Consider the following 115,050-nt stretch of genomic DNA (forward strand, 5'->3'; position numbering starts at 1 on the left):
CCGGCAGGTAGTGCAGCCACCAGTGGTGGTATAAGTTCGGTTTCTAGAATACCGGGTAGTATGGAGTTGTGGTGGATTGGTGCTAACGGATCAGTCCAAGCCGCCTATTGGTATGATGGTAATCCGTGGAAACGATATGAATTGGCACCGGCAGGTAGTGCAGCCACCAGTGGTGGTATAAGTTCGGTTTCTAGAATACCGGGTAGTATGGAGTTGTGGTGGATTGGTGCCAATGGGTCAATACAGGACGCCTACTGGTATGATGGTAATCCGTGGAAACGATACGAATTAGCCTCAGCAGGTAGCGCGGCCACCAGTGGTGATATAAGTGCAGTCTCTAGAATACCGGGTAGTATGGAGTTGTGGTGGATTGGCCCTAATGGTCAAATTCGGGATGCCTATTGGTATAGTTAAATCATCAGTACAAGGTATTTAAACTGTGATATAATGGTGAGATAATAATTTTTTCATAGTTAAAATATCTTGTATTAATACTGAATAATTTGTAATAATGGGTAACTATTTTGGTTGATAACAAAAAACCAGCCTGACAGAATCGGGCTGGTTTTTGCTTTATATACTTGTATTGTAAAGTGCAAAGATACTGATTTAGTCCTACCAGCTAGATGATAAAAAAACGGGTCGGGGGAACCACCCACCCGACCCAATGAACCGGGGGAACCACCCGCCCGGCTCTGACCAAACCAAGTAGCCAGTTAAGGCCGCTCGATTGAAGGGTAAAAATACAAACCTCATCATTCAGACTGTCAACTGACGAATAAATACTTTGCCTTATTGCGTCAACCGTCAACCATTCCGTCAACCAATCAAAAAAATATGCACAACTAATTGATTATCAACACTATTTATGCTCCCTTCGGGAGCACTAATCCTGCCGCTACCTAGCAGCAGGCTTTTTTATTTTCGATGATAAGCATCTCAAAAATTGTTGCTACATCAAATTATCAAGAAATCACTATATTGCACGTAGTGCATACAAAAAACGCCGGTCTCAATATAAGTCCGGCGTTTTGGCACTCTTTTCTTAACTTAAACGCTGTTAGGCGTCATACGAATGACGCATTTATTTCATTCGATGTTGCATGCTTAAGCCGTGCTTTTGTACGAGCGGTCAAATAAGCAAGCAAACGGTCAAGTTAGAAACGCCGGAGCCTATGGTTTCGGCGTTTCTGTATATGCTAAAAAGGCTTAACTTTGGCAGTAAACACAATAGAACAATTTCTGTAGTTTTGTTGTACGTATCAATGATTCCAATTCGTTCTTTTGGCATATTTACCGAACAGAAGGGATTGCCGATTAACTTTCCGTTGGCACAATTTTTTATGGGTCGATATTCTATCTGGCCTATTCAATAAATACGGCAACCTGTTTTTGCCCTAAACCTTGTATGCTCCTCATGAATACGCAATCGACTATAAATGCATATCCCTGGCGCCGATTTTATCCCAAAGAGGTCCCGGAAGAAATTAACCCCGATGCTTATCCATCTTTAGCCGCTCTCCTGGAGGAAGGTTGTCAAAAGTTTAGTGATCGCCCGGCTTATGCCTGCATGGGAAAACAGATCACTTTCAGCGAACTGGATAAGCTCTCACAACAGTTTGCTTCGTTTTTACAAAATGAATTGAAGCTTCATAAAGGCGACCGACTCGCCATTCAGATGCCCAATACGTTGCAGTATCCGGTAGCCATGTTTGGTGCACTACGGGCGGGGCTAGTAGTTGTTAACACTAATCCGCTTTATACGCCCCGTGAGATGCAGCACCAGTTCAAGGATTCGGGGGCGAAGGCTATTGTCATTCTGGCCAACTTTGCGAGTCATCTGGAAAAAATCATTGACCGAACAGATATTCAGCACGTGATTGTTACCCAATTAGGCGATCTGTTGGGTTTTCCCAAAAAGCAAATCGTTAATGCGGTTGTCAAATACGTTAAGAAGTTAGTGCCTGATTATAACCTACCCGATGCCATTTCATTCAATGATGCGTTAAGTCGGGGTAGTAGTCAGCCGTTTCGGTCTGTTTCGATCAACAATACGGATTTGGCTTTTGTGCAGTATACGGGTGGCACAACCGGCATTTCGAAAGGAGCGATGCTAACCCATCGGAACATTATCTCCAATGTGGAAGCGCAACATGTCTGGCTGCGACCTGCGCATATTCCGGCTGGAGAAGGCGTTTTTGTTGCCGCCCTGCCACTCTACCATGTCTATGCCTTGACGACAAACGCGCTAGCAGCCTTGAAGGGGGGGTTTATGAATCTACTGATTACCAACCCGCGGGATCTTAACGCGTTTATTGATGACCTGAAAAAATATACGATAACAGGATTTACCGGCGTCAATACGTTGTATAACGGTCTACTGAATCATCCCCGCATCGGTGAAGTAGATTTTAGCCATTTGAAAGTCACTTCAGCAGGTGGCATGGCCTTACAAACGTCTGTTGCAGAACGCTGGGCGAAGCTAACCGGAAATACACCCTGCGAAGGATACGGCTTAACCGAAACCTCACCTGTGCTCAGCTCAAATCCTGTAGACGGTACCGTACGGGTCGGAACCATTGGTCTTCCCTGGCCGAGCACGGAGATGAAAATTATTCGGGACGACGGTACCGACGCCCCCATTGGCGAGGCAGGCGAAATTGTGGCGCGTGGGCCACAGGTATTTAAGGGGTATTACAACCGACCCGAAGAAACAGCCAAGGCGATGCTGGGCGACTGGTTCAAAACTGGCGATGTCGGCGTAATGAATGAAGAGGGTTTCTTCAAAATCGTTGATCGGAAAAAAGACATGATTCTGGTCTCAGGATTCAATGTATATCCGAATGAAATCGAGGAAGTCGTATCGCAGTGCCCAGGTGTATCCGAAGTGGCTTGTATCGGCGTACCCGACGAAAAATCGACCGAAGTGGTTAAGATTTTTGTGGTCAAAAGAGATCCGGGTCTTACGGTAGAAACCATCAAAGCTTTTTGTCGTGAAAACTTGACTCCTTACAAGGTTCCCCGAATTATTGAATTCCGTGATGAATTACCCAAGTCGAATGTTGGGAAAATTTTGCGCCGTCCGTTGCGCGACGAGGAAATGGCGAAATTGAAAAAGTAGCGGATATTTAGTCTCAAAATACTTGCTATCAATCCCGCGCTAAAGGTTAACAGCCTGAGCAATTACCTCAGCACCTTCAGCGCGGGATTGATACGTAGTTACGCTACCACAACGATTGGTGCCGTTGGTTTTGCGTCGATATCCATCAGTTCCTGCTGAAACCCTCTCACTTGTTTGATAAACCGACTGGCTTTCCGTCGGGAAACTTCGATCCGATCACCGTTGACAAGACTTACGCTCATCTGCTGCCGATCTGGATTAACGCTCTCTAAATACAGAAGATTTATAATACTTTTTTTATGAGGCCGGACAAAGACTCTCGGTGACAGACGACTCTCCATTTTTTTCAGAGTCAGCGAGACCATCAGCTGGCTCCCGTCAGAAAAGTGAAAAACCGTATAGTTCCCTTCCCCTTCCAGCCGAACAATGAGACGCATCGGCATTTTTTTCCGACATCCCCAGAAAGGAAGAGTTAAATCTGACATGGCAAATTGGTCAGCAATTTGCTCAAGATGTACATTGGTAAGCGGCCTAGCGAATAAAGGTGCTTTCATGCTAATTCAAGAAATAAAGGTGTGAATAAACGAAACGCCAAAACGCTTATTTTTTACAAAGCTCACGTTTAGGTTTCTCTAATGGCAAGTTTACACAAATTTCATAATCAAGCCATTAGCTTTCATAAAAAAATATTACATGAAATCTATATACTTTGTTCATATACAAAAAAAGGAGCGTTCAAATCCGACAAACAGCGGCCTGATTTTATCCGATACGTGTAGCTTACGAACTTATTATCTTGCTTTAACCTTGATTATCACAAAGAACAAGTTTCATTAATCAGCATGGCAACCTTGCTTGATTTGGTCGGGAATACTCCATTAGTTGAACTGAACCGACTAAATCCCAATCCTAACGTTACGTTATACGGTAAACTCGAAGGTAATAATCCGGGAGGCAGTGTAAAAGACCGAGCCGCCGTCAGTATGATTCAGGGCGCGATTGCCCGGAACGAATTACAACCAGGCATGACGCTCATCGAAGCTACCAGTGGTAACACCGGTATTGCACTGGCCATGATTGCCCGGCTCTACGACATTCCCATCGAGTTGGTAATGCCCCAAAACTCTACGCGTGAGCGCGTCCTGACGATGGAAGCTTTCGGCGCAAAAGTGATTCTAACCGAAACCATCGAAAGCGCCCGCGATTATGCGGATGAGCAAGTTCAGAAAGGGGGTTATCTAATGCTCAATCAATTCGCCAACCCTGACAATTATCTGTCGCATTACCGGACTACTGGACCCGAAATTTGGCGAGATACGTCGGAAAGTATTACGCACTTTGTTTCGTCGATGGGTACAACGGGCACCATCATGGGTACTTCCCGGTATCTGAAAGAGCAGAACCCCGACATACAGATCATAGGCTGCCAGCCTACAGATGGTTCGTCGATTCCGGGAATTCGAAAGTGGCCGGTAGAATATTTACCAAAAATCTTCGATCCTCAACGCGTTGACCGGGTCATGGAAGTTTCGGCTGATGAAGCAACAGTCATGACACGCAAACTGGCGAATATCGAAGGGGTTTTCGCCGGTATGAGCAGTGGTGGATCCGTTCATGCTGCCGTTCAGTTAGCGAAAGAACTGGAGTCAGGCGTCATCGTTTGCATCATTTGCGATCGCGGAGATCGGTATCTGTCCTCAGATTTATTTGGCTGATTACCGAATTGTCGGATCAGTTTAGCTGGCTTATAGAATCTTTTTCCAGCGCACGCCCATTCCAAGGATTGGTGCTACGTTATCTTTGTGCTTATGTATAAGCGAATTATTCTGCCCATTCTGTTCCGTTTCGATGCTGAGACGATTCACCATACGGTTACCTCTTTGCTAAAATTTGCCTTATCGATTCCTGGCCTATCAGCTCTTTGCCGGAAGCTGTACGTATTGGAAGACCCGCGATTAACTCGTACCGTATTTGGATTAACGTTCCCGAATCCAGTGGGTATGGCTGCCGGGTTTGATAAAAATGCCGAGCTGGTTAGTGAGTTGAGTGATTTAGGATTTGGTTTCGTTGAAATTGGTACGGTAACGCCAAGGCCGCAGTCCGGTAACCCCCGCCCCCGTTTGTTCCGTTTAAAAGCAGATTTAGGGTTGATTAACCGAATGGGCTTTAACAACAAAGGAGCAGGTCCGGCAGCCGGACGACTTCGGTCTTTTGCTCAGAATCGCAGTAACCGGCCAGTAATCGTTGGCGGCAATATTGGTAAAAACAAAGATACGCCGAACGAAAACGCGCTTAGTGATTACCTGACCAGCTTTCGCGAGTTGTTCGATACGGTTGATTATTTCGTTGTCAATGTCAGTTCGCCCAATACGCCCGGCCTACGCGATTTGCAGGAGCGTGAGCCCTTAACAAAGCTTCTAACGGCTCTCCAGCAGGAAAATCGCCAGCGCCCTGTACCGAAACCCATTGTCCTTAAAATTGCCCCTGACTTGACAGATGGTCAATTAGACGACATTATTGCCATTGTAGCTGATACAAGCATTTCAGGAGTAATTGCCACCAACACAACCATCAGTCGCGATCAATTGACAACGGACCAGGCTCTGGTCAATCAACTAGGTGCGGGCGGTGTCAGCGGCTTTCCACTGCGAAATCGGTCGACTGAAGTGATTCGCTATTTGCACCAAAAATCGGGGGGCTCATTCCCAATTATTGGAGTAGGTGGCATTTTTTCGGCAGAAGATGCTCAAGAGAAATTGAATGCCGGAGCCAGCTTGATCCAGGTGTATACCAGCTTTATTTATGAAGGCCCGGGTCTAGCCAAAAAAATTAATCGTGGCCTGCTGAAATCCATCTAAAACCGTATAATCAGAAAAGCCTGCGATTGGTGACTTTAGTTTACATTTGTGAAATGTAAAATCAAATCCTCGTGGTTTTTCGTTAAAAAAGAAGCAAATTTACTTGCCGCTAAGCACCACCACTAACGCATGGCACAGCCGACGACATCTCCACGCCAAAATACTATCCGACGCCCTGTCGAACGTAACGAACCCCGCCCTCGCATAACCACTGGCCCTTCTGGCAGCAAACCCCGACAACCTTCCTTTAACTGGGGCTCTGCACTTGACCGTTGGCTCACCGATCAGCGTTCAACCCTGACACTAGGCGTTCTGCTTATGGGTCTGGGCCTCGGATTACTGGTGGCGTTTGTCTCTTATCTGTTAAATGGTCCAGCCGATCAGAGCGTTGTAGGAGCTGCTTTTACTGAACCCCTGGCAGAATCAGCTACAGAGACTCGGAACTGGGTTGGTCTAGTCGGAGCATACGTAGCGCATGTTTTTGTTTTCCGCTGGTTTGGCGTAGGAGCATTAGCTATACCGATTATTGTTTTTCTGGCAGGCTTCAAGCTTACTTTCGGCCATGAGATTTTACCGTTGGGTCGAACAACGGCAGCCCTGCTTTTTATGGCGGTCTGGTCTAGCCTCATGCTGGGCTACGTTGTACTCGTTTCAAAATCGGCCGAGACAGCGAGTGTCTGGTGTGGCGGTGTTGGCTATGAGATGAACGTAGCGCTCTATGGCTTATTCGGTTGGGGAAATCTGGCCTTTATATGCTTTTTGCTGTTCTTTTTCCTGGTCTATTTCATCGACGTGCGGAATCTTAAAATGCCTGATTTCTCCCGTCCCAGCCTGCCAAAATCCCGGACACGTAACGAAAATGCATTACAGACCTACGAAGAGAGCGAGCTTGAGTTAGAGCAGGATGAAGAAGATGAGCCAGATCTATCGAATAAACCCGAAGCTGAACACGCTCAGAACAACCACGAAATAGAGCCGATCAGTAATCTGGCTGATGATCATGTCTCCACTGCTCCTGAGAAAACCGCTTCGCCTGATGTAATTGCGCAAACAACGGGGGTTACGTTGACGATTAAAAATCGGGAGGCAGTAGCTGATGATTTACCCGAAGAAGAGCTTAGCGCAACACCTGCCCCCACATTTGAACCTGACCCCTTCGAAGATGATGACCTGGTAGCCGTTCATGGTTTATACGACCCAACCCTTGATCTGCCGCAGTATCAGTATCCAACCAACGAGTTACTGACCGATTATCAGAACAGCCGGAAAGCGAATGTTTCTGACGACGAGCTAACGGCGAATAAAGAACGTATCGAAAATACGTTACGTAACTTCGGCATTGAAATTGACTCCATCCAGGCATCTATTGGTCCTACTGTTACGTTGTACGAGATCGTACCGGCTAAAGGAGTGCGAATTTCCAAAATCAAGAGTCTGGAAGATGATATTGCCCTGAGTTTGTCAGCGCTGGGCATACGGATCATTGCTCCTATGCCCGGTATGGGAACCATTGGTATCGAGGTACCTAACAAAAACCGCGAAATGGTTTCGATGCGCTCGGTCATCACAAGCGACGTCTTTAACAACAGCAAGTTCGATTTACCCGTTGTACTGGGCAAAACTATATCGAACGAAATATACGTAGCAGACCTGGCCAAAATGCCTCACTTGCTCATGGCGGGTGCTACAGGTCAGGGGAAATCGGTCGGGTTGAACGTATTACTTACATCACTGATCTATAAAAAACACCCGTCGCAACTCAAACTGGTACTGGTTGATCCCAAGAAGGTTGAACTTACTCTGTTTAATAAGCTGGAACGGCATTTCCTGGCCAAACTACCCGATTCGGAGGAACCTATTATTACCGATACGAAGAAGGTTGTGAATACCCTGAATTCGCTGTGTATTGAGATGGACAATCGCTACAACCTGCTTAAAGATGGAGGCTGTCGGAACCTGAAAGAATACAACGCGAAATTTGTAAAACGTCGGCTTAACCCAGAAAAAGGACACCGCTTTCTGCCGTATATCGTCCTGATCATCGATGAATTAGCCGATCTGATGATGACTGCCGGAAAAGAAGTTGAACAACCTATCGCTCGTCTTGCCCAGTTAGCGCGGGCTATTGGTATTCACCTCGTTGTTGCTACGCAGCGACCTTCCGTGAACGTCATTACGGGACTTATTAAGGCTAACTTCCCGGCGCGATTATCCTTTAAAGTGACTTCAAAAATCGATTCCCGGACTATTTTAGATACCGGCGGAGCTGAACAACTGGTTGGTCAGGGTGATATGCTGCTGTCGTCTAATTCTGATATCATCCGTCTCCAGTGTCCTTTTGTTGACACAAATGAAATTGAAGAGATTTGCGAGTTCGTGGGCAACCAGCGTGGTTACGATGATGCTTACGTTCTCCCTGAGTTTGTTGGCGATGATGGCGGACAGAATGACGATAAAGATGTAGACCTTGCCAACCGCGATCCTATGTTCGATGAAGCGGCCCGGCTTATTGTTATTCATCAACAGGGTAGTACGTCGTTGATTCAGCGAAAGCTTAAACTAGGCTATAACCGCGCTGGTCGTTTGGTCGATCAGTTGGAAGCAGCAAAAATTGTCGGCCCGTTTGAAGGTAGTAAAGCCCGCGACGTATTGGTACTGGATTTACAAACGCTGGAAGAGATGCTTAAGCGGCTAAAAGGCGAATAAATACGCCTATTCTGATGGCTATCTGAAAACCACGGCGACGGGTTATCGACTTAGTTTCGTTAAACTTTTCTATTAATTTCTGGTCTCTACTACCAGACGATTCGCTGAAGTGACTCACACTCCCGCATTTACGAGTAACACCTATAAAAATGAAGAAAATAGCATGGATGCTAAGCGTAGCGTTTATCATGACGCTACCTGCTTTCGCTCAGAAAGACAAACGAGCACAAACCATTTTAGATGCGATGAGCAAAAAATATAAATCGCTCAAATCATATCAGGCCGCTTTTACCTACGCCAGTGCAGGCGGTGGTACGAAAGAATCCTACAAAGGCGACTTAACCGTTAAAAACGAAAAATTTAGACTACAATTGGGTGGACAGGAAGTTTTTACAGACGGTAAAACGATGTCTACCTACATTAAAGAATCGAACGAAGTTAACGTACAGGATTACGAAGGAGCAGGCACCAGCGAGCTTAACCCGACACAGATTTACACCATTTATAAACGCGGTTTCGATTATCGTTTTTTGAAAGAACAAAAGCAGGGCGGTCGGACAGTTGAAGTCATTGAACTGACGCCTAATCGCCCGAAGAGTCCCATTGCAACCATCCAGATTTCGGTGGATAAAGCAGACAAATCTGTTCGCAACTGGTTGATCGTGAACAAGGATGGAAAGCGGACGTCATATACGATTACCAAATTCACACCGGATGTAAACGTACCGGATGCCCTTTTTGTCTTCGATAAAGCGAAGTACCCCGGCGTTGAAGTCGTGGATTTACGATAAACAAATCGTCAGTACGTAGCGATTCAACAACGATTGCTACGTACTGACGACTTAGGACTGTTATACTTTTTCGCCAAACGCCAGATCGCCCGAGTCACCCAGCCCTGGAACAATATAATAATGCTCGTTGAGGTGATCATCAATAGCACCCAGCCAAAGATGGCACTGCGGTAATTGTTGCTGCACGTGACGAACCCCTTCAGGACTGGCAATAATCGAAGCAATGTGTGTTTGTGCTGGAATGCCGTACCGTAACAGCGCGTGATAAACTTTTTCCAGCGAACGACCTGTAGCCAGCATCGGATCACAGAGAATAAGCACCTTACCACTCAAATCAGGGCTTACGATGTAATCCATAGCAATCTCAAATTCATCATCTCCGCCTGGTGAAGGTCCTCGGTAAGCGCCTGCAAATGCGTTTTCGGCGTGGTCGAAATAATTGGCGAACCCCTGATGAAATGGCAATCCCGCCCGAAGAATAGTGGCCAGAACAGGCTGTTGCCGAAGTACCTGCGTGTTCGCAATACCCAGTGGCGTTTGAATGGCTACGTTCTGGTACGATAGTTTTTTTGAAATTTCGTAGGCCATCAATTCACCCAGCCTTTCCAGATTTCGCCGAAACCGTAGCCGATCCTGTTGAACGGATACGTTACGAAGTTCGGCCATAAATTGATTAGCTAATGAGGATTGTTGTGCGAAAACAAACATAAAGAGTGGGGTTCGTTCGCTCTAAATTAGCCGCAAGGTTAGCGTATATCCAAACCAATCTTTTAATTTAAGCGATTCATTTGCTCCACTAAGTCTAAAAAATAGACACAACGGGTCGACAGTCAGTTATTTACATGCGCAGCAACGTTTACGTTTTCTGTTTTCTAGTTCTTTCGTTAACTGTTCAGGCACAGAGTCCTTTCGTACCACTTAACGCAGATTACTATCATCTCATCGATCGGCTGGAAATCCGCCAGAATCGTTGGGCCGACGGTTTTCATAGTACTGTAAAGCCTTATAATCGCCAAAGTATTATTCAGTTAACGGACAGTTTGTTATCGCATCCCGGTAGAAACTTCTCTGATTCCGATTATTTTAATTTCGATTATTTACGTAATGACAGTTGGGAATGGGTAGATCCTAATGATTCCACTCAGGTAGACCCGTTTACGAAGCATCTGCGGACACCATTTGCACCGGGCGATAGTCGAGAACCTATCCTGAAACATTTCTATCATAAAAAGGCTGACTTATATAGCTTACAGACGCCTGATATTGACCTCCACATTAATCCAGCGCTTTATGTTGGTCTTGGCATTGAGAACACTTCTGGAGATGCTTTAGCCAGCAACCAACGGCTCATGTTCGTAAACACACGGGGTCTGGAGATACGGGGTTCAATCGGTCGTAAGCTAGGATTCTATACGTTTTTCTCCGATACGCAGGCTTCTTATCCCGAATACATTCGTCAGTATGGCCGAATCTATTCAGGTGATTCCACAAATTCTGCTCCGGGCGAGGGCTTTATTAAACCATTTGGTTCCAACGGGGCAGTTGATTACTTATCCGCACGGGGCTACATAACGCTGAATACGCTTAAGGTCATCAATATACAGTTTGGCCACGATCGAAATTTTTTCGGCAATGGCTTTCGTTCGCTCTTACTCTCAGATAATGCCCCGGCTTCTCTCTTTCTGAAGTTAACGACACGTCTGGGCAAACGGATTCAGTATACGAACCTGTTTTCTTCGCTGCAAAACAAGCAACAACCTTTGCCAGCAGGCGATCATCTGATTCCGCAGAAGTTCACGGCTATTCACCATCTGAGTGTCAACATAAATGACCACATGAACCTCGGTGTTTTCGAAGCCGAAGTCTTTAGCCGCGATCGCCTGGATATTAGCTATCTGAATCCAATTATCCTGTATCGCTACGTTGAGTCGAGTCAGGGAAGCGCCGACAACGCTCTGATTGGTCTTGATTTTAAAGCCAATTTTCTATCGCAGTTTCTGGTCTATACCCAGATCATGATTGATGAATTTCGCCTTAAAGCGCTACGAGAGGGTAAGGGCGACTGGACCAATAAATTTGCCATACAACTTGGAGCAAAATATATCGACGCATTTAACGTACCGAATCTTGATTTACAGACCGAATTCAACCTGGCACGTCCGTTTACCTACTCCCACGAGCGCTCAGCAACCGTAAACTCTGGCCAGACGAACTATGCCAATTACAATCAACCACTGGCACATCCGTTGGGGGCTAATTTTCTGGAAGGAATCGGCATTGTTCGCTATCAGCAAAAGCGGCTGACGGGCAACGGTATTTTTGGTATTATGATGTACGGGGCCGATCCTGCAAACGACCTTAATTACGGAGGTAATATCTTGAAGGACTACAACGGCCGCGTTCGTAATGAGGGCAACTTTATTGGGCAAGGTCGCAAAACGATCATTACGTATCTGGATCTGCGGGCATCCTACATGCTTCGGCACAATATATTCCTGGAAGGACGTTATATGTATCGTTTTCAGGATAGCCAGTATCGGCCCGATAGTTATACTGATCAGACAGCCAGCTTTGGTTTACGATGGAATATGCCTTATCGCAACTGGGTATTCTGAATATGGTAAAAGTCGTAAGGCATCAGTAAGTTTGCACCATTGTATTTTCCTTCGACTTCACGAATTCACGATTTATCACTTTCCATGCTTGATCTTATTCGTCAGGAACTGACTGAAGCTCAGTCCGTTTTAGATACATTTCTTAATAATCCTGATCACCTTTCTGCCATAGAACAAGCAGCCATAGTAATGGCGGATGCGCTTAAAAATGGTCATAAAATTATCTCCTGCGGTAATGGCGGCTCTCACTGCGATGCGATGCACTTCGCCGAAGAGCTTTCTGGCCGTTACCGTGGCGACCGCCGTTCTTTAGCCGCTATTGCGATTTCGGATGTCAGTCATCTTTCCTGCGTCAGTAATGATTATGGCTACGATTACGTTTTTTCCCGCTTTGTTGAAGGTTTAGGTAATGCTGGTGACGTACTGCTGGGATTAAGCACAAGTGGCAATTCAGCGAACGTAATCCGTGCTGTCGAAGCGGCTCGACAAAAAGGCATGAAAGTGGTTTTACTGACGGGCAAAGATGGTGGCAAACTAGCTGGTCAGGCCGATGTTGAAATTCGGGTACCGCATTTCGGTTATGCCGATCGTATTCAGGAAATTCACATTAAAGTCATTCACCTATTTATCATGCTCATTGAAAAGCAAGTCATCTGAATCAGGCGTGTGCAGCTTAACAGATAGAACTGTTTCAAATACGATAACTTCCCAATAATGTGTTGTTCCTGCTGACGATCGATGGCTCTGGCAGACCCAGCAAAGGTTCCTTTGTTGTAGACAATGTACAGAAACGAAAAGGGTTGAAACTCCCACGCCAGCCGGATATTCCAGACATTTTTATCCGTATACGTATTACGCTGGAAGAAACTGATCAGTTGTAGTCGCGGATTAACCGCCATCCGACTTTCGATACTGTATAACCCAATATTTCCCGAGTACTGACCTACGCTTCTGAAACTGTTTATCTCGCCACTCATTGTAAACGCCATGTGCGGAATGGGAGCCAGTACCAGAGAACCCCGGCCGTACTGGGCTTTTTCGCAGGCCCAAAAATTACGGCCTTACCAGTTGCCATTTGCTCATTAAGTGTTTGCTGGTCGACAGCCTCTTCGCGCGTCGTATCAGGCTGTACGACGTCGGATTGCGCGGTATTTGGCACAGTTGAATTGGTCTGTGCGAACGAGAAAAACGGGAGAAAGATTAGAAGTAAATAACAGCGACTGACAACGGATGACATACTGGTGGGAAGATCAATGCCCAAAAGTAAGCCGGCCTAAAGGAAATTTCGTTTTTCACTGAACGGTCCGTAAAGCCCCTTCACTGGCAAGAATGCCGTGATGAACCGTAACTTAATAGTCTCCCCCGGCGCCACCACCACCAAAACTACCACCACCAAATCCGCCAAAACCACCGCCACTGCTGCCTCCTCCGCTCCAGCCACCACCCGAATTACCCCAGCCCGAATACGTTGACGTCGGAAAAAAGACAGGACCACCCCAACCACCACCCCGGTTACGATTATTGCCGCCCCCGCGGTTTCGACGTGCGATGATGAAAATGATAATCAGAAAAATGATTAATCCAATAAAAATGGCTCCCGACCCTTCGTCATCACCACTGTTGTCTTTAGGGTCAGCTTTATATTCACCACTAGCCCGGCGGATAATTTCGGTTGTAGCTTCGTCTAATCCCCGATAATACTGCTCCTGTTTAAAAGCAGGTACGATTGTATTGGTAATGATCCGCTTGGCAATTGCATCAGGAATAGCTCCCTCTAAACCATACCCTGGGGCAATAAAGATTTTTCGTGTCTGCGTAGCCCAGGCCAGCACCAGACCGTTGTTTTTTCCCTGCTGTCCAACACCCCATTTTCGTCCTACCTGAAACGCAAAATCACCGATAGGATACGGTTCCGTCGTTTTAACGATAACAACCGTAATTTGCGTTGATGTAGAGTCATTGTAAGCTCGCAGCTTCTGTTCCAGTTGAGAACGCTCTGAACCACTTAAAATACCTGCGAAATCGTTAACCAGACGAGGTGGATTGGGCTTATCGGGAATAGCTGTGCTGGCCGTCGTCCCGTCGTCGGTAGCGGTATCCTGTGCCTGTAAACCGACTGGTGCAATAAGCAACAGGAAGATCAGGCAGATACGTACTGTTCGGGTAATAGAGGAAACAAGAAAGGAAACGTTCACGGTAGTATTAGTCAAACGAAATATCGTCGGCGAGTTCGTTGGTATCGTCGCTAGCGTATGGGAAATAGTGTTTTAACTGCTCCCCAGCTCGCTCGATGCCCCGGCTTAACCCTATAGCATATTCACCAGCGGCAAAATGATTTCGGAGTAAATCTTTCGTCGTTTTCCAAAAATCAGCAGGCACTTTAGCATCAATTCCTTTATCTCCTACTACAGCGAATTTTCGATCAGCGTGAGCCAGGTAAAACAGGACTCCATTTTGCTCCTTCGTCTGATGCATACCTAGTCGGGCAAACACCTCAATCGCCCGCTCAATAGGGTCACCAGTGGGGCACTGTGGCTCAACATGAACCCGAATTTCACCTGACGTAGCTTTCTCCGCTTGCCGAATGGCTTCGATGATACGTTGTTGCTCGTCGGACGTAAAAATGTTGGTTTGCATAGGGCATAGGGCATAGGGCATAGGGTAGGGAATAAAGTTTTCACTCTACGCCCTTACCCCTTTGCCCAACGCTATTTAAAACTGCACCGTTGGAGCGCTTTGTGCGGCCTGAGAAGCCTCAAAGAAGCCTTTAACCGGGAAGCCAAAAATACCAGCGAAAATATTGTTCGGGAACGAACGTACAGACTGATTGTACGTTTTTACAGCTCCGTTAAAATCATTTCGGGATACAGCAATGCGGTTTTCCGTACCTTCCAACTGCGCCTGCAACTCAGAGAAATTCTGGTTTGCTTTCAGGTTCGGATAACTCTCTGCAACCGCTAACAGTCTTGATAGCGAACCACTTAACTGATCCTGAGCGGCCTGAAATTTTTGAATATTTTCAGGAGTTAGTTGATCGGCATTCAGTTTAATTCCGGTTGCATTGGCACGCGCCTGAATAACAGCGGTTAAGGTGCTCTTCTCAAAATTGGCAGCTCCCTGTACGGTCCGGACCAGGTTTGGAATTAAATCAGCCCGACGTTGGTACTGCGTTTGAACCTGAGCCCATTTCTCCTGTACGTTCGTGTCGCTCTGAACCAGACCGTTGTAGGAACTACAACCGTACATACCCAGAATCAGGGCAATCACCACCACAATAATTAAAGACTTTGACATGGTTTGTAAGAATGCAAAAGGTTAGAACTGCTTTCAAAGTTGTCCAAAACTACTAATTTGTTTACGTAAAACTACGTCAACGGTACTTTTGCCCTTTTTGTTTGGCATTTGTATTGATGACTGGCATACGCTAATTTCAACGCTGTCGGTAGTCGACGTAACCTAAGCAACGTAATGAATCTTGATTTAACCGGAAAAACAGCGCTTGTGTGCGGTAGTACGCAGGGAATTGGTCGTGCTTCGGCCATTGAGCTTGCCTTATTGGGCGCCGACGTAGTACTAATGGCGCGCAATGAGCAAGCGCTCAAAACTACCTTGAATGAGCTGGATACAGCGAAAGCCCAACAGCATCGCTACGTAGTGGCTGACTTCAGCCAGCCTGATGCCGTTGCCAAAGCTATAGCTGAACACTTGGCCCAATTCCCGGATGTACAAATTCTCATCAACAACACGGGTGGTCCCGCCGGTGGTCCGTTGATTGAAGCAAAATCAGAAGAGTTTGTGCAGACGTTTCATAATCATCTGCTAAACAATCAGGCTCTGGTACAGGCTGTTTTTCCGGCGATGAAACGTGCCGGTTATGGACGTATCGTTAATATTATTTCAACATCGATCAAGCAACCGATCGTTGGATTAGGCGTGTCGAATACCATTCGGGGTGCGGTAGCCCAGTGGGCAAAAACGCTATCGCTGGAGATAGCGCATTTCGGCATAACAGTCAACAATGTGTTGCCAGGCTATACAAGAACAGCCCGATTAGATAGTGTAGTGAGTATGCGGGCAAAAACGACGGGTAAAACAGAGGAAGAAGTAGCCGCCCAGATGGAACGTGAAATTCCAACCAAACGATTTGTTACTGCCGAAGAAGTTGCTGCTGCGGTAGCTTTTCTATGCACACCCGCTGCGGCTTCAATCAATGGCATAAATGTACCAGTGGACGGCGGAAAGACAGGGAGTCTATAAAAGCTTTCAGTCAGTAACTACCAACGTGAGTAAAAGGCGGCTACTGATCTTCTATGCCTTACGATTCTTAGACTAAGCTGTTCTTGAAGGCGTATGCCACCATGCCCGCCGTATTCTTGGTACCCGTTTTTTCGAGAATACGTAATCGGTGTCCTTCAACAGTGCGAGGACTTAGAAAGATTTTCTCGCTGATTTCGTTGGTCGACAAGCCCTCACAAATTAGCGATAACACTTCTTTTTCACGTTCAGACAAAAGGATTTTGCTGTTATAAAGCGTGCTGACGGGTTTAACGCTCGTTTTATTGGTCATTTTGCGCAGCATTGCCTTCGAGACAAACTCGTTCAGGTAAACGCCTTCGTCCATTACTTTTCGAACGGCTTTTTCCACCTCGCCCGCATCAGCATCTTTCAGAAGATAGCCGCTTACGCCCTTTTCGAGCAGATGCAAAACCATGCGATCCTCGTCGTGCATGGTCAGTACCACGATTTTCACGAGTGGGAAATGTTCGCGCATGTAGTCGGCGGTAGCCGTACCATCCATGACCGGCATCTGTAAATCAAGCAAAACGACATCGGGTGTTTTGCGGGAAACTTTATCAATCAATTCCTGCCCGTTGCTCGCTTCCAGAATCAACTCAAAATCCTGAACCTGACCGAGAATCGTAGACATTCCGACACGAAACAGTGTATGGTCGTCACAGAGAGCCAATTTGATCTTTCGCATAGAGAGGTGGAGTTAAAGGTCATGCCGTATTAGTCGCGAACAACGGTAATTTAGCAAACAAATTAACTCAATAAATCAACAGGCTGTGCATCATGCAGATGCACCTGTACATGAATCTGTGAACCACGTCCGGGAGCTACATCGAAAGTTACGTAGCCATTCACTACGTTCAGTCGGCTTTCAATAGTTCGCAGGCCCAACCCGCCTTGCCGATTCTCCATGATCGCATCGAAATCAAACCCGATTCCATCATCGACTACCGACAAGCGAATCTCGTTATCAAAGCTAACCAGTTGAATCGTAATATGTCGAGCGCGGGCATGCCGAATTGCGTTGTTAACTAATTCCTGCGTAATCCGATACAGCATTAACTCCAAATTCGGAGAAAATTGAGTAGATGATTCTGGATAAATCAACTGCATCTCCAGGTCCCCATCGTTAGCACGATCGACCAGTTCTTCAAGCGCAGCCAGTAGTCCAAACCGTTCGAGCGTGGTCGGTACCAGATTTCGGCTAATACGCCGAACGTTAGTCATGGTTTCATCGATCATGGATCGCGTTTTCTGAAACTCGAAACCTACTTGCATTTCACCACCCAGCTTTTGTTCCAACTGGTTCAGGCTCATTTTAGTAATCGATAGCATCGTACCAATGCCATCGTGCATATCTTCAGCAAGTCGTTTGCGTTCCTCTTCCTGACCTTTGAACGTAGCGGCCATGAGTTCGCGCCGATGTTGCGCCTGTAACTCTTTAAGCGCTAGCTGCTGTTTTGCCTGTTTTTGCTGATAATACGCTACGAAGATGATGATAAAAATAGCCATCATCAACAACACAGCCGTACCAACAGCAATTGCAAAACTAGAATCGATTGACATTAGAGTTATTTACAATTCAATGCGAATAAAGTAAAATTGGCAAATCATGTACTGAATGTCAATGATTTGACTATATGATTGAGCGAATGGTAACAAAAGAATAAAAGCATAGGCATTAAAGATACAATTCTCCCCTTATTTATGAGAAACTCTAGATATTCGGAAAATAATTTAAGAGATAAAAATCTGTACCAATTTTTCTCTACTAACTTAAAATCATTTGTCACTTCTTTAGATACAGCCTTATAAATCGGCTAATGACCTATTTACATAGTTAAGATTCTGCACAATTTTTATTCAATATCTTAATAGCTACTAAGACTTCTGTTCCCCATAAACTATTATAATTCAGTAGCAAAATTTGACCTGTTATTGGATTCGCTAAACTTTATACCGACAGTTGATAATATACAGCATATAATGAATATAATTTCCTGGAAATTCCAGTAGAAATCAAAGGTTTCATAGGCTTTAGAAGCATTAAAATTGAACAGTTCTTTGCCAAACAGGAAAATAAAAAATGTGCCAGCCGCATAGATCAGTAAACCTGCACTAAACCAAAATAAATCGTGCCTGAGAATATTTCGAACTAAAGATTCATTCAGAACATGATTTAAATAAACTAAAATAATGATAATAATAAATAAACGAGCTATAGTAAGATTTCCAGCTGATATTGCTTGACTGGAATAGAAAAAAAAGTTCAACAATAAACAACCAAGAGTAAACCCTATTATTTTCTTCGACTGTCTTGGCATACTAAACGCATAAATAACGGCGACAATTGCTATCTCCGGGAATGATAATAAGTTATAAAGATATAGATTACTCTCTCGCTGTAGACTATGTATCCATGCTATACTATCTTTCAAAAAATAAGCTAAAAAAAATAACACTACCCATTTCATCGATACTGTCAGATGATTAAAACGAAACAGACCGATTGTTATGGGTAGTAAAGCAAATAATTGTGAAATAAAATCTAATGGATAACGAATAATTAAGTCAATAAACGTTTCCCACATAGTGGCCTTTGCCATTGATACGTAAATTATTCTGTAGAATTATTATCAACAGTTTAATAGAGCTGGTGTTTCTTAGATATGATATTAGATAACATCCCTCCAGCCTAATTCGTATCTGTTTCACCACAATGAGGAGGACACACGGGTCCATCGGCTAAGGCCATCATTCCCCCAGTTCTGACGGGCATATCTTTCATACCAGCATTATCAGAATAGATTGGCAGATTATTACCTTTTGCATCTACAGCGGTCAGCAGAACACGGGGCTTAAGTTGGCCTTCCCCTTCACTAGTAGGATTGCCTTTTTTATCTTCCCAACGTTTGGCGTGATGAACACGAAGGCCAACACAGCCGGGCTGATTCAATAAATTTTGCACTTGGTCGATACCAAAAAATTCCGAGCGGACGTACTCCGTTGGCCTTAAGCCAACGTTCAATTTGCGTTCTCGGTAAGCTCCCGTCATGGCCTGGGTTTCTTTTGGATCAAGAATACGTCCTGCATCTTTTGTGAAAACACTCATAAATGGAAAGGGTTGAAATTTTGACTATTATAAGGCTACTAGAGGATGGATATAAACGGAAAGCGACTCTAACCTACAATACTTCTCATCTTCTACCAAAACTGACCAAATTCTACTGTATTAGTATAATTTACTGTTAGACAACCACTTGAGCCATATTATTTATTTACCAATGCGTATAAATACGTATCAAAGTGCGGACTTCTGCCTGTTCCGTTTTTCTATTATAAAATCAGGGTTTTTGCGCTTAAAAGACGTTTAATAGCAAGCTACTTTTGTATTGTAACGGACTGGGCAGTCAGAAACGAGTTTCATATCCGCTTCGGCGCTCCGATCATAGGTTAGGTTAACAAAAAACGCCGGGGCAATTTGACCCCGGCGTTTTTTTCTTGTTTCGTTCGGATCGAACTTCGCTTATCAAGCTCTCTCCTATTTTCTGTGAATCTATTTAAGCAAATTCAGCAGATAGGCTCCATAACCGCTTTTAACCAATGGTTTAGCGATAATTGCTAACTGGTCGGCGGTAATGAATTTCATGCGGTACGCTATCTCTTCAATACAACCGATTTTCAGTCCCTGTCGCTCTTCAATGACGTGAACAAATTGCCCCGCTTGTATCAGTGACTCAAACGTACCTGTGTCAAGCCAAGCTGTACCGCGGTCCAACACACCTACCTTTAATTGACCGCGCTCCAGATAGACACGGTTAATATCCGTAATCTCTAACTCGCCCCGAGGAGATGGTTTGATATTTTTGGCAATTTCAACGACGTCATTATCATAAAAATACAGCCCTGGCACTGCGTAGTTAGACTTAGGCTTCTCGGGTTTCTCCTCAATGGACAGTACGTTAAAGTTATCGTCAAACTCAACTACACCATAACGCTCGGGATCATGTACCTGATACGCATAAACGACTCCTCCCTCGGGATCATTGTTAGCCTGAAGCAATTTTGACAGACCTGAGCCATAAAAGATATTGTCGCCTAATACCAGCGCCACTTTTTCGTTGCCGATAAACTCTTCGCCAATGATGAACGCCTGCGCCAGTCCGTCGGGGCTGGGTTGAACAGCATAACTGAATTTACAGCCAATTCGCTCACCGTCGCCAAGCAATTTTTCGAAGTGCGGCAAATCGTGAGGAGTCGAAATAATCAGAATTTCGCGGATGCCTGCCAGCATCAGGATCGACAGCGGATAATAAATCATCGGCTTGTCGTAAACGGGCATGAGTTGTTTTGAAACAGCCAGCGTTAATGGATGAAGACGTGTACCGGAGCCTCCGGCAAGTATGATTCCTTTCATGGTGTATGAATGAGCAAATGAGCGAATGCGTTAATATCTGTAATCCAGATACTTACCCATCCGCTCATTCAAAATTTATCTATTCGAGTACATTCCCTGGTAATAACTCTGGTAAGCGCCTGACGTTACGTTGTCTAACCAAGCCTGATTCGTCAGGAACCAATCAACGGTTTTTTCCAAACCTTCTTCAAACTGAAGCGACGGTTGCCAACCCAGGTCATTCATGATTTTATTCGCGTCAATAGCGTAGCGTAGATCATGGCCAGCCCGGTCAGTTACGTAGGTAATAAGCTTGGCCGACGTACCTTCCGAACGACCCAGCTTGCGATCCATGATCTGACACAGCAGATTCACAAGATCAATATTTTTCCATTCGTTGAATCCACCAATGTTATACGTCTCGCCGAGTTTGCCAGTATGAAAGACGGCGTCGATGGCCCGCGCATGATCAACGACAAAGAGCCAATCGCGTACGTTTTCGCCTTTTCCATAGACGGGCAGCGGCTTGTTGGTCTGAATGTTATGAATCATTAACGGAATCAGCTTCTCCGGAAAATGATTGGGTCCATAATTATTTGAGCAGTTCGATAAAACAACCGGAAGTTTATACGTATTGCCATACGCCCGAACAAAGTGGTCAGAGGCTGCTTTCGACGCCGAGTAAGGTGATTGTGGATCGTATGATGTTTCCTCAGTAAAGAAATCTTCCGGATTATGTAATGATCCATATACTTCATCTGTCGAAACATGGTAGAATCGCTTTCCCTCGAAGCCAGACGAACTCTCAGCCCAGCTATTTTTAGCCGCATTAAGCAAATTCACCGTTCCGACTACATTGGTCATTACGAATGACATCGGATCGGTGATCGAGCGGTCAACGTGAGATTCGGCTGCCAGGTGAATTACTCCATCAAACGATAGTTCCGCGAACATATCCTCCAGAAATTTCGCATCAGTGATGTCACCTTTGATGAACGTATAGTTTGGTGCGTTTTCGATGTCTGTCAGGTTCGCCAAGTTGCCAGCGTATGTCAGCGCATCAAGATTATAAATCTGATATTCAGGGTATTTTGTAACAAACAACCGTACGACGTGAGAGCCAATAAATCCGGCACCACCGGTAATAAGTATTTTCTTCATGATTCAACGTTTCCTGTTTCAGTTTTACGTAGTAGATTCCAGTCTGGAATTTGAAACTATACACTTAATCGCTGCTGCCATTTCCAGGCGTCCCGTAATGAATCGGCTAGTGAACGCTGAGCCGTCCAGTTTAATACGGTATTGGCTTTTGTCACGTCGGCGTATACTTTTTCAACATCACCCGTCCGGCGCGGCCCAATCGTATAATTTACCTTAACGCCTGTGACATCCTCAAACGTTTTTATAATGTTCAGAACCGTTTCGCCCCGACCTGTACCGATGTTGATCACATCATAGAGCGATTCAACATCAGTATCAATAAGCTTTTTAACAGCTTGCACGTGGGCGTCGGCCAGATCCATTACGTCGATATAGTCGCGAATACACGTACCATCGGGCGTACTGTAATCGTCGCCATAAACAGTCAGACTCGGTCGAATACCAGCGGCTGTCTGCGTAATAAACGGAACCAGATTAGCCGGAACTCCCAATGGCAATTCACCAATTTCGGCTGATGGATGGGCGCCAATGGGATTGAAGTACCGTAACGCCAACGCTTTGACTGGAATTTTTGCCCGTACCGCATCGCGAATAATATCCTCACCAATGGCTTTTGTGTTACCATATGGTGATTGCGCCGGGAGCCGGGGGGTTTCTTCTGTCACCGGTAATTGTTCGGGCTGGCCGTACACGGTGCAGGACGATGAAAATACGAGATGGGGAACCTTGAACGCCTGCATCAGCTCCAGCAACAGCAACAACGAATCAAGATTATTACGGTAGTATTTCAATGGTTGAGCAACCGATTCACCGACGGCTTTATAAGCGGCAAAGTGAATAACGCCAATGGGTTTTTCTTTCTGAAAGATACTCGTCATTTCGGCCTCGTCGTTACAATCGACCGGATAACAACGTACGTCATGACCTAAAATCGACCGGAGTCCTGAAAGTACCGAACGTTGAGAATTTGAAAAATCATCAATAATGATCGGTTCGTACCCAGCGTTAACCAGCGAAACAACCGTGTGCGAACCAATGAAACCAGCCCCGCCCGTAACTAAAATTTTGGAAGAATTGCCTGTAGGGATCAAACCGTTTTTTTATAAAAATTTTGTTGCTACTTTGTCTCTATAACTCCTAAAACCAGACAAAAGTAGTATATTCAGGAGGTTTCCGAAAACAGTTTTTATTTTGAGGTTATCCAGAAAAGTAATTATAACGCATGAACGACAACGAATTGAAAGCGCTGATCTCGCTTTTGGATGATGAGGACCGGGAAGTAGTCGAGCATGTCGAACAGCAAATTCGGCAGATGGGCGGGCAAATGATTCCTTTTTTGGAAGCCGAATGGGAAGGAAGTTTCAACCCTGATCTTCAAAAACGTATCGAGGAAATTATTCACGATCTGCAATACGAATCCGTACTGGATCGCATGCGCGACTGGAAAAACGGTGGGGCTATGGATCTCCTCGAAGGGCTCTGGATTGTAGCAACGTATCAGTATCCTGACCTGTCACTCAGCAAATTAAAGCAGGACATAGAGCAGTTATTCTATGACGTGTGGGTGGATTTTAAACCAGATATGCATCCTGATGAGCAAATCAAAGCGATGAACAGTGCATTTTTTTCAAAACTTAAATTTGCGCCGAATACGAAGCATTTCCATTCGCCTGCTAATTCGATGATCAATCAAGTACTCGAATCGCGCCGAGGGAATCCGATCACGCTTTGTGTGTTGTACATGCTCATTGCCAAGCGCTTGAACCTGCCTGTTTATGGTGTTAATCTGCCTAATTTATTTGTGCTTACCTACAAAAACAGCAATGGTGTTCAATTCTACATCAATGTCTTCAACCGTGGCCTCATATTTACCACAAAAGACATTGACCAATACATCGACCAGCTGAACATCAAGCGGTTAGATACGTTCTATCAACCCTGTACGAACGCCGATATTGTTCGACGTGTGTTACGTAATCTGACACTGGCCTTTGAGAAAAATGGGGATACCGATCGGGTTCGTGAGGTTGAAAAAATTCTTCAAACGGTTCAGGATGATGGTGACGGCCTCCCGCTGTCGGATTATACGCAACGGTAATGTAAAGACGCACTACGTTATGTTTTTACATTAAAACGCTACTGCTAGTAAACCTGGCCCGATTCGGAAGCATCGGATCACCAGTTGTTCTTCATGATTGGGTAGGCGTACATGCCCTACCAAACGATCTTCTTCGTCCGAGAAGGGTTCGATGTGTAAATGCTCTCGAAACGTAAGTTGCCGCTTGCCGTACAGTTTGTACAAGGCTTCTTTTGCACACCAGTAAACTGCCAAACGGTTAGGGTCGCCAGCGGCATGCGCAATCTCACTGTCTGATAAAACTCTGGGCACTACGCGCCTGAATTGATCGCGAATCGGTTCAATGTCAATCCCAACTGGTCTTGACCGGTGTAAAACGGCAGCTGCCCAGCCAATTGTGTGTGATAAGGAGACATGCCAGGGAGAATTGATGAGATGTGGCTTACCGAATTCATCTTTTTGCAAGCCGCTATATACCATTCCCTCCGCTTCAACTAACTGACGAATAGCTATCCGGCAGGCCAGCCATTCAATACGTTGTGCCGGGTGTGTTATAGTAGCCAGATCTTCCTGTTCCGAAATCGTTAGCGACAGGGCATGCCGCAATGTTGGTTCGTCTTCGGTTATGGCTCGGAGCGAAACTATGCAATCACTATGTATATCTACTCGAAACGTCACAAATCAAAAGTCGGAAGTGATCTGAGAAAAAGAAAGGTTTAACGACCTTTGACCCTTAACTTATCCATTTTTACTGTGATTGTAGAAAAAATCGATACGTTTGGTGGCCACCGGGATTGTGTTTATGCACTCGAAACGGGATTAGAAACCAATCAGTTCTTTTCAGCGGGGGCTGACGGCCTAATTGTACGTTGGCATCTCGACCGACCCGATCGGGGCGATTTAGTTGCCAAAGTACCAGCCTCTGTTTATGCGCTTGCCTTACATCCAGCAAGTAACTTATTGTGGGTGGGCCAAAACTATGAAGGACTCCATCTGATCGATACGGTTCACAAAAAAGAGGTCAATTCCTTAAAGCTAACTTCAGCCGCTATTTTCGACATCAAGTTTTATAAGAACGACGCCTTTGTAGCTTTATCCGACGGAATCGTTGCCGTACTCGATACAGAACAAATGGTGGTGAAGAAGCATATTAAGGCGTCAGATCAGTCTGCAAGATGCATAGCCATTAATCCAGTGGAACGTGAAGCAGTTGTGGGCTATAGCGATAACTCAGTACGTATTTTTGATCTGACAACGTATATACTTAAGCAAGTCATTCCAGCGCATGCCAACTCGGTCTTTACCCTTACCTATTCACCTGACTTTCGCTTTCTTCTAACGGGTGGGCGCGATGCTCATTTGAAAGTATGGGACGTAGAGCAAAAATACGCTTTGGTGAATGATACGGCAGCCCATATGTTTGCCATCAATCATCTGACATTCAGTCCTGATGGGAATTTATTTGCCACAGCCAGCATGGATAAATCCATCAAGATATGGGATGCCGATACGTATCGATTGTTGAAAGTTGTAGACCGGGCACGTCATGCTGGTCACGGTACGTCGGTGAATAAATTGCTCTGGACAAACTACCATCAACAATTGCTTTCAGCCAGTGATGATCGGACGATTTCGGTATGGCAAGTAGGTTGATTGTCAGTGTTCAGGTGCGTATCCTCTATTTTTCCGGCTATTTTTTGTAAAATCAGTATTATGAACGTTATTTCACCTCTCACTGATAATCGGTAACACCAAACTCCTTAGCGCACCAATGAAATTTACGCCCATCGAAATCCGGCAGCACACTTTTGACAAAGGGTTGCGCGGTTATAAAACAGAAGAGGTCGACGCGTTTCTGGCTTCACTAGCCGAAGAATGGGAGCGCGTAACCAGCGATTATAAAATGTTGAAAATGCAGCTTGAACTGGCAGAGAAGGAATTAGGCAAGCTGAAAGAAGTAGAAATGACCTTGTTTCGCACGCTGAAAACAGCGGAAGACACCAGTACTCAAATCACGGAACAGGCGAATAAGGCAGGCGAAAAATACATTGGTGAGGCTAAACAGAAAGCAGATTCGTTACTGGCCGATGCTAAAAAACGTTCGGCCTTGATGGTTCAGGACGCTGAAAATCAGGCTCGTTATTTGAAAGATAATATCCTGAATGATTTAAAATCATTAGAGCACGACTTCAAAGCTCTGGAAGGTTATAAAGAAAATTTGTCGGTACAGATCCGTACCCTTGCGGGCAATGCCGTTGACAGTGTGGAACGATTTGAGAAGAAATTCACCAAGCAAAATCTGAAAGGTAAAATTGACGAAGTTGCTACGCAGATTAAGGAAGAGCTCAAACAGGAGGATGCGAAAAAAGCGTTAAAAAATGAGCAGCAACCTGATACGACCCCTTCACCTGCCGCACCAGCAAGTTCTGTTGCTAACCTGCCTCCATTAACTCAACGCGAACCATCCATTCCTGAGGCTATTCCGGTCGATGAATCGGTAATCGAAAAGCTTGATAAGGCGATTCAGCATTCGAGTCAACCTGAAGCAATTCAGGAGTCAGTATCGGAAAATAACGTAAAAGCCATTGTAGACGACAAAGAACCAGCCTCAACATTAGCAGAAGTAAATACACCAGAACCAGAGCCTATTCCGGTCAAAGCAGCCGAGGAGGATCAGCCTAAGAAAGGTGGTTCGTTTTTCGATCAGATTTAAGTAGCGCAGATTTCCACCTGCACTACGACCATATGTATGGGAACAATTGCGTTAGAAGGTCTCGAATTTTTCTCCTATCATGGTTTTTATGATGAGGAGCAAAAAATTGGCAACAAATACTCCGTCGATATTATTGTGACGGCTGATTTCTCGGAGGCCGCCCGACGAGACCGCCTGAGTGCTACGGTCAATTACGAGGATTTATATCGTATCACGACCGGCGTTATGAAACAGCCCGCCCGGCTTCTTGAGCACATTGCTCATCAAATCATCCAGGAAATTCGCGCAAAATACTCTGATCTACAAGCGGTTGAGGTAAGCGTATCGAAGTTCAATCCACCTATCGGTGGAGTCTGTCACCGCGCAAAGATTACATTGAAAGAATAGAGTAGTGCAGGATATTGGGTTAAGGGCAGAGGGATATGCCTCTCCGACCCTTAGCCCAATATCCTGCGCGTTTACACCGCTTGTTGCAATCCAGCAAACGAAATAGACATATGCGAGGCATCATAAATACATTTGCCATTACGGATAAGCAGGACCTGTGGCGACTCGTGTTCAACGCCAAATACGCTTTCAATCTGCCGGGAGATGGGCCGATTAGCCAGTAAATCCAGGTAATACGGTTTCACACCAAGTTGATCGCTCCAATTGCGCTCCATACGGCTAAGAGCCATTGCACTAATCGAACAGGTAGTACTGTGCTTAAAAATCAACACAGGCTGTTTAGCGGATTCTTCCTTAATTACGTCGAGCTGAGCGTCACTCGTTATTTTGTTCCAGTTCATTATACCGACATAGGTTCTATTGGCAAAAAACGCATTTGGCAGCTTGAAAAGTTCGTCAGTTTTCAGGTGTATAACGAAGCTTCCCAGCCATTTCAGGAGAGATAGCTTCTGCATATACACCATAAGCATCGACTAACGTACCTTTATCGCCATTCTTCGCTTCGATAGCGTATAGTACCGTCTCATCGCCGGGGTCGGTTTCTCCCTCGAACCGATACACATCTACGATATCGAAATCAGCAGGGCTTAGTTCTATATCATTGGTTTGGCAATGTAGATGGTCAGGTTTTAGATTATAGTCTAATGTGAAACCTTGCTTGCGTAAACCGTCAATGGCTTCAGTAAGCGTATCGTAAGCTTGCATAGATGATAGATTTAATGGTGAGTTTGTAGCTTTGTAACTATAACCAACCGCGTATTCGCTTGTTTTCCGGATTTTATAATACTGGTATCGCTACGTTCCAGTTTTTGATGCGTCTGGCCGCATCCTTTAATCCCAAAGCCCGGTTGTGGGTTGAAGGCCGACGTGATTGGGCGGCTACCTTAACTCAGAAACTTGCTGGCAACGTAGCGCCGATCGTTTGGTTTCATGCGGCTTCATTGGGCGAATTTGAACAGGGGCGTCCCGTCATCGAAGCTTTTCGGGAGCAATATCCAACGTATAAAATTCTGCTGACTTTCTTTTCGCCTTCGGGCTATGAAGTGCGAAAAAACTATGAAGGTGCAGACTACATCATCTATTTACCGGCTGATACGTCTGATAATGCCCGGAAGTTTATCCAGTTGGTAAAACCTAAAATGGCGTTTTTCATTAAATACGAATTCTGGTACAACTACCTGCGGGAGTTAAAAAAAACTAACGTACCTACTATTTCCTTCTCGGCTATTTTTCGACCCGATCAGCTTTTCTTCAAATCATATGGTGGTTTTTATCGCACCATGCTTCATAGCTTCGATCATATTCTGGTTCAGAATCAGGAATCCATCGATTTGCTGAAACGTATTGATATCACGAACGTAACACTGGCAGGCGATACGCGTTTCGACCGGGTTGACCAAGTAGCAGCGGCCAGAAAAGAAATACCGATAGCGAATGCCTTCAAGAACGAACAGCCTCTTTTGGTGATCGGAAGCGCCTGGCCAGAGGATATGAATGTATTGATTCCCTTTCTGAATGCGTTCGATCAACCACTGAAAGCCATTATTGCTCCCCATGAAATTCATGATGATGAAATTGAGCGCTGGCGAGCCCAATTAACCAAGTCCTCTGTCCGTTTTTCGCAGACCAACGTAACAGATGTACGTAGCGCAGAAGTGCTTTTCATCGATAACATTGGCATGCTTTCCTCCCTGTATCAGTACGGCGAATTTGCCTACGTCGGCGGGGCCTTTAAACAGGGACTGCATAACATTTTAGAGGCTGCTACGTTCGGTATGCCCTTATTTTTTGGCCCTGACTACGACAAGTTCCAGGAAGCGGTTGATTTAGTTAAGGAAGGTGCGGCTTTCCCTATCGACAACGTAGACGAGTTGACAACTTTATTCAAAAAACAATACGCAGATCCTTCAGAAGCCGCTCGTATCAGCCGCGCTTATGTACACCGGAACATTGGCGCCACAGCAACGGTTATGGAGGTTGTAAGGCAATTCTTAACGAGTGAGTAGGTACGAGTAAACCGTTGCTATGGTAATACAAGCTTCGCTACTCGGTCCTAACTTCGCTCCGCACCGGCGGCCCTGTTCCACTCATTCTCTCTTATTCATTGGCATACAACGGCTTAGTTATACGTTCCACAGGTTCCTGGTACGACGTTCGCGACGCGGATGGTCATATCTTTCAGGGACGACTGAAAGGGAAATTTAAAATTAAAGGCCTCAAGGTTACCAATCCGATTGCGGTCGGTGATCGGGTGACCTTTGAGGTGGAAGATAAAGCAGAGAACACAGCTATCATCAGTGATATTGCGCCCCGAGAGAATTATATTATTCGCCAGTCAGTCCATAAAACAGCGCATGGACATATTCTGGCGGCCAATATTGATCAGGCGATACTGTTAGCAACGCTTACGTTACCACGCACTTCGCTGGGTTTCATCGACCGGTTTCTGGTTTCGGCCGAGTCGTTTCGTATTTCAACAAAAGTCATTTTCAACAAAGCCGACATTTTGAACGACGAGGGCCTGGCCTACCAGCAGGAAATCATGGATATGTACGAACGGATTGGGTATCAGTGCTTGTCTACATCCGCCACAGAAGGTGTAGGCGTTGACGAGTTCCGGCAACTGCTTGATCACAAGGTTACTCTGTTATCGGGTCACTCGGGCGTCGGCAAATCATCGCTCGTCAATGCCATTGCACCTGACTTGAATCTACGTACCAACGAGGTTTCGACCTTTGCTAACAAAGGTGTACATACGACCACCTTTGCCGAAATGTTTGAACTAGCTCCCAATACATATATTATCGACACGCCGGGTATTAAAGAGTTGGGGTTGATCGATACGTCGAAGGAAGAAATCAGTCATTATTTTCCTGAAATGCGCGAGCGCCTGAATCAGTGCCGTTTCCATAACTGCCTTCACATCAATGAGCCCGGTTGCGCTATCAAAGATGCCGTTGCCGAAGGTGAAATTGCAGAAAGTCGTTACCTAAGTTATTTGAGTATGGTGGAAGGCGGAGACAACCGGCGGTGATTTTGTAGAGACGAAACGATACGTCTCTGCAAAACCCTTTCCCCAGTAAGAATCTCGGTTACATGTCCAGTTTCTGCCCGACAAATTTTTACATCAATTCGTCATAGCAGCCAGCAAATCGGCTTGTGTGATAATGTGCACTTGCTCCTTCTCATCGCGAACCAGCAGAGCTTTGTTGTCCCGGTCTATGAGTGATGACAACGCATCAATCGTATTGTCCAAACCAACAAATTTGAATGGCTTGTCCATTACGTCGCTGACAGCGTGATCTTTTACGGTGGGATCTTCTATAAGCCTGTTCAGGATAGTCGAGTCGGTCAGGCTACCAACAATAGTACCGGTCTCGTCAGTAACGGGAATCTGCGAAATACCATACCGATTCAGAACGTGGATCGCCTGACTAATCGACACGCCAGCACCGATCGTAGTAAGCTGCGACTGTCGGCCTGTCGCACCACCATTTTTATGCTGAATAATATCCCTGGCGGTTTTGAATGCACGATCTTCCAGAAAACCATGGTCTTTCATCCACGTATCATTATAAATCTTGGCGAGATAGCGCGTACCATGATCGGGTAATAGAATCACCAGTACGTCATCGTCAGTGAGATGATCTTTTGCCCACTCCAATGCGCCATGCACCGCCGTACCGCACGACCAGCCAACGAATAAGCCTTCTTCACGCGCTAATCGTCGGGCCATAATAGCCGCATCTTTATCCGTGACTTTCACAAAGTGATCGATTACGCTGAAGTCCACGTTTTGCGGCAGAATATCTTCGCCAATGCCTTCGGTCATGTATGGATAAATCTCTCTCTCGTCGAAGATGCCGGTTTCTTTGTATTTTTTGAAAACCGAGCCATACGTATCGAGCCCAACGGAAACAATCTCTGAATTCTGCTCTTTCAGAAATTTCGACGTACCACAAATAGTACCGCCCGTACCGACGCCAGCCGCGAAGTGCGTGATTTTGCCATCAGTATCACGCCAGATTTCGGGACCGGTCGTTTCGTAGTGAGCAGCCGTATTGGCTGGATTATCATATTGATTAGGATACAGCGAGTTGGGAATGTCGCGGTTTAGTTTTTTAGCAACCGAGTAATAAGACCGCGGATCGTCGGGCGCTACGTTCGTGGGGCAAACGACAACTTCAGCACCAACCGCCCGTAGAATATCAATCTTCTCCTTCGACTGCTTATCGGCCATCGTAAAAATGCATTTATAGCCTTTGGCGATAGCCGCCAGCGCTAAGCCCATTCCGGTGTTGCCACTTGTTCCTTCGATGATCGTACCGCCGGGTTTCAGCAATCCGCGCGCTTCGGCATCCTCGATCATGCGTACGGCAATACGATCTTTTACCGAATTACCCGGATTGAAATATTCGACTTTAGCCAGAATTGTTCCTTTAATTCCCTTCGTGACTTTGTTGAGCTTCACCAAGGGTGTATTGCCAATGGTGTCGATTATTGACTTGTGATAGTTCATGTTGGTAGGTAGCCTTTTAGCCGGGTAAGGGAGCTACGTTCTGTGATTTATTCAAGTAAACGCCAGAAGCGGTTAGTTCGTTTGCCAAACTATCCTGTCGACCACGTAACGATTCGTCATCGGTTTATAACCATTCAGCCTATGGTTCTGCGCTTTCATACAAACCTCTATTTATGAGTGGTTTAAAGCGCTATACCTTTGAACCATTCTTTTTAATCGCAACGGCGAACCGCCATTATTCACTACCACACAAATACGAACAACTCATGAAAACGTTTGCACAATCACTACTGACTGCCCTGCTTTTAAGCACGGCCACATTGGCATCAACGGCAGCTACCACACCAACAGCAGCCAATCCAACCGTAACAACGGACTCGTACAAAGTAGCCGTTTTCCCATCATCGACGCCTTCGAAACTGAACGTTTTCGTTGAACGGACACCGGGGCAGATGATGCTTGTCTCGATAAAAGGTACCGATGGCCGAGTTTTAGCCAGACAAATCGTTAACAAAAAGCAAGGCAATTTCCATTTTCAGTTCGATATGTCAGAACTTCAGGATGGCGCCTACAGCGTTGAGCTTTCCGCTGGCAACGACGTAACGGTTTACCCGGTTACGCTGGCTACGCAACACGCCCAGGCTCCTGCTCGTACGATTACGCTGAACTAATTGATCATTGAACAATAACAAAACAGCCACGGTCTCACGACCGTGGCTGTTTTGTTATTGTTTGGATTAGGATTGCTTACTATACTGTTCAAGAAAGGCAATTATCTGATTGTGAAAATGGGCGAAACTTCGGGATTGCTTGGCTAGTTCATTGAAATCAGCTTTTTCCGCAATGGTCTGTGCTATTGATTGCATTTGACGGCGATCATCTTTACTGCCATACAATAGTTTCCTCAGTTTGTCTTGGGACTCTTTTTCAATGCTGTTCGCAACAGGTTTATCAATTAATTTGGAATGATAAGCTTGATAAATTAACCAGTGCTCGATAGCTTGAATTGGAACATAGATTGCTATTCTAGCCTTGTATGTGTTTGGCTTATAAGCACTCCCCAATGCTTTGATTAGTTTATCACATTCTTTGACGTGTTCCTGCTGCTCATCGGTTTGATCGGGCCCGTCCAAATCAACACCGACAATACAGAACGCCTGATTCTCATCACGTAATGCTTTGAGGCAAAGATCTTCAGCTTCTACAAGCACCTTCGATTTGCTGGGCTGTTTCTTAAGTAAGTCAAGGCTACTACGTTTTATCTGCAATGTTTTTTCAGCAGCTACCCGTTTTAGATAAATTGGAATAAACGTGTATTCGGTGAAACCTTCGGCAACCAGAGTGTACACTAATGCTGATTTCATAAAACTTCTTCGGGAACACCACCTAACAAACCATACATCCAGTTTTCACCCAAATTGCTGGTGAAGTCGATTTCTTTTGTTCCCGTTTCACGACTACGTTGATGGGATGGCTCGATAATGTCTTTCTGTAAATTTTTTACGTGCGTTGATCCTTCCTCATCTTTTGAAAAGACAAACACAGCCTCTGGCATAGACGTAAATTCATTCAGAACGTTCTCATTATGCGTAGTAAGAATAATCTGTATATCCTTTTCCTCAGCTAGTCGAAAAATGAAATCCATTACTTCTCGAATTCGACGCGGGTGAATACCTTTTTCAGGTTCTTCCAGAAGAAGAAGTTTCGGTGGATTGGGTTGGTTGATGATACAAAGAAGAGCAAGAAAATAGAGCGTACCTTCCGAAAGTTCGTCAGCCCAGTAAGTTATATCTTGTTTGCTGTTGCTTAATCCAATACGTTTGAAGGATTTGTCTCCATGCAACTTCTTAAGTTCATCAGTTGGCGAAGCGTCTTCTAAATTAATTTCATCAAATTCTGGAATGCAAGTACTTAAATCGTTCTCTGTACGATTAAAAACAGTCCTTCTGTATTTACCCAACATTAAGTCTAAAAAGCCAACTAAATTGGAGCAGTCTGCATTTACTACTTCTTCACCAGTACCAACTAAGCCTGGCTGAGTAAGCTTATTAGAATCAGGTTTATAAATAGTGATTTTTCCCAAATCGTTTTTCAGAGCCTGAATAGATTCTTTCGCATTAAAGAATTTACCGTTGGAACCATCTACATTGCGAACAATTCTGCTTTTTTCGGCAGACCATTCTATATAGGCTTTCACATTATCGTCAAATAATAATTGAAAACTAACTTCTGATTGTCCATTTCTTTTAAAAACAGTTTTTAAATAATTGTATTTTTCTACTATAGTATAATTTTCAATGATAAACATACCTGTCTCTTCAGCTTCGTCTTCATCACCAATCTTCATTTCTATTTCCTCTAAGCCATGAGCATCATAACAAAACTCTAGTGCCTTCAAGAAATTTGTCTTACCAGAGTTGTTCGGGCCAATGAGCAGGTTGACTTTTTGGAGGTCGAGCGTGATGTCTTTTAGACTCTTAAAGTTCTGGATCGAAACGCGCTTGAGCATGGTCGGAGAGCGGTTAATGGCAACGTAGTGATAAAGCGCAAGTTATGAATTTAGTTGTCCATTTGCGTGGCCCGCATCAGTACGGTATTATCAGGATCAATCACAACGGTCGTTGGTTTGGTCGCCAGGGGGATCGTGAATATCTGCGCTTGCTGGTTCATGGTCAGGCGGGCGGTACGTTGTAACTCGCGCCCGTTACTTCCCCGAATGCTGAACGTTAAGGGAATTGTGAAGTAAGAACCGGTACGTTGCGCCTGTCTAATGTCAATCACCAACGATTTTTTAGTGGCATCGTAGCGCGATCCCCAAACTACGTCAGGATAACCAGGCTGGCTTAGCCATTGCTGAAAGAATTGGCCTAGCTTCTTTCCCGAAACGCTTTCCATTACGTTCTGAAGATCGCTGGTTTGGGCATTTTTATTCCGGTACGTTGCGTAGTACGTTCGAATGCCTTTCCAGAACGTATCGTCACCCAATTCATGACGTAGCATGTGCAACACCCAACCGCCTTTCTGATACGCGTTGGGATTCAGCAAATCCATCAGATTTGTCGTGGTGGAGTCGATAACAGTATTTTTGGGTTTCAAAGCCGTGTATCGAAAAATCTGGTTTTTGTTCTGGTTCAGGACGCCATTGAGCGTATCGCGACCGTAGGCATGTTCGAGGTAGAGTGCTGAAAAATACGTAGCGAACCCTTCACTCAACCAGAGGTGTGCCCAGTCCGATTCTGTAGCCGAATTGCCAAACCATTGGTGAGCAATTTCATGAGCCAGCAGCGCTTCTACGTCCGAATCTTTCTTGCCAACGATGATTTTCTCATCGTAAAAAATGCAGCTGGCATTTTCCATTCCGCCAAAAATCGTCGTCGACTGTACATTCGCTAGTTTCTCGTACGAGTAAGGCCCGATCTTGTCGATGAAGTACTGAAGAATCGCTTTGGCAGGCCGGTAATCAACAAACCCTTTCTGGCTGTCTTGTGGGTATAGCCAGCTTTGAACGGGTATTCCACTAACCGAGCCAACCTCATCAATAGCAAATTTTGCGGCTCCAATCACCATCACTTTCGTCGGAATCGGTGTGCTTTCCTGCCAGCGGGTTAATTTACGTCCGTTCGGCAAGGTGTTTTCGCCCATAAACTTTCCATTCGCAATGATGCGATACGTAGCAGGTGCATTCACGCTAAACGAACAGGTTGCTTTGTCGGAGGGATGGTCGACAACCGGCAGATAATTTCGGGCATTATTCGGCCAGTTATCGCCAAAAAACGTGCGGTCGCCGAATTTATTCCGGCTGATGATCAAGCCTTTTCCCGGCATGCCATCATAGCGAATCACTACGTCCGTTGATTGGTTTGGAGCCGCGGGAAGGTTGATAAATACGCGATCGTTACGTTGGCTAAACGGCACTGCTTTCCCATCTGACAGAGTCACGCTACGTACTGTCATACCCGTTTGAGCAGAATCACGCGCGCCGGGCTTGGCGCTTATGAGGTCGAACCAGACGGTTTGTCGATCATCGGCGCGGGTAAACCGGATGGTCGCTTCGCCCTGAATTTTATTAGTTGAGTCGCTTAACGTAATGGAGAATGTGTAGTTCTGAACATCGACACCGGGCTGTGTGTAGCGAGCACTATTACCAGGTAGTTGCGCCTGGGCAACGGTTACAGCCAAAATAAGTAATCCAACTAAAAACCCTCTATTTTTCTTCATTCTCCGTTACTCCTTAATCTCCTGGCATAATTCAATTAACACACCATTCGTGCCTTTTGGATGCAGGAAACACACTAGTTTGTTATCGGCTCCCCGTTTGGGTACTTCATTCACTAACGTAAACCCTTCGTTTTTTAGCCGTTCCATTTCGGCCTTAATGTCATCTACCTCAAAGGCGACATGATGAATTCCCTCCCCTTTCTTCTCCAGAAACCGGGCAATCGCACTCTCAGAGCTAGTAGCTTCAAGCAGTTCTATTTTTGTCTGATTCACCTGAAAAAACGACGTCGTTACATTCTCTGACTCAATCGTTTCCGATTTATAGGGCGCAACGTTTAGTAGCTTGGTAAACAGGTCGTTTGATGCGGCAATATCCCGTACGGCAATTCCGATATGTTCAACATTGGTCAGCATGGGTATAGAAAGAACTTTTCCGTTTGGCCGAAAGTTATAGAGAAAGCATCGATATGCGTCAAATTTGACTCAATTACAACTATGGTTACGGTTTCAGAAATTGCTAAGAATAAAATTGTCGAACTACGTCAGAAAGACGGTCTTGGCGAAGACTATGCGATTCGTGTAGGCGTGCAGGGTGGAGGCTGTTCAGGTTTAATGTATGATTTACAGTTTGATGCCAAGCAGCAACCAACCGATCACGTTGTTGAAGATAAAGGAGTCAAGATTCTGGTAGACCGGAAAAGCCTGCTATACCTGGCTGGCACCGAACTTGATTTTTCGGATGGCCTGAATGGTAAAGGCTTCCAGTTCAAAAACCCGAACGCCAGTCGTACCTGCGGTTGCGGTGAAAGTTTCGCCGTTTAACTGGTAATGCGACCAGCATTATCAGCCCTATATACATTGCCCTGATTTCAAAAAGTCGCTACGTAGCGACTTTTTTATTTTTGGTGGATTGCGACCTTTATAAAAATTTCGCAGTCAGTCGCTTAAATCTATAGATCCCGGTTATGCAAGCCAAGCCCGTTAGCCATTCACGCACTACGCTCACTGAGTTGATGATTCCGTCCTACGCCAACTTTGGTGGTCATGTACATGGGGGAACACTACTCTCGCTCATGGATAAAGTGGCGTATGCCTGTGCAGCCAAACATGCGGGGCAATATTGCGTAACAGTTTCTGTAGATGGCGTCAACTTCCGCCAGCCGGTTGATGTCGGCGAACTGGTATCCTTCATGGCTTCCGTTAACTACGTTGGTCGCACGTCACTGGTGGTGGGAATCAAAGTAGTGGCTGAGAACGTAAAATCAAGGACAGTGAAGCACACGAATACTAGTTACTTCACGATGGTCGCAAAAGACGATGATGACCGGCCAACGGAGGTACCCCCTCTCCTGCTGGAAACGCCTGAAGACGTACGCCGTTTTCTGGAAGCGATGAAACGAAAAGAGCTTCGAGCTTCTTTCGCAGAATTTTTCGACTCGGCCAGACCACATATGCTAGTCGATGAGAACGTTAACAAGCTGACCAATGAACGCTGCCAGCTAGCCGATGGATTAGTCATGTAGAGACACATCCTTGCCGGTCCGCCGATGCGTCTTTACAATTCTCCCCGAACGATCTTTGCCCCCGCTACCATGTTCGCTAGTTTTTGCTTAGAAGCCCAACGGGCAGTTTGGCTCAAACCACAATCGGGCGCAACGGCTAATTTCTCGGCAGGTACGTATGGCAGGCATTTACGAATACGTTCTGCTACATCTTCAGGTGTTTCGATATAATAGCTTTTCACGTCGATTACACCCACTGCTACGTCGAATTTTTCAGCGAACCGTTCCAGCAGATTGACTTCAGCAAAATTCAGTACGGTCATTTCCGTATGAAGTTCGTCGACGTTCATGTCCAGAAAATCAGGGAGCATTGGCGCGATAGTCTTTTTACCCACCGAACGCCCTTTGTAATTACCGAAACACAGATGCATTGATAATCGTGTTTTACCGACGCCCGGCGCAACTGTCCGGTTGAAAATATCGACGAATCGCTTCGTGTCCTCACGATACGCGTAGCATGACATCGATGGTTCATCCACGCAAATTTCAGGTACGCCAAGCGCAACCAGAGTCTCGATTTCCTTATTGACTAACGGTAGCAGGGCCTCCGTTACGTCCCAGCGATCTTTGTATAAACTTCCCGGTAACAACCGTCCACTGAGCGTATAGGGACCGGGAATGGAAACTTTCAACCCCTGCCCTTCTGGCGCTAACCGTTTCAGACGTAAATATTCCTCGACTACGCCCAATCCTTTAGGCGCTGTCAGTGGTTCAACGATGTTATGCTTCCCGCGTTGGTCGTGCGCGGGCGGGCCAAATCGCCGGAGTTCGGTTTCGTTGTTTTGAATACCGTTGATGTAGCCGTAGAACGACAGGTTAAAGTCAAATCGGGTCTGTTCGCCATCGCTAATGACATCCAGACCCGCTGTTACCTGGTCATGAACGGAAGCCACGACTGCATCTTCAATCATTTCGTTGATATCGGCCGGACCAAACTGTGCCAGATGCTGACTGGAGAATTCGAGCCAGCCAGGAAACGGCATCGATCCGACAACGGTGGTTTTAATAGGAATGGGTTGCACTACGTATCTGAGTTTTATATAACTTTTCTCAAGAAAAGCGGTAAACTAAACGATATACTCCCACCAAAGCATATTCTCTATCCGATCAAACAACCGAAACCCATTCTTTTCCAGTACTTTCTGCGAAGCTACGTTCTCCGTTTCGGTATCGGCAACTACGCGTTGGACAGTCGACTGCTGTTGAGCCCAGTTGACTAAGCCCCCTACCATTTCGGTCATGTATCCCTTTCGATGAAGGGCTGGATACGTACCATAACCGATTTCGATGGTCCCTGTTTCGTCGGGTTCACCTTTGAACTTAGCTTCGGCCACAATTTGCTGCTTCTGACGATCAATGGCAATCCACATGGTATGAAAGAGCGGATCTAAGGCAGGGTCTTGCAGACGGGGAATCGTAAAATACGTAATGATACTCAATACGGGTTCTGATACCACCCGCTGCCCTTTTTGTAAGCCCAGATTCTCTTCCAATCGGTGATTATCAGCGATGTGCAAATGAAGCTGCTCAAGCGTCAATGGAATCAGCGTTAAACGTGTCGTCTCGATCATGGTTCCTGCGTTTAAAGTTGTCCTTCGCTTACACTCCATCCGCCATCTACGGTTAGTAGTTGCCCAGTTGTGAAAGCCGAGTAATCGGACATAAAATAAACAGCGGCTCCATCCAGATCGCTGGGTTGCCCAATACGTCCTCCATCGAGTGGCTGCTTTGTTTTCGTGAAAGCCATAATTGTATCGTCTTTCGCTGCCCGCTGCGCCATCGGTGTTTCAACCAACGCCGGGGCCAGTACGTTAGCCCGTATGTTCTCCCTAGCGTAATAAGCCGCTATAGATTTTGTAAAGCCGATTACCGCCGATTTAACAGCTGCATAGGCATGCGTAGCGAAAAAAGCAGGTGATGGACTTGACCCCAGTACAGAGCCCATGTTGAGGATAGTGCCGCCTGATTGCTGCGCCTGAAAGGCACGAACAGCGGCCTGATTCGAGAGCATTAACGAAGTAAGATTGAGATTAATCGTGTAGTTCCAGCCGTCAAGTGTTAACTCATGTAAAGGGCCATCGCCAAATCGACGACCGCTTCCGCCTGCTACGTGGTAGAGTCCATCAAAACCGCCAAAAATCTGCTGGCAAAGGGCAATTGCTTTAGGAGCCGTTTGTGAATCAGCGGCATCACCAGACATAGCCAGTCCATTACCATCCAGTTGTTGTTCGGCTGTTGCACAGCTTTCGGCATTTCGCCCAACGACGACGACCTGAGCGCCCTCACGCACGAATGCCAGTGCGGCCGATAAACCTATACCCGTCGTACCACCGATGATAACAATTTTTTTAGAGTCTAACCACATTGACTGAACGAAATGAAGTTCTGAAACAAGAAACGGAATAGATTATAAGCAGCCAATCTATTCCGTCCAAAACTAACCGATTATACGAGGTCGCGTTCACTAATCTTCCCGGTCTGCTTATCTTTCAGAATGACTTTATGGCGTCCATCGTGCGTCACTTCCTCTTTAATCAGATAATGTTGCTCATCGTAATCGACTAACGTAGTCTCCTGTGTAAGGCCTTCCTGACCGCGCCAGACAGGTAGATTGACTTTCTCCCATTGCTTCGTTTCGGCCGATTTATAAGCGGCATCCAGCACAGCATTGACTACGTAACCATCGTAGAACGTTTCGGCAGCCTCCCGACCCTCTTCCTGGGATTTAAACATGTCGGTAAACATGTGGTTGTAGCCAAGATCGTTCACTTCGTCGCCAACAGGGAATAGCCAACCTGTCGTTGATTCAGCTTTTTCAGCTACGTAGTCAGCCCCTTTACCGGTTGTGAACATCTCGAAGCCTGTCCGCAGGAAATTATTGATCCAGATCGTGCCTTCGGTGCCCATCACTTCGTCTCGGAGATCCATGCCACCCCGGAATGTCCAGCTCACTTCGAACTGCCCGATAGCGCCGTTTTCATATTTTACAAGCGCAATCGCATGATCTTCAGCATCAATGGGTTTTACCTGCGTAGCAGCCCAACACATTACCTCAACGGGTCTTACGTCCTTGCCAATAAAATTCCGGGCAATTTCAACACAATGGCACCCCAGATCGAGCATACAACCGCCCCCAGCCTGCTCTTTGTCCCAAAACCAGTCAGAGTGTGGACCAGGGTGCGTTTCGCGAGACTTTGCCCAGAGAATACGGCCTAAAGCGCCATTTTTAACGCTATCCAACGCCTTCAGAAACTTAGGCGTATAACATAAATCTTCGAGATAACCGGCAAAAATGCCTGCTTCCTCAACGGTTTGCATCATTCGCAGCGCTTCTTCGGCGTTACGTCCCAGCGGTTTTGTGCACACGACTGATTTCTTGTGTTTAGCGCAAAGATTGACCGCTGTTTCGTGAATATTATTCGGTAAGGCTACGCAAACCATATCGACGTCAGGGTGAGCAATGACTTCCTCCATATCAGTCGAAGCAAAGTCACAGCCGTAATTAGCTTTAAACTTATCGGCGGTTTCCTGACGGCGGGCATAAATAGCGACAACCTTGTCGCGACTACGTTGTCCGTGGATGGAATCGGCATAGAAGCGCCCGATGAAGCCTCCACCAAGCATAGCGATACGTTGCATAATCAAAGGTTTAGATAAAAGTTAATCTGTACTTTCGTAGCGTTAAAGATGAGAAATCTCTGCTGATTACTTAATTCATGCCCAACATTTTTGATATCCATACCATTTTCTTTACCGTCTGGGATTATCCCATGAGTTATCTGGAGTTCTTCGGCGTTATCAGTGGATCGGTGGCTACCTGGCTGGCTGCGCGTGCACACGTATGGAGCTGGCCGATCGGTGCAGCCAGTGTGTTGCTATTTTTCTTCTTATTCTATCAGATTCAACTCTATCCAGACATGTTTTTGCAGGTGTTCTTTTTTGTTACCAATCTGCATGGCTGGTGGCGCTGGACACATCCAACCCTCGAAGAAGCGGATCAACGTAATGAGTTACGTATCACTCGCTTAGTGGGACGACCTTTAGTTCTCGTTCTAGCTGGAGGAGTTGTTGCTACGTTGATCATGGGTGCGTTTGCACAGAACCTTCACGTCTGGTTTCCAGTGCTATTCAGTAAACCCAGCGCTTTTCCTTATCTCGACTCTTTCACGACCGTCATGAGCATTATCGGTACGTTCATGATGATTCACAAAAAGCTGGAATGCTGGTGGGTTTGGTTAGTTATCGACATCATCAGTACGTATATGTATTTCACAAAGGGAGTTAAACTGGTTGGGATCGAATACGCTATTTTTTGTCTGATTGCTTTTCAGGGCGCCTGGTATTGGACACGTGAGTATAAGGGCTATGAACAACTCGAACCCTCATGATTATTGGCCTGGTTTCAGTAAGCTTGTGCCGGTTCATAATGGCCATCGGGCGTTGATTGACTTCGCTCACAAATTCTGTGATTGGCTGATCGTATTCATAACTGTTATGCCTAAAATAGTACTCCGTCGAAACGCCAACTCCGTTGGCTGACAGAATTACCAGTTCCTTACCTGGCTACCGAAGTCGGAGTAGAGTCAGACGATTTTGCGACCTTACCTAATCACTTTGACCTACGGCGAGCCTAGATATTCACTCGATTTCAGCATGAATTCAATCGACGAAAAGAACCTTACAAATTGGTAAGTGGTTCAGGCGAAAAACGCCGAAAATCGGTAGAATCTATAAAAGAATAGCTACTTGCTTATTCGTGAAAACTCTCTATAAAATTGTACGTTTCTTATATAGGCAATTATAAGTCAATGTGTATAAAATAAGACTTTTCAAAGAAATTTCACTTATAAACCACTGATAGTTATGATATTACCAATTTTGCACTATAATTTTGCAAAAAGAACCAAACTATAAACCTCTATGGCAGTTGCCAAACAATTTCTCAAAAGCAAACCCCTTGCAAAAGTAACGTTTGAGTTGTCGGCGGAAGCCGTCAATGGTGCTAAGACGGTCGCTCTGGCCGGTGAATTCAATGGCTGGGATGCCTCTGCAGCAGCCTTGAAAAAGCAAAAAGATGGTTCATATAAGGCTACGGTTGAATTACCAGTTGGTGGCGAGTATCAATATCGCTACGTACTGGACGGCACCACATGGATCAATGATTGGGCTGCTGACAAATACGTAGCCAGTGGTGTTTCGGGTGAAGAGAACTCGGTTGTTGTTCTTTAAGAAAGACTTTTACGAAATAAAAAAGGGTAATCAGTGGTTTATGACCAGTCTGATTACCCTTTTTGTGTTGAACGATAAAGCTGTTTTTATACCGCGAAGCTATCTGATTCAACATACGCTTTGATAAGTGCCAACTCTCCTTCTTTACCGGGCTTCGAATTGCCGTGTTCCATCCCGAAAATAAACTCTTTTTTGTCAGCCTTCTGCTTGTCGTAAATATACTTGAATACGTTTTTGTAGTTGATTTCACCAGTCGTCGGTTCTTTACGTCCGGGGTTGTCGCCAATCTGAAAATACCCTATCTCGCTCCAGCACCAGTTGATGTGCGGAATAATGTGGCCCTCGTTCTTCTGCATGTGGTAGATATCGAAGAGAATTTTACAGGCAGGGCTATTCACCGCGCGGCAAATTTCGTACGTCTGGTCGGAGGTACGCAAAAATAAGTTAGGCGTATCGCTCAGAGGCTCCAGCACCATAGCCACTCCGGCAGGAGCCAGAATATCGGCACCCCGACGTAACGCATCGATGACGTGGCCAGTTTGAATGCCAATGGGCAAATTACGCTCGAAATCCCCCGGTACAACCGTCGTAAACTTGGCATTAACCCGTTTCGCCGTTTCGACCGCTTTCTTGCAACCGTTCAGGAAAATGTCGACGAACTCCTGCTTACCGGTTGCCAGCGAGTTCTGGGAGTTACCGCCCTTATCAAGCACGAACACGCCCATTGTCATTCCTAAACGAGTCATTTCTTCACCAATTTTCGTCTGTAGCGCCGGATCTCGTCCCATCATGCCGTTGTCTTCCAGGGCTGTGAAGCCCATGTCGGCCATGAATTTGAGCTGGTCGATGAGATCCTTTCCCGCGCTGTTTTCAAACATGCCAAAGTGGGGGGCGTACTTAAGCTTAAAATTATTTTTGGCCAAAAAATTGGGTTGCGAATGCCAATTAGCCGCTAAAGATTCGCCAGATACGGCAGCAGTCAGCGCTAAGCCAGTTGCATTAAGTGTTGATTTTACAAAGTTGCGTCGTTGCATGATGGATATGTTAACCGATACGTCGGCCCGGCAATTCGTCGGCCTGGCGGAATTGAACGGACTAGTTCAATCTTAGTTTCTGTTTCTTTTTAAACTAGCTAAATAATCAACTAAATCTACTAATTCCTGTGTGCTCATGGTTTCTTGCAAGCCCGATGGCATCATTGACGAATCAATCTGTTTCATGGACACTACGTCAGACATTTTATAGTTCTGGACCACACCACCCGGAAATTTCATTTGTAGATCGGTTTCGGTTTTACTGGACACGATGCCGGTCATCGAGCTACCATCTTTAAATTTAACGTCCCATCCTTCAAACCCAAAGCTGATCCCTGCATCCGGGTGAAGAATAGCCAGGTATTGCCCTTCTTTTGGCAGTTTGGAACCGATTTCTGAAAGCTTCGGACCGAAATCCATACCCTCACTATTGACCTGATGGCAGGTTGAGCAGTTGTTCTTAAAGACGACACTACCTTTGGCGGCATCACCCGTCATCGCCAGCAACTCAGTCATCGTAGGCAGCTTTTTCCCCCCGGCACTTTGGCTGCCGTCTAGGAAGCTGGCCGCTTTCTGCCGAATATTTTTGCGCCAGTCGTTGCTTACGCCCTGTACCGCAGCTTTCTTATAATCGCCTTTAATATCGCCGGATGTCAACAGAGCCACGACCTGATCTGCCCCGTCAATACTGCCACCTAACGAGCGTGTTGCTTCCTTCCGCAATGCTACTGGTCTTTTTTCATCTAACGCTACTGTTTTCAAAATGTCGATAGACTCTTTGTTGCCCACCCGACGTAATGCCATAAGCATGTTGGTTGCAGCATCGGGGTCATTACCATTAACGACTTCCCAAACCATTGGTCCACCGCCCTGTTTCAGTAATTGCCGAGCGGCATCACGCCCCATCATATCCATCGATTTTTGCACAGCCAGTTGTTTCAGATGTGCATTCTCACCGGTTGGCTCATAACGGCTCACCAGTTCAATGTATTCTGGAGTTCCGTATATGTCGTTCATGAGTTTCATGAGCGCCGTTGACGCTACAGACGATTTCTTGACAAACTCGGGATCAAGATGTCGCAAGGCTAGTTTCGTTACGTCAGCGGCTGACGTTTCGGTTGACCCACTGTTCGCCTGTAGAATCGCCAATAATGCCGTTGATTTTTCGGAAGCACCGGGATTAAAATCGAATGCGCGAAAGTACCGCAGGCGCTGGCTCAGGTCAACGGCTGGATCACCCGCTAATTTAGCCAGCATCGGTACCGATTCTTTCGTTCGCGCCCGCCAGACAATGTCCCGGCCAGCTGCGCTAGTCAGCGGATCATTTTGCTTCGCCCAGGCCGTATAATACGTATCCCAGTTATTATCAGCCCCGATACCGAGAGCCTCCAGATACCAGCGATCTTTCCCATCATACTGTTTGGCTAGTTGCGCCCACAACTCAGGTGCTTCGGGTGAGGTATTTCGACGTAACGCAATGATGCATTCGCGACGTACCTGTGCATCGGGATCATTGACGAGCTGCTTAACGTAGGGGATAATATTGTCTTTCCGTTCGCGAGCCGCCCTTAGCGCCGTAATCCGCAAATCTGGATTGTCGCTTTTCAGAGCTATCTCGATGTATTTGGTGCCTTTATCCAGTTTGCTCAGCAACCACAATGCACGCGCCTGCATACGCGGATTGTCGGATGACTTGTAGAGTTTTGCCAGCGGTTTTTCAGCTTTTTTGTCCATGTCACGCAGCTTCTGCCAGCCCGCATACCGAATAGACATGTTCGGACTTTGGAGCGCTTCTATAGTACCATCGACAGTCGTTACGTCTACTTTAGGCATTGTATACGGCGAGTTGGGTGGAGCTACGCGGTATACACGCCCGCGATTCTGATCGCCCGCCTGGTGGCCACCTACACCGGGATCGTACCAGTCGGCAATGATGAGCGAACCATCGGGCGCAATACAAACATCAGCCGGGCGAAACCACTGATCCCGAGCGCCTTCCAGTACATTTACGATTTCAGCTTTGTAACCAGCGCCATTTTTCTGCACAGGATACGATCGTACTACGTTAGGGCCGGCGTCGCAGTGAATAACCTGGTTGCGGAAAACTTCGGGCAAGAGTTTCCCTTCATAAACGATAATACCCGTCGGCGAACCAGCTCCCGTTTGTAATAGATTCGGTACCACACCCGGATCGTTGAGGTGCCAGTGACGCTGAGGAATTTCAGGTTCTAGATTGTCGCGATTTGCCTGCCAGCCTGCGCCCGTCATTTCGTCGGTATAGCCATAATTGCCATACTCCATTACGTAGTTGATCCGAACGCCTTTGTTACCATCATCGTCGTTGTCTGACTGCCATAACGTACCGTACGAATCAACAGCGACTTCATAGTTGTTCCGAAAATTCTGCCCGAGCACCTCTACGTTTTTGCCGTCGGGATCACACCGGAACACCATTCCCTGTTTGAAATTCTCTTTGTTAATGGTTTTGCCCGTAGCAATATCAACAACCGCATTCTTGTCTTTATCTAGCAGTTGTCCACCTTCGTTCCCAAAGTTGAAATACCATTTTCCATCGGGGCCAAAAACGAAGGTGTGCATACCATGATCGTGCTGTTGCCCACCAATACCCGTAAACAGTAACTCTTTTCTGTCGGCTTTATCATCGCCATTGTCGTCAGTTAGTACCCAAACGTTCGGGCTGTCTGAAACGATTACCTTGTTGCCCTGTACCCAGATTCCGAGGGGTGATTCAATGTCAGGGCCCTGATAAAATACTTTACTGGCATCGGCCTTCCCATCCCCGTTTGTATCTTCCAGAATGACAATCCGGTCGCCTTCTTTACGGGTTGGATTACCGTTGATTGCCGGTCGATAGTTGTAGGCTTCGCAAACCCATACACGTCCTCGGGCGTCTACATCGATGTCCGTCGGATTGGTCAGCATTGGTTCTGAGGCAAAGAGCGTTGCCTCTAAACCCGGCGCTACGTTCAGGCTACCAACGGCATATTTGGGATCGTGTTTATCGTCGTCATTTAATTGAGCGAACAACTGAGTTAAATAACGACTCGAAGCGGCATTGAGGTTTCGGTTCTGATAAGCACCAACGAATACACCTCCTATGAGCAATGCCGATGCAGAAACAGCGATTGCCCGGCGTGAAACCCTTAAGCGTTTAGCAATTAAAAATGACTTCATCATTTGACGTAGAAAAGGAGGCTTCGGGTTAGGAACAGGAAAGTCAACTACGTAAAAATAACTAAACAGCGCTTTTATACCCATTGAGTAGGCAATTTTTACGGTCAATTTGATCTAGGTATAGTACTAATTTTAGATTCTTTTCTGTAGCATTGCATCGCCACATTGGCAAATCACTACTAACACCTTTACTACTATGGGATTTTTGTATTCTATTTTAATCGGTGGCATCGCTGGTTATCTGGCCAGCGTTATCATGGAAAGCCACAATTCAGCGTTTATTAACATTCTGCTAGGTATTTTCGGCGGATTGGTTGGCGGTTTTATTGCCAAGCGGCTTGGGAATGACCCTGACAACGACGGACTCTTAATGAATCTACTGATTTCAGTAGGCGGGGCTATCGTACTCATTTTTATTGGACGCTTATTCTAGATGTTTTCAGTCATAAAAAAGGCTCGTGTTGGTAGCACGAGCCTTTTTTATGGCATATCTGTTTGCTAATCCTGCAGTGTTAGGTCCTGATATAAAAAGCCTGTATCCCAGCCAGCGTCGGTTTTCTCACTGGCGTCAGTACTGGCTGAAACTTCGTAAACTCGCCTGACAACCTCTCCTTTTTGGTATACTATAGGCGATGAGAAAATAGGACCATCGAATACAAAGGAATGATACTCACCGTTTTCGCCACAAGGATCAACGGTTTTAGGCAAGCTCCTCAATAAATCCAGTGACAGTTCCTGACCTACCAACTCAGCGCTTAGGTACTTTTCATTAACACAGACCAACACAGCCCGGAAGCCCAGATCAACAAATTCATGTATCAATTCGGTCGTGTTACGTTGCCAGAGCGGGAATATGGCTTTCAAACCAACCTTCTGCAACTGCTCTTCTCGATAGAGCCGTAGATCTTCCAGGAAAATATCACCGAAGATGGAATGCGTAACACCGTCCGCCCAGAAAGGCTGAAGCGTTTTCTGCATATATGCATCATACGCTTCCATCGACACATCTCCCGGCAGATTCATCCTATTCAGTGGCAAACCTAGCCGACCTGCCTGAGCGGCCAGTAATTCAGTTCTTACGCCGTGCATACTCACACGACCATAGTGCGCATTGACGCTGGTCAATAAACTCTGAATGTCCCACTGATCCGATTGAAGAATATGATACAGGGCGAGAGCTGAATCTTTACCCCCGCTCCAGTTCATAATCGCCCGTTGTCGGCTCATCGAAAATAAAAGCCTGAAGGCGCAATCTCTGCTCTAACCGAATCAACTAAGGCACCAGTTTCCTCATAGCGGATCACGTAACCCGCCTGTGTATAAAGTGCCGGATATTGACTACCATACAATCGGCCAGTCAGCGGATCAACTCCCAAGGCACTAAATGCCCGATTAAAGACTAAATTCGCCGTAGAAGCCGTCGTTTCGTTAATCGAGAACTTATACGTCCGGTTGCTGGCCGAGTAAAAAAATGTTCTCTTATCGCGGCTTAAAGCTACAGCGGTCGGTGTAGCTGGAAGTGTTATCCGTTTCGAAATAGCTCGGGTACTAACGACCATCTGAATCATTTCTTTCCCGGCTAACACCCACAAATTACCATCAGCATCTAAAGCAATAGGTTGTGGCGCAGTACTGAACAAAGTGCTAATCCGCTCTTTAACTTCGTTGGTCTCGGTATTGATAACCGCCAGTGTTTTGTCGCCACTATAGCTAACGCTTCCGGCAAACACTTCGTTACCCGCTACTACCATGGCTTCAACCCCTTTCACAGCCGCAATCTTTTTCGTAACTGTACCGCTGTTCAGATCAACGACGGCTATATAGCCTGGGTCTTTAAAGAAGGTTCCGGCAGAGAAATCGCCAGATACGTCCCAACAACTGACGTATGCCTTATTTAGACCAGCCTGAACAACCCGGCGCGGATTTTCAATGTCTGGTGTCTTTAAAGTAGTCCGGGTTTTAAACGTACCCGACTCAACAATTTCAACCTTGTCCTGTCCGGGGGTGGTATTATCGACCAGCAAAAGTCCTTTCCCGTTCACTTCCGTATAGTCCTGCACTCCTCCGCTGATTTTTAAATCCGCGTTAGCCTGTACGAAAATGTTAGTCAATACGGTATTACTGGTTCGAGGTAGATACGAAAGCGTTCCGTTGTTGCTACTAAAGTTACCTTGATTGATAATATAAACACCTGTATCATAGAGAGATGGTTCTGGATCGGAGGTTTTACAGTTCCATACGATCAGCGCCAGTAAGCTTAGCGCAATTCCTTTGGTCAATTGCTTTTTCATAAAGTATTAGATGGAAAATTAATAAATAGGTTGAGCGCCCAGTTACGCCCCGGCATTGCATTTTGCTTTACGTTGATGATTAGTGTATCAAATAGGTTATTGATCTGACCCTGTAGCCGAACGGGTACGGGACCTAGCCTGGCTGTCGTTTCCAGCAGCACGCTTGTTAACGTAACACCCTTAAAAAATTGGCTGTTATCGAATGTGACGTACCGGCGCGACGTCGTTTGTGATTGGATGGTCAGACGAGTTCGGCCGTACTGCACATACGCATTGAGCGTACCCATATGAATCGGTACATAAGGTAGTTGTTTACCTACAACATCCTGCGAATACGTATCATAAGCCCTCTCCTGCGATGTGCGCGTTAGTCCGTAACCTGTGCGCAAACCCGCCCGCCACTTATTCTGGACGTACGTCAACGCAGTGGTTAACTCACCCCCTCGCGCAACAACAAGCTGAAGATTTTCGACGTGATAATTTTTGGCGGGATTCCAATACGACCAATCATCTACACGATTGTGATAAGCAGTGGCTTCAGCCGTTAAATGTAAATGATCTGAGAACGTAACGGCAGCGGCCAATCCACCTTCAATATTGACTCCTCGCTCAGGGCGCAAATCAGGATTGCCGAGTACAAGCCAGTAGCGTTCGTTAAGGGTAGGGACGCGGTAGCTGTATCCCACCGACCCTTTAGCCGTTAGGACCAGTGCATCATGTTGTATGATTTTGTACTCAGCACCCAATGAAGGCGTCAGAGGAGGATTGAAGCGGGTGACGAACGCTTGCCGGAGATTAGCTGACACTAACCATCGGCTTGTCTGGAGACGTAGCAGCGCGTATAAATCCTGCCGGTTTTCCGTAATAAGATTTCCGCCATACCCATCCGTGCGTGTTCGATAATGCGACCACTCACCACCAATCCGAAGCGTTAAGTTACTACGTTGTTTGGTAGGCCAAAACGAAAACTCCCGTTCGACACGGCCAATGTATCGATCGGTCTCTGTATGGCTAGGTTGCTCAAAATTACCTTTCCCATAATCGATTATGTCGCGAATCCATCCTAGCCGGACCGTCATTCGATTGGCTTCGTACGTTGTCAGAAACCGGGCCGATTGCGTTCGGGTGCGCTCACGTGCGATAAGATCCTGAGGCGTAATGATTAGGTCGTTATCCGTCAACCACACGTTGACTGACACTTGCCGTCCGCTTTTGTGCCGAAAAAACAAATCCTGCACCAAACCTCGCTGCGCCGTTGTTGATGGTTCAACAAAATAGCCTTTACGCTCCCGATATGGGTAATCATTATTAATCTGATTTCTATAGCCAAACGTTCGTCCCGAAAATTGCCACGATTCCCCCAGCGCTCCTCCATAGCGAACGCCAATCTGCGTCTGATTATTCCGAAAAGAAGCTATCTGCTGGCCGATCGTTACGCCTAATTTCTGCTTCCAGTCCGGACTACTGCCCAACAAAATACTCCCACCAACGGCATCGGAACCAACCACACAGCCCCCCGATCCGTATTGCACCGACAACCGGTCGAAACCCGCAATTGGTAACGTAGAAAAATCCGTCTGTCCCAGATTGGGTTGATTGATGTTAATACCATTCCAAAGCACCGCGGTATGATTAGCCGACGTACCCCGAAATGAAACGGTGGCTAACTGACCGGGACCGTAGTTCTTGAAGGCCAGTGGCGTGTTATAAGTCAATAAATCCGTTAGTGAACTGAACCGAAACTGAAGCAAGGTCGTCGAGTCAATTTGCTGAAGCTTCTGGCCCGCTAAAAACCGCTCAGGTGCAATCGCTCGCACAGTCACTGCCGACAACGAGACGACAGGGCTCGTTTGCAATGAATTTATTGATGACGAATCCGTCTGCGCAAAACTATCCTGGCCGATCAGCAAACTGACAAACAGGCTAATTATTCGCCAATACAGGGATAGTTTTCCCACGTTGATTACTAAAAAAGATAGGTGCTGAAACGCTGGATTGCCACTACAGCACGCGGTCAGGGCGTTTCCTCCGAACACCAGAACAGCGGTGGTCATCGGCAGGTCTCCTGGCTTGTCTCATCGGCTCGAACCTTCCCGCACGATTGATCAGTGCAGTGGTCACGTAGAATGAACCGACTTTTCTAGAGACTTACAGTTGCGGGGACAGCGTCGGTTTCGCACCAACTTCCCTTTTAAGCCGTGAAAGTCGCTACGAAGCGACATCAGGCACCGAAAACTCAGGACAAAAGTAAAGAAATTTGCGGAATGTTGTAGCTTGGGCAGCTATGTCCGGGAAATTTATAAACCTGGTCTATAGTCAGACGTAGCCATCCAGGCTACATTTATAATTCTAAGGAGATTATATGAATCAATCGCTTTGGTCGCTAGAGAGTCAACGTGCGCTTGTAACCGGAGGCACGAAAGGAATTGGAGAAGCCATTGTCCGTCAGTTTCTTGATTTAGGAGCGGCTGTATTTATCGTAGCCCGTGATCATAACTTGCTACATGAACAATTAACTACGTATCGACAACAGGGCCACATTGTCGATGGGATAGCCGCTGATGTAAGTCAACCAGGTATAGCCGCTCAAATCATAGAGACTGTGAAAACAAAGTGGGGAGCGCTGGATATTTTGGTAAACAATGCAGGGACGAATATCCGTAAACCTACCGCTGACTACAGCTCAGCCGATTATGATCATATAGTAAACACGAACCTGCGTTCGGCGTATGAACTGAGCCAGGCGGCTTATCCACTTCTCAAACGGTCAGAGCAGGATCATCCGGTCGGGGGAAGGATTATTTTTGTTTCGTCCGTATCGGGCTTGTCGCATACCAGTAGCGGTTCACTTTATGGAATGACCAAAGCTGCTTTATTACAACTTACCCGTAATCTTGCTGTCGAGTGGGCACCTGACGGTATTCGGGTCAATGCGGTTGCCCCCTGGTACATCAATACGCCGTTGGCATCACCCGTTCTGACGAATCCGGAAAAGTTAACGGGTATTTTGAAACGAACACCGATGAACCGAATCGGTGAGCCAGAAGAAGTAGCTTCAGTCGTTTCGTTTCTCAGCATGCCCGCGTCGGGATACGTTACCGGTCAGACTATTTCAGTAGACGGTGGGTTATTGGCATGGGCGTTTTAAATCCCAGCCACCATGGCTTTCATTTTCGTCATCGCTGTATTCGCTACAGTTTGAGCTTCCTGCGCATAATATACTTTGTTGAATACTTCAAGCGACAGTACAATGGGCATATCTGTACGTTTGATCAGCTTCAACGTATCACGGATAGGTGCAACCCCGTCACCAGGAAACACACGATCTGCATCGGTAATTTTCTCTTTCGTAAAATCGGCGGTATAATCATTCACGTGAAAGACTTCAATAGCGGACTTTCCTACCAATGGCAGACTAACAGAGCCAGAACCGCCTTTATATAGATGGTAAATGTCCAGCAAGACTCTTGCGGAGGGATGAGCACTTTCAATTGCCACAAACATAACTTCACCCAGGCGACTCAAATTGGGAGAAAATCCCCACAATTCTAGCTGCGGAACAACCCCTGTTTTATCCCCTAATTCTAAAATAGCACGATAGCGCTCAGCGGCTTTATGCAAATCAACTTTAGGGCTTCCAGGCGATTGGGCTCCTACCGGTGGGGTTGCTACGCGTTTACAGCCTATTTCAGCCAGCATTTCCATCTCACCTTTGAGTTGCTCAAGACCTTTAGCACGAGCGGAGTCATCATCTATAATCCAGGGGGCGAACCCAATAGCATTTTCAACTTTTATTCCAGTGTCTGCCAGTATTTTACGCGCACTAACAGCCGTACCACCATTCTTAAGATATTGCTGTAACGTTTCAATCCATATCTCAACGGATCTAAACCCAGCCTTTGAGGCCACTTCCATTTCCTTTACGAATCCAAGTTTATGACCTCGGATGGTACTCATATTCAAGCAAATCGTAAAAGAAGGCTGAGCAGCCGGAGTAGCTTTTGCTGTACTTAAAGAAAGAGATGCACCTACAGAAGCAGTCAAAGCGGCCAGGGTTTGACGACGTGTTAAAGACTGAGCCATAATTAATGATAAGAGAATTCAGCTGTTTAAAGATTATAGAATAAATCAGAAAAGCGAATAAACCTACTGTTTCTAGCGAGAATCGGCGGTACTGACCTTTCGAATAAGGTTGCTCAGTAAAGCTATATGGACAGTCTTTGCAACCATGTAATTAGTACAGTAAACTTCTCCATCAACCATTATTTAAAACTTCTTTAAAATAATTTTTCCATTTCTATTAATTATTTTCTACTTTTGCACTCCCAAACTCAGAATTCGAGTTAACGACATACGAGGGTGAAGGTCCGCTCAGGAAACCACATCTGACTTTTCGGCAAACAAACCTTGCATTGCATCGTTCTGTCTGCCACTTGAGGTCAGGTGCAACGCGCCCGACCTTTTTTTATGTTGTTTTCAGGGCTGATTTTTAGGAAGATATAGGATTCGTCTAATTATTTCTCTAATTTTGCGGCCCGATTCAGAAGGTCTGAGGTCGGAAAGAGTATCTAAATTTTACCTGCTTACTTTAAACAAACACAAATGTCTGGTTTAATTGGCAAGAAAATCGGGATGACCAGTGTGTACAATGCGGACGGGCAGGCTCTGGCATGTACAGTCATTGAAACGGGTCCCTGTGTCGTAACTCAAGTACGTAGCGTCGAGAAAGATGGCTACAAAGCTGTGCAGCTGGGTTATGGCGACAAGAAAGAAAAGCACAGCAACAAGCCGGAGTTGGGCCACTTCAAGAAAGCGGGTACCACGCCCAAGCGCAAACTGGTCGAATTTAAAGAATTCGAGAAAGAGCTAAATCTGGGCGAAACACTTACGGTAGCCGACGTATTTACTGAAGCTGACTTCGTTGACGTAGTTGGAACAGCAAAAGGTCGTGGTTTCCAAGGCGTTGTGAAACGTCACGGATTCGGTGGTGTGGGCGGTCAAACGCACGGTCAGCACAACCGGGGTCGTCACCCAGGTTCGATCGGTGCCTGCTCGTTCCCATCGCGCGTGTTCAAAGGTCTTCGTATGGCCGGCCGGATGGGCGGCAACCGCGTAACGGTGCAAAACCTGCGTGTTCTTCGTATTCTGCCTGAGCAAAATCTGCTCGTTGTTAGCGGTTCGATTCCCGGAGCCAAAAATTCATACGTTATTATCGAGAAGTAGGTCATGGAAGTAATCGTATATAACAGCAAGGGCGTAGACACAGGCAAAAAGGTCACCCTTCCAGAAGAGGTTTTTGGGATTGAGCCAAACCAACACGCGATCTACCTCGACGTAAAACAGTACCTGGCAAATCAACGTCAGGGAACGCATAAATCGAAAGAGCGTGCTGAAGTGTCTCGTTCGACCCGCAAACTGAAGAAGCAAAAAGGAACAGGTGGTGCTCGCGCTGGTAGTGCAAAGTCGCCCGTTTTCGTAGGTGGTGGTACAGTCTTCGGACCACGTCCCCGCGATTATAGCTTCAAACTGAACAAAAAAGTAAAAGCGCTAGCTCGTCAGTCAGCTTATGCTGTAAAAGCAAAAGCTGAGAAGATATCAGTCATCGACAGCATCACGCTGGAAGCCCCCCGCACGAAAGATTACATTCAGTTTCTGAATGATTTAAATCTAACGGGGCGTAAAACGTTGCTCATTCTGCCTGACGTGAATACAAACGTCGTGCTATCGAGCCGAAACGTACAAAAAGCGAAGGTGACGACTGCTTCACAGGTTAATACTTATGACCTAATGAACGCTGATCAACTGCTCATTAGTGAAGAAGCGCTGTCAACTATTCAATCGTTGTTCGAAAAATAATCATGAGCATACTGAAACGACCAATCGTCACGGAGAAAATGACGGGCCTTAACAAGCAGGGGAAGTATGCTTTTGAGGTTGATCTAAAAGCCAACAAACTCGAGATCGGTAAAGCCATCGAGAAAATGTATGGCGTTAATGTTGAATCTGTAAACACGATCCGGGTTTTCGGAAAGCGTCGCAGCAAAAACATCAACGGGCGAGTTGTATCGGGTAAAACCCCTACTACGAAAAAAGCAATCGTAACGGTTGCAGAGGGCGAAGTAATTGATATTTACGCTGACCTGTAAACCGAGCGTTGCTCTACCAATTAATCAGTCATGGGAGTTAAAAAACTAAGACCAATAACGCCGAGTACACGTTTTCGCGTGGCACCCGACTTTGCGGAAATAACAGCCTCCAAGCCAGAAAAAAGTCTGCTGGAGCCCATTAAGAGAACCGGGGGCCGTAATAGCGAAGGTCACCGCACTATGCGCTACATTGGTGGGGGTCATAAGCGGCACTACCGTATTATTGACTTCAAGCGCGACAAAGTCGGCCAATCTGCCGAAGTTTTGACTATAGAATATGATCCTAACCGTTCAGCCCGCATCTCCTTGGTGCAATACGCTGATGGTGAAAAACGCTACATCATTGCCCCGCAAGGTATTGTTGTTGGCCAAAAGATCCAATCAGGTGAAGGTTCAACACCTGACGTAGGTAACGCGCTGCCATTAGCTGCCATGCCTATTGGTACCATCGTTCATAACATTGAATTGGTTCCTGGTAAAGGCGGTTCGATGGCGCGTTCGGCAGGTACATATGCGCAGTTGGTTGGTCGTGAAGATAAGTACGCTATCCTGCGTCTTCCTTCAGGCGAAACTCGCCGGGTATTAAGTGCCGGAATGGCGACAGTTGGTTCGGTATCAAACCCAGACCACATGAACGTAGTAGTAGGTAAGGCTGGTCGGAACCGTTGGTTAGGTCGTCGTCCCCGCGTTCGTGCCGTAGTTATGAACCCTGTCGATCACCCAATGGGTGGTGGTGAAGGCCGGGCTTCCGGTGGTCACCCACGTTCACGAAATGGCCAGTTTGCTAAAGGTCAAAAGACCCGCAATAAAAACAAGGCATCTGAAAGCATGATTATTAGCCGACGCAAAAAGTAACAGATAACAATGGCACGTTCACTCAAAAAAGGCCCATATATTGATTTCCGCCTGGATAATAAAGTCCAAACGCAGAATGATTCGGGCAAGAAATCGGTCATCAAAACCTGGTCGCGTCGTTCGATGATTTCGCCGGATTTCGTAGGCCACACCTTCGCTGTGCATAACGGTAACAAGTTTATACCGGTATACGTAACGGAAAACATGGTAGGTCACAAGCTAGGCGAATTCTCACCAACTCGCAACTTCCGGGGGCACACCGCAAAAAAAGACAAGGGCAAACGATAAACTAGCAGAGGGCTTTTGGCAGAGAGCAGAGGGTAATTTTAAATCCTCATGCTTCATGTCCCGAGTCACAAGCCAAAAAACATGGAAGCAGTAGCAAGACTTAAAGATGTGCCCACGTCGCCCCGTAAGATGCGGTTAATTGCTGATCTAATTCGTGGTCAGCGCGTTAGCCGGGCGTTGGGTCTGTTAAAATATCAGCCACAGGCTGGTGCCGCCATATTGCAGAAAGTGCTTTTGTCGGCCGTTGCCAACTGGCAGCAAAAGAATGAGAATGAGCGTATCGAAGACGCTGACCTTTTTGTAAAAACGATTTTTGTGGATGGCGGCCCGATGTTAAAACGTCTGCGTCCAGCTCCACAAGGTCGCGGTCACCGGATTCGGAAGCGGTCGAACCATATCACAATTGTGATTGATAGTGCAGCTCAAGCTGTATTGAACTCGGCAGAAGCAGAAACCTCTGAAAACGAACAATAAGTAAGAAATGGGACAAAAAATAAATCCAATTGGCCTGCGACTTGGTATTGTTCGAGGCTGGGAATCAAGCTGGTACGGAGGTAAAGAATTTTCGGAAAAACTCGTTGAAGACGAAAAAATCCGGAAGTACGTAGCGGCCCGTATCCCGAAAGGTGCCATTGCTCGGGTAGTTATCGAGCGTACGCTGAAGCGCGTTACGTTAACAATTCATACAGCTCGTCCGGGTATTGTGATTGGTAAAGGCGGTGGAGAGGTCGATAAGATTAAGGAAGAGTTAAAGAAGATCACGGGCAAAGATGTCCAGATCAACATCTTCGAAATCAAACGGCCAGAAATTGATGCTAAGTTGGTTGGTGAAGCTATTGCTCAGCAATTACAAGCTCGTATCTCCTTCCGTCGTGCTATGAAGCAAGCTATTCAATCAGCTCTTCGTGTTGGCGCACAAGGTATCAAAGTAAAGGTATCAGGTCGTTTAGGCGGTGCTGAGATTGCTCGCTCAGAACAATATAAAGAAGGTCGCGTACCTCTTCATACGCTACGTGCTGATATTGATTACGCAATTTCTGAAGCACAAACAGTTTACGGTAAAATCGGCATTAAGGTGTGGATTTTCAAAGGCGAAGTTTATGGCAAACGCGATCTGTCGCCAGCAGCCATGATGAGCCAGGCACAAGCCGGTGAACGCTCAGCGTCTGCAAATGACCGTGGCGACCGTCGTGGTCCTCGTGGCGACCGTGATGGTAATGAACGTGGTGGTCGCAACCGTGGCGAACGTGGTGGTGATCGTGGCGGTAACAACCGTGGTGGCGGTGGTCAAGGTGGCCAGGGCGGTAACCGTGGTGGTGGTCAAGGTGGCAACCGTGGCGGAGGTCAGGGTGGCAATCGTGGCGGAGGAGCAAGACGATAAATTCAGTCGCCAGCGGTTAATCTACAGTCGTTATGAACAATACGCTGTCGGTTAAACACTATCGACTCCAACTTTTAGAGCTATGTTACAGCCAAAAAGAACAAAATTCCGCAAGCAACATAAAGGAAGGATTCCGGGTATCGCATCGCGCGGGCATGAAATCTCCTTCGGTACATTCGGTATCAAATCATTGGAACCAGGTCGTATTACCGCCCGCCAGATTGAAGCCGCTCGTATTTCCGTTACACGGGCCATGAAACGTGAAGGCCAGGTTTGGATTCGCATTTTTCCCGATAAGCCAATTACAAAGAAACCGGCTGAAGTACGGATGGGTAAAGGTAAAGGTGCTCCCGAATACTGGGTAGCTGTAGTGAAGCCCGGCACGATTATGTTCGAAGCAACGGGGGTTGATTTAGCAACGGGCATGGAAGCCCTGCGCTTAGCTGCTCAGAAGTTGCCCGTTCGGACCAAATTTGTGGTTCGGCGTGATTACCAGGAGCAAGTCGAGGAATAGTACCCTAAGCGACGAACAAGATGAAAAAAGAAGATTTAAAAGGATTGTCGGCTGACCAGCTACGTACCGAGATTGGTGCTGAGCAGGACCGAATGCTGAAACTAAAGTTTGCACATGCTGTATCTCCTATTGAGAACCCCATGCGCATTCGCGAGAGCCGCAAACGGATTGCTCGCCTGAATACGGAACTGACAGCTAAATCGCGGCAAGCCTAATAAGACACGACGATGGAAGAGCAACAAGCACCAGCACCGCAGGAAGAAGTAAACGCTCCAGCGGCAGCAGCGACAAAAGAACAGCCGGCGGCATCCGCTCCCACAACGAGCGAAGCCCAATCGGCGTCGGAGCGTAACGCTCGGAAAGAGCGTATCGGACGGGTGACTAGCAATAAGATGCAGAAAACTATAACGGTTTCTATTGACCGTAAAGTGAAGCACCCGTTGTACCATAAGTTTCAGACTAAGACGAAGAAACTGACGGTTCATGATGAAAATAATGAGTGTGGTATCGGCGATACGGTTCGTGTCATGGAAACCCGCCCATTGAGTAAAAATAAGCGTTGGAGGTTAGTCGAAATTATCGAAAAGGCGAAGTAAGCCATGGTACAGCAAGAATCAAGATTAGGAGTAGCCGATAACAGTGGCGCGAAAGAAGTGCTAGTTATCCGCGTTCTGGGCGGTACAGGTAAGCGATATGCATCAGTCGGTGACAAGATTGTCGTGACAGTAAAGCAAGCCCTGTCGTCCAGCAACATGAAAAAGGGTACAGTATCGAAGGCCGTTGTTGTCCGGACTAAGAAGGAAGTACGTCGGAAAGACGGTTCATACATCCGTTTTGAAGACAACGCAGCCGTGTTGCTCAATAATAACGATGAGCCGCGTGGTACTCGAATTTTTGGACCTGTAGCCCGCGAATTGCGTGAGAAGCAATTCATGAAAATCGTATCGTTAGCCCCAGAGGTACTGTAAGCAATGGAAAAGAAAATAACGCTACCGAAACACAAGTTCCACATCAAGACGGGCGATACGGTCGTCGTGATTGGCGGTAACTCGAAAGGCCAGCGCGGAGTGGTGAAAGAAGTAATCGTTGAGAAAGATCGTGCCCGTGTTGAGGGTGTCGCTATGATTACAAAGCACCTAAAGCCAACAGCTTCTAATCCGCAAGGGAGCCTGGAAAAAACGGAAGGGTCAATTCACATTAGTAATCTGAAGCTAGTTGATGCAGCCACCGGTGAACCTACCCGCACGGGTCGTAAGTTGAATGATAAGGGTAAACTGCAACGGTTTTCTAAGAAAACTGGCAATTTTATTCCTGACGTCCGTAAATAATAAAGGTCTAAAAAAATGGCAACGCCAAGACTGAAAGAGAAATATTTAAGCGAGATCGTACCTCTATTGAGAGACAAATTTCAGTATAAGTCGGTTATGCAAGTACCGCGTCTAAGCAAAATTGTCATCAACAAAGGTATTGGAGCCGCTGTCGCCGATAAAAAATTGGTAGACGTAGGTGTCGAAGAACTAACGACCATCACGGGTCAGAAAGCTGTTCCGACCATGTCGAAGAAAGCCGTTTCGAACTTCAAACTACGGGAAAAAATGCCCATTGGTGCGAAAGTAACGTTACGCGGTCAAAAAATGTACGAATTTCTGGATCGATTGACATCAGTATCGTTACCTCGCGTTCGTGACTTCAAAGGTATCAGCGACAAAGGATTCGATGGTCGTGGTAATTATACGTTCGGTGTGCAGGAGCAAATCATCTTCCCTGAAATCAGTATCGATAAAGTAGCCCGTATTTCAGGAATGGATATCACATTTGTGACGACCGCGAATTCCGACAATGAAAGCTACGAATTACTGAAAGCTATGGGAATGCCGTTTGCTAAAAGTGGTAAATAATAACCGACACAAAGGCTAAGATAATGGCAAAAGAATCAATCAAAGCACGGGAACGGAAACGCGAAGCGTTAGTTGCCAAATATGCCGCGAAACGTAAGGCTCTCAAAGAGGCTGGTGACTATATCGGTCTGGATAAACTCCCTAAAAACGCATCGCCAGTTCGTCTGCACAACCGTTGTAAGCTAACAGGTCGCCCTAGAGGCTATATGCGCAAATTCGGTATTTCGCGGGTAACATTCCGGGAAATGGCATCAGCGGGTAAAATTCCAGGTGTAACCAAGGCAAGCTGGTAATTCCAGATTCCATTTCTATTTGTAATTCAGTTTCCGTAATTTTGCGAACTTTCTTGGAAACAGGGGTTTGCAAGTAACGCAACGCTAAGAATGAATACAGACCCAATAGCAGATTACCTGACTCGTGTCAGAAACGCCATCCGGGCAAAGCACCGGGTTGTAGAGATCCCTGCTTCCAATATAAAGAAAGAAATTACTAAGGTTTTGTACGAAAAAGGCTATATCCAGAACTATAAGTTTGATGATAGTACGCCACAGGGAAGCATCAAAATTGCTCTGAAGTACAATCCTACAACGAAGCAGTCCGCTATCGTTGACCTACAGCGTATTAGCCGTCCAGGTCTGCGTCAATATCGGGGTGCTGATAATCTGCCACGTATCTACAATGGCTTAGGTGTTGCAATCATCTCGACCTCAAAAGGCGTGATGACCGACAAGGAAGCGAAGACGCTGAACGTTGGTGGAGAGGTATTATGTTACGTATATTAATCCGAACTGAACGATGTCACGCATAGGTAAGAAACCCATCGCTCTGCCCAGCAACGTAACGTTGTCTGTCGACGATCAAAACGTCGTAACGGTAAAAGGGCCCAAAGGCACCCTGACCCAATCGGTTAATCCGGACATTTCGGTAGCAGTCGAAGACGGACAGATTCAAGTATCACGTCCTACAGAGCAGAAGCGCCACAAAGCCCTGCACGGTTTATACCGTTCATTGGTAAACAATATGGTAATGGGCGTAAGTGAAGGCTTTAAACTTAACCTTGAAGTAATTGGGGTAGGTTATAAAGCATCGGTAGCAAATAACGTTCTTGAACTACAACTGGGCTACTCGCACAACGTGTATGTAGCAGTTCCAGAGGAAATAAAAGTGACAGCTGTTACCGAGAAAGGACAAAATCCGAAAGTATATCTGGAAGGCTCCGATAAACAACTACTTGGTGACGTAGCAGCAAAAATTCGTTCGCTACGTAAAGTTGAGCCTTATAAAGGCAAAGGTATTCGGTTTATTGGTGAGCAAGTTCGCCGGAAAGCAGGTAAATCCTCTTCTAAGAAATAAAGTTTGTAGTTCGGAGCTCGAAGGTCGACGCTTGTGTAACTATGACTATTAAACAAATAATCGCCTATTTGGTCGGAATCAAATAACATGGCAACGAATAAGCAAGAGAGAAGACAGCGGATTAAGTTTGGTATCCGGGCAAAAGTATCGGGTACAGCTGACCGTCCGCGCCTGTCAGTTTTCCGCTCTAACAAAGCAATTTATGCACAACTTATTGATGATGAAGCAGGCCATACATTGGCAGCGGCATCGTCAGTTGAGCTGAAAAGCGAAGCTGAGGGAAATACTATCGAAACAGCAAAAAAAGTAGGCCAACGTTTGGCTGAGAAAGCAGCTGCTCAAAACATCAGCGCAGCTGTATTTGATCGCAACGGCTACTTATATCACGGTAAAGTTAAAGCACTGGCCGATGCAGCCCGCGAGGGTGGCCTTAAGTTCTAAGCAATGAACATCAATTCAGCAAGACCGACAAAATTCAACGAAGCCGACCTGAAGGAAAAGGTTGTTGCCATCAACCGCGTAGCGAAGGTGGTAAAAGGTGGTCGCCGATTTAGTTTCTCGGCGATTGTCGTCGTCGGCGATGGTAATGGTGTCGTTGGTTACGGATTGGGCAAAGCCAATGAAGTAACGGACGCAATTGCCAAAGGGGTAGAAGACGCAAAGAAGAATCTGGTACAGGTTCCACTTTTGAAACGTACGGTTCCTCACGAAATGGAAGGTAAATTCAGTGGTGGCTTCGTCCTGCTAAAGCCAGCCGCTCCCGGTACGGGAGTTATCGCTGGTGGTGCTATGCGGGCCGTGCTTGAATCGGCAGGCATACATGATATCCTTGCGAAATCAAAGGGCTCGTCGAATCCACACAACGTAGTAAAAGCAACGCTTGATGCTTTGTTGAAAATGCGTTTACCGCATCAGGTTGCATTCCAGCGCCAGGTGAGTTTAGCGAAAGTATTTAACGGTTAATCTAAAAGGAGCAATAGACATGGCACGAGTACGTATTACGCAGGTCAGCAGCACTATTAAGCGGCCGTTATCACAAAAAAACGCGATAAAGTCGTTAGGCTTAGGTAAAATCAACCGTAGCGTCGAACTTGAATACAATGATGCTTTGAAGGGTGCAATCAATAAGGTGCAGCACCTAGTGAAAGTTGAAGAAATTTAGTACCTTTGCGATTCTTTTGGTTTTCAGGCTTTTCTGACCGTATGGTTGAATGGTGCCGAAAGACCAAAAGAATCATCTTTTTATCAATATACCAATGAATTTAAGCAACCTTAGACCGGCAAAAGGTTCCGTCAGAGAGCGCAAGCGAGTCGGACGCGGGCAGGGATCAGGCATGGGCGGAACGTCTACGCGTGGTCACAAAGGAGCGCAATCGCGCTCAGGTTATAGTCGTAAGTTACACTTCGAAGGTGGTCAGATGCCTCTGCAGCGCCGTGTACCGAAGTTTGGCTTCAAGAATATTAACCGCGTCGAGTATAAACCCCTCAATCTGGATAGTATCCAGGCCTTAGTTGACGAAACAAAAGCAACTGTAGTTGACATAGACTTCATGCTTCAGCATGGCTTAGTTAGCAAGAAAGATCTTGTTAAGGTCTTGAGTCGTGGCGAACTGACAGTTGCCGTTGAAATTCACGCCCATGCTTTCTCGGCTAGCGCCAAAGAAGCGATCGAAAAAGCAGGCGGGAAGGCCATTGTGCCAGCAAAAGAAGCGAACGAGGAAGCAACAAATTAAGTTGTAGCACGGCAACAGCCGACCTACTTTTATGAACCGACTCATCACCACGTTTAAAAATATTTTTGCAATTGACGAGTTGCGGAGTCGAATCCTCAACACGCTGTTGTTCATTACGGCGTTTCGTCTTGGTTCAGCAATTGTGCTACCGGGCGTTGACCCCCAGAAACTGAATTTAAATCCGCAAGGATTGCTCGGTTTATTGGACACCTTTTTGGGTGGTGCGTTCAGTAAGGCTTCGATTTTTGCGCTGGGCATCATGCCATATATTTCGGCATCGATTGCTATTCAGTTACTTACCTTAGCTCTTCCTTACTTCCAGAAAATGCAGAAGGAAGGTGAGTCAGGACGTAAACGATTGAATCAAATTACGCGAGTACTTACGATTGGCGTAACAGCTGTACAAGCTATTACGTATGTTCGGACAACAATTCCGGCTGAAGCGCTGCTAATTGATCGTGGTTTATTCACGATTTCGTCGTTGTTTGTCCTAACTGCAGGCACTATTTTCTGTATGTGGTTGGGGGAACGTATTACGGATAAAGGCATTGGAAATGGTATCTCCATGATTATCATGATCGGGATTGTATCACGTCTTCCTGGTGCAATTATTGGCGAGCAACAATCAAGAGGTTCGGGTGGTATTCTAATTTTTGTTCTGGAATTAGTGGCCCTATATTTCGTTGTTATGGGTGCCGTAGTGTTGACTCAGGCTGTTCGTCGGATTCCGATTCAATATGCAAAGCAAGTCATCGGTAATAAAGTTGTGGGTGGACAACGTCAATATTTGCCACTAAAGTTGAATGCAGCAGGTGTTATGCCAATTATTTTTGCGCAGGCTCTGATGTTCATCCCAACGTATGTAGCAGGTTTGTTCTCAGAGAAAAGTGATTTTGCAGCTAGTGTGCAAAACGCTTTTCAGAGCTATACGACATGGCAGTATAACGTCTTGTTTGGTTTATTGATTATCATCTTCACGTTCTTCTATACAGCTATCTCCGTTAACCCGGTGCAGATTGCTGACGATATGAAACGTAGCGGTGGTTTCATTCCAGGTGTTAAACCAGGTATCCAGACGTCCGAATACATTGGTACTGTTCTTGACCGCATTACATTACCTGGCGCTGTTATGTTGGCTATCGTAGCAATTTTGCCAGCTATTGCTAATTTACTGGGTATGACCAGCGGTTTCGCACAGTTCTTCGGGGGTACCTCGTTGTTGATTATGGTTGGTGTAGTACTTGATACGCTTCAGCAAGTAGAAAGTTACCTGCTTATGCGCCGATACGAAGGTCTGATGAAATCAGGTCGAGTACAGGGGCGGACAAGTAGCGAGACTGTAGCAGCTTAATTGCAATGGCCAGTTCTGACAAAAAGGATAAGATGATTTTTTATCGGAGCGACGAAGAAATCGCTCTGATAAAAGTCAGTGCACAGGTTTTGGGGAAAGCCCATGCTGAAGTAGCGAAACTTATCCGACCCGGCGTTACCACCAAGGAACTGGATGCTGTTGCTGAAACGTTTATCAAAGATAGCGGTGGTGTTCCATCATTCTTAGGGTATAATAAGTTTCCGGCTTCGCTCTGTATTTCCGTTAACGATGTAGTGGTTCATGGCTTTCCTAGTCGCTATGAACTTCGTGATGGTGATATTATTTCAATTGACTGCGGTGTTAAGTTGAATGGCTATCATAGTGATAGTGCCTATACGTATCCCGTTGGCGATGTTAATCCAGCTGTTCGTCGGCTCTTAGCTCGCACTAAAGAGTCTCTTTATATTGGTTTGGAAAAGGCGATTGAAGGGAATCGAGTTGGTGATATTGGCTATGCCATTCAGACCTATACTGAGAAATTCGGTTATTCAGTTGTTCGGGAATTAGTAGGTCACGGCGTTGGTCAGGATTTGCATGAAGCTCCCGAAGTACCAAACTACGGTAAACGAGGTCAAGGCCCTAAATTACGTGAAGGAATGATACTGGCGATTGAGCCAATGATCAATTTTGGTAAAAAAGGTGTTGTGCAAGAACGTGATGGTTGGACAATACGGACAGTGGATCGTAAGCCTTCCGCTCACTTTGAACATACAGTGGCCGTACGAAAAGGGAAGCCCGAGATTCTGACAACCTTTGAATACATTGAGGCAGTCACCGCGAATACAAGCCTGATGGTTGAAAAACAGGAACTGATGGCGGCTTAAAGCAACATGGCAAAACAGAATTCTATAGAACAGGACGGTGTGATTTTGGAGGCATTATCGAATGCAATGTTTCGGGTCGAGTTGGCCAACAAGCATGAAGTAATTGCTCACATCTCCGGCAAAATGCGGATGAATTACATCAAGATTTTGCCAGGTGATCGCGTGAAATTGGAAATGTCGCCTTATGATTTGAGTAAGGCTCGAATTGTGTATCGATACAAATAAGTTTATAGCTTGTGATTTATGAATTAGAGTTTCAAGGCTCATAACTCCAGATCACTACTATAAACTGCAAACTTTTAAGAACATGAAAGTTAAAGCATCCGTCAAAAAGCGCAGCGAAGACTGCAAGATAATCCGTCGGAAAGGGAAACTGTACGTGATTAACAAAAAGAATCCCCGTTACAAACAAAGACAAGGTTAAGTATGGCACGTATTGCAGGTGTTGATATTCCAGATAAGAAGCGTGGTGAAATCGCGCTGACATACATTTATGGCATTGGCCGTAGTCGTGCTAAAAAAATCCTGACTGACGCTGGTATCAGTGTTGATAAGAAAGCCAGCGAATGGTCGGACGACGAAGCGAGTGCTGTACGTAACGCTATCTCCAACGAATATAAAGTGGAAGGCCAACTGCGTTCTGAAGTTCAGTTGAGCATCAAACGCTTAATGGATATCGGTTGCTATCGGGGTCTACGTCACCGGAAAGGCTTACCGGTTCGTGGTCAACATACGAAAAATAACTCTCGTACCCGAAAAGGTAAACGTAAGACAGTTGCTAACAAGAAGAAAGTAACGAAATAATTAATCGGTCGCTCATCGTCATACGTAGCATTTGTGGTCATTTAATAATTAAGTGGCAAGTAATGAAAACGATGACACATTGACGATTACCTACAAACAATGGCTCAAGCAAAACGCAAAGACAAAGCGAAAAAGCGGGTGGTAATTGTTGAACCCGTTGGCCAAGTGCACATTCGGGCTACGTTCAACAACATCATCATTTCGATTACCAACATGAACGGCCAGGTTATTTCCTGGGCATCGGCCGGTAAAATGGGCTTCCGTGGCTCTAAGAAAAACACGCCGTATGCTGCACAAACTGCCGCTCAAAACTGTGCTACCGTTGCCCATGATCTGGGAATGCGTAAAGCAGAAGTGTTTGTGAAAGGTCCAGGGTCAGGCCGTGAGTCGGCGATCCGTACCATTCAGAACTCAGGTATCGAAGTAACTACGATTCGTGATATTACCCCGCTGCCACACAATGGATGTCGGCCGCCAAAACGTCGTCGCGTATAACTACGGATGACATGAATAGGGTCAGGCGACATTTGGTTGTGTCTGGTCAATGTTTCACAATTATTCATTCATTGAAGAATGGCACGTTACACAGGGCCAAAAGCCAAAATTTCGCGTAAGTTCGGCGAACCCATTATGGGGCCGAGCAAGGCGCTTCAAAAGAAGAATTACGGACCGGGTATGCACGGTCGGGGTCGCAAGCGGAAACAGTCCGAATATGCGCTTCAATTGCTGGAAAAGCAGAAAGTAAAATACACCTACGGTATCCTGGAACGTCAGTTCCGCGCGCTGTTCCACCGGGCACAGGTTCGCGAAGGTATTACGGGTGAAAACCTGCTCAAATTGTGCGAAGCCCGCCTTGATAACACAGTTTATCGTTTAGGCATCGCTACGTCGCGCCGGGCTGCCCGTCAGCTGGTCTCGCACAAGCACATCATCGTAGATGGTGAAGTAGTTAACATTCCTTCATATTCATTGAAACCAGGTCAGTTGATCGGCGTTCGGGAGAAATCTAAATCGTTGGAAGCTGTTACGACAAGTGTAGCTGCTCGTAACACGAAACGTTATAACTGGGTTGAATGGGACGCACAGCAATTAACAGGTAAGTTTATTAGCTATCCTGAGCGTGATCAAATCCCGGAAAATTTCAACGAGCAGGCCATCGTCGAATTATATTCGAAATAATCGTACTGGCAGAAGTTATTTTAGTTCTGCCAGATTTATATACTTTATGGTTTACAGTTGATTGGTTTTCTGGTGAAAGCTGGTCGGTTGATCCAAATAATACCGAAAACCGAAGCACTGAAAACTGTAAACCTAATTTCAGTCTTCACGCCAAGGCAGAGAACTGCTTTAAAATACGAAACGTATGTCAATTTTAGCGTTCCAAATGCCCGACAAAGTCGTAGTGGAGAAAGCTGACGACTTTCACGGGGTGTTTGAATTCAAACCCCTTGAAAAAGGATACGGTGTAACTATCGGTAATGCGTTACGTCGCATTTTACTGTCATCGCTGGAAGGATACGCCATTACGAGCGTAAAATTTCCCGGTGTTTTACACGAGTTTTCTTCGATCGAGGGCGTTGTTGAAGACGTGACAGAGATCATCTTGAACCTGAAAATGGTTCGATTCAAGAAGATCAATGACATGGTCGACAACAAGATCACCGTCAATATCAAGAAGCAATCAGTTTTAAAAGCTGGTGATATATCTAAATTTTCGCCGTCGTTCGAGGTGTTAAATCCTGAATTGGAAATTTGCCATATCGACGATACGCGGGATTTGGAAATGGAAATTTTCGTGGAAAAAGGTCGTGGATATGTTCCGGCTGACGAACCACGCGTTAATGAATTACCGTTTGGCCATATCCCAATCGATGCGATCTACACGCCAATTAAAAACGTGAAGTATAGCGTCGAAAATACTCGGGTTGAGCAGAAAACAGACTTTGAGCGCCTTTTATTAGATATTGAGACGGATGGTTCCATTCATCCGGAAGAAGCGTTAAAAGGCGCAGCTTACATTCTAATTCAGCACTTCATGCTGTTTTCAGACCAGACAATGACGTTTGAGACGGCAAAACCGGAAGAGGAAAACGTAGTGGATGAAGAAGTACTGCATATGCGGAAACTTCTGAAAACATCGCTGGCTGACCTCGATCTGTCAGTACGTGCTTATAACTGTCTTAAGTCGGCCGATGTACGTACGTTGGGTGACCTCGTTCGGTTGGAGATTTCGGATATGATGAAGTTCCGCAACTTCGGTAAGAAGTCTTTGACGGAACTCGAGCAGCTAGTTGCAGAGAAGAATCTGACGTTCGGTATGGACGTCGCCAAGTACAGATTAGACGAAGATTAAGATTTGGGCTTAGCGCTTAGGGCATCGGGTTTATTATAGCCTTAGGCCCTTTGCCCAATGCCCTAAGCCAAGATAAAAATGAGACACGGTAAAAAAGATAATCACTTAAGCCGGACACATTCGCACCGCGAAGCGATGTTACAAAACCTGGCAACGTCGCTGATTATGCACAAGCGTATCGAGACGACGGTTGCAAAAGCGAAAGAACTTCGCAAGTTCGTGGAGCCGATTTTAACACGTGCTAAAGATGACTCGTATCAGAATCGTCGGGTTGTATTTCAATCACTGAATAACAAAGAGACAATTAAGGAATTATTCGGTGCTGTAGCCGATAAGATCGCCAGCCGTCCAGGTGGATACACACGTATCATTAAATTGGGTAACCGCCAGGGTGATAATGCTGATACTTGCCTGATCGAGTTGGTTGATTTCAACGAACTACTCATCGCTGCCGCAACTGAAAAAGCAACTGCTACGACTAAAACACGTCGGAGTCGCAGAGGTAGCGGTCCACGTCAAGCCTCGGAAACTCCTGCGGCAACAGTTCAGGAAACAGCTCCTGTTGCGGAAGAGACTTCCACAGTAGAAAAAACGGGTGACGATTTGACGAAGATCGAAGGAATAGGTCCGAAAATTGCTGAGTTGTTGAATAACGCTGGTATTACTACCTTTGCCGAGTTAGCCGATGCTCAGGACGAGACCATTCAGCAGGCTTTAGCTGAGGCAGGCCCCCGATTTAACCTACATGATGCAACGACCTGGAATGAACAGGCATCGCTGGCCCGTGATGGCAAGTTGGATGAACTGAAGGAGTTACAGGATCGTTTAAAAGGTGGTAAAGAAGAATAACGGAGTGACTTACAAACACGTCATATAGAAATGGGTTAACCGCGATGGTTAGCCCTTTTTTTTAGTCTTTTAAGGCCCAAACGAACGCATAAATGAAACATACGCAGCAACCTGAAGCATTATTGGTTTTACAGGATGGAACTGTATATCGTGGTCTGGCACTTGGTAAAATTGGAACCGCTGGCGGTGAGATTTGCTTTAATACCGGCATGACCGGCTACCAGGAAATCTATACTGACCCTTCTTATTACGGTCAGGTGATCATTAATACGACTTCGCATATCGGAAATTATGGAGTTCTAAATAATGCAGAACAAGAGTCAAGCGGAGTGAAAATCCGGGGAATGGTCTGCAATTTTTTCTCCAATATTCATTCTCGTTATACGGCCGATGGTTCTTTACAGGATTACTTTGAGCGCGCCAACATTGTAGGAATACATGGTGTGGATACGCGGCAGTTAGTACGCTATATTCGCTCCAAGGGTGTAATGAACTGCATTATCTCTTCTGAGATTCTGGATCCGGCTGTCCTGTTGGCAGAGTTAAATAAAGTGCCCGATATGGCTGGACTGGAATTGTCTTCGGAAGTTTGCACCCAGGAAGCGTATGAGGAAGGCGATCCGGAAGCTAAGCTGCGCGTGGCTGTACTGGACTTAGGCGTAAAACGGAGTATTATCAGCAACTTTAACGAACGAGGTGTTTTCTGCAAAGTTTTCCCTGCCCGAACTCCTCACTCCGAATTAGCCTCATGGAAACCTAATGGTTATTTTATTGCGAATGGTCCCGGTGATCCAGCGGCAATGCCCTACGCTGTTGAAACAGTGAAGCAGGCATTGGATACGGAAAAACCTTTATTCGGAATTTGCTTAGGCCATCAGATTTTGTCACTAGCCAGCGGCATTTCAACCTATAAAATGCATAACGGCCATCGGGGCTTAAACCATCCCGTCAAGAATCTGATTACGGGCCATTGTGAAGTTACTTCGCAAAATCATGGCTTTGCGGTGAAAGCTGACGAAGTTATGGACCACGCTAACGTCGAACTAACCCATATTAATCTAAATGATAAAACGATTGAAGGTATTCGTCGGAAAGACAAACCAGCGTTTTCGGTTCAATATCACCCAGAATCGTCACCTGGTCCGCATGATTCACGGTATTTATTCGATCAGTTTGTAGGAATGATGAACGAGTAAACAAAAAGCCTGAAGAAATTCAGGCTTTTTGTTTTTAAAGTAGATGATTTACTATCCGGATTGGTCAACCTGCCGCCAAAATTCTCTGCTCCACATTCGCACGAACGGCCACTTACGCGCTCGTAACGATATAGGCAAATAAGCATGAGCCTGCTTTAGTGTTTGTTGATGATAGGCATCATCATCCGTCAAAATAAGCGATTTGTATAGCTTATCTTCCTTAACAGTCAAATCAGCGAAAGGTAGCTCAGGTTGCCAGTTGGAATGTTGAACAGCTAGTTTATGCTTTAGTAAAGTTGTACTTTGCAGTGCGTGTTGCAGAGAAGGAGTTGGTTGAAATCGCTCCTGTGCTACGTTGAGCGCGTAGCTTAAGTATGCTTTGAGAAGTTTAGGACCATTATTTGCAGTGTCTGCAATCGTTAGCTGTTCAGGCCACAAACTTGTCACGATGTATATACGCTCTCGTGCTCGTGTAACAGCAACATTCAAACGATTTTCACCCCCTTTTGCATTGAGGCTACCAAATTGCATGACCACGCGACCACGCTCGTCGGATGCATAACCAATTGAGAAAATAATAATGTCGCGCTCATCCCCCTGCACGTTTTCAATATTTTTGACAAATAGACTGGCAGAGAGCTGCGGTGTACTTTCTCCTGCCAAGGCTAGTGCCTCAAATTTACTCTCCAGCATATCCTGAATAAGCTGCTGCTGCGGATAGTTGAACGTAACAACACCAATCGAACGACCGGGTAGCTCAACGACTAATTGGTCAAGAAGCTGCAAGATGGCTTCTGCTTCAATCGGATTTGTATTATGCTCCCACGTACCTTTTACATTTAGATAACGGATAGCTGGCTCATGCCGGTTAGCATCGTCAAAATTGGGTAAGAGTGACAGTTTATTCTGGTAAAAATTCTCGTTTGAGAACGTAATAAGATCAAGTGAATGGCTACGATAGTGCTCTGTCAGAGAAATCTGCGGCAATTGCTGAGCAGCTAATTCAAGCAACGATTCGACTTCGAGTGCTATCGGTATTTCTTCGTCCTGTTCTGTATCATCTAAACGGATTCGATAAAGATCACTCGGTCGAAGCTGTTGATTATCGCCGGTTACAACAACCTGCTTACCTCTTACCATGGCGGGTATACCATTTTCCGCGAAGCACTGAGAAGCTTCATCAAAAATAACCAGATCAAATAAACCTTCACGTAATGGAAACATAGCCGATACCGATTCGGGTGAAGCCAGCCAACAAGGCACTAGCTTGAAAACTTCGTCGGCGAAGGATTCCATCAGTTTCCGAACAGGCCAAACATTTCGTTTTTTGGTCGTTTGATGTAGCAGATCGCGGTAGGTTACTACGTTACTTAGGCGGTTCAGGGTTAGATTTCGGTACGTTTGTTCCCGTAGCTTGACCAACAAAATATCACGACTTAGTTCCTGTTTTCGCTGAACGCTATCCTGCAGAGCCTGTTCCCACTGACTCATCTTTAGGGATGATACACTACGTAATGCGGGATGCAGGGCTTCTATATGATTAAGCCAGGCCAAGCGTAAACTCATCTGGAAACGTTCCACCCAGGTAGATGGCTCCTGGTCATGTATGCGCTCAATGACTAGGGCTTCATTTTCTGAAAATCCAGCCTGCAAATGGTCCGATTCTACCATAAGATCGAAATCATTGCGAAGTGCCTGACGGAAAGATCCAACAAACGTATCCTCTTCCCAGAGCTGCTTGAGCTGAGTTGTTGTTAAATAGATTTCCGACGTAATACGCTGTTTCTCTACTGTTTCCGCAAGAGTTGATAACGACTTTGTGTTATCTATAAATCGTTCAGGTGTCTGCCAATAAAGCTCAGGCAGTTGTTGTAATGGTGTAATAGTGTTCCGGCGTTCAATTATTTGCTGTGCTCGTCTCAAAAGCTGAACGCTCTCTGGTGTTTCAGGCAGTAATAAATCGGTCAATAACGAACTGGCTTCATAGCGAATAGCTTCCAGCCGAATGCGTTTATCAACTTTGGTAGCTAACGTCTGCAAATCTGTTTCGGTCAGGGTCAGGTTATTCGATGAAGCTACCGCTTGCAGTTGTTCTTTTCCAGCATTGGTTAATTGCCACCAATTCCAGCTTATCCACGAAGACCGGGCACTACGTGCATCAGCTACTAAGTCACGGAACGCTCGCAGGTCGGGCGTTTGCAAGGATGCTTCCGGGCCAGGTGAGACCAGGGTCTCTTCCCAGGCTTGACCAATTTGTTCAAACTTTGCTTCATCCATTACTATAGCCGGATGATCAGGCTTGTTCCGTAAGTAATTTACAACGGCCCATACCTCTGCTATATTAGGAGAGTCCAGTAAAGTGAGAAGTGCCGTTATTTCCCAGTCATGCGACCGCCATTCAGCCAGTTGATCAAGAGAAAGTGATTGGCCCAGTAACTGTGTTGTCTGCTCATTAGACTGATCGCGGAGTTGCGTCCAGCGAGTAATCGTCTGATCAATCTTTGTTAAATCAGCGTTTGAGAATTGAGCGAAACTTACGCGTTCGGTCCATAGGTGGTTTGTACCCAGGCGTTGTTGATAGGCTGCATAATCTGTAAGCCTTTGAACAAAGTTATCCACTTTGAGTAAGTGGAACTGTTGATAACTATCTTCAAGCGAAATTATGGGTGCGCTTGGCTCACTAGTTAAATATAGTTCTTTCGCTGATAAGCCGTAGACGCTTGTATCAAACAAAGCGTTCTTAAACGTTTGCAATTCGGCAACGGTTTCGTCAATCCGGCGGCTTTCAATTTCGAAATCACGTTCCAGCAGCACGGCGTTCAGACTATTATTTTGTTGCTTATACGCGTCAATCTGATTAATCTGTTCGGCGATCTGAGAAAACAACGCCCGGCGATCATCCTGAAAGTCATGAACTAACGCCAGGAATGGACCCATACCCACCTGACGAAGCCGCTCCTGTACAACGTCAAGTGCAGCCCGTTTTTGACAAACCAGTAATACGCGTTTCCCTGACGCAGCGGCATCTGCCATCAGATTCGCAATCAGTTGTGATTTACCTGTTCCCGGTGGGCCCTGCACGACCAGCGACTGACCAGCTTTTACGGCTCGTAAAGCCGCTTCCTGCGACGCATCCATTGGCAGGGGCGTGTGGATAAACTTTTCTGGCAAGGGGTATAAGGCAGAGGGCAGAGGGTTCGGGGCAGAGGGGAAATACTGTTCATTATCCAACGTTCCTGGCTTTTCACCCTCTGCCCCCTCCCCTATCCCCTCGGCCAAAAGACGATCATAGTCTGGCACCAGAAACGAACCAGCTTGTGGAAAGATACCCAGGACGGCTTCAGGATAAAGTTTTAGTTCGCCGGTACGTTCGAGCTGGGTGAGATCCTTAGCCGTTTGTTTAGTAAAAAACTGGAGCTTGTCGGTAAATAAATCCTGGTTGAAATTAATTTCGAGGGCAGTCGTCTTCAGCCATTCATAGAGTTGTGTCCGGAAAACCAATGGGTCACGATCGAAATCGTCCATTATTTTGTCAACGACCTCATCGGGTAATTTCACCTGATTGAACTGGCCATACGCTAAAGCCAATGTTGGGTTCAGAAAAGCTAATTCCTCCCCCCGACGAATAAGTTTCCAGAACTTTCCCTGCTGCTCGATTTGTACCGGGAAGAAAAGAAGAGGCCCATGAACAACCGTCTCATCCAAAAATTTGCCTTTAACGAATGGCCAGCCAACATACAAATCCTCCGTACCACGCTCATCTTCGATAAAGCGTACGGTGCGATCAATACGTCGAAGTTTCCGGCTAACCTCATTACTACGTTCCTGGCGGGCATCCAGTACTTCACACAAGGAAACTGATGATTTTCGACCAATTAAGTCGGCAATGATGCTAAAGGAGGGCTTGTTGAGCAGAAAATCCGTTTCGTGCAAGTCCAGAAACTGTCCAGCGGGTAAGCTCGTTAGTAAAAGCGACCGATTACGACTGCTGAGATTCGTTAACCGACGACGAAACGTTTTAAGAACAGTCTGAACCGGTATTTTCACAGATAGCTGAGCCTGGATATCCAGGATTTAAAGATTAACAGGATTATAACGCCTGGCAAGGTAAAAAATCCTATCAATCTTTTAAATCCTATCAACTAATCCGGACCGTTGGCCGATATGCGCTCTTTTTAGCTACAGAGGCTATTACCGAAGATTTGGCTTTTTTAGTATTCTTCTTCCGACGACCCCACCATATAATAAAACCGGTTACTGGCAGACTCGCGCAGATCAGACTGGCGCAAAACGCCAGAATTTTTCCGGGTAAACTCAATATAGCTCCAGTATGAATGTCGTAATTCATCCGGCGGAGTTTATCACCAAAGCCAGCCTTTGCATAAGGACCGGAGTAGGGTCCTCCCATTTCGATTGGTTTAAGTGTTTGCTGATCAAACGTGTAATAATCCAGCTTGTGGTACGTATCAGGCTTATAATTAACGTAGGCGAAAATGGTTTCTGAAGCTTTTTCAGGGCAAGACACATAAACTCCAGCCGTTTCTGGTTTTTTCTCTGAGAGTTGTTGCCAGACAAGATCAGTTGGCGAATTAAAGCGTCTGGCAACGGTCGTATCGGATACTGGCAATTTAAATTCCGTTGCGGATTTGCCACCCGTCGTTACCCAATACACGGAATTGGCAAACCATTCCAGGCCAAAAATTAACCCCGTTAACGCCAGGATTAACGAAACGATCAACGCGTAGAAGCCCGGCACATTATGTAGATCGTAATTAACACGGCGCCATTTTGCTTTCCACTTTACCTTAAAACTTTTATCACGGTTGGCTTTATTCAAATTCCTGGGCCACCACAACACTAGTCCTGTGATCAGTAAGATCGTAAAAATCAACGTACCGTATGCAACGACTGGTTGTCCTATTTCTTCAGGAAGCCATAGATAATAATGACCATGCAGAATGAAGTGGAAAAAGTCAGTTTCTTCGTCCTGCACCTTTAAAATTTTACCAGAATACGGATTTATGTAGACCTGATAATAGTAATCCGGAGCCGCCCCATAAAAGGACACAATCGCGCTACGTCCTTTGCCATTATAGGTAACTCCTTTGGCAGGTTTATCGATTACTTTTTCGGCTACGGCTTGTAACTTTGAAGGTGGTAACAATAGGTGGTTATTCACCGACTCCATGTATTGGTAAGGCCGTAGAACACGTTTGATTTCGTGCTCAAACGCCAGAATACAACCTGTAGTCGCCACAATAAACACCAATAGCCCGGACGATAATCCGAGCCAAAGGTGTAGTTGACCAATCAGTTTTTTTACTGTCATAGTCGATATAACCGATTATTAAAATTTAAGGCCTAGACTCAGCCGGAAATTGCGCGGAGTTTCTATCTGCCAGTAATACGCTTTGCTCCATGAATAATAAGCGCCAGAATAAATAGTGGCGTCCAAAATATTATTCACATTCAGGGCTACGTTAAATCGATCATTTTGCCAGGAGATAGCTCCATCGGCCCGGAACGAATTGGGCATCGTCGGATTTTTGTCAACAGCATCGGAAAACCAGCCATATCGGTCCAGTTGCCACTGATACCCCAGCGAAATACCTAACCCTTGTACGGCTCCTTTTCGCACCCGGTATGATAACCAGGTGTTCGTTACGTGCTTGCTATAACCGGGCACAGGTAACCCGACATTCTCTGACTTAGTATCTTTCGTAATCTTCGAATCTGTATAAGCATAATTAGCGACCAGATTTAAGCCCGGCACTACTTCACCTCGCAGATCAACTTCAACTCCACTCGTCTGCGTTTGCCCTAGTTGAATCGAGAAGTTAGGGTTAGTCGGATCGGTAGTCAATACGTTGTTCTTCGTAATTTGATAAGCCGAAACGGTTGAGTTCCAGCGGCCATTAGCCCAATCTTTCTTTAAACCGATTTCGGTATTGTTTCCGGTGATGGGTTTGAACGCATTACCCAAGCGATCAGCACCCGACTGCGGCACAAATGCCTGGTCATATAAGGCATAAACGGAGGTTTGCTTATTTAGCGAAACGCTGGCACCTACACGTGGGGTAAATCTGGTTTCATTAGTACCGGCACCGTATTGGCTATCGCGGGTTGATGTAATGCGCCCAGCCAGTGTCAGGCGAAGGCGATCCTGCCAGAAACGTAGTTCATCCTGAAGATAAATCCCACTGTACGACTGACTCATAACATTGGCCCCCGCTCGGTTTCGCAGGCTTTGTGAGCGATCGAATTTAGGTAACAAATGGGCGGGCAGATAGTAATTGGGGTTATTACCGTTGAATACAAACGTACTGTCGTAGAGCGGAAAGCTTTGATTCCAGTCAGCGATGTATTTCTTACTACCTAGATCCAGGCCAGCCAGGATTCGATGCGTAACTGGACCGGTTGTTACGTCACCATTTACAAATACCTGAGCGAACTTTCCTTCATTGGCAGCATCCCAAAGTCCATTATACTGGTAGATATCGCCATTAACGTGAGCCGAATCGGCCCAAAGCGAACTACCTACCTGCGAATAATTAAAATAAGCCAGTTGCCCCGTTAATTTCCAGTTTGAGCTGAGTTGGTGTTCCAGGATTAGATAGGAACTATGATCGTGAATAACTGTCGGATCGAGATTAGCCATCGTAATGGAAAGCGTACGCGGGAAAACAGCATACCCATTCGGAGAGAAATTATAGGCTGACCCCATTGGTGACATCTGCGAATATTGATAAGTATATTCGGCCGTTATGGATGTTTGTTCGCTGAGTTTATATTTAAGAACAGGCGCAATTGTGTATCGGTTATTGTACTCAAAATCGCGGAACGAGCCTTTTGACTGCCCCATTACGTTCATTCGATACAGCAGACTACCATCCTGATTCAGTTTACCGTCCAAATCAAGCGTAGCGCGGTACGTATCAAAACTGCCCGTGGTCAAATTCACTTCACCCTTTGTAATACCCGTTGGCTTTTTTGTAACGATGTTGTAAAACCCGCTGGGTTCGCCGTTGGCCATCATAAACCCAGCAGGCCCCTTCACAAACTCAACCCGTTCAACCATCGACATATCTTCTGTCAACGGTCCCCAGGTCGACGTAACGTTCATGCCATTGCGGAATGGCGAAACGCGTGATCCACGCATATTTAGACGCGAGTAGTTGTCCCAGTGCTCCTGCCGCGTCACCCCGCTCACATTGCGTGAAACGCCCTCCAGCATATCAAAAATCTGCTGATCAGCAATGAGTTGCCGATTAACCACTTGAATGTTTTGAGGAAGCTCAATCAAGGGGGTTTTAACGCGCAGACTATTGGAAGCAATATCGGTTTTGTACGAGTTTTTCCCTTCAACCGTTACCTCTTGAAGCGATTCAGTGGTTTCCAGTAAGGTCAGGTCACTTAGTTGTATAGTTTCTCCGGCAACTACGGAAACGGTCTGACGAATGCGGGTGAATCCTACCCGACTAATGACCAATACATGCGAGCCAGCGGGTACATTATTTATAACGAATTCACCTCGTTCATTGGTGATTGTCCCTAATCGGTTGTTGCTTACATGTACGTTAGCGTGTGTAAGTGGCTGTGAATTAGCTAAAACTTTACCCGTAATAGTGCCTGTAGAGGTTTGTGCATAGCTAGAAGTACTGAACTGTACGCCAAGCAATAGAGCAAAGGCTAGTAAGTAATTCCAGAAAGTAAATAGATGTCCTTTCATTATTATTTAGACTGATTATTAATAGCAAAAGTAGATTACAGATTTTTATTAATAATTACCACCTAAAAAAGATTACATAAAAGGGCGGTATAGTTTAATTAACTATACCAATAAAAAACCCGCAGAGATTTTAGTCCCTGCGGGTAATCAAGCCATCTGCTTACGATATACTAATTCTCTTTTTTCTCCGGTATGAGCCAGGAAGCCAGAACGCTGATGCCCAGAATAGCTATAATAATATAAAGCGAGTAAACAGGCTTAAATCCTTGTTCAGCCAGCCAATGTTCAGCCAGCATCTTAGCGCCTATAAAGGTCAACAACACAGCTAAACCAACTTTCAGGAAGCGGAACTGATTGATAATACTCGACAGGAAGAAGAACATCGAGCGCAATCCCATGATGGCAAACACGTTTGAGAAAAAGACGATGTACGGATCTTTCGTGATCGAGAAAATAGCCGGAATCGAATCAACCGCGAAGACCAGATCAGTAAAAGCGATCACAATAACAATTAAGAAAAGAGGGGTCACAAACAGTTTCTTATCTGACTTCCGGCGGACGAAAAAATTATCCGTTACGTTACGAGGATATACATTCAGATACTTACTGGCAAATCGAACAACGGGGTGTTTGGATGGGTCAATTTTTTCGTCCTCTTCTTTCTGGAAGAACAATTGAATGCCCGTATAGATTAGAAAAGCGCCAAATATGTACAGAATCCATTCAAATCGCTGAATTAAAGCTGAACCCAGGAAAATAAAGACAAACCGCAGCACAATCGCGCCCAGAATTCCCCAGACCAGAATTTTTTTGTAAAAGCGTTCACGAACGCCGAATGAACTGAAAATCAGGATAAATACAAAGATATTATCGGCCGAAAGAGAATATTCGACTAAATAGCCAGTAATGTATTCCAGCGCCATATTGTCCTGAAAGCGAGATAAGCTGGCCGCAAAATTTCCAGGCACCAGCTTAACATGTTCGGCATATTGCTTACGAACCTCTTCAAGCCGGGCAAGCGTGTCAATGCCATGAACGAGATAGCCGAAATTCTTAAGGAAAAAATAGAAGGCTATCGATAAAGCGACCCAGATAGCACTCCAAATGGCTGCCTCTTTAAACTGGACGACGTGACTCTGCTTTTTAGAGAAGGCGCCTAAATCAAGCGCCATAATAAAGAGTACAAAAGCGGCAAAGGCAAGAAAAAACAGAGTTTCGCTAGAAAACATAATTAGTAAATATACAGCCAGTTAAGGCGCTGGCTCAATTCAGTTGCTGGTTAAACAACAAATCTACGGCCAATATGGCGAAGGAAAGGGAGCCAATTGCTAAAAATATTGGCAGAGTAAGACCTACCGCTTAATTTTGCGCCCATGTTTAATAACAAAAAGGTCATTGTGGTGATGCCAGCCTACCGGGCCGCCCTGACATTAGAACGCACCTACCGTGAAATTCCACTCGATTTAGTGGACGATGTTATTCTAGTCGACGACGCCAGTCCAGACAATACCGTTGAAGTTGCCCGCCAATTAGGCATCCGGCACGTCATCCGACATGATAAGAACAAAGGGTACGGCGGTAATCAGAAAACGTGTTACGCGAAAGCACTCGAACTCGGCGGAGATATTGTTGTGATGGTCCACCCCGACTATCAATACACTCCCCTACTCGTACCTGCCATGGTTAGTATTATTGGGAATGACCTATACCCAGTCGTTTTTGCTTCCCGCATTTTGGGCAAAGGAGCGCTGAAAGGGGGGATGCCGATGTACAAATACATAGCCAACCGCTTTCTGACGTTTTCGCAGAACCTGTTGATGAATCAGAAACTATCTGAGTATCACACGGGCTATCGGGCTTTTTCGGGCGAAGTACTACGTAGTCTGGACTTTACGGACAACTCCGACGATTTCATCTTCGACAACGAAATGATTGCCCAGATTTTCTACAAGGGCTACGAAATCGGCGAAGTTACCTGCCCCACTAAGTATTTTGACGAAGCGTCATCGATCAATTTTCGGCGTAGTTCCATTTACGGCCTCGGTGTTCTTAGAACCTCTGTGCTGTATATGTTTACAAAGTTAGGATTGATGCACTGGAAAGTACTGAAGTAAGTCCTCCTATAGCGTTAAATAAAAATTACCGCCAGCCTGAGTTAATTTCACTCCAGACTGACGGCAATTGCTTTTTCTATCTAGTTCGCCTTACAGGTGAATTGCTTCTCCGTAAGCAGCTTCGGTAGCGTCTTTTATCGACTCTGACATGGTTGGGTGCGGGTGAACTGCCTTTAGGATCTCTTCGCCCGTTGTTTCCAGCTTTCGGGCAGTTACCACTTCGGCAATCATTTCTGTTACGTTGTTGCCGATGAAGTGAGCGCCTAAAAACTCACCGTATTTTGCGTCGAAAATAACTTTTACGAAACCTTCTGGCGTGCCAGCGGCTTTAGCTTTACCCGACGCCGAAAAGGGAAATTTACCAACCTTTAGTTCGTAACCTGCTTCGCGAGCAGCTTTTTCAGTATAACCTACCGACGCAATCTCAGGCGTACAATACGTACATCCCGGAATGTTGTTGTAGTTCAGCGGCTCAACGTGTGGTAAACCAGCAATTTTCTCAACGCAGATAATCGCTTCAGCCGACGCTACGTGTGCAAGTGCCTGCCCTTTCGTACAATCGCCAATTGCGTAATAGCCGTCAACATTTGTTCGGTAATAATCATCCGAAACAATTTTGCCCCGATCAACGGCAATGCCTGTTTCTTCAAGACCGATATTTTCGATGTTAGCCACAACGCCAGCAGCTGACAATACCAGGTCAACGTCGAAGGTTTTTTCACCATCGGGTGTCTTTACAAACACTTTGCAGCCTTTGCCGGACGTATCAACTTTCGTTACCTCCGACTTCGTATAGATATCGATACCAATTTTCTTATACTGCTTAGCAAGCTCTTTCGAGATGTCTTCGTCTTCAACCGGAACTACGTTCGGTAAAAACTCAACGATGGTCACCTTGGTACCCATACTGGCATAAACATAAGCGAACTCAACGCCAATGGCCCCAGAACCAATCACTAATAGTGATTCGGGTCGTTTCTCGAGCGACATAGCCTTTCGGTATTCAATTACCTTATTGCCGTCGATGGGAACATTTGGTAACTGGCGGGCGCGCCCACCGGTCGCAACGATGATGTGCTTGGCTTCGTACTCCGTAACCTTACCATCAGCAGCCGTTACGTCGATTTTCTTACCAGGTTTTAGCTTGCCATTCCCGTAAATGACATCGATTTTATTCTTTTTCATCAGGAACTGCACACCTTTGCTCATGCTTTCGGCAACGCCCCGACTCCGCTTGATAACGGCACCAAAATCTGCCTTCGATTCGCCCGAAACCGTGATACCGTAATCAGCCGAATGTTTGATATATTCAAAAACCTGCGCCGATTTCAGCAGGGCTTTGGTTGGGATACAGCCCCAGTTCAGACAAATGCCGCCGAGACTCTCACGTTCTATAACAGCGGTTTTCAAACCCAACTGCGACGCCCGGATAGCAGCTACGTAGCCGCCTGGCCCGCTACCCACAACGATTACATCGTACTGTGAAGCCATTAGTTAATGAATGAATTAGTAGAGAATGAATAATTAAAAAAATCGTCTTAAAAAGAAAACGCAAAGGTAGGTCGAAAAGTTGAGACCGAAGGCAAACCCATCGCCCACCTTCTTTTGTTCTATCTTTGTGAAATAGAATAAAGAGATTAGATGCAAAAGACCATTAGCAATACAGTCCTTCTTCGTCTGATCTCTTATATCGCAAAACAAACCAATACGACAAGTTCATGACAACTGATCAGTTGACCGACTTGAGAGCCAGAGTAGAGGCTCTGAGGGGGTATCTTTGACTACGATAACAAGAAAGAACAACTAGCTGAACTCGAACAGCAGACCTTCCAGCCTGAGTTCTGGACTGACGCAGCTCGCGCCGAGGGCGTAATGAAGCAGGTTCGTGCGCTAAAAGGCTGGACTTCGGGCTACGAAAAGCTTAATGGTCAATTCGGTGACCTTGAAACCCTGTTTGAATTTTACGAAGCAGGTGACGTAACCGAAGAGGAAGTTGATGAGGAAGGACGTAACGTTTCAGCCACCCTCGACGATCTCGAACTTAAAAAAATGCTCGGTAATGAAGAGGATCAGCTTAGTGCGGTTCTCGAAATCAATGCCGGGGCGGGTGGTACCGAAAGCCAGGACTGGGCCGATATGCTCTATCGAATGTACATGCGATGGGCTGAAAAACACGGTTACGGTCTAAAACAAGTCGATTATCAGGAAGGCGATACGGCCGGCATTAAATCAGCTACAATCGAAGTCGACGGAGCGCTGGCTTATGGTTTTCTTAAGTCAGAAAATGGTGTTCATCGGCTGGTACGTATCTCACCGTTCGATTCCAACGCTCGGCGTCATACTTCGTTTGCCTCGGTGTTTGCCTATCCGCTGGTGGATGACACGATCCACATTGACGTTAACCCAGCGGATATTGATTGGGATACGTTCCGGTCGGGCGGAGCGGGTGGACAGAACGTAAACAAAGTTGAAACAGCCGTTCGATTACGCCATCACCCATCAGGATTGATTATTGAGTGTCAACAGGAACGCAGCCAGTTACAGAACAAGGAAGTGGCGATGCGGCTGCTGAAGTCGAAACTCTACGAAATTGAGGTGCAGAAACGTAACGCAGCCCGCGCCGAAGTAGAAGCTGGTAAGCAGAAAATTGAATGGGGTTCGCAGATTCGCTCTTACGTACTGGACGATCGACGGGTGAAAGATCACCGTACGGGTTACCAGACGTCTAATACTGAAGCGGTGCTGGATGGTGACCTGGACCCTTTTATAAAAGCGTTTTTGCTGGAGCAGGAGTAATCAGAACTGTGACTTGCCAGATTTACGGATTTATTAGATTTTCTTTTTGCCTGTAATCTCGAAATCCGGCAAATCCGTAAATCTGGTAAATCATAGTTCTAATTAGTATGAAATTTATCCTCCTGCTTACTCCCTTTCTATTAGCCTGCGCCCAGCATACTGCTGATTCGTATATGATTGTAAACCCGAACGCCAATGCCTCGAAGTACTCGTTCTTATCCCTCGGTGATTCGTATACAATTGGCGAAAGCGTTTCTGAATCCTATCGCTGGAGCGTTCAGTTAGCGGATTTACTACGTAAAGACAGCGCTGACGTCGCTGATCCTGATATTATTGCCCGTACAGGTTGGACGACGTCGGAGTTACAAACGGCCATTAAAGCTAGCGGTAATCAAAAAACGTACAGTCTTGTTTCGTTGCTCATTGGCGTCAATAATCAGTATCGGGGACAAAGCCAGGATCAATATCGGATGGAATTCCGGGGGTTACTGCAAACGGCCACTAGGTTTGCTGATAATAAAGCTAACCATGTATTTGTCTTGTCCATTCCTGACTGGGGGGCATCTCCATATGCCGCCGGACGTAACAAGGCCCAGATTGCCCAGGAGATCGATCAGTTCAACACAATTGCAAGAGACGAATGTCAGAAGGCGGGCATTACATACGTTGACATTACGACATTAACGCGTTCCGCAGCTGGCGACGCTACACAATTTGCTTCGGATGGACTACATTATTCCGGTAAACAGATGCGTACTTGGGCCGAGAAAGCATTGCCCGTTGTTAAAGAGGTCCTAAGAAGATAACTTATCCTATTTATAAAAAAGAACAGGGTATTCGTTTCTGGTGACGATATCGACGAATTGCCTCGGGACTAGTCTAAGGCAATACGGTTTACGGCTTTCTGAATTCGCTAGTAAGTGTCACGGGTGGTCAATATTTAGTAGTTGGTTAGACTGATTCGCAATGTATTCAGTCCGTAATGCCGATAAACATCTTGCACACAAACAACCGTCAAATAAGGAACGAATGTACTGCCGCTGCTCTTCAGTCAACTCAACAGATGTACATTGGCACAGGTTTATACTGCCAACTTTACATTCGTAAACGGTTTCGCAACGCGGACATACTACCTGATCGTGTTTATAAGCTGAATCCATCAAAGAACCATTTCCTGTTCGAGAGCGATAAAGTTAACCAGTTGCTGCCGATCATTACGCACAGGGAAAATTGTTATATCGCACCAGTACGTAGAGCCGTCTTTGTGATAATTGAGTACCATTTCTTTATTCGGCTTCTCTTGTTCAATAGCCAATTTCATTCGTTGACGAGCGGCTACATCTGTTTGAGCTCCCTGTAAAAAACTCGGCTTCCAACCTATAACTTCGTCCCGATTATAGCCTGTCATCAATTCAAAAGGCTCGTTAACGTACTGAATAATCTGCCAAGGATCCGTCACGATTAAAGCCCATTCCGGCTGCCCCATCAATTGACGTAGTACCGACGGCAATTGCCACCGGTTTGTTCTTGCCAGTTTATTTAATGTTTCCGATTCGTAGTGTACGGTTCGCTGTATGGGTCTCGGCATGAATTCCCAGGCCATACAAAGTGGCAGAATCTGAGCCGATTTATTTTGCTCACGAATCATGGCAGCATATTCTTTTCCGGGATTCATGGTAAAATCAAGTTAGTGCATTCTATCAGATACAACTAATAGTAGATGTAAGCTGTTTTCTCAATCGACACTCTAACGAATCAATACAGTGTGTAAACAAAGTCAAGCTTATTTTGAACGTATCAGGGATTCTGGGTCAATAACGTTTTAGCCTCAGTTCTGTTTGCTCATAAATTAAATTGACCTGACCATTTGACTACAAGTCAATCATTTAGCCCTCTGTATGTATGGTAAGGAAGGTTGTAGCACACCACATAAGTCACCATATTTCTCATTAAGAACATGTGCTTAACTTCGGCATAAGTTTTGTAGAAACAGAAGACAATACTAACCTTTGTTCTGCTCTATCTACTGTCTATTTTTTATTTACTTAAAATAGTTATTTAGAATAATTAAAAACAATTTTTTATTCCCCTTATTTTCCCCTTGCTTTGTGAGTAGAATTACAGCCAATCTACTTATATGCAGTTTGTTCGAATTGTTAATCTTATCTTCTTACTAAGTTTACCACTGACGTTGTGGGCTCAACAATTTGCAACCATTCGGGGCACCGTAACAACCTCCGACGGTAATCCGGCAGAAGCGGTTACGGTCAGTCTGAAAAGTAAAGGGCAAGGCGCCATTACAAATGCCAGTGGTAGTTATATAATCAATCGGGTTAAAGAAGGCACTTATACCGTACAGGTTTCGGCGATTGGCCTCCGAACCACGGAAAAAAACGTTACCGTAACGCCGGGCGAAACAGCAACGCTTGATTTCGTTTTATCGGAAAATACAGCTCAGTTACAGGAGGTTATTGTGAGTAGTGGACGTATTAATCGCTTCGCCAGAACATCGAGTGATTACGTTTCCAAAATGCCACTTAAAAATCTGGAAAACCCTCAGGTTTATAACACCATTGGTAAAGAGCTTCTAACGGAACAGCTTGTGTTTTCAGTAGACGACGCGATGCGTAATGCGCCAGGTGTGCAGAGAATGTGGGAAGCTACCGGACGCGGTGGCGACGGGGGTAGCTATTACAGCTCACGCGGATTTATTGTTCAGAGCCAGCTTCGTAACGGTCTGGCGGGTAACGTTACCAGCGATATCGACGCCGTTAACCTCGAAAAACTCGAAAGCATAAAAGGACCATCCGCTACGTTGTTTGGCAGTTCACTTACTTCCTATGGCGGGTTAATAAACCGGGTCACTAAAAAACCTTACGAAACCTTCGGGGGCGAAGTAGCATTATCAGCAGGTAATTACGATTTTCAGCGAGCCAGCATCGACGTCAACACGCCCATTACGAAGAGCCGTACGCTGATGCTACGTGTCAATACAGCGTTTACGCATCAGGGAACCTTTCAGACGAATGGATTCAGCCGAAACTTCGCGCTGGCTCCCAGCTTGCTCTACAAACCCAATGATCGCCTGTCTATCCTGCTCGATGCCGAGATTTACCGATCCGAGAATGTTGGCAAACAGATTATCTTCTTTTACGTTCCCGGTTATACCCTTGGCGCTAATCGGGTCGACCAGCTTAACCTCGATTACCGCAATTCGTACATGGGTGGTGGCCTAAGGCAGCAGTCTCGTAGCACAAATCTGTTCTGTCAGGTGAACTACCAGATTTCGCCTTCCTTTACGTCATCAACCAATATCAGTTCGAGTCATAGTTTTTCGAACGGCTTTGGGCCCTATTTCTACCTGATTCCGGATGGCAAAACACTGGGAACTAATCTGCTTATACGAGCTGATCAGTCAACGCGTAATAGTATGAGTGATGTCCTGGAAATACAACAATTGTTTAATGGCGATTTCACGCTGGGAAGCCTGCGTAATCGCATTGTCTTGGGCCTGGATTACTTACATGTCAACGCGAATCAACTATTTTTTGGGAGCACATACGACACTGTCCCGATTACGAATGGATATGACTACAGCCAGTTTAACGGAACCAATCAAACCGCTCTGTATGCCAGCAAAGCTCCTGACTTCAGCTATCCCGTTACTGGTATACGTAACACTTCCAGCGTTTTCCTGTCAGACGTACTGAATCTAACGGATCAGCTGAGCGTATTAGCCGCGTTGCGGGTCGATCATTTTACCAACAAAGGCGGCACAGAAGGTCAGGCCGTAACGGGCTATGATCAAACGGCTTTTTCGCCAAAATTCGGTATCGTCTATCAGCCGGTTAAAGACAAGGTTTCCCTGTTTGCTAACTACCAGAATAGCTTTGCGAATCGAGGTATATACAACGCCTACGACGTAACCGACGCGGATAGTTTGGTACAACGGTTCGCGAAGCTCGAACAGGCGAATCAATTTGAGGCTGGTGTGAAACTGAACGCGTTTAGCGGACGTCTGACCACAACTATTAGTTATTATGACATTCAGGTCAAAAACCTACTACGTACTGATCCGAATCCACCAGCGGCTGCTCGCTTTGCCCAAACGCAGGATGGAACACAGGCGAGCCGGGGTATTGAGGTCGACGTAGTGACCAACCCATTTGCGGGATTCAACGTAGTGGCTGGTTTTTCGTACAATGACTCTAAACTGATCAATGCCGACGTCGACGTTGTCGGTCGTCGGCCAACGACGGCGTCTTCACCTATACTGGCAAATCTGTGGCTCAGCTATCGTCTACCCGATTATGTCGCTAAAGGACTGGGCTTTGGATTCGGAGGAAATTACGCCAGCGACAACAAAATTCAGAATAGTATCAGCCTGGGTGAGCTTATCTTACCAGCTTATACAGTTCTGAACGCGTCTGCTTTCTACGATCAGCGGAAATTCCGTATATCAGCGAAAGTGGATAACCTCACCAATCAGTATTACTGGATTGGTTATACGACCATGAATCCGCAGAAATTAAGAAGTTTTGTGGGTAGCGTCAGCTACAAATTCTAATCAATGGCAACCATGAGCACAGCAAAACAAGTTAAAACCTGGTTTCAGATTCATAAATGGACCAGTTTGATCTGTACAGCTTTCCTGTTGATGCTGTGCTTAACGGGTTTGCCTTTGATCTTCCACGAAGAAATTGAAGAGCTGGAGGGCAAGCCCAAATTGGCGCCGACGATGTCGGCCGAAACGCCCCAGTTACGCCTTGAGCAGTTAGCCCAGACAGTCCGGCAACAGTTTCCCCAAAAAGTTATCCGCTATACGTATTGGGATGAACATGAACCGAATACGATGACGTTTACGTTGTCGGACTCACTAACGGCTCCGGCAGATAATTATAAACTTGTTATTCTTGATAGTCGCACAGCGAACGTATTGGAAGAGCCGAAAGTACAGGAAGGATTCATGTACGTTATGTTCCAGCTACACGTCGATATGTTTATGGGTATCGGCGGCAAACTGTTTCTGGGACTGATGGGTCTGCTGTTTACCGTCGCTATTGTTTCCGGTCTGATGTTATACAGCCCAATCATGCGTCGGTTCAACTTTGGCATGATACGCACTGAAAAGTCGACCCGACTCAGATGGTTGGATTTGCATAATCTGCTTGGTGTCGTAACGGTCGCCTGGGCAACGGTGGTTGGCCTGACGGGCGTTATCAATACGTTGTCTGAAGTTATCGTAGGCGTCTGGCAACAGGGGCAACTGGCCGAAATGGTAGCGCCGTATAAGGACGAGGCTCCGCTGCGTGGACGCCTGAGTCCGCTCGATCAGGCAATGAACCTGGCGCAAAAAGCGGCTCCGGGGATGATCCCCTCGTTTGTTGCTTATCCAGGTACTCCTTACTCCAGCCAGCATCATTACGCAGTTTTTATGCGTGGTAATACACCGTTGACCGAACGCCTTGTCAAGCCAGCTCTGGTAGATGCTAAAACCGGCCAGCTAACCGATATGCGCGATATGCCCTGGTACGCGGACGCATTGTTCATTTCGCAGCCTCTTCACTTTGGCGATTACGGTGGACTACCCTTGAAGATTATCTGGGCTCTTTTTGATATTATAACCATTGTTGTTCTAGCTAGTGGACTGTACTTGTGGTTTGCGCGTAATAAAGCTACGAGAGCTCAGTTTGCCCGGATGGCATCATCCAACCGAAAACAGTCAGCGGACCAGGTTGAAGACCTCGAAATATTAACGCTTGGCTTACAAAAAGAAGAAACCCATGAAAAGTGATTTCTGGCACGTGTGGACAATCCCGCTCTGGATCGGTGTAGTTAGCTTATTCGGTCTTATAGCCGCGTTAGTCGGCGATGATGTATGGGATGTACTCTCCTGGATTACGCTAACCATACCACTCGTTATCATTAGCCGGTTTATTCTGAAACCTACGGTGGTCAAACGGCAGCAGAAGAGCAACAGAAATTAAGCTAAGGCCGCTTTTACTACTTTAGTTGCATTAAACTTCTGTTTGTAATACCGCACAGTTTGTCTAATAATCACCCCTCCAATAATAGCCGGAGCAATCCAGCTTATCGTGTACGCCCAATCAGGTGCATCAGCGGGTAAGATCCGGGCTACATTGTTGACTAAAGCCGCTGTGAACGTAGCGATATAAGAGCCTCCCATGCGTGTAACATGCTGAAAGAACCAGTGCATTTTCTCGGTTGGCTTACTAATAAGACTGTAATCCTTCCAGGCAAACATCCCTGTTAATGCGCCGAAAAATGTAAAGAGAATTGGGAAGAATGCATTGGTAGACTGACTTATCAAATAAACTCCAAAACTGATCATCGCTATACTCGTAGCCAGCGTAACGTAAGTTAGAATACGATCACTGGTAGCAGGACCCGTTTTTTTCTGTTTTGTAGCCCGCCAGCCAGTCATGCAGAGGTAAAAACTAAACACCGCAATTCCTGTCAGGAACAGACGTAGCATTTGAAGGGGTTGCAGGGCGCATAGCAATAGCGCCGTTATGGCTACCGTAATCATGCAGTATACATATACGAGACCCGTACGGTTATGAAGACTACTACCTTTTTTCGAAAACATGGGTATCAGTCCAACAATCAAGGCTATAGAGCCAGCAGAAATGTGGAGAATTAAGGTAGCAAGAATGAGCGTTTTCATGGCCGTAACTGTGTTAGATTCGTTGGGACAAACGTAACACAGCTTACCTCCTCGTAGCAAGGCAAAAGGGCTGATCAGCAGTTTCTGGGACGTTTGACAACCATTTCCTAGCGCTTTCGGTATTTCTGGTAAACCTGATTACGTCCGAAGTAGTGGACGTACTGAATAAAATTGAATTCGATGTTATCAAACAATACCTGTTCATCCCCAACGGCCAAGTGTAGGTTATGAATCCAGCGTAAATTCGTACGTAGCAAGCTGGTTTCCGTACTGGTTACGCGAATGTCCCAACCGAAAATCAAGCCAATGGCTGGTTTCGTCTGCAAATAACTTCGTTCATTATCGTTCATGGACAACCGTTCAAGTGATACCGTTGGGCCGACGTAAGGGGCAAAGCCAAGATAATTGAACAAGTATTTGTAGGCCTCAACCATGAATGAGTGTCGTCTAAGTCGTATATCAGCGTCGAATGCGCTTACGTGTGTCCCCATCGTGCGGTAGGAAAGACCTACATTCAGGTCGGCTTTATAGAAATACCGACCAATGGTCAGATCGGGCGTAAATCCGCCAATCGCTTCACCACGCAGATACGGATGCTTTTGCTGTATATACGACGACCGACCCAATGGTCGGGGCATAGCCGCTGAGGGACCAATGCCAGCATACCAGGCACTGAGTCGATTATGACGCTTTAGCAATTCATGCTTACGATTCAATTGAGTAACCGAACTCGATGAAGTCATATTACGATCCGTATCGATGTACCGTAGTAATCCCACGCTAACCGACACTGGACTAAGCGACGTAGTGCCAAATGTTGTAGGCGAAATAGCATAGGACAGTTCTGTATTCGGATGATAATGAATCCCTGCTGTGATAAGATAATTCGACGTTGTATACGTTAATCCAGCCTGCAACGGTACGGCCATTCGTTCGACTTCTGGAAAGCCATTGGTATAGCTCGTCCCAGCGGTTTGATGGCCATACGACATAGTTCGGAAACTAATACCCACATAGGGGCTGATACGTCCTGGCTCTAATCGAAATGGATAAACTTTGGCCCCGGTCTCGATACCATGCGCATAGCGCATAGCCGAAAAAGCATCCGGTCGGGGCGACCATCGAAACGGCAAGGGAAATGACACATAAAAATCGGCATGGCCCCAGAAATGAATTCCCCCGATGGTCAAACGAGGGATTGCCGTGGGACTCAGCGAGGCATTACGAATGGCTCCTTCGGGTGTTTGGTAATCCGTCTTTCCACCACCCAGTGTTAGAATGTCACCCCCAAATGTCGTCCAGGCAAATGATGTGCTTTTCTTTAAGTACTTGACGGTGTAAACCGTGTCGACTGATTGACCAGATAAGCTCAGTGGTAAACAAAAAAGCAAAAAATAATGTATTACGAATCGCATTTGTTCAACCTGGAGTTGATGTATAGCAAATGTAAGCCGCATGAGTTATTTAAAGCCTTCAAAGGGACATTCTGCAAGATCTGGGCTGTTTAACAAACTAAACCGACAGGTAGCATACGCGCTACAGCGATTTTAATTCAGCGACCAGCGTTTCATTATACTGCCGGGCAACAGGTAGCTGAATCTGGCCATCCATTAAGTGAAGTTTGTAGCCCTGCGCATTGCCCGTTACGCGTTCAACCCGGTTAAGATTGACAACGTAGGAGCGATGGCATCGGACAATGTGGGGCTGGGCGATTTGCTTTTCCAATCGACTCAGGCTACTACGTACCAACGGCTTAACCAACTGGCCATTCTTCCGATAAACCACCGTACTATAGTTATCACTTGATTCGATATAAAGCAGTTCGTCAGCAGGAAAAATCAGCCGGTCTTTATCGTTGTCGGCAACGAGCGTCAACGTAGAATCGGACGCTTTATCGCCGTCCATCGCCAGCTTACTTTCAGTAGTCGGAACACCATGTACAGGCGTGGCCACGGGTAATTCCGCAGCTGCCTGGCTGTATTTTCTGAGTCGTCGGATGTAGCTTAAAAGAACTAAGCCCGTGATAGGAAAAGCCCCGATTAGAAACGTAACAACAATCATCCCTATCCAGCCGAGACCACCGTTTTCTCCGGGCCCTAACAACCATTCCAGATAAAATCGGTTGGCAACGGCAATGACCAAAACATTAACCGATATGAACAGAATTTCACGGCCAACAGTCCAGTTTTCTTCAGAAAATTGACGAGGAAAGAGTTTTGGCCAGAACGCAAAGTGGAATGCGGTTATAACAAACGTAACGGCTCCGAACCCTAGTAACTTAAACAGTTTGTTAGATGTCTCCCAATTGTTTAAACCAAAGGGTTGAAATACAACTAAAAACAAACCAATAAACAAACCAATCACCAAGGCTCGACGTAACGCTGGCAGAAAAGCGTTGTTAGTCGGATAGGGTTGGGTGAACAGATTGGCCATAATACCGATAGCGCGAACGTGTCCTCTAAAATAGTCGCCAACTGGCAATCTGATCAAAAAACTGTGGCAGCACAGGTGGATAAACAATGATCATGAACAGAACCCCAAACAAAGCGCCATAGAAGTGCGCGTCATGATTAACGGCACCTAGACCCCGACGAGCTTCGTAGTAAGAATAGGTTAGATACAGAGCTCCAAAAATAAAACCCGGAATACCAATTGGAATAAAAAACAGATAGATCGGTGTTAATGGGCGAAATAAAATAGCGGCAAAAAGAATAGCGGATACACCCCCAGAAGCTCCCAGCGAATTGTAATTACGATCATTACGATGTTTTAATAACGTAGGAATATCCGATACGATGATAGCAACTATATAAAAACCTATCAGGTATAGAGGGCCGCTGGAGCCAAACAGAAGGTCAAACACCTGCTCAATAAAGCCACCGAAGAAATAGAGGCTCATCATATTGAAAAGCAAATGACTCCAGTCTGCATGTAGAAACCCCGATGTGACAAGCCGGTAGTACTGCCCTTTTTTCGTTATATCGTAGGGATTCATAATCCAGCGATCCATCAGGCTATAATTATTCCAGGCCATTAGACTGATAATGACTGTAATAACGATGATAATGAGGGTTATACTCATAATTTTTTGTAGAAGACAACAATAGAGCTACTTGATTTACAACCTTTCATAAACCCAATAGCAGGTATCGTATATCCGTTTAGCTTTCCCGTTCAACGAGTTGTTTAGCAAATTGAATCAGTAATTTTTTTCGGTCAGCATCAGCCTTAACAGCCTCAAAATTGGTAAATCCTCTTGCGAAATATTCCCCGATACGTGCTTCCGTTAACTGGCGAATGCCTAATTGATCATAAATCGACGTAACAGCCTGTACCTTTTCGGCCTTATCAAAATCTTTCTGATTAAGCCAGCCGATCAATTCATCTTTAAGGCTACCTTTTGCCTGTTGGAGCGCTTCAATCAGCAGAAACGTTTTTTTATTCGCAATGATATCGCCCCCAACCTGCTTTCCGAATTTGGCAGGGTCGCCATATACATCCAGCAAATCATCTTTTAGCTGAAATCCAACGCCAATGTTCATACCTCCTGCGTAAAGATGTTGGGTTGTTTCATCGTCAGCACCAGCTATCAATCCGCCCAGCTCAAGGGCATAGCCGAGTAAGACAGATGTTTTAAGCCGAATCATATCGATGTATTCCGTTTCCGTTACGTCCCAGCGGGATTCGAAATTCATATCAAGCTGCTGTCCTTCGCAGACCTCCGCAGCCGTTCGACTGAATCGCTCTAAAGCAGGTCTAAGTTTATCCGCTTCGACATGTAAAAGCAGCTGATAGGCATTCACTAGCATGACGTCTCCCGACAAAATGGCAATATTCTCATTCCATTTTTCGTGTACGGTTGGCTGCCCACGACGTAGTGGCGCCTTGTCCATAATGTCGTCATGCATAAGGGTGAAATTGTGAAAAACCTCGATAGCCAGAGCTGGCCGAACTGCTTTCTGCCAATTGTCGGTAAAGAGGTAGGCCGCCATCAGCGTAAGCAACGGGCGCATCCGCTTCCCGCCAATATCCATAATATATTGAATAGGATTATAGAGCTCCGGCGGCTGCTGCCCATATTGAATACGTTGAAGTTCGTGTTGAAGAGCATCAAAAAAAATAGCTGGATTCATTCGGAGGAAGCAGGATTCTATTGGTTCTAAACGCCAAAAGTACAGCAAAAGCCTCCAAAAGCCTAACGGCCGAACATCCGCCGGTAATTCCGCTGAGAAGGCGTTATGAGTACAAGGATGAGCCTTGCTGATAACACAAAATATCCATCTCGCCGGGTGGAATTTCCTCGTTGAGCCCCAGTAGGATTTAACGGCTCTCCTATTTCAAGACGTCGGTCAGATAACGCGGCCGTTATTGGTTGCATAGTGCTTCGATCAGGATATACTGTACTTACATCGTCTACGTAATCACTAAAAACGTGTGTATATGCCCCTTCCAGATGAAACTTGAAACGTTCTGTAGCCGCTATTGGTACACCCAGCCCGTAGCGTATCACAACCGGTACTCGGTTATAGGTAACGCCCTCCGTGTGTAAAGGTGCCAAACTAATTGTTTCCCCTTTATAAGTAGTTTTAGGCGTCAGGTACGTTAGCCCTACACCTGCCAAAGCGTAAGGAATAATAACGTGGTTTCGGTTATCGGCCCGCCAGAAATCCCATTGTACACCTGCCCAGATATCTGGGTTTATACTATGAAAGGATAGATTGTTATAGGCCAGATGAGTATCCTTCTGCGTTCCGCGAATGTAGTACAATTGCGCTTCCGTGCGAAGAGTAAGCTGCGGTGAGTATCGGTAAGAGGCCGCTACATTAATGGCTGTGCCCAATCGTAAGTGAGCCAGATTATTACGTTCATTCAGGTCTCCAACGTAGCGCGTGGCCCCTAGACCAATGTTTAACAGCCAGGTGCCCGGTTTCTCGCGCCAAATTTCAGAACGTTGCGCCGAAATAGGCGTGAAAAAGACAATCGTCAGGAGAATTATTAATAGAAGAAATTTATAAACCCTCACTCGATCAGTACGTTACAAGCTCATTGTGTGAACAAGATAACGTCTGTGTATAAGAAATAAAAATTATTAGTATTAATTATAGGATTAAATAGGCACAAAAGGATATAATGAAGCTACTCGCCACGTTTCGGCTCATTTGGTAGAACGGACTCAGGATCAGTGTCTATAGCCTGCTGATCATCATTGTTTACGACTGACTCTTCGTTACTATGATCATTCTCTGATTGCTCTTCCGATAAATACTCAGCAGTAGGCAATACAGATGCATTCGTTGCGTCTGGACCTGATACGGGCAACATGCTATCTTCAATATGCTGATCACCGAAAAAGCGACGTTGAAAAAATAAAATCAGACAGACGCCAATAAAGATACAGGAATCGGCTATGTTAAAAATAGGCGTTGAATAATATTGCCCCCCCCAGACTGGAACCCATTCAGGAATGAAACCCTCCCAGACGTCCACAAAAATCATGTCGATCACCTGGCCATGAAACCAGGGCGTTGGGGAGCCGTAAGGAGCGTTGTTCAGAAAAACACCGTAAAATGTGCTGTCGATTACATTGCCGACAGCACCAGCTAAAATCATAGCCATTGCCCAAAGTAAGCCGTTTGGTGCTCCTCGATGAGCTAAATTAACCAGATAATAGCCGATGCCGACCATGGCAAATAGTCGGAATATGCTAAGAAGAAGTTTACCGTATTCATAGCCCAACTGCATACCGAACGCCATACCAGGATTCAGTACGTAGTGGAGTTTTAGCCAATCCCCTGCGAGTTTAATCTGCCCTGCAAAGCCGGGAGCCATGTAAAAATGTACAGCCAGCTTCACTCCCTGATCAAGCAAAATCAGAAACAGTGTCAGCAGAAAAAATTTGAGCGGATTCTTCTGGATCATAATAAAAAGTGCGGTACAGCCTGGCTCTGCGCTTACGGACTACGGGTTATCCATCTGCTATACCTATCAATAAACTAAAAAGCACAGTAACCTATGCTAAAGTTACTGTGCCAGTCTTACTTATAACCGGCAATTCTTCCGGCGTTTCAATTCGTCACTTACTAAATTAAACTCCCGGCTGCTCTGGCCTGCAATAGATTTGTTTTCATCGGCTCGCCGAAACAAATAAGGCATTACAGAATCAACAGGCCCATAAGGCACATACTTCGCTACATTATAACCGGCGTTAGCCAGATTGTAGGAAATATTATCGCTCATACCCAGCAGTTGAGAGAAATAAATGTGCGGATCGTCGGGCAAAACGCCCAGTTCCTTCATCCGTTCGATACAGTACTGGCAACTGGCTTCATTATGGGTACCCAGACAGATAGAGATAACATCACGATGCTCCAGACAGAAATCGATGGCAGTGTTATAGTCGCGATCGGTATCTTCTTTCGTTGCCTGAATCGGATCTTGATATTCTTCTTCATGCGATCGTAAGCGCTCTTTCTCAAGATACGCCCCTCGCACTAACTTGACGCCCAGAAAATATCCTTTAGCCTGCGCTTCAGCAGTATCCCGCTGAAGATGGGCAAGACTTTCCCAACGATACATTTGATACGTGTTGTAAACGACGGGGCGCTCGTGGTTATAGCGATCCATCATCTCATAAGCGAGTGAATCAATCGTATCCTGAATCCAGCTCTCTTCCGCATCAATAAAAATTCGCACATTCCGTTCGTGAGCGCGCCGACAAAGCATATCTACCCGCTTCATTACTTTCTCGAACTCAACTTTTTGCTCTTTATTGAGCGAATCGCCAAGCTGAACGGCTTCAAGTAACTCTGTTGAGGCAATACCAGTCACCTTAAAAACAGAAAATGGAATATCGGCAGATTCACTGGCCCGCTCGATGGTCCGCAGAATTTCGAGAGTCGTCTCATCGAAACTTTTTTCAGTCTCTTCCCCTTCAACAGAATAGTCGAGAATGGTTCCTACGTTGGCCTCATGCAGATGCTGGATCGTTGATTCACAGTCACGTATACTTTCTCCTCCGCAAAACTGCTCGAAAATGGTGTTCTTTATCAGGAATTTAATGGGAAGATGAAGACGTAGGGCAATCTTTATAAAAAAAGTCCCTAAATTTACCAGCCATCCGTGATTCATCAACGAAAATAGCCAGTACGTTTTTCGAAGTTTGAAATTGGACTGAGAGGAAAAAGCGATTGAAGTGTCCTCAAATGAAACGGGACGGACTGCGTTCGGCTTTACTTCTGTAATCCCTTGGACAGCCTCTGGCATTAGATTACTTCGGTTCGACATAATAGTGCTCCGTTTGGACGGTGCTATTTGCATAGCTGACAGTGCGTGTCGGTAAACACGACCGAAATATATAACGAAATTTCGGTCTATCGGTTAAAGTCCCGGCGCGGCTTATTTCAACAAGTTAAAAACCCTTTTAGACAAATGAAGGAACCGGCTTGAGATTCAGCTGGTTCCTTATGCAAATATACCAAGAAAATCGATTGAAAGTTCCCGATAGAGTATAGGTATTACTCGTAGATTACCCCTAGTATGAAAGTAGAATTAGCCGTAGAGCCGCTGGGATCGTGGATTGAGACCAACGGCAAACCCCTGATCATCGCTGGCCCCTGTAGCGCCGAGAATGAAGATCAGTTAGTTGAAACCGCCCGCCAGCTCAAGGAATTGAACGCTGTGCATGTTATCCGCGCGGGTGTATGGAAGCCTCGGACCCGTCCTGGCAGTTTTGAAGGTATGGGCGAAGCCGCCCTGCCCTGGATTCAGCGGGCGAAAGCCGAAACTGGACTTCCGTTTGCCGTTGAGGTAGCTACCCCCGAACATATTGAATTAGCCCTGAAATATGGTGTCGATATTCTATGGATAGGTGCTCGTACTACGGTTAATCCGTTCAACGTACAGGAAATTGCCGACGCGCTACGTGGTGTTGATGTACCGGTATTGGTTAAAAACCCGGTTAATCCTGATCTGGCTCTGTGGGTTGGTGCTTTCGAACGTATCGCTGGAGCCGGTATTAAGAAGTTAGGCGCTATCCATCGTGGATTTGCTACGGGTGAAGCCAGCAAGTACCGGAACATCCCGATGTGGCAAATGGCCATCGAGCTAAAGTCCATCTTTCCACAGTTGCCCATTATCGGTGATCCAAGTCACATGGCCGGTAAGCGCGCTTACCTGAATGAGTTGGCGCAGATGGCAATGGATCTCAACTATGATGGTCTAATTGTTGAATCGCATATTGATCCTGACAAAGCGTGGAGCGATGCAGCTCAGCAGTTAACCCCTGCGGCTTTCGGCGAAATGCTCGATCATCTGGAGATTCGGCAGGTTGAATCGTCAAACCGGGAGTTTCAAACCTTTACGGAGCAATCTCGGCGCAGCATTGATAATGTAGACCGCCAAATTGTCGAGATGCTAGCCGCCCGTATGGCGCTGGTGGAACGTCTGGCCGAATACAAGCGCGATAACAACGTAACCCTATTCCAGCCTGAGCGTTGGAAAGAAATTTTACAGACACGTACTGAACTGGGCAAAAAACTGGGACTGTATCCTGAACTGGTGGAAGAAATCTACAAGATCATCCACATGGAGTCGATTCGGAAGCAGACTGAAATTATTCACAGTGCTACGCAGAGTGCATAAACGAATTCGAGTTTAATAATGTAGTCCCCCGGTTTTGACGAAAGATCGGGGGATTTCTATTTCAGTTGCATGGTTAGTGTCGAGCGATTATAAGCTCCGAAGCAGCCAAGGCCGCCCTGAATGTTGGTTGGAATCGGAACTGGTTCAGCAAAGGGATTATCGCCTGCCTGATTCTGCCGTTCTACAGCGTCATGATAACGGTAATAATTTTCGTCAACATTCATTAGATGAGCGTTGAGTTGACGTGGGAAGCTTGGATTCTGCTTGCCATTGGCCCACGAGTAGCTGATGGCTAAACGACCACGTCCTGATATAATTTCCTGTCCATCGCGGCCAAGGTCAGTAAGAGTCGAGCCAGTAGTAAAGTACCAATCGCCCCACATTCGCATGGTTGTATCCCGGATTGGTCCATTGGGTGAGGTTTGGGTTTTGTACGTATAAGTGAACTCGTTGTTGCCGGTAACCCGATAAAAATTGGTCTGACCGGCAGGGTCACGCCAGCGCATCCGTGCGTAATATTCTTTACGGCTCAAGCCAAAATCAGTCGTTGTGGCTGAATCTACCGTAATCTGGTTAAGTACAACCGACTCCGGTACGGTACAGGTACCCGTCACTTCGCGTCCATCGGGCACCCGGACAGTTAACTTGTATGTTTTTCCGGTAACGATCGGTAGTTCGCTCACATTCGCACGATAACTGGTTACTATACCACTATTAGGAACACTGGGCTTTAGTTTCAGAATGACTGATCGCTGCCCGTCCGATAACGTAACGGTCGCATTGGTTATGTCTGTATTATATTGGTTACCTGTCCCCAACACAGGCAAGGTACGTGATACGAGAGCGGCTAATACTGTATCCTGGGGGGAGATGAAACAGGCCACAACCAGTTTTTCAGGTTCCTGTACAAGCCCTTTGGGCTCTACCTCCTGGCGTAAACTGTTGCAGGCGGTAAACAAAATAATGGCCAGGATATATATGAGTACGTTACGTTCCATGATCAAAATTTGAAATTGTAGCTAAACGAAGGCACAACGGGGAACACTGAATAACGGAAAAGGGCTGTGCGGCTTGGTTGATTTTGTCCCTGACTTACCGATTCAAGCTGGTAGAAAAACGGATTTCGGCGGTTATAAGCATTATAGAGGCTAAATTCCCACGTGCGCTCGTGGTGTTTTTTCCGCTTGTGAAACTGAATAGCAATGTCGAAACGATGATAAGCCTCGGCCCGGAAGCTATTTTTCTGCTGACTATAATCGCTAACCGACGAACCATAATCGAAGAGTGGTGCAATTAATGATGGCACACCGTTTCGACCATAAATTGTCTGAATACTGGGCGAGTGTCGGTAGGCCCGATAGTTGGCAACGGGTACGGTCAGAGCATTACCTGTGCCATATACCCAGGTGCCCGACAACGTAATGCGCTTGCTTAACTCATAAATACCAACGACCGAAATGTCGTGTCGCCGATCGTAACGAGGAAAAAATGGCTTTCCACTGTTCAGTTCAGGGAATTGCCATTGCGTCCAGGAGAGTGTGTAGCCTACCCAGCCGGATAGCCGCCCTGTTTTACGCTGAAAAAGCACTTCTGCCCCATAGCTCCAGCCTTTGCCCGCCGTTACGTTGTCTTCCCAGCGAACCCGTTCAGCCGACGTTGGATCGTCGATTAGTAGAAAACTGGCTCCTTCTTTATAATTAATAATGTTCTGCATGGTTTTGTAGTACCCCTCAACCGTCAACGCAAAGCCTTTTCCGAGCGCGAAGTCATCCGCAAAGTCTTTGGCAATTCCGATGGCTACTTGGCGCGATTGCTGGGGAGCAACCCGATCCGTTGTAGGAACCCATAAATCGGTGGGAAGGCCGATACCCGTATTGCTGAGCAGATGTATGTACTGATTCATGGTAGCATACGATGCTTTAACTGAGAGATTTGGGAGTAGTTGGTAGGAAGCCGACAGGCGGGGTTCGGGACGTAAATAGCTAACCGGACCCTGTGTGAATAGGCTCAAACGCATCCCGCCGTTAATTCGCCAGCGTTCGTTGGGTCGCCAGGTATCTTCGGCATAAATTCCGGACTCAACAGCATTGATGGCCTCTACATCGCGTCTAAATTCATTGATTGACGTGTTTTGTACAACCAAAGCACTAGGAGTGAACCGATGAAAAATCGTTTGTAACCCAAAACGTACCGAGTGTTGTGGAGAGAGATAGTAATCGAAATCGAGTTTAGCGGACAAATCGCGAATACCCGATGTATAGCGGAGTGAGGTGTTGAGTGTATCCGAATCACGCGTATCTGCCGAAATTCGAAACTCATAATTACTGTAGATAAGCGACAGATTGGAGAATAGTTTCTGGTTAAACAGGTGATTCCAGCGAAGCGTACCCGTTGCATTGCCCCAGCCGATGCCCACATCAGTCCCTTCCCGCTTATCATTGGCATAGAAACGGTCTCTACCAAAATAACCACTTACATAAACTTTGTTTTGGGCTCCAAAATCATAGTTCGCTTTGGCATTGAAGTCGTAGAAGTAATAACCAGCTTTTGTTTGCCCATTGCTTCCAGCGTTAACAAGCGGAGCTGCGATAATATCCAGATACGTCCGTCGACCGGAGAGTAAAAATGAACCTTTCTTATTTTTCGTTAACGGACCCTCAAGCGTTAGTCGACTGGCAATGAGACCAATGCCGCCCTCTCCGTGCAATTGTTCCTTATTCCCATCTTTCATATTCAGCTCAATCACCGACGAGAGCCTGCCCCCGTAGCGAGCTGGAAAGCCGCCTTTTGTCAATTCGACACTCTTCAGCGCATCGCCATTGAATACGGAGAAAAAGCCAAACAAGTGATTCGCGTTATAAACGGTTGCTTCATCCAGAATAATCAGATTCTGATCAGGACCACCGCCCCGAACATAAATACCCGTTTGTCCTTCGGAACCTTTCTGAACACCTGGCATCAGTTGAAGCACCTTTAATACGTCCTTCTCGCCCAAAAACGCCGGAATTTTTTTGATCTGAGAAATGGGCACATCGATACGGCTCATCTGTGGGCTTTCACTCACTTTTTCCTCCGTACGACTGGCCCGCACGTCTACTTCCGACAAAACTCGACCCGGCGTAAGCAATACGTTTAACGTAACATTACTCCGAAGTGGAATCGTACGTTCAATAGTTTCGTAACCAACAAACGAGTAAGCCAGCCGCAGACTATCCTGAGCAGGTAAGGTCAATGAATAAAATCCGTACGTATTTGTTGTTGTGCCGGTGGAAGTGCCGGGCAGATACACATTCACACCGATGAGTGCTTCCTGACTGCCCGTCTCCCGAACGTATCCGCTGACCGTTACATGGTTGGTCGTGCTTTGGGCCGACAGATCAACGATAAGAAACAGATTACTGACGAGAATACATAAAAGTAGGCGCATAAAACGAATCTATATGTAACCAATATAGAGCGTAACGCCGAACTAAAGGTTGTAATATGGGCAAAAAAAATTATTTTAATTTCAACGTCATCGTTGCGTTGTTATAGCCTGCAAAACAGCCAAGCCCTCCCTCGATATTGCTGGGAATCAGTACAGGTTCTGCAAACGGATTGTTCCGCGATCGTCGTTGTCGCATAGCCGCATCCTGAAAGCGGTAGAAGTTCTGATCGATACTCATCAGATTAGCCGTTACGCTGGCGGTTTTGTAGTAATTATAAAAATTTGGTGTACTGGATGAGGTTAAAAAAGCGCGACCCGAACTCATGTCCCCTCCTTCATAACCAACATCACTAATTAAACCCCGGCTGTCATCATCAAATGAAAGCGTATTGTAAACTTCATTCTGGCAAGCCTTGCAGTTGGCAGCAATGTACCGAAAGATCCCCGCAGCCTGATAATAATTCGCCTGTCCGTCAGGGTCCTGCCATTTGATGCTAATTGAATAGCGTCGATTAACCGAGTCATTAAGGATAATTGCTTTTGGTGGAACAGCTGCTGGGATCGTACACACGCTGGTAGCCCGTTGCCCGTTAGCTACAACCGTGAGCGTATAGCTACGACCCGATACGATAGGTAGCAACCGAGCATTAATGCTGTAATAGGGTCGGCTTCGAACGGTATCGCTTGCGGGAATATTGTTGTAGGGTAACCGAACCGTTTTACTTCCATCAGAAAGCGTAACCGTAGCATCCGTTACGTTATTACCAGTTTGCAGAAGGCTAATGCTATCCCCCACTACGGTGTTGGAGCGTGTCACCTTAATAGCTAGAACTGTATCCTGAGGGGATATAAATCCAGTAACAACCAGTTTTGTCGAGGCCGGCCCCAACAGATTCGGGTCAACTTCATTCCGTAAACTAGTGCAACCATAGAGAAGCACTAGCCCTGTCAGACAAGTTATCACAGCGCAGATAATGGGATGAGTTCGCATAGTTAAGCGCATTAGAACTTGAAATTATAACTGATGGCAGGCACAATCGGGAAGACCGAATAGCGGAACAGCGCCGTACGGGAAGCCGTCGTTGCCGTAGCCGCAACCGATTCGAGACGATAAAAGAACGGATTTCGACGATTGTAGAGATTATAAAAACTAACCTCCCAGGTACGTTCATGATGCTTTTTCTGCTTATGAAACTGAATACTTACATCGAAGCGATGATACGCTTCAGCCCGGAAGGTATTCTTTTGCGTTCCGTAATCATCAACTGTACGTACGTTCTGAAAATAGCTTTGAATAATACCGGGTGTCCCACCGTAGATCAGCGTATTGGTCGGTCGATACGTATCATAACGGCCAACTGGAACCGTTAGCGCATTGCCTGTACCGTATATCCAGACAGCCGATAACGTAATGCGTTTGCTCAGTTCATAAATACCAACTAACGATACGTCGTGTCGACGGTCATAGCGTGGATAGAATGGTTGCCCGCCGTTCAATTCGGCAAACTGCCATTGTGTCCAGGAGAGTGTATAACCTGCCCAGCCCGAAAACCGTCCGACTTTTTTCTGCAACAGAAACTCGGCCCCGTATGACCATCCCCGGCCCGCTGTTACGTTGTCCTCCCACCGAACATTGTTGGCTTGTGTTGGGTCGTTGATCAGCAGAAAACTGGCTCCTTCTTTATAATTGATGATGTTGTTCATCGTCTTATAATACCCTTCGACCGTGAGCGTAAGCCCCTTGTCCGAGAAATCTTTTGCTACACCAAGGGCCACCTGTTGCGATTGCTGCGGTTTAACCCGATCCGTTGTAGGAACCCATAAATCCGTCGGAAGACCAATACCCGTGTTTGACAACAAATGAACGTACTGATTCATCAGTGCATACGACGCTTTGACCGATAAATCAGGTTTAACAGTAAAAGCAGCTGAAATTCGGGGTTCGGGACGAATATAGCCCACGCCACTTCCCTGAAAATAACTGAGCCGTAAGCCTCCATTCATACGCAAGCGATTACTTGGCCGCCAGGTATCTTCAGCATAAATTCCCGATTCCAGTACGTCGATGTTACTGACATTGTCGATGGATTGGCTGATGATCGCATTTTGCAGAACGACGGCGCTGGGCGTAAACCGGTGATACGTAGTCTGCAATCCCATCCGAACCGAATGCTGGGGAGTTGGGTAGTAATCCACATCATATTTCAGCGAAAAATCCCGAATACCGGAATTATAACGTAACGAATACGTCTCTGCATCGTTTGTCCCTTTCTCAACAGCCGCAATCTGGAATTTGTAATCGCTGAAAATGAGCGAGAGATTTGAAAATAGCTTCTGGTTGAACAGGTGATTCCAACGGAGGGTACCCGTCGCATTTCCCCAATTCAGGCCCGTTTCCGTATTTTGTGTGTTGTCCCTGGCGTAAAACTTATCCCGGCCAAAGTAGCCACTCAGGTAAAGTTTATCTTTCGGACTGAAATCATAATTGGCTTTGGCATTAAGGTCGTAGAAATAATACCCTGCGTTAAGTTCACCGTTTGTTTCTCTGGCAATCAGTGGGGCCGCAATAATATCCAGATACGTCCGTCGCCCCGATACCAGAAATGAGCCTTTCTTATTTTTGGTCAGTGGCCCTTCGAGCATCAGCCGAGAAGCGATCAGACCGATTCCGCCTTCGCCATGCAGTTTTTCGCGATTCCCATCCTTCATATTCAGGTCGATGACCGACGAGAGCCGTCCGCCGTAACGGGCCGGGAAACCGCCTTTTATTAACTCAACACTCTTGATGGCATCGCCGTTGAAGACCGAAAAGAAGCCAAACAAGTGATTGGCATTGTAAACGACGGCATCGTCCAGAATGATCAGGTTCTGATCGGGTCCTCCCCCACGCACGTAAATACCCGTTTGTCCTTCAGAACCTTTCTGCACACCCGGCATCAGTTGCAGCACTTTCAGTACGTCCTTCTCGCCCAGAAACGCCGGAATTTTCTTGATCTGACTGATTGGTACGTCGATGGTGCTCATCTGGGCACTTTCGCTCACTTTTTCGGTCATGACACTGGCATTAACCTGCACTTCCGACAGTACACGACCGGGCGTTAGAAACACGCTCCGGGTTTGATTTGAGCGAAGCCCAACGGTACGTTCTATAGTTTCGTATCCAACAAATGAATACGCCAGCCGAACACTATCCTGAGCGGGTAGTGTCAGTGAATAAAATCCATACGTATTGGTCGTGGTACCCGTCGTTGTGCCGGGCAGATATACGTTCACACCAATCAGGGCCTCCTGACTCCCCAACTCGCGCACATAGCCACTAACCGTAAAGCGGACAGGCGGTGACTGACCCCATATACTACAACAATACAACAAGAAGAACAGGCTGAATAAACCTACACGCATACAGAGAAAAGCCAAATTAACCAAGATAGTTTACCGCCTGGAAACCATAGAACATGGATTGCCGTGTAAGTCTATCAACTTATTAACCTTTTCTGCTGGCGAAATCGTATATCAGCGCGTCTGGTAGCACGTGAATACCTTATTTTTTGTTCTATATATAAAACAAAACGTCTGACAATAAGGTACTAATCACGAAACAGCCTGCGTTGCCAACGCCATAATAACTATGCTTCAATTCGATAAACTTTCGCTGAATATACCGGATACAACTAAACCTCGTGTTGTAATTATCGGGGGCGGGTTTGGTGGTATGAATTTGGTTAAGAGCCTACGTAACGCCGATGTGCAGGTTGTGCTTTTTGATAAGCAGAACTACAATGGTTTCTGGCCACTGTTATACCAGGTAGCTACTGCCGGACTGGAACCGGATGCGATTGCCGAGCCCTTCCGGAAAATGTTCGATGATTTCGAGGATTTCCACTACCGCATGGTCCGCGTTAATAAAATTGATCCGGCAACGAAGACCGTAACAACGCTGATTGGCGATCTGCACTACGATTATTTAGTCATCGCTACGGGTTCAAAGTCTAATTTCTTTGGGAATCAGCAGATTCAGAAATACTCGTTTCCGCTGAAAACCATTCCCGAAGCGCTTAATGTTCGCAGTCAGTTCCTGCAATGCTTTGAGCAGGCGAGTGTAACAACCGACCCTGCTGAGCGCCAGAGCTTGCTTACCTTCGTTATTGCGGGCGCAGGCCCGACGGGCATTGAGATGGCTGGCTCCCTGGCCGAAATGCGTAAACACGTACTCCCCAACGATTATCCGGGTCTGGATTTTAGCCAGATGAGTATCTACGTAGTGGAGGGTTTAGGTAAGGTCTTGCCGCCTATGTCGGATGAATCGGGGAAGAATGCACAACGATACCTCGAAGACCTCGGTGTTATCATCAAACTCAACACGATGGTTGAATCGTACGACGGCGAAACGGTAACGTTCAAAGGAGGAGAGCAAATCAAAACCCAGACGCTGGTTTGGGGTGCGGGCGTAACAGGAGCTCTTATTGACGGAATACCGGCTGAATCGATTGAGAAAGGACGTGTTCTGGTTGATCCGATTAACCGGATTCAGGGGCTGACTGACGTATTTGCCATTGGTGATATAGCGTTCATGAAGTTGGAAGACTACCCAAAAGGTCATCCGGGCGTAGCGCAACCCGCTATTCAGCAAGGCCAGCATTTAGCCAAAAATTTGCGCCGACTTATGAAAAACGAGCCTACCACGCCGTTCGAATATTTCGATAAAGGATCACTGGCGATCGTTGGACGTAGTCGGGCCGTAGCCGACCTGCCCGGCAAAATTCATTTGGGAGGATTTATTGCCTGGATGGCCTGGTTGTTCGTACACATCTGGTACCTCGTCGGCTTCCGTAGCAAGTTGATTGTATTCAGCAACTGGATGTACCGTCTATTTACGTATCAACGTGGCACACGAATTATCATTCGGCCTTTTGTGCGTAAAGACGATAAAGTTGGTCAGGAAATGATGGTCCAGAACGAAGCACAATAGATTATATACCCGTTACGTATCGTTTTCACATAGCAAAGGCCGTAGCTAAGTCAGTTACGGCCTTTGCTATATAAGGTGATCGACTTATTCACCAGCCAGGACGGCCATATCCGTAATTCCCACCATAAGGACGAGAAACTGGTGGTGGCGGTACCGAATGTCTATACCCGTAGTGACGTCTGTAGACAGGTCGGCTGCTATAATACGTCGTGCAACTACTCACCGATACTAGAAGAATCAGGGCAGTCAAAAAAGTAAGCAACTTTGGAATGTTCATGGCTATCATGCTCTTTTTGTGTAACTCACAGGTTAGATAACCAAGGCCCGGCAACGATTAAATCGTATCGATTAAGCGTTAATTAAAATTAGAGTATGCGGGCATTTTGCCTTGATATACAAAACGTTTGCTCCAAATTCACGTTCTACCTAGTATTCTCACTTTCCTGATTAGTCTAATGCGTCGTATTCATTTTCGCACTGCTCTATTAGCAAACGCTTTACTGGTACTGTCAATTGGTCTGACTTTGGCCCAGTCTACGTCTGATCATCTAACTGATACAACGAAAGGCGGCCCCCTCGATTTGGGGAAGATGTGGACCTTTGATAATCCACCCACCGCCTATTTTAAGAAGACATACAATTTCACGGCTGACGAGAAATGGTTCGAGGAAGCCCGATTAGCCTCGCTACGTTTTGCGGACTACTGCTCGGCTTCGTTTGTCTCGGCGAACGGATTGGTCATGACCAATCACCACTGCGCCCGGGAGTCTGGTACAGGCATTACGCGGAAGGGCGAAGACCTGAACGCAACGGGCTTTTTTGCCAAAACGGCCGCTGAAGAACGAAAAGTCGTTGGCCTATTCGTCGATCAGTTGGTGAAGATCGAAGATGTTACCAAGCGGGTTCAAGATGCGATGGTTGGTTCAGGATCGGATCAGGCAAAAACGGACGAAGCTCGTTTACAGGCACGTGAACAGGTTTTTTCGGCTATCAAGCAGGAATACGGCACAAAAGAGGGCTGGAAAGGACTAGAGCTACAAACCATTACGTTCTACAACGGTGGTCGTTACGCCATTTACGGATTTAAACGATATACCGATGTACGGCTTGTCTTTATGCCCGAATTGCAACTTGGCTTCTATGGGGGTGATTACGACAACTTTACCTACCCACGATACGCTCTCGACTGCTCCTTTTTTCGGGTATACGACAATGGAAAGCCATTACAAACTACTCATTTTTTTAAGTTTAACCCAAACGGCGTCCGCGATGGTGAACCCATTTTCGTGATTGGGAATCCCGGTCATACCGAACGGCTCAAGACCGTAGCCGAGCTCGAATTTGACCGTGATTTGCAAACGCCCGCTACGATTCAGTTGCTACGTAATCGCGCTGACGCTTTACAAGCCTATAATGAGACGGCGAAGAACGACAGCATTCTAAACGAAATCTTCAGCTACGAAAACAGTCTAAAAGCGTACGGGGGGCAACTGGCAGGCCTGCGCGATGTTAGCTTGATGGACCGTAAAGCTGTGTTTGAGAATCAGTTTAAAGCGGCTGCCAAGGCCAAAAACTTACCTGCCGATCAGCTTAAAACCTGGGACGAGATTGCCACCAGTATAGCGCAGCTACGTAGTGTATTTAAAGATGCCAACTACCTCGCTCCGAGCGAACGTACTACGGGTGAATTACTAGCGTTCGCCAACATTATTACGCAGTACGGAGAATTGCTAGTATCGCGTCCACAGGATGCCGAACGCGCCCGATCCATGGTGGAAACACCAAACGTAAAAAATATGGCGCTGGAAGAAGCCTACTTAGCTGCACATCTTACTGAAGCACAGGCGAACTTAGGTAATGATGATCCATACGTTAAAGCTGCCCTTACGGGCTCGGGTGGTGCCAGCCGAACGCCGAAAGAAGCTGCTGCCTATCTGATTAAAAATACAAAACTGAAAGACCCGGCTTTTATCAGTGAGTTAATCACCCGCCCCGGTGCCGTTGCTTCCTCCAATGACCCCTTGCTGGCCCTAGCCCGAATTGGTTTTCCACGCTACGTAGCTGCCGCCCGTCAGGCACGCCAACTCGTTCAGCGGCAGGAAGTATTACGTGGTCAACTCGGCCGAATGCTATATGACGTCTATGGTACAGCCGTTCCACCTGACGCTACGTTCTCGCTACGTATTAATGACGGCGTGGTGAAATCCTACGATTATAACGGCACCAAAGCACCCATTCTGACGACGTTTGCCGGATTGTATGACCGTAACTACTCTTTCGCCGACAAAGCGCCCTGGAATTTACCTACCCGCTGGAAAAACCCGCCCATGGAATTGCTGAAGCAGCCAATGTGCTTTATCTCGACAAACGACATCATCGGGGGCAATTCGGGTAGTCCGATGATTAACAAAAACCGGGAAGCGGTTGGATTGGCTTTTGATGGCAACATGGAAAGCTTACCGGGCGAGTTCATCTTCGTCCCTGACGCCAACCGCACCATCTCCGTTCACACAGGCGGCATCATAGCCGCTATGCGCTACATCTACAAAGCTGATCGATTGATTAATGAATTAGTCGGCACGCCTGTGAAAGCCAAAAAGTAATGGTACTACGGGTTTTAACCCGTATGACTATGGTAGACTATACGGGTTAAAACCCGTGATACCTTCATAAACTCCCCAAAAGTTTCCCTATTTTCGGGGAGTCTGTCGTTTATCGATACCCAACCTGACTATGACAAAATCTGAAATCCCCGTAATGCCGAAGTTTTTCGACCGGTATATCAACCTGGCCGATAACATACTCCTTATCGACGCGCTTGAACAGGGAGTTTCTTTCGAGAATCTGATTCCGGCAAAAACGCTCGAAGCACTTGGTGATCTTCGCTACGCTCCCGATAAATGGACCGTGAAGGATATCCTACAACACATTATTGATAACGAACGTATTATATCGTACCGCGCGTTACGTTTCGCTCGTAATGACAGAACAGAACTGCCCGGCTATGATGAGGAGTTATTTGGTCAGAACACGAACGCAATCAGCCGAACGATTGCCGATTTATACGACGAATATGCTATTGTCAGGCAATCAAGCATCGCTTTATTTAAAAGTTTCAGTGATGAGATGTTACTACGTAGCGGCATAGCCTCTCATCAGACAATTTCCGCGCTGGCTTTAGGTTTTGTGTTGGTTGGTCATGCCACACATCACGTCAATATCATTCGGGAGCGCTACCTACCTCTTCTTTCATAACAAACGATGCTGAAACAAACTTTCCTCCTGGTCGCCCTAACGGCACAGATTGTCTGTGCCCAGACGAAATCGAAGATTACCGTTACCGACCTGACCCGGATCAAAAACGTAGGCGGTATCGAATTAGCTCCCGATGGGCAACGTGCCGTTTATACGCTCACCACCATTGAGCCAAATCCTGACCAGAAAGAAGAATACGAATACAAAACGCATGTTTATCTGACTGGTCTGAAACCTGGCGACACCAAAGCGCTTACACATGGAGCAGAATCGGCTCGGCAGGCGACATGGTCACCGGATGGTACACAACTTGCTTTTGTTCGTACGGTAAAAGGGAAATCGCAGGTATTTATTATGCCACTGAATGGGGGCGAACCCTGGCAGTTGACCAGCGGACCGTACTCATCGTCAAGTCCGAAATGGTCGCCGGATGGCAAACGCATTGTGTTTGCTGCGAACGTAACGATGGGCGAAATGCTCAAAGACAGCATCCTGAATCCCGGCAAGAAAACGCCAGCCTGGTCAGTTGAAAAGCCGGGTTTCAATACGAATGATTTCCTGATTGCGGATAAAAAAGTTAAACCGAATCCTGACGGTTCGCTAGCAGAGATCCGGGCTTATCTGAACAAAGATGTTGAGGATAAAAAAGCGAAAGTCATCAATCGGCTCAACTTTCAGGGGGAATCCACCACAGAGCCTGAGTTAGGTTTTACGCATTTGTATATCACGGACGTTCAGGAAGGAGCGACCGCGAAACCGCTTACGCGAGGCTTTACGTCCTTCCAGGCTGCTAACTGGCTTCCCAACGGACAAGGCTTATTCGCTGTAACCGATCGTGATACGTTAAAACACCCTGACCGCGAGCAGGATAATTCAATTGTATTTATTCCGACGAACGGTTCCCGAACCCGTACTACGGTTCTGGCCGAAGCGGGAAAAAGTTATACCTCCCCGGAAGTGTCGCCCGATGGAAAGCAACTGGCATTTGCCCTGACTCCGTCAGCAGGCGTTAACGCCGTACAGATTGGATTAGCCACGCTGAATGCCACAACGGCATCGAATATCCAGTTCGTTACGTTCGACCGGGCTGCTACGAACCTGACCTGGACGGAAATCCCAAATCAGGCAAAAGGGAAAAAAGCCGTTACGGGCTATGCTATTTATTTTACTGCCTCTGCCAATGGTGGTGCCCCCCTCTACCGGCTCGACCCTACTACGCGACAGGTTACGCAGTTAACCGATTTTGAGAAGGGCGTCACGAGCTTCGACGTAGTAGGTAATCAGGTTATTCTGGCCAGAACCGAAGTTACTAACCCTTCGGAACTCTATTCAACCGATGCAACAGCCAAAAATCAAACAAAACTGAGTAATCACAACGACTGGGTCGCGCAAAAGCAGCTCAGCTTCCCCGAAAAGCGTACGTACAAAAACTCGCTCGGGCAAACGGTCGATTACTGGATCATGAAACCCACGTTCGTAGAAGCCAATAAAAAATATCCGCTTCTGCTGAACATGCACGGTGGTCCTACGGCGATGTGGGGACCGGGAGAAGGATCGATGTGGCATGAGTTCCAGTATATGTGTTCGCAGGGATACGGAATCGTTTATGCAAACCCGCGCGGATCGGGTGGCTACGGCATTAGTTTTCAACGAGCCAATATAAAAGATTGGGGCACTGGTCCAACCGAAGACGTACTGGCTGCCGAAACCGATGCCGCAAAGGAAGCCTGGGTTGACACGAGCCGACAGGTGATTACAGGTGGTTCCTACGCGGGTTACCTCACGGCGTGGATTGTTGGGCACGATAACCGGTTCAAAGCGGCTTTTGCCCAACGGGGTGTGTATGACCTCACTACATTTCTGGGCGAAGGAAACGCCTGGCGACTGATTCCTGGCTACTTCGACTACCCCTGGTCAGCGGATGCGAAAGTACTGGATGCCAACTCCCCCTATACGTTTGTTCAGAACATTAAAACGCCCCTACTGATAAAGCATGGTGAGAATGATTTACGTACTGGCCCAATTCAGAGTGAAATGCTGTACAAAAGCCTGAAAATACTGGGTCGCCCGGTTGAGTACGTCCGTATGCCCGGTGCTACGCATGAACTTAGTCGTACAGGCAATGTGCGGCAACGTGTTGATCGGCTGTTACGTATTTACGAATTCTTCGAGCGTTACGTCGGCCCAGAAGCACAAAAAGCGACGATTAAATAAAGCGGATTTTCCGCGTTACACATAAGCAATATGAGTAAACAAAAAGAAGCCCTTCAGGACGCGCCTAAGTTCCGGTTCTGGAAGAGTCAGATGGAAGCCAACGGCATGAAAATCAACGATATCAAAGACTATTATGTCCGCTATCGGCACAATGGCGAAGTGTTGTTTGCAATGCTGGAAGTAGATGCCGATACGCCCGAAGGTGATAAGATTCCGCCGGCTTTATTCCTGAAAGGTCATGCGGCATCAATGCTGGTGTGTCTGATCGATAAAGAAACGAAAGATAAATTCGTGGTACTGGTCAAGCAACGACGTATTGCAGATGGGTCGCAAACCTATGAACACCCCGCCGGGATGGTCGACGCCAGCGATGCGGCTGACGACGTAGCGGCCCGTGAAATCGGCGAAGAAATTGGTCTGACCGTAACCGCAAATGAACTAACCCGGCTAAATCCTCACGCCTGGTATCCAAGCACGGGCACCAGCGACGAAGGCATGCACTTTTTCTATATTGAACGAGAAATGACGCGTGATGAAATCATGTCCTTTCATCTCAAAAATATGGGGAGCGAAGCCGAATTCGAGCGTATTACCAGTATAGTTGCCACAATACCCGAATCACAGAAATTAATTACCAACGTCAATGGGTTGCTGCTTAATTTCCTGTATCTGAAGCACGTTGGCGATTATGAAACGATGAAATTACTATAGATCAAAATTTTATGGATGAATTCATGCAGGAGGCCATTAATCAGGCCCGCAAAAGTTTGAGCGAGGGTGGTATTCCGATCGGCTCGGCGCTGATTAAAAACGGCGAATTAGTCGCTTCGGGCCATAATAAACGGGTTCAGGAAAATAATCCGATCCTACACGGTGAGATGGATTGTCTGAACAATGCCGGACGAGTTGGCTCATTTAAAAACACGGTTATCTATTCCACATTGATGCCCTGCTACATGTGTGCAGGAACGATTGTGCAGTTTAAAATTCCGAAAGTAATCGTTGGGGAATCGCGGACGTTTCCCGGTGCCCGCGAGTTTATGGAGCAGCATGGTGTGGAAGTCATTGATCTTGATTTACCAGAATGCGTTGAGATGATGAATCAATTTATTGCCGCAAAGCCAGAGGTCTGGAACGAAGATATTGGTGAGTTATAATGAAGTGGTGTCGGATTTAAAAATCCGACACCACTGTGCAAAAAAAAGCCCTGCTCCGAATTTTCGGAGCAGGGCTTTTCAAATTAAACTTGTCTGGTAATTACTTGCTACCGCCAGCCTGGCCACTCGACAACAGATTGAAGAACTGATCCAGTTTGGGCGTAATGATGATCTCCGTCCGACGGTTCTGCTGACGACCAGCAGGGGTCATGTTATCATCTTTAGGCGCAAATTCAGACCGGCCACCTGCGGTTAGGCGCTCGGGCGAGACAGCAAATTTACCTTGCAGCATCCGTACAACCGACGTAGCGCGCAAGGCACTTAAATCCCAGTTGTCTCTAATTGACGCCGTTGAGATAGGTACAGCATCTGTATGGCCTTCTACCAGAATATCTAAGTCTTTATGATCATTGACAACCTTAGCCACTTTACCCAGTACCGTTTCGGCTTTTGGGGTGATGTCGTAGCTACCCGATTTGAACAGCAGTTTATCCGAAATCGATACATAAACCACGCCTTTTTTCACTTCAACCTGTACATCCTGATCGTTAATATCGTCCAGAGACCGTTTCAGGCTCATCACCAGTGCCAGGTTCAGCGAATCTTTCCGCTGGATAGACGCGTTCAGGTTGTTGGTGTACTTGGTTTGCTCGTTCAGTGTTTCGAGCGATTTTTTAATGCTCTCAGCACCCGACTTACTAACAATCGACAAATCCGACATCCGATCAAGAAGATTGGTATTCGTCTTCTTCAGATAGTCAATCTGCGCCTGCAAATCACTCGCCTGTTTATCTTTACCCTGCAGATCAGTATCTTTAGCTGACAACTGATTGCGCAGGTCAGCGGTACGTTGGTCACAGTCGCTTAAGGATGCAATCGCCTTATCACGAGCCTCTTGCAAAGATTTAATTTCGGCCAGCCGCTTCTTACTATTACAGGAAGCCAGCATTGCAACAGCCGCAAAAATAATTAAAACGCGTTTCATACGATAGATATAGAATTGGAAGACAAAAGTTAGGTCAACGGGAATCCGGTACCCGAGCAAATTTTTCACAAAAGTAAGCTATTCTGATGTATCATCTAAAGCTTACTATTCTGTAAAACGATTCTGATTGTATTATTTCCTTATTGATGCCTTAAAATTTTTTAAAAGGTGGTATTTATAGGCATACCAACATAGGCATGTCGGTAGTTTATGCCTACTGCGTACTTATTTAACAGATCCATCATTCGTATTATGAAAAAGCTTTTTTTAAGTATTCTGATCGGAAT

General features: G+C 46.2%; 119 protein-coding genes and 1 riboswitch (1 of these 120 only partly in view). Of the genes, 67 read left to right on the top strand and 52 right to left on the bottom strand.

Going from position 1 to position 115,050, the window contains the following annotated elements:
• Both IC230_RS16530 and IC230_RS16535 read left to right on the top strand, forming a co-directional pair.
• Positions 1–414, top strand: a 414-nt coding sequence (locus IC230_RS16530) for a hypothetical protein (RefSeq protein ID WP_223860692.1), incomplete at its 5' end; no start/stop codon positions are given.
• Between the two features lie 1,003 nt (positions 415–1,417).
• The gene (locus IC230_RS16535; protein WP_191040161.1) at positions 1,418–3,121 is read left to right on the top strand and encodes an AMP-binding protein; all 1,704 of its coding nucleotides are present in this window, start codon (positions 1,418–1,420) and stop codon (positions 3,119–3,121) included.
• Between the two features lie 98 nt (positions 3,122–3,219).
• On the opposite strand, the gene IC230_RS16540 is transcribed toward IC230_RS16535, so the two are convergent.
• Entirely contained in the window at positions 3,220–3,675 is a 456-nt protein-coding gene (locus IC230_RS16540) for a LytR/AlgR family response regulator transcription factor (protein WP_191040162.1), read from the bottom strand.
• Between the two features lie 288 nt (positions 3,676–3,963).
• On the opposite strand from IC230_RS16540, the gene cysM reads away from it, so the two are divergent.
• From cysM to IC230_RS16560, 4 genes are all read left to right on the top strand, one after another.
• Positions 3,964–4,836 (top strand): cysteine synthase CysM, encoded by an 873-nt coding sequence (gene cysM / locus IC230_RS16545; RefSeq protein ID WP_191040163.1) that lies wholly within the window; start codon positions 3,964–3,966, stop codon positions 4,834–4,836.
• A gap of 93 nt (positions 4,837–4,929) precedes the next feature.
• On the top strand, positions 4,930–5,979 hold the full coding sequence (locus IC230_RS16550; protein ID WP_191040164.1) for a quinone-dependent dihydroorotate dehydrogenase: 1,050 nt from the start codon (positions 4,930–4,932) through the stop codon (positions 5,977–5,979).
• Positions 5,980–6,108: 129 nt separating this feature from the next.
• On the top strand, positions 6,109–8,685 hold the full coding sequence (locus IC230_RS16555) for an FtsK/SpoIIIE family DNA translocase (RefSeq protein WP_191040165.1): 2,577 nt from the start codon (positions 6,109–6,111) through the stop codon (positions 8,683–8,685).
• A 149-nt stretch (positions 8,686–8,834) separates the two neighbouring features.
• A complete protein-coding gene (locus IC230_RS16560; RefSeq protein ID WP_191040166.1) occupies positions 8,835–9,476 on the top strand; it encodes a LolA family protein in 642 nt (213 codons plus the stop codon).
• Positions 9,477–9,536: 60 nt separating this feature from the next.
• Here IC230_RS16560 and upp read toward each other — a convergent pair whose 3' ends face one another.
• On the bottom strand, positions 9,537–10,184 hold the full coding sequence (gene upp / locus IC230_RS16565) for a uracil phosphoribosyltransferase (RefSeq protein WP_191040167.1): 648 nt from the start codon (positions 10,182–10,184) through the stop codon (positions 9,537–9,539).
• A gap of 134 nt (positions 10,185–10,318) precedes the next feature.
• Here upp and IC230_RS16570 point away from each other — a divergent pair, with 134 nt between their 5' ends.
• Complete coding sequence (locus IC230_RS16570; RefSeq protein ID WP_191040168.1) at positions 10,319–12,091, top strand: hypothetical protein; 1,773 nt, start codon at positions 10,319–10,321, stop codon at positions 12,089–12,091.
• Positions 12,092–12,175: 84 nt separating this feature from the next.
• Complete coding sequence (lpcA, locus tag IC230_RS16575; protein ID WP_191040169.1) at positions 12,176–12,748, top strand: D-sedoheptulose 7-phosphate isomerase; 573 nt, start codon at positions 12,176–12,178, stop codon at positions 12,746–12,748.
• Here the strand turns inward: lpcA and IC230_RS16580 are convergent.
• The 5 genes from IC230_RS16580 to IC230_RS16600 all read right to left on the bottom strand — a co-directional run bounded on the left by IC230_RS16580 (position 12,709) and on the right by IC230_RS16600 (position 15,385).
• A complete protein-coding gene (locus IC230_RS16580; RefSeq protein ID WP_223860693.1) occupies positions 12,709–13,080 on the bottom strand; it encodes a hypothetical protein in 372 nt (123 codons plus the stop codon). The two genes, lpcA and IC230_RS16580, sit on opposite strands and share 40 nt — an antisense overlap.
• The gene (locus tag IC230_RS16585) at positions 13,065–13,250 is read right to left on the bottom strand and encodes a hypothetical protein (protein ID WP_191040170.1); all 186 of its coding nucleotides are present in this window, start codon (positions 13,248–13,250) and stop codon (positions 13,065–13,067) included. The genes IC230_RS16580 and IC230_RS16585 overlap by 16 nt, the downstream gene beginning before the upstream one ends.
• A 190-nt stretch (positions 13,251–13,440) precedes the next feature.
• Positions 13,441–14,286 carry a TPM domain-containing protein gene (locus tag IC230_RS16590; RefSeq protein ID WP_191040171.1) on the bottom strand — a complete coding sequence of 282 codons (846 nt, stop codon included), beginning with the start codon at positions 14,284–14,286 and terminating at the stop codon, positions 13,441–13,443.
• A gap of 7 nt (positions 14,287–14,293) precedes the next feature.
• Positions 14,294–14,728: a TPM domain-containing protein gene (locus IC230_RS16595; protein WP_191040172.1), complete on the bottom strand. Its 435-nt coding sequence runs from the start codon at positions 14,726–14,728 to the stop codon at positions 14,294–14,296.
• Positions 14,729–14,803: 75 nt separating this feature from the next.
• The gene (locus IC230_RS16600; RefSeq protein WP_191040173.1) at positions 14,804–15,385 is read right to left on the bottom strand and encodes a LemA family protein; all 582 of its coding nucleotides are present in this window, start codon (positions 15,383–15,385) and stop codon (positions 14,804–14,806) included.
• A 174-nt stretch (positions 15,386–15,559) separates the two neighbouring features.
• Between IC230_RS16600 and IC230_RS16605 the strand changes: the two genes are divergently transcribed.
• Positions 15,560–16,348, top strand: a complete 789-nt coding sequence (locus IC230_RS16605; protein ID WP_191040174.1) for an SDR family oxidoreductase — start codon at positions 15,560–15,562, stop codon at positions 16,346–16,348.
• 67 nt (positions 16,349–16,415) lie between these two features.
• Here IC230_RS16605 and IC230_RS16610 read toward each other — a convergent pair whose 3' ends face one another.
• From IC230_RS16610 to galE, 7 genes are all read right to left on the bottom strand, one after another.
• Positions 16,416–17,072 carry a response regulator transcription factor gene (locus IC230_RS16610; protein ID WP_191040175.1) on the bottom strand — a complete coding sequence of 219 codons (657 nt, stop codon included), beginning with the start codon at positions 17,070–17,072 and terminating at the stop codon, positions 16,416–16,418.
• Positions 17,073–17,134: 62 nt separating this feature from the next.
• Complete coding sequence (locus IC230_RS16615; protein WP_191040176.1) at positions 17,135–17,947, bottom strand: sensor histidine kinase; 813 nt, start codon at positions 17,945–17,947, stop codon at positions 17,135–17,137.
• Positions 17,948–18,288: 341 nt separating this feature from the next.
• On the bottom strand, positions 18,289–18,987 hold the full coding sequence (locus tag IC230_RS16620; RefSeq protein ID WP_191040177.1) for a hypothetical protein: 699 nt from the start codon (positions 18,985–18,987) through the stop codon (positions 18,289–18,291).
• Between the two features lie 89 nt (positions 18,988–19,076).
• The gene (locus IC230_RS16625) at positions 19,077–19,493 is read right to left on the bottom strand and encodes a hypothetical protein (protein ID WP_191040178.1); all 417 of its coding nucleotides are present in this window, start codon (positions 19,491–19,493) and stop codon (positions 19,077–19,079) included.
• Between the two features lie 444 nt (positions 19,494–19,937).
• Entirely contained in the window at positions 19,938–20,798 is an 861-nt protein-coding gene (gene rfbA / locus IC230_RS16630; protein ID WP_191040179.1) for a glucose-1-phosphate thymidylyltransferase RfbA, read from the bottom strand.
• A gap of 75 nt (positions 20,799–20,873) precedes the next feature.
• Positions 20,874–21,938 carry a dTDP-glucose 4,6-dehydratase gene (rfbB, locus tag IC230_RS16635; protein WP_191040180.1) on the bottom strand — a complete coding sequence of 355 codons (1,065 nt, stop codon included), beginning with the start codon at positions 21,936–21,938 and terminating at the stop codon, positions 20,874–20,876.
• A 56-nt stretch (positions 21,939–21,994) separates the two neighbouring features.
• A complete protein-coding gene (gene galE / locus IC230_RS16640) occupies positions 21,995–23,029 on the bottom strand; it encodes a UDP-glucose 4-epimerase GalE (protein ID WP_191040181.1) in 1,035 nt (344 codons plus the stop codon).
• Between the two features lie 131 nt (positions 23,030–23,160).
• On the opposite strand from galE, the gene IC230_RS16645 reads away from it, so the two are divergent.
• Positions 23,161–24,036, top strand: a complete 876-nt coding sequence (locus IC230_RS16645; protein WP_191040182.1) for a transglutaminase-like domain-containing protein — start codon at positions 23,161–23,163, stop codon at positions 24,034–24,036.
• 30 nt (positions 24,037–24,066) lie between these two features.
• Here IC230_RS16645 and IC230_RS16650 read toward each other — a convergent pair whose 3' ends face one another.
• The gene (locus tag IC230_RS16650; RefSeq protein WP_191040183.1) at positions 24,067–24,693 is read right to left on the bottom strand and encodes a 4'-phosphopantetheinyl transferase family protein; all 627 of its coding nucleotides are present in this window, start codon (positions 24,691–24,693) and stop codon (positions 24,067–24,069) included.
• Positions 24,694–24,768: 75 nt separating this feature from the next.
• Between IC230_RS16650 and IC230_RS16655 the strand changes: the two genes are divergently transcribed.
• The 3 genes from IC230_RS16655 (at position 24,769) to folB (ending at position 27,115) form a co-directional block, all read left to right on the top strand.
• Positions 24,769–25,668: a WD40 repeat domain-containing protein gene (locus tag IC230_RS16655; RefSeq protein WP_191040184.1), complete on the top strand. Its 900-nt coding sequence runs from the start codon at positions 24,769–24,771 to the stop codon at positions 25,666–25,668.
• A 118-nt stretch (positions 25,669–25,786) separates the two neighbouring features.
• Entirely contained in the window at positions 25,787–26,728 is a 942-nt protein-coding gene (locus IC230_RS16660) for a DivIVA domain-containing protein (RefSeq protein WP_191040185.1), read from the top strand.
• Between the two features lie 36 nt (positions 26,729–26,764).
• Positions 26,765–27,115, top strand: coding sequence for a dihydroneopterin aldolase (gene folB / locus IC230_RS16665; RefSeq protein ID WP_191040186.1), 351 nt, complete (start codon positions 26,765–26,767; stop codon positions 27,113–27,115).
• 71 nt (positions 27,116–27,186) lie between these two features.
• Here the strand turns inward: folB and ytxJ are convergent, their stop codons facing one another.
• Together ytxJ and IC230_RS16675 are read right to left on the bottom strand one after the other, a co-directional pair.
• The gene (gene ytxJ / locus IC230_RS16670) at positions 27,187–27,516 is read right to left on the bottom strand and encodes a bacillithiol system redox-active protein YtxJ (RefSeq protein ID WP_191040187.1); all 330 of its coding nucleotides are present in this window, start codon (positions 27,514–27,516) and stop codon (positions 27,187–27,189) included.
• A 55-nt stretch (positions 27,517–27,571) separates the two neighbouring features.
• Positions 27,572–27,880 (bottom strand): phosphoribosylpyrophosphate synthetase, encoded by a 309-nt coding sequence (locus tag IC230_RS16675; protein ID WP_191040188.1) that lies wholly within the window; start codon positions 27,878–27,880, stop codon positions 27,572–27,574.
• 59 nt (positions 27,881–27,939) lie between these two features.
• Between IC230_RS16675 and IC230_RS16680 the strand changes: the two genes are divergently transcribed.
• Together IC230_RS16680 and rsgA are read left to right on the top strand one after the other, a co-directional pair.
• On the top strand, positions 27,940–29,181 hold the full coding sequence (locus IC230_RS16680) for a 3-deoxy-D-manno-octulosonic acid transferase (protein ID WP_191040189.1): 1,242 nt from the start codon (positions 27,940–27,942) through the stop codon (positions 29,179–29,181).
• A gap of 98 nt (positions 29,182–29,279) precedes the next feature.
• Complete coding sequence (rsgA, locus tag IC230_RS16685) at positions 29,280–30,209, top strand: ribosome small subunit-dependent GTPase A (RefSeq protein ID WP_191040190.1); 930 nt, start codon at positions 29,280–29,282, stop codon at positions 30,207–30,209.
• Positions 30,210–30,302: 93 nt separating this feature from the next.
• On the opposite strand, the gene IC230_RS16690 is transcribed toward rsgA, so the two are convergent.
• Entirely contained in the window at positions 30,303–31,694 is a 1,392-nt protein-coding gene (locus IC230_RS16690; RefSeq protein ID WP_191040191.1) for a cystathionine beta-synthase, read from the bottom strand.
• Positions 31,695–31,960: 266 nt separating this feature from the next.
• On the opposite strand from IC230_RS16690, the gene IC230_RS16695 reads away from it, so the two are divergent.
• Positions 31,961–32,365 carry a hypothetical protein gene (locus tag IC230_RS16695; protein ID WP_191040192.1) on the top strand — a complete coding sequence of 135 codons (405 nt, stop codon included), beginning with the start codon at positions 31,961–31,963 and terminating at the stop codon, positions 32,363–32,365.
• A gap of 66 nt (positions 32,366–32,431) precedes the next feature.
• Here IC230_RS16695 and IC230_RS16700 read toward each other — a convergent pair whose 3' ends face one another.
• The 4 genes from IC230_RS16700 to mce are packed head-to-tail and all read right to left on the bottom strand — an operon-like array spanning position 32,432 to position 36,326.
• Positions 32,432–33,058: a DUF4276 family protein gene (locus IC230_RS16700; RefSeq protein ID WP_191040193.1), complete on the bottom strand. Its 627-nt coding sequence runs from the start codon at positions 33,056–33,058 to the stop codon at positions 32,432–32,434.
• The gene (locus IC230_RS16705; RefSeq protein WP_191040194.1) at positions 33,055–34,203 is read right to left on the bottom strand and encodes an AAA family ATPase; all 1,149 of its coding nucleotides are present in this window, start codon (positions 34,201–34,203) and stop codon (positions 33,055–33,057) included. The genes IC230_RS16700 and IC230_RS16705 overlap by 4 nt, the downstream gene beginning before the upstream one ends.
• 50 nt (positions 34,204–34,253) lie before the next feature.
• Entirely contained in the window at positions 34,254–35,912 is a 1,659-nt protein-coding gene (locus tag IC230_RS16710; protein WP_191040195.1) for a M1 family metallopeptidase, read from the bottom strand.
• Between the two features lie 6 nt (positions 35,913–35,918).
• A complete protein-coding gene (gene mce / locus IC230_RS16715) occupies positions 35,919–36,326 on the bottom strand; it encodes a methylmalonyl-CoA epimerase (protein WP_191040196.1) in 408 nt (135 codons plus the stop codon).
• Positions 36,327–36,407: 81 nt separating this feature from the next.
• Here mce and IC230_RS16720 point away from each other — a divergent pair, with 81 nt between their 5' ends.
• Both IC230_RS16720 and IC230_RS16725 read left to right on the top strand, forming a co-directional pair.
• Positions 36,408–36,734 carry a HesB/IscA family protein gene (locus IC230_RS16720; protein WP_191040197.1) on the top strand — a complete coding sequence of 109 codons (327 nt, stop codon included), beginning with the start codon at positions 36,408–36,410 and terminating at the stop codon, positions 36,732–36,734.
• 143 nt (positions 36,735–36,877) lie between these two features.
• Entirely contained in the window at positions 36,878–37,435 is a 558-nt protein-coding gene (locus IC230_RS16725; protein ID WP_191040198.1) for an acyl-CoA thioesterase, read from the top strand.
• 32 nt (positions 37,436–37,467) lie between these two features.
• Here the strand turns inward: IC230_RS16725 and IC230_RS16730 are convergent, their stop codons facing one another.
• From IC230_RS16730 to IC230_RS16745, 4 genes are all read right to left on the bottom strand, one after another.
• Positions 37,468–38,496, bottom strand: a complete 1,029-nt coding sequence (locus IC230_RS16730) for a methionine synthase (protein ID WP_191040199.1) — start codon at positions 38,494–38,496, stop codon at positions 37,468–37,470.
• A 45-nt stretch (positions 38,497–38,541) separates the two neighbouring features.
• The gene (locus tag IC230_RS16735) at positions 38,542–39,045 is read right to left on the bottom strand and encodes a GNAT family N-acetyltransferase (protein ID WP_191040200.1); all 504 of its coding nucleotides are present in this window, start codon (positions 39,043–39,045) and stop codon (positions 38,542–38,544) included.
• Between the two features lie 11 nt (positions 39,046–39,056).
• A complete protein-coding gene (locus IC230_RS16740; RefSeq protein WP_191040201.1) occupies positions 39,057–39,839 on the bottom strand; it encodes an SDR family NAD(P)-dependent oxidoreductase in 783 nt (260 codons plus the stop codon).
• A gap of 80 nt (positions 39,840–39,919) precedes the next feature.
• A complete protein-coding gene (locus IC230_RS16745; RefSeq protein ID WP_191040202.1) occupies positions 39,920–41,113 on the bottom strand; it encodes a Gfo/Idh/MocA family protein in 1,194 nt (397 codons plus the stop codon).
• Between the two features lie 77 nt (positions 41,114–41,190).
• On the opposite strand from IC230_RS16745, the gene pnuC reads away from it, so the two are divergent.
• The 3 genes from pnuC (at position 41,191) to IC230_RS16760 (ending at position 42,703) form a co-directional block, all read left to right on the top strand.
• A complete protein-coding gene (gene pnuC, locus IC230_RS16750) occupies positions 41,191–41,862 on the top strand; it encodes a nicotinamide riboside transporter PnuC (protein WP_191040203.1) in 672 nt (223 codons plus the stop codon).
• Entirely contained in the window at positions 41,840–42,013 is a 174-nt protein-coding gene (locus IC230_RS34800) for an adenylyltransferase/cytidyltransferase family protein (protein ID WP_191040204.1), read from the top strand. The genes pnuC and IC230_RS34800 overlap by 23 nt, the downstream gene beginning before the upstream one ends.
• A gap of 381 nt (positions 42,014–42,394) precedes the next feature.
• Complete coding sequence (locus IC230_RS16760; protein ID WP_191040205.1) at positions 42,395–42,703, top strand: isoamylase early set domain-containing protein; 309 nt, start codon at positions 42,395–42,397, stop codon at positions 42,701–42,703.
• A gap of 86 nt (positions 42,704–42,789) precedes the next feature.
• Here the strand turns inward: IC230_RS16760 and IC230_RS16765 are convergent, their stop codons facing one another.
• A complete protein-coding gene (locus tag IC230_RS16765) occupies positions 42,790–43,737 on the bottom strand; it encodes a hydroxypyruvate isomerase family protein (protein WP_191040206.1) in 948 nt (315 codons plus the stop codon).
• 72 nt (positions 43,738–43,809) lie between these two features.
• Positions 43,810–46,932 carry a PVC-type heme-binding CxxCH protein gene (locus tag IC230_RS16770; protein WP_191040541.1) on the bottom strand — a complete coding sequence of 1,041 codons (3,123 nt, stop codon included), beginning with the start codon at positions 46,930–46,932 and terminating at the stop codon, positions 43,810–43,812.
• A 196-nt stretch (positions 46,933–47,128) separates the two neighbouring features.
• On the opposite strand from IC230_RS16770, the gene IC230_RS16775 reads away from it, so the two are divergent.
• Entirely contained in the window at positions 47,129–47,365 is a 237-nt protein-coding gene (locus IC230_RS16775; protein WP_191040207.1) for a GlsB/YeaQ/YmgE family stress response membrane protein, read from the top strand.
• Positions 47,366–47,430: 65 nt separating this feature from the next.
• Here the strand turns inward: IC230_RS16775 and IC230_RS16780 are convergent, their stop codons facing one another.
• The 3 genes from IC230_RS16780 to IC230_RS16790 form a co-directional block, all read right to left on the bottom strand.
• Positions 47,431–48,159 carry a Dph6-related ATP pyrophosphatase gene (locus IC230_RS16780; protein WP_191040208.1) on the bottom strand — a complete coding sequence of 243 codons (729 nt, stop codon included), beginning with the start codon at positions 48,157–48,159 and terminating at the stop codon, positions 47,431–47,433.
• Positions 48,156–49,223 (bottom strand): YncE family protein, encoded by a 1,068-nt coding sequence (locus IC230_RS16785; RefSeq protein WP_191040209.1) that lies wholly within the window; start codon positions 49,221–49,223, stop codon positions 48,156–48,158. Before IC230_RS16785 ends, IC230_RS16780 begins: the two co-directional genes overlap by 4 nt.
• Positions 49,220–51,277, bottom strand: coding sequence for a TonB-dependent receptor plug domain-containing protein (locus tag IC230_RS16790; protein ID WP_191040210.1), 2,058 nt, complete (start codon positions 51,275–51,277; stop codon positions 49,220–49,222). The genes IC230_RS16785 and IC230_RS16790 overlap by 4 nt, the downstream gene beginning before the upstream one ends.
• Positions 51,262–51,471: riboswitch (cobalamin riboswitch) on the bottom strand. (Overlaps the previous gene by 16 nt.)
• A 114-nt stretch (positions 51,472–51,585) precedes the next feature.
• Here IC230_RS16790 and IC230_RS16795 point away from each other — a divergent pair.
• On the top strand, positions 51,586–52,371 hold the full coding sequence (locus tag IC230_RS16795; protein ID WP_191040211.1) for an SDR family oxidoreductase: 786 nt from the start codon (positions 51,586–51,588) through the stop codon (positions 52,369–52,371).
• On the opposite strand, the gene IC230_RS16800 is transcribed toward IC230_RS16795, so the two are convergent.
• Positions 52,368–53,306 carry a sugar phosphate isomerase/epimerase family protein gene (locus IC230_RS16800; RefSeq protein WP_191040212.1) on the bottom strand — a complete coding sequence of 313 codons (939 nt, stop codon included), beginning with the start codon at positions 53,304–53,306 and terminating at the stop codon, positions 52,368–52,370. The genes IC230_RS16795 and IC230_RS16800 overlap by 4 nt on opposite strands.
• Before the next feature lie 519 nt (positions 53,307–53,825).
• On the opposite strand from IC230_RS16800, the gene rplC reads away from it, so the two are divergent.
• The 30 genes from rplC (at position 53,826) to carA (ending at position 70,789) form a co-directional block, all read left to right on the top strand.
• Positions 53,826–54,446, top strand: a complete 621-nt coding sequence (rplC, locus tag IC230_RS16805; protein ID WP_191040213.1) for a 50S ribosomal protein L3 — start codon at positions 53,826–53,828, stop codon at positions 54,444–54,446.
• 3 nt (positions 54,447–54,449) lie between these two features.
• The gene (rplD, locus tag IC230_RS16810; RefSeq protein ID WP_191040214.1) at positions 54,450–55,079 is read left to right on the top strand and encodes a 50S ribosomal protein L4; all 630 of its coding nucleotides are present in this window, start codon (positions 54,450–54,452) and stop codon (positions 55,077–55,079) included.
• Between the two features lie 2 nt (positions 55,080–55,081).
• Positions 55,082–55,369: a 50S ribosomal protein L23 gene (gene rplW, locus IC230_RS16815; protein ID WP_191040215.1), complete on the top strand. Its 288-nt coding sequence runs from the start codon at positions 55,082–55,084 to the stop codon at positions 55,367–55,369.
• Between the two features lie 30 nt (positions 55,370–55,399).
• Positions 55,400–56,224 (top strand): 50S ribosomal protein L2, encoded by an 825-nt coding sequence (rplB, locus tag IC230_RS16820; RefSeq protein ID WP_191040216.1) that lies wholly within the window; start codon positions 55,400–55,402, stop codon positions 56,222–56,224.
• Between the two features lie 9 nt (positions 56,225–56,233).
• A complete protein-coding gene (rpsS, locus tag IC230_RS16825) occupies positions 56,234–56,512 on the top strand; it encodes a 30S ribosomal protein S19 (protein WP_018618700.1) in 279 nt (92 codons plus the stop codon).
• 81 nt (positions 56,513–56,593) lie between these two features.
• Positions 56,594–56,986, top strand: a complete 393-nt coding sequence (rplV, locus tag IC230_RS16830) for a 50S ribosomal protein L22 (RefSeq protein WP_191040217.1) — start codon at positions 56,594–56,596, stop codon at positions 56,984–56,986.
• Between the two features lie 7 nt (positions 56,987–56,993).
• Positions 56,994–57,893, top strand: coding sequence for a 30S ribosomal protein S3 (gene rpsC, locus IC230_RS16835; protein ID WP_191040218.1), 900 nt, complete (start codon positions 56,994–56,996; stop codon positions 57,891–57,893).
• A gap of 82 nt (positions 57,894–57,975) precedes the next feature.
• Positions 57,976–58,407 (top strand): 50S ribosomal protein L16, encoded by a 432-nt coding sequence (gene rplP / locus IC230_RS16840; protein ID WP_191040219.1) that lies wholly within the window; start codon positions 57,976–57,978, stop codon positions 58,405–58,407.
• Positions 58,408–58,427: 20 nt separating this feature from the next.
• Positions 58,428–58,622, top strand: a complete 195-nt coding sequence (gene rpmC, locus IC230_RS16845; protein WP_191040220.1) for a 50S ribosomal protein L29 — start codon at positions 58,428–58,430, stop codon at positions 58,620–58,622.
• 12 nt (positions 58,623–58,634) lie between these two features.
• Positions 58,635–59,003, top strand: coding sequence for a 30S ribosomal protein S17 (rpsQ, locus tag IC230_RS16850; protein WP_191040221.1), 369 nt, complete (start codon positions 58,635–58,637; stop codon positions 59,001–59,003).
• Positions 59,004–59,006: 3 nt separating this feature from the next.
• Positions 59,007–59,375, top strand: coding sequence for a 50S ribosomal protein L14 (rplN, locus tag IC230_RS16855; RefSeq protein ID WP_012930232.1), 369 nt, complete (start codon positions 59,007–59,009; stop codon positions 59,373–59,375).
• Positions 59,376–59,378: 3 nt separating this feature from the next.
• The gene (gene rplX, locus IC230_RS16860) at positions 59,379–59,735 is read left to right on the top strand and encodes a 50S ribosomal protein L24 (RefSeq protein ID WP_191040222.1); all 357 of its coding nucleotides are present in this window, start codon (positions 59,379–59,381) and stop codon (positions 59,733–59,735) included.
• 15 nt (positions 59,736–59,750) lie between these two features.
• Positions 59,751–60,305 carry a 50S ribosomal protein L5 gene (rplE, locus tag IC230_RS16865; protein WP_191040223.1) on the top strand — a complete coding sequence of 185 codons (555 nt, stop codon included), beginning with the start codon at positions 59,751–59,753 and terminating at the stop codon, positions 60,303–60,305.
• A 23-nt stretch (positions 60,306–60,328) separates the two neighbouring features.
• On the top strand, positions 60,329–60,598 hold the full coding sequence (rpsN, locus tag IC230_RS16870) for a 30S ribosomal protein S14 (protein ID WP_020600943.1): 270 nt from the start codon (positions 60,329–60,331) through the stop codon (positions 60,596–60,598).
• A 90-nt stretch (positions 60,599–60,688) separates the two neighbouring features.
• Positions 60,689–61,087: a 30S ribosomal protein S8 gene (gene rpsH / locus IC230_RS16875; RefSeq protein ID WP_191040224.1), complete on the top strand. Its 399-nt coding sequence runs from the start codon at positions 60,689–60,691 to the stop codon at positions 61,085–61,087.
• Between the two features lie 13 nt (positions 61,088–61,100).
• Positions 61,101–61,658 (top strand): 50S ribosomal protein L6, encoded by a 558-nt coding sequence (gene rplF / locus IC230_RS16880; protein ID WP_191040225.1) that lies wholly within the window; start codon positions 61,101–61,103, stop codon positions 61,656–61,658.
• 87 nt (positions 61,659–61,745) lie between these two features.
• Positions 61,746–62,099 carry a 50S ribosomal protein L18 gene (gene rplR / locus IC230_RS16885; RefSeq protein WP_191040226.1) on the top strand — a complete coding sequence of 118 codons (354 nt, stop codon included), beginning with the start codon at positions 61,746–61,748 and terminating at the stop codon, positions 62,097–62,099.
• 3 nt (positions 62,100–62,102) lie between these two features.
• Positions 62,103–62,621, top strand: coding sequence for a 30S ribosomal protein S5 (rpsE, locus tag IC230_RS16890; protein WP_190888458.1), 519 nt, complete (start codon positions 62,103–62,105; stop codon positions 62,619–62,621).
• A 19-nt stretch (positions 62,622–62,640) separates the two neighbouring features.
• Positions 62,641–62,820, top strand: a complete 180-nt coding sequence (gene rpmD / locus IC230_RS16895) for a 50S ribosomal protein L30 (RefSeq protein WP_046577840.1) — start codon at positions 62,641–62,643, stop codon at positions 62,818–62,820.
• A 94-nt stretch (positions 62,821–62,914) separates the two neighbouring features.
• Positions 62,915–63,391, top strand: a complete 477-nt coding sequence (gene rplO / locus IC230_RS16900; protein WP_191040227.1) for a 50S ribosomal protein L15 — start codon at positions 62,915–62,917, stop codon at positions 63,389–63,391.
• 31 nt (positions 63,392–63,422) lie between these two features.
• A complete protein-coding gene (secY, locus tag IC230_RS16905) occupies positions 63,423–64,742 on the top strand; it encodes a preprotein translocase subunit SecY (protein WP_191040228.1) in 1,320 nt (439 codons plus the stop codon).
• A 32-nt stretch (positions 64,743–64,774) separates the two neighbouring features.
• Entirely contained in the window at positions 64,775–65,587 is an 813-nt protein-coding gene (gene map, locus IC230_RS16910; RefSeq protein ID WP_191040542.1) for a type I methionyl aminopeptidase, read from the top strand.
• Positions 65,588–65,593: 6 nt separating this feature from the next.
• Positions 65,594–65,812 carry a translation initiation factor IF-1 gene (gene infA, locus IC230_RS16915; RefSeq protein ID WP_009284801.1) on the top strand — a complete coding sequence of 73 codons (219 nt, stop codon included), beginning with the start codon at positions 65,594–65,596 and terminating at the stop codon, positions 65,810–65,812.
• Positions 65,813–65,894: 82 nt separating this feature from the next.
• Positions 65,895–66,011 carry a type B 50S ribosomal protein L36 gene (ykgO, locus tag IC230_RS16920; RefSeq protein WP_191040229.1) on the top strand — a complete coding sequence of 39 codons (117 nt, stop codon included), beginning with the start codon at positions 65,895–65,897 and terminating at the stop codon, positions 66,009–66,011.
• A 2-nt stretch (positions 66,012–66,013) separates the two neighbouring features.
• The gene (gene rpsM, locus IC230_RS16925) at positions 66,014–66,391 is read left to right on the top strand and encodes a 30S ribosomal protein S13 (RefSeq protein ID WP_020603978.1); all 378 of its coding nucleotides are present in this window, start codon (positions 66,014–66,016) and stop codon (positions 66,389–66,391) included.
• 99 nt (positions 66,392–66,490) lie between these two features.
• Complete coding sequence (gene rpsK / locus IC230_RS16930) at positions 66,491–66,886, top strand: 30S ribosomal protein S11 (RefSeq protein ID WP_164034787.1); 396 nt, start codon at positions 66,491–66,493, stop codon at positions 66,884–66,886.
• 78 nt (positions 66,887–66,964) lie between these two features.
• On the top strand, positions 66,965–67,570 hold the full coding sequence (gene rpsD, locus IC230_RS16935; protein ID WP_191040230.1) for a 30S ribosomal protein S4: 606 nt from the start codon (positions 66,965–66,967) through the stop codon (positions 67,568–67,570).
• A gap of 184 nt (positions 67,571–67,754) precedes the next feature.
• Positions 67,755–68,744, top strand: coding sequence for a DNA-directed RNA polymerase subunit alpha (locus IC230_RS16940; protein WP_191040231.1), 990 nt, complete (start codon positions 67,755–67,757; stop codon positions 68,742–68,744).
• A gap of 78 nt (positions 68,745–68,822) precedes the next feature.
• Entirely contained in the window at positions 68,823–69,593 is a 771-nt protein-coding gene (rplQ, locus tag IC230_RS16945; RefSeq protein WP_191040232.1) for a 50S ribosomal protein L17, read from the top strand.
• A 92-nt stretch (positions 69,594–69,685) separates the two neighbouring features.
• Positions 69,686–70,789, top strand: coding sequence for a glutamine-hydrolyzing carbamoyl-phosphate synthase small subunit (carA, locus tag IC230_RS16950; RefSeq protein ID WP_191040233.1), 1,104 nt, complete (start codon positions 69,686–69,688; stop codon positions 70,787–70,789).
• A gap of 51 nt (positions 70,790–70,840) precedes the next feature.
• On the opposite strand, the gene IC230_RS16955 is transcribed toward carA, so the two are convergent.
• The 4 genes from IC230_RS16955 to IC230_RS16970 all read right to left on the bottom strand — a co-directional run bounded on the left by IC230_RS16955 (position 70,841) and on the right by IC230_RS16970 (position 79,747).
• Positions 70,841–74,836 carry an AAA domain-containing protein gene (locus IC230_RS16955; protein WP_191040234.1) on the bottom strand — a complete coding sequence of 1,332 codons (3,996 nt, stop codon included), beginning with the start codon at positions 74,834–74,836 and terminating at the stop codon, positions 70,841–70,843.
• Between the two features lie 91 nt (positions 74,837–74,927).
• A complete protein-coding gene (locus IC230_RS16960) occupies positions 74,928–76,118 on the bottom strand; it encodes a PepSY-associated TM helix domain-containing protein (RefSeq protein ID WP_191040235.1) in 1,191 nt (396 codons plus the stop codon).
• An 18-nt stretch (positions 76,119–76,136) separates the two neighbouring features.
• Positions 76,137–78,518, bottom strand: coding sequence for a TonB-dependent receptor (locus IC230_RS16965; RefSeq protein ID WP_191040236.1), 2,382 nt, complete (start codon positions 78,516–78,518; stop codon positions 76,137–76,139).
• A gap of 170 nt (positions 78,519–78,688) precedes the next feature.
• Positions 78,689–79,747: a TerC/Alx family metal homeostasis membrane protein gene (locus tag IC230_RS16970; protein ID WP_191040237.1), complete on the bottom strand. Its 1,059-nt coding sequence runs from the start codon at positions 79,745–79,747 to the stop codon at positions 78,689–78,691.
• 144 nt (positions 79,748–79,891) lie between these two features.
• On the opposite strand from IC230_RS16970, the gene IC230_RS16975 reads away from it, so the two are divergent.
• Positions 79,892–80,632 carry a glycosyltransferase family 2 protein gene (locus tag IC230_RS16975; RefSeq protein ID WP_191040238.1) on the top strand — a complete coding sequence of 247 codons (741 nt, stop codon included), beginning with the start codon at positions 79,892–79,894 and terminating at the stop codon, positions 80,630–80,632.
• A gap of 90 nt (positions 80,633–80,722) precedes the next feature.
• On the opposite strand, the gene lpdA is transcribed toward IC230_RS16975, so the two are convergent.
• The gene (gene lpdA, locus IC230_RS16980; protein WP_191040239.1) at positions 80,723–82,123 is read right to left on the bottom strand and encodes a dihydrolipoyl dehydrogenase; all 1,401 of its coding nucleotides are present in this window, start codon (positions 82,121–82,123) and stop codon (positions 80,723–80,725) included.
• 227 nt (positions 82,124–82,350) lie between these two features.
• Between lpdA and prfB the strand changes: the two genes are divergently transcribed.
• Both prfB and IC230_RS16990 read left to right on the top strand, forming a co-directional pair.
• Positions 82,351–83,428 (top strand): peptide chain release factor 2 gene (gene prfB, locus IC230_RS16985; RefSeq protein ID WP_191040240.1). Its coding sequence is split into 2 segments (ribosomal slippage): positions 82,351–82,410 and positions 82,412–83,428, totalling 1,077 coding nucleotides; the frame shifts between segments, so codons are not numbered across the junction.
• A 107-nt stretch (positions 83,429–83,535) separates the two neighbouring features.
• Complete coding sequence (locus IC230_RS16990; protein WP_191040241.1) at positions 83,536–84,234, top strand: SGNH/GDSL hydrolase family protein; 699 nt, start codon at positions 83,536–83,538, stop codon at positions 84,232–84,234.
• A gap of 117 nt (positions 84,235–84,351) precedes the next feature.
• On the opposite strand, the gene IC230_RS16995 is transcribed toward IC230_RS16990, so the two are convergent.
• Both IC230_RS16995 and IC230_RS17000 read right to left on the bottom strand, forming a co-directional pair.
• The gene (locus tag IC230_RS16995) at positions 84,352–84,588 is read right to left on the bottom strand and encodes a cysteine-rich CWC family protein (protein ID WP_191040242.1); all 237 of its coding nucleotides are present in this window, start codon (positions 84,586–84,588) and stop codon (positions 84,352–84,354) included.
• Positions 84,588–85,103 carry a PAS domain-containing protein gene (locus tag IC230_RS17000; RefSeq protein WP_191040243.1) on the bottom strand — a complete coding sequence of 172 codons (516 nt, stop codon included), beginning with the start codon at positions 85,101–85,103 and terminating at the stop codon, positions 84,588–84,590. Before IC230_RS17000 ends, IC230_RS16995 begins: the two co-directional genes overlap by 1 nt.
• 462 nt (positions 85,104–85,565) lie before the next feature.
• Between IC230_RS17000 and IC230_RS17005 the strand changes: the two genes are divergently transcribed.
• Genes IC230_RS17005 through IC230_RS17015 form a run of 3 tightly spaced genes read left to right on the top strand, consistent with a single transcriptional unit; the run spans position 85,566 to position 89,415 of the window.
• Entirely contained in the window at positions 85,566–87,995 is a 2,430-nt protein-coding gene (locus IC230_RS17005) for a TonB-dependent receptor (protein ID WP_191040244.1), read from the top strand.
• Between the two features lie 12 nt (positions 87,996–88,007).
• Positions 88,008–89,222: a PepSY-associated TM helix domain-containing protein gene (locus IC230_RS17010; RefSeq protein WP_191040245.1), complete on the top strand. Its 1,215-nt coding sequence runs from the start codon at positions 88,008–88,010 to the stop codon at positions 89,220–89,222.
• Positions 89,212–89,415, top strand: coding sequence for a hypothetical protein (locus IC230_RS17015; RefSeq protein ID WP_191040246.1), 204 nt, complete (start codon positions 89,212–89,214; stop codon positions 89,413–89,415). The genes IC230_RS17010 and IC230_RS17015 overlap by 11 nt, the downstream gene beginning before the upstream one ends.
• On the opposite strand, the gene IC230_RS17020 is transcribed toward IC230_RS17015, so the two are convergent.
• From IC230_RS17020 to IC230_RS17055, 8 genes are all read right to left on the bottom strand, one after another.
• Entirely contained in the window at positions 89,412–90,116 is a 705-nt protein-coding gene (locus IC230_RS17020) for a DUF2306 domain-containing protein (RefSeq protein ID WP_191040247.1), read from the bottom strand. The genes IC230_RS17015 and IC230_RS17020 overlap by 4 nt on opposite strands.
• 107 nt (positions 90,117–90,223) lie before the next feature.
• Positions 90,224–91,531, bottom strand: coding sequence for a hypothetical protein (locus IC230_RS17025; RefSeq protein WP_191040248.1), 1,308 nt, complete (start codon positions 91,529–91,531; stop codon positions 90,224–90,226).
• A 121-nt stretch (positions 91,532–91,652) separates the two neighbouring features.
• Positions 91,653–92,549 carry a LytR/AlgR family response regulator transcription factor gene (locus IC230_RS17030; RefSeq protein WP_191040249.1) on the bottom strand — a complete coding sequence of 299 codons (897 nt, stop codon included), beginning with the start codon at positions 92,547–92,549 and terminating at the stop codon, positions 91,653–91,655.
• A 25-nt stretch (positions 92,550–92,574) separates the two neighbouring features.
• Positions 92,575–93,198, bottom strand: coding sequence for a rhomboid family intramembrane serine protease (locus IC230_RS17035; RefSeq protein WP_191040250.1), 624 nt, complete (start codon positions 93,196–93,198; stop codon positions 92,575–92,577).
• Between the two features lie 79 nt (positions 93,199–93,277).
• Positions 93,278–94,249: a polyprenyl synthetase family protein gene (locus IC230_RS17040; protein ID WP_191040251.1), complete on the bottom strand. Its 972-nt coding sequence runs from the start codon at positions 94,247–94,249 to the stop codon at positions 93,278–93,280.
• Positions 94,250–94,311: 62 nt separating this feature from the next.
• Entirely contained in the window at positions 94,312–95,139 is an 828-nt protein-coding gene (locus IC230_RS17045; RefSeq protein WP_317171800.1) for a hypothetical protein, read from the bottom strand.
• Positions 95,140–95,252: 113 nt separating this feature from the next.
• Positions 95,253–96,035, bottom strand: a complete 783-nt coding sequence (locus tag IC230_RS17050) for a lipoprotein signal peptidase (protein ID WP_191040252.1) — start codon at positions 96,033–96,035, stop codon at positions 95,253–95,255.
• 120 nt (positions 96,036–96,155) lie between these two features.
• A complete protein-coding gene (locus IC230_RS17055) occupies positions 96,156–97,379 on the bottom strand; it encodes a proline dehydrogenase family protein (protein ID WP_191040253.1) in 1,224 nt (407 codons plus the stop codon).
• A 273-nt stretch (positions 97,380–97,652) separates the two neighbouring features.
• Between IC230_RS17055 and IC230_RS17060 the strand changes: the two genes are divergently transcribed.
• Complete coding sequence (locus IC230_RS17060) at positions 97,653–98,756, top strand: chorismate mutase (RefSeq protein WP_191040254.1); 1,104 nt, start codon at positions 97,653–97,655, stop codon at positions 98,754–98,756.
• A 56-nt stretch (positions 98,757–98,812) separates the two neighbouring features.
• Here IC230_RS17060 and IC230_RS17065 read toward each other — a convergent pair whose 3' ends face one another.
• From IC230_RS17065 to IC230_RS17080, 4 genes are all read right to left on the bottom strand, one after another.
• Positions 98,813–99,754, bottom strand: coding sequence for a DUF4249 domain-containing protein (locus IC230_RS17065; RefSeq protein WP_191040255.1), 942 nt, complete (start codon positions 99,752–99,754; stop codon positions 98,813–98,815).
• A 2-nt stretch (positions 99,755–99,756) separates the two neighbouring features.
• Positions 99,757–102,183, bottom strand: a complete 2,427-nt coding sequence (locus IC230_RS17070; RefSeq protein WP_191040256.1) for a TonB-dependent receptor — start codon at positions 102,181–102,183, stop codon at positions 99,757–99,759.
• Positions 102,184–102,253: 70 nt separating this feature from the next.
• On the bottom strand, positions 102,254–103,174 hold the full coding sequence (locus tag IC230_RS17075) for a DUF4249 domain-containing protein (protein ID WP_191040257.1): 921 nt from the start codon (positions 103,172–103,174) through the stop codon (positions 102,254–102,256).
• A gap of 11 nt (positions 103,175–103,185) precedes the next feature.
• Positions 103,186–105,585, bottom strand: coding sequence for a TonB-dependent receptor (locus IC230_RS17080; protein WP_191040258.1), 2,400 nt, complete (start codon positions 105,583–105,585; stop codon positions 103,186–103,188).
• Between the two features lie 226 nt (positions 105,586–105,811).
• On the opposite strand from IC230_RS17080, the gene IC230_RS17085 reads away from it, so the two are divergent.
• The 6 genes from IC230_RS17085 to IC230_RS17110 all read left to right on the top strand — a co-directional run bounded on the left by IC230_RS17085 (position 105,812) and on the right by IC230_RS17110 (position 113,778).
• On the top strand, positions 105,812–107,152 hold the full coding sequence (locus tag IC230_RS17085; RefSeq protein WP_191040259.1) for an NAD(P)/FAD-dependent oxidoreductase: 1,341 nt from the start codon (positions 105,812–105,814) through the stop codon (positions 107,150–107,152).
• A gap of 455 nt (positions 107,153–107,607) precedes the next feature.
• Positions 107,608–109,755 (top strand): S46 family peptidase, encoded by a 2,148-nt coding sequence (locus IC230_RS17090; RefSeq protein ID WP_191040260.1) that lies wholly within the window; start codon positions 107,608–107,610, stop codon positions 109,753–109,755.
• Positions 109,756–109,885: 130 nt separating this feature from the next.
• Positions 109,886–110,407 carry a DinB family protein gene (locus IC230_RS17095; protein WP_191040261.1) on the top strand — a complete coding sequence of 174 codons (522 nt, stop codon included), beginning with the start codon at positions 109,886–109,888 and terminating at the stop codon, positions 110,405–110,407.
• A gap of 6 nt (positions 110,408–110,413) precedes the next feature.
• On the top strand, positions 110,414–112,621 hold the full coding sequence (locus IC230_RS17100) for a S9 family peptidase (protein WP_191040262.1): 2,208 nt from the start codon (positions 110,414–110,416) through the stop codon (positions 112,619–112,621).
• Between the two features lie 30 nt (positions 112,622–112,651).
• Positions 112,652–113,332, top strand: a complete 681-nt coding sequence (locus IC230_RS17105) for an NUDIX hydrolase (protein ID WP_191040263.1) — start codon at positions 112,652–112,654, stop codon at positions 113,330–113,332.
• A gap of 11 nt (positions 113,333–113,343) precedes the next feature.
• The gene (locus IC230_RS17110; RefSeq protein WP_191040264.1) at positions 113,344–113,778 is read left to right on the top strand and encodes a nucleoside deaminase; all 435 of its coding nucleotides are present in this window, start codon (positions 113,344–113,346) and stop codon (positions 113,776–113,778) included.
• 100 nt (positions 113,779–113,878) lie between these two features.
• Here IC230_RS17110 and IC230_RS17115 read toward each other — a convergent pair whose 3' ends face one another.
• Complete coding sequence (locus tag IC230_RS17115) at positions 113,879–114,763, bottom strand: OmpA/MotB family protein (protein WP_191040265.1); 885 nt, start codon at positions 114,761–114,763, stop codon at positions 113,879–113,881.
• Positions 114,764–115,015: 252 nt separating this feature from the next.
• On the opposite strand from IC230_RS17115, the gene IC230_RS17120 reads away from it, so the two are divergent.
• A protein-coding gene (locus IC230_RS17120; RefSeq protein ID WP_191040266.1) for a lactonase family protein crosses the window boundary here: on the top strand, positions 115,016–115,050 show its 5' end (the start). Its footprint extends 1,087 nt past the window's final position; the window shows 35 of its 1,122 coding nt (coding positions 1–35); the start codon lies at positions 115,016–115,018; the stop codon falls past the right edge of the window.

The sequence above is a fragment of the Spirosoma validum genome, assembly GCF_014699035.1.
Taxonomy (GTDB): domain Bacteria; phylum Bacteroidota; class Bacteroidia; order Cytophagales; family Spirosomataceae; genus Spirosoma; species Spirosoma validum.

What these genes read in the sequence shown, in the direction of transcription:
- IC230_RS16535 (WP_191040161.1), top strand. Translation starts at nt 1,418, where the DNA reads ATGAATACGCAATCGACTATAAATGCATATCCCTGGCGCCGATTTTAT.
- IC230_RS16540 (WP_191040162.1), bottom strand. Translation starts at nt 3,675, where the DNA reads ATGAAAGCACCTTTATTCGCTAGGCCGCTTACCAATGTACATCTTGAG.
- cysM (WP_191040163.1), top strand. Translation starts at nt 3,964, where the DNA reads ATGGCAACCTTGCTTGATTTGGTCGGGAATACTCCATTAGTTGAACTG.
- IC230_RS16550 (WP_191040164.1), top strand. Translation starts at nt 4,930, where the DNA reads ATGTATAAGCGAATTATTCTGCCCATTCTGTTCCGTTTCGATGCTGAG.
- IC230_RS16555 (WP_191040165.1), top strand. Translation starts at nt 6,109, where the DNA reads ATGGCACAGCCGACGACATCTCCACGCCAAAATACTATCCGACGCCCT.
- IC230_RS16560 (WP_191040166.1), top strand. Translation starts at nt 8,835, where the DNA reads ATGAAGAAAATAGCATGGATGCTAAGCGTAGCGTTTATCATGACGCTA.
- upp (WP_191040167.1), bottom strand. Translation starts at nt 10,184, where the DNA reads ATGTTTGTTTTCGCACAACAATCCTCATTAGCTAATCAATTTATGGCC.
- IC230_RS16570 (WP_191040168.1), top strand. Translation starts at nt 10,319, where the DNA reads ATGCGCAGCAACGTTTACGTTTTCTGTTTTCTAGTTCTTTCGTTAACT.
- lpcA (WP_191040169.1), top strand. Translation starts at nt 12,176, where the DNA reads ATGCTTGATCTTATTCGTCAGGAACTGACTGAAGCTCAGTCCGTTTTA.
- IC230_RS16580 (WP_223860693.1), bottom strand. Translation starts at nt 13,080, where the DNA reads ATGGCGTTTACAATGAGTGGCGAGATAAACAGTTTCAGAAGCGTAGGT.
- IC230_RS16595 (WP_191040172.1), bottom strand. Translation starts at nt 14,728, where the DNA reads ATGCAAACCAACATTTTTACGTCCGACGAGCAACAACGTATCATCGAA.
- IC230_RS16600 (WP_191040173.1), bottom strand. Translation starts at nt 15,385, where the DNA reads ATGTCAAAGTCTTTAATTATTGTGGTGGTGATTGCCCTGATTCTGGGT.
- IC230_RS16605 (WP_191040174.1), top strand. Translation starts at nt 15,560, where the DNA reads ATGAATCTTGATTTAACCGGAAAAACAGCGCTTGTGTGCGGTAGTACG.
- IC230_RS16610 (WP_191040175.1), bottom strand. Translation starts at nt 17,072, where the DNA reads ATGCGAAAGATCAAATTGGCTCTCTGTGACGACCATACACTGTTTCGT.
- IC230_RS16615 (WP_191040176.1), bottom strand. Translation starts at nt 17,947, where the DNA reads ATGTCAATCGATTCTAGTTTTGCAATTGCTGTTGGTACGGCTGTGTTG.
- IC230_RS16620 (WP_191040177.1), bottom strand. Translation starts at nt 18,987, where the DNA reads ATGGCAAAGGCCACTATGTGGGAAACGTTTATTGACTTAATTATTCGT.
- IC230_RS16625 (WP_191040178.1), bottom strand. Translation starts at nt 19,493, where the DNA reads ATGAGTGTTTTCACAAAAGATGCAGGACGTATTCTTGATCCAAAAGAA.
- rfbA (WP_191040179.1), bottom strand. Translation starts at nt 20,798, where the DNA reads ATGAAAGGAATCATACTTGCCGGAGGCTCCGGTACACGTCTTCATCCA.
- rfbB (WP_191040180.1), bottom strand. Translation starts at nt 21,938, where the DNA reads ATGAAGAAAATACTTATTACCGGTGGTGCCGGATTTATTGGCTCTCAC.
- IC230_RS16645 (WP_191040182.1), top strand. Translation starts at nt 23,161, where the DNA reads ATGAACGACAACGAATTGAAAGCGCTGATCTCGCTTTTGGATGATGAG.
- IC230_RS16660 (WP_191040185.1), top strand. Translation starts at nt 25,787, where the DNA reads ATGAAATTTACGCCCATCGAAATCCGGCAGCACACTTTTGACAAAGGG.
- folB (WP_191040186.1), top strand. Translation starts at nt 26,765, where the DNA reads ATGGGAACAATTGCGTTAGAAGGTCTCGAATTTTTCTCCTATCATGGT.
- ytxJ (WP_191040187.1), bottom strand. Translation starts at nt 27,516, where the DNA reads ATGAACTGGAACAAAATAACGAGTGACGCTCAGCTCGACGTAATTAAG.
- IC230_RS16675 (WP_191040188.1), bottom strand. Translation starts at nt 27,880, where the DNA reads ATGCAAGCTTACGATACGCTTACTGAAGCCATTGACGGTTTACGCAAG.
- IC230_RS16690 (WP_191040191.1), bottom strand. Translation starts at nt 31,694, where the DNA reads ATGAACTATCACAAGTCAATAATCGACACCATTGGCAATACACCCTTG.
- IC230_RS16695 (WP_191040192.1), top strand. Translation starts at nt 31,961, where the DNA reads ATGAAAACGTTTGCACAATCACTACTGACTGCCCTGCTTTTAAGCACG.
- IC230_RS16700 (WP_191040193.1), bottom strand. Translation starts at nt 33,058, where the DNA reads ATGAAATCAGCATTAGTGTACACTCTGGTTGCCGAAGGTTTCACCGAA.
- IC230_RS16705 (WP_191040194.1), bottom strand. Translation starts at nt 34,203, where the DNA reads ATGCTCAAGCGCGTTTCGATCCAGAACTTTAAGAGTCTAAAAGACATC.
- IC230_RS16710 (WP_191040195.1), bottom strand. Translation starts at nt 35,912, where the DNA reads ATGAAGAAAAATAGAGGGTTTTTAGTTGGATTACTTATTTTGGCTGTA.
- mce (WP_191040196.1), bottom strand. Translation starts at nt 36,326, where the DNA reads ATGCTGACCAATGTTGAACATATCGGAATTGCCGTACGGGATATTGCC.
- IC230_RS16720 (WP_191040197.1), top strand. Translation starts at nt 36,408, where the DNA reads ATGGTTACGGTTTCAGAAATTGCTAAGAATAAAATTGTCGAACTACGT.
- IC230_RS16725 (WP_191040198.1), top strand. Translation starts at nt 36,878, where the DNA reads ATGCAAGCCAAGCCCGTTAGCCATTCACGCACTACGCTCACTGAGTTG.
- IC230_RS16735 (WP_191040200.1), bottom strand. Translation starts at nt 39,045, where the DNA reads ATGATCGAGACGACACGTTTAACGCTGATTCCATTGACGCTTGAGCAG.
- IC230_RS16740 (WP_191040201.1), bottom strand. Translation starts at nt 39,839, where the DNA reads ATGTGGTTAGACTCTAAAAAAATTGTTATCATCGGTGGTACGACGGGT.
- IC230_RS16745 (WP_191040202.1), bottom strand. Translation starts at nt 41,113, where the DNA reads ATGCAACGTATCGCTATGCTTGGTGGAGGCTTCATCGGGCGCTTCTAT.
- pnuC (WP_191040203.1), top strand. Translation starts at nt 41,191, where the DNA reads ATGCCCAACATTTTTGATATCCATACCATTTTCTTTACCGTCTGGGAT.
- IC230_RS34800 (WP_191040204.1), top strand. Translation starts at nt 41,840, where the DNA reads ATGAACAACTCGAACCCTCATGATTATTGGCCTGGTTTCAGTAAGCTT.
- IC230_RS16760 (WP_191040205.1), top strand. Translation starts at nt 42,395, where the DNA reads ATGGCAGTTGCCAAACAATTTCTCAAAAGCAAACCCCTTGCAAAAGTA.
- IC230_RS16765 (WP_191040206.1), bottom strand. Translation starts at nt 43,737, where the DNA reads ATGCAACGACGCAACTTTGTAAAATCAACACTTAATGCAACTGGCTTA.
- IC230_RS16770 (WP_191040541.1), bottom strand. Translation starts at nt 46,932, where the DNA reads ATGAAGTCATTTTTAATTGCTAAACGCTTAAGGGTTTCACGCCGGGCA.
- IC230_RS16775 (WP_191040207.1), top strand. Translation starts at nt 47,129, where the DNA reads ATGGGATTTTTGTATTCTATTTTAATCGGTGGCATCGCTGGTTATCTG.
- IC230_RS16780 (WP_191040208.1), bottom strand. Translation starts at nt 48,159, where the DNA reads ATGAGCCGACAACGGGCGATTATGAACTGGAGCGGGGGTAAAGATTCA.
- IC230_RS16785 (WP_191040209.1), bottom strand. Translation starts at nt 49,223, where the DNA reads ATGAAAAAGCAATTGACCAAAGGAATTGCGCTAAGCTTACTGGCGCTG.
- IC230_RS16790 (WP_191040210.1), bottom strand. Translation starts at nt 51,277, where the DNA reads ATGACCACCGCTGTTCTGGTGTTCGGAGGAAACGCCCTGACCGCGTGC.
- IC230_RS16795 (WP_191040211.1), top strand. Translation starts at nt 51,586, where the DNA reads ATGAATCAATCGCTTTGGTCGCTAGAGAGTCAACGTGCGCTTGTAACC.
- IC230_RS16800 (WP_191040212.1), bottom strand. Translation starts at nt 53,306, where the DNA reads ATGGCTCAGTCTTTAACACGTCGTCAAACCCTGGCCGCTTTGACTGCT.
- rplC (WP_191040213.1), top strand. Translation starts at nt 53,826, where the DNA reads ATGTCTGGTTTAATTGGCAAGAAAATCGGGATGACCAGTGTGTACAAT.
- rplD (WP_191040214.1), top strand. Translation starts at nt 54,450, where the DNA reads ATGGAAGTAATCGTATATAACAGCAAGGGCGTAGACACAGGCAAAAAG.
- rplW (WP_191040215.1), top strand. Translation starts at nt 55,082, where the DNA reads ATGAGCATACTGAAACGACCAATCGTCACGGAGAAAATGACGGGCCTT.
- rplB (WP_191040216.1), top strand. Translation starts at nt 55,400, where the DNA reads ATGGGAGTTAAAAAACTAAGACCAATAACGCCGAGTACACGTTTTCGC.
- rpsS (WP_018618700.1), top strand. Translation starts at nt 56,234, where the DNA reads ATGGCACGTTCACTCAAAAAAGGCCCATATATTGATTTCCGCCTGGAT.
- rplV (WP_191040217.1), top strand. Translation starts at nt 56,594, where the DNA reads ATGGAAGCAGTAGCAAGACTTAAAGATGTGCCCACGTCGCCCCGTAAG.
- rpsC (WP_191040218.1), top strand. Translation starts at nt 56,994, where the DNA reads ATGGGACAAAAAATAAATCCAATTGGCCTGCGACTTGGTATTGTTCGA.
- rplP (WP_191040219.1), top strand. Translation starts at nt 57,976, where the DNA reads ATGTTACAGCCAAAAAGAACAAAATTCCGCAAGCAACATAAAGGAAGG.
- rpmC (WP_191040220.1), top strand. Translation starts at nt 58,428, where the DNA reads ATGAAAAAAGAAGATTTAAAAGGATTGTCGGCTGACCAGCTACGTACC.
- rpsQ (WP_191040221.1), top strand. Translation starts at nt 58,635, where the DNA reads ATGGAAGAGCAACAAGCACCAGCACCGCAGGAAGAAGTAAACGCTCCA.
- rplN (WP_012930232.1), top strand. Translation starts at nt 59,007, where the DNA reads ATGGTACAGCAAGAATCAAGATTAGGAGTAGCCGATAACAGTGGCGCG.
- rplX (WP_191040222.1), top strand. Translation starts at nt 59,379, where the DNA reads ATGGAAAAGAAAATAACGCTACCGAAACACAAGTTCCACATCAAGACG.
- rplE (WP_191040223.1), top strand. Translation starts at nt 59,751, where the DNA reads ATGGCAACGCCAAGACTGAAAGAGAAATATTTAAGCGAGATCGTACCT.
- rpsN (WP_020600943.1), top strand. Translation starts at nt 60,329, where the DNA reads ATGGCAAAAGAATCAATCAAAGCACGGGAACGGAAACGCGAAGCGTTA.
- rpsH (WP_191040224.1), top strand. Translation starts at nt 60,689, where the DNA reads ATGAATACAGACCCAATAGCAGATTACCTGACTCGTGTCAGAAACGCC.
- rplF (WP_191040225.1), top strand. Translation starts at nt 61,101, where the DNA reads ATGTCACGCATAGGTAAGAAACCCATCGCTCTGCCCAGCAACGTAACG.
- rplR (WP_191040226.1), top strand. Translation starts at nt 61,746, where the DNA reads ATGGCAACGAATAAGCAAGAGAGAAGACAGCGGATTAAGTTTGGTATC.
- rpsE (WP_190888458.1), top strand. Translation starts at nt 62,103, where the DNA reads ATGAACATCAATTCAGCAAGACCGACAAAATTCAACGAAGCCGACCTG.
- rpmD (WP_046577840.1), top strand. Translation starts at nt 62,641, where the DNA reads ATGGCACGAGTACGTATTACGCAGGTCAGCAGCACTATTAAGCGGCCG.
- rplO (WP_191040227.1), top strand. Translation starts at nt 62,915, where the DNA reads ATGAATTTAAGCAACCTTAGACCGGCAAAAGGTTCCGTCAGAGAGCGC.
- secY (WP_191040228.1), top strand. Translation starts at nt 63,423, where the DNA reads ATGAACCGACTCATCACCACGTTTAAAAATATTTTTGCAATTGACGAG.
- map (WP_191040542.1), top strand. Translation starts at nt 64,775, where the DNA reads ATGATTTTTTATCGGAGCGACGAAGAAATCGCTCTGATAAAAGTCAGT.
- infA (WP_009284801.1), top strand. Translation starts at nt 65,594, where the DNA reads ATGGCAAAACAGAATTCTATAGAACAGGACGGTGTGATTTTGGAGGCA.
- ykgO (WP_191040229.1), top strand. Translation starts at nt 65,895, where the DNA reads ATGAAAGTTAAAGCATCCGTCAAAAAGCGCAGCGAAGACTGCAAGATA.
- rpsM (WP_020603978.1), top strand. Translation starts at nt 66,014, where the DNA reads ATGGCACGTATTGCAGGTGTTGATATTCCAGATAAGAAGCGTGGTGAA.
- rpsK (WP_164034787.1), top strand. Translation starts at nt 66,491, where the DNA reads ATGGCTCAAGCAAAACGCAAAGACAAAGCGAAAAAGCGGGTGGTAATT.
- rpsD (WP_191040230.1), top strand. Translation starts at nt 66,965, where the DNA reads ATGGCACGTTACACAGGGCCAAAAGCCAAAATTTCGCGTAAGTTCGGC.
- IC230_RS16940 (WP_191040231.1), top strand. Translation starts at nt 67,755, where the DNA reads ATGTCAATTTTAGCGTTCCAAATGCCCGACAAAGTCGTAGTGGAGAAA.
- rplQ (WP_191040232.1), top strand. Translation starts at nt 68,823, where the DNA reads ATGAGACACGGTAAAAAAGATAATCACTTAAGCCGGACACATTCGCAC.
- carA (WP_191040233.1), top strand. Translation starts at nt 69,686, where the DNA reads ATGAAACATACGCAGCAACCTGAAGCATTATTGGTTTTACAGGATGGA.
- IC230_RS16960 (WP_191040235.1), bottom strand. Translation starts at nt 76,118, where the DNA reads ATGACAGTAAAAAAACTGATTGGTCAACTACACCTTTGGCTCGGATTA.
- IC230_RS16965 (WP_191040236.1), bottom strand. Translation starts at nt 78,518, where the DNA reads ATGAAAGGACATCTATTTACTTTCTGGAATTACTTACTAGCCTTTGCT.
- IC230_RS16970 (WP_191040237.1), bottom strand. Translation starts at nt 79,747, where the DNA reads ATGTTTTCTAGCGAAACTCTGTTTTTTCTTGCCTTTGCCGCTTTTGTA.
- IC230_RS16975 (WP_191040238.1), top strand. Translation starts at nt 79,892, where the DNA reads ATGTTTAATAACAAAAAGGTCATTGTGGTGATGCCAGCCTACCGGGCC.
- lpdA (WP_191040239.1), bottom strand. Translation starts at nt 82,123, where the DNA reads ATGGCTTCACAGTACGATGTAATCGTTGTGGGTAGCGGGCCAGGCGGC.
- IC230_RS16990 (WP_191040241.1), top strand. Translation starts at nt 83,536, where the DNA reads ATGAAATTTATCCTCCTGCTTACTCCCTTTCTATTAGCCTGCGCCCAG.
- IC230_RS16995 (WP_191040242.1), bottom strand. Translation starts at nt 84,588, where the DNA reads ATGGATTCAGCTTATAAACACGATCAGGTAGTATGTCCGCGTTGCGAA.
- IC230_RS17000 (WP_191040243.1), bottom strand. Translation starts at nt 85,103, where the DNA reads ATGAATCCCGGAAAAGAATATGCTGCCATGATTCGTGAGCAAAATAAA.
- IC230_RS17005 (WP_191040244.1), top strand. Translation starts at nt 85,566, where the DNA reads ATGCAGTTTGTTCGAATTGTTAATCTTATCTTCTTACTAAGTTTACCA.
- IC230_RS17010 (WP_191040245.1), top strand. Translation starts at nt 88,008, where the DNA reads ATGAGCACAGCAAAACAAGTTAAAACCTGGTTTCAGATTCATAAATGG.
- IC230_RS17015 (WP_191040246.1), top strand. Translation starts at nt 89,212, where the DNA reads ATGAAAAGTGATTTCTGGCACGTGTGGACAATCCCGCTCTGGATCGGT.
- IC230_RS17020 (WP_191040247.1), bottom strand. Translation starts at nt 90,116, where the DNA reads ATGAAAACGCTCATTCTTGCTACCTTAATTCTCCACATTTCTGCTGGC.
- IC230_RS17025 (WP_191040248.1), bottom strand. Translation starts at nt 91,531, where the DNA reads ATGCGATTCGTAATACATTATTTTTTGCTTTTTTGTTTACCACTGAGC.
- IC230_RS17030 (WP_191040249.1), bottom strand. Translation starts at nt 92,549, where the DNA reads ATGGCCAATCTGTTCACCCAACCCTATCCGACTAACAACGCTTTTCTG.
- IC230_RS17035 (WP_191040250.1), bottom strand. Translation starts at nt 93,198, where the DNA reads ATGAGTATAACCCTCATTATCATCGTTATTACAGTCATTATCAGTCTA.
- IC230_RS17040 (WP_191040251.1), bottom strand. Translation starts at nt 94,249, where the DNA reads ATGAATCCAGCTATTTTTTTTGATGCTCTTCAACACGAACTTCAACGT.
- IC230_RS17050 (WP_191040252.1), bottom strand. Translation starts at nt 96,035, where the DNA reads ATGATCCAGAAGAATCCGCTCAAATTTTTTCTGCTGACACTGTTTCTG.
- IC230_RS17055 (WP_191040253.1), bottom strand. Translation starts at nt 97,379, where the DNA reads ATGCCAGAGGCTGTCCAAGGGATTACAGAAGTAAAGCCGAACGCAGTC.
- IC230_RS17060 (WP_191040254.1), top strand. Translation starts at nt 97,653, where the DNA reads ATGAAAGTAGAATTAGCCGTAGAGCCGCTGGGATCGTGGATTGAGACC.
- IC230_RS17065 (WP_191040255.1), bottom strand. Translation starts at nt 99,754, where the DNA reads ATGGAACGTAACGTACTCATATATATCCTGGCCATTATTTTGTTTACC.
- IC230_RS17070 (WP_191040256.1), bottom strand. Translation starts at nt 102,183, where the DNA reads ATGCGCCTACTTTTATGTATTCTCGTCAGTAATCTGTTTCTTATCGTT.
- IC230_RS17075 (WP_191040257.1), bottom strand. Translation starts at nt 103,174, where the DNA reads ATGCGAACTCATCCCATTATCTGCGCTGTGATAACTTGTCTGACAGGG.
- IC230_RS17080 (WP_191040258.1), bottom strand. Translation starts at nt 105,585, where the DNA reads ATGCGTGTAGGTTTATTCAGCCTGTTCTTCTTGTTGTATTGTTGTAGT.
- IC230_RS17085 (WP_191040259.1), top strand. Translation starts at nt 105,812, where the DNA reads ATGCTTCAATTCGATAAACTTTCGCTGAATATACCGGATACAACTAAA.
- IC230_RS17090 (WP_191040260.1), top strand. Translation starts at nt 107,608, where the DNA reads ATGCGTCGTATTCATTTTCGCACTGCTCTATTAGCAAACGCTTTACTG.
- IC230_RS17095 (WP_191040261.1), top strand. Translation starts at nt 109,886, where the DNA reads ATGACAAAATCTGAAATCCCCGTAATGCCGAAGTTTTTCGACCGGTAT.
- IC230_RS17100 (WP_191040262.1), top strand. Translation starts at nt 110,414, where the DNA reads ATGCTGAAACAAACTTTCCTCCTGGTCGCCCTAACGGCACAGATTGTC.
- IC230_RS17105 (WP_191040263.1), top strand. Translation starts at nt 112,652, where the DNA reads ATGAGTAAACAAAAAGAAGCCCTTCAGGACGCGCCTAAGTTCCGGTTC.
- IC230_RS17110 (WP_191040264.1), top strand. Translation starts at nt 113,344, where the DNA reads ATGGATGAATTCATGCAGGAGGCCATTAATCAGGCCCGCAAAAGTTTG.
- IC230_RS17115 (WP_191040265.1), bottom strand. Translation starts at nt 114,763, where the DNA reads ATGAAACGCGTTTTAATTATTTTTGCGGCTGTTGCAATGCTGGCTTCC.